Origin of the sequence: Anaerococcus nagyae (assembly GCF_017874535.1) — a bacterium.
Lineage (GTDB): Bacteria > Bacillota > Clostridia > Tissierellales > Peptoniphilaceae > Anaerococcus > Anaerococcus nagyae.
This window is the reverse complement of record NZ_JAGGLS010000002.1, coordinates 115,343-199,518: the sequence shown is the minus strand read 5'-3', so window position 1 is coordinate 199,518 and position 84,176 is coordinate 115,343. Positions and strand designations below refer to the sequence as shown.

Here is an 84,176-nt window from a genome sequence, read left to right as displayed (position 1 = left end):
GACCATTCGCCTTCTCCACCTTCTTGTAGGGATTTTAATGCACTTCCTACTACTACTGGGGCTTCGTCTCCGTCATAGTCGTATTCGCTTAGTAGGTCTCTTACTTCCATTTCTACTAATTCGATTAGTTCTGGATCGTCTACTTGGTCTTCTTTGTTTAGGAATACTGCTATTTTTGGTACTCCTACTTGACGTGCTAATAGGATGTGTTCTCTTGTTTGTGGCATTGGACCATCTGCTGCACTTACTACTATGATTGCTCCGTCCATTTGGGCTGCTCCTGTAATCATGTTTTTAACGTAGTCAGCGTGGCCTGGAGCGTCGATGTGTGCATAGTGTCTGTTTGCTGTTTCGTATTCTACTACTGATGTATTGATTGTGATTCCACGTTCTCTTTCTTCTGGGGCTTTATCAATGTGTTCGTAATCTACGAATTCGCCTGTACCGTATTTTTTGTTTAATGCTTGTGTGATTGCTGCTGTTGTTGTTGTTTTACCATGGTCTACGTGGCCTATGGTTCCTATGTTTAAGTGTGGTTTTGTTCTTTCAAATTGTTGTTTACTCATTATATCCTCCAAATGTTATCATATACCACTATTCTACCATAATAGTTTTAAAATTACTATAAAAACTTTATTTGCTAAAAACATCTTAATAGTGTATAATACTTGAGTAATGCCACTTTAGCTCAGTAGGTAGAGCGCATCCATGGTAAGGATGAGGTCCTCGGTTCGATCCCGGGAAGTGGCTCCATTTTTTTGCCTAAATTGCTATATTTCAATATCTTTCTATAATAGTATTATATGATTTTTCACGGTTTTTCAAGCCTATTGGTCACCACACATTGGTAACGCATTACAGATCTATTGGTAACACACTGGTAACAGGTTGGTAATGCAAATTATAAGTACAATAAACATACTGGGCTGTTGCAGAATGAATAAATCATCAGCCCATTTGATATCATAGATACCAATTGAATTTTCTTTATAATAGATATTCATTAGTTTATCTATACCATATCTAGTAGCATATTGTCTAATAAACTCATACTTTTAAGTGTATAAATATCTTTTTTTGTCATATCTTCTTCTATTACACATAACTATTGAAATCACAACAATCATTCATATTTCGAGTTATAAGCAATTTAATATATAAATCCATATTTAGGGGCCTAATATCTATATAAAAATGCAAAAAATAGCCAACCTATAAAAGCATGCTCCAATCCTTGCCATAGCATATAGATCTGTCGATCCCTACTTGTGGAAAGACTTTTCCACTTCCCAACTAGCCATATCACTAAAATTTAAATACATGGGAAAATTAGTTTGGCGTACCCCCATATATAAATTCATTACTAACAACATAGTAAAGCGATCTATTTTTACTTATATTTAAATACCCTAGTTTTACTAATTTATTTAAAGATGATTTAATATGTGTTACAGGGTATCTTTAAAATACTTGATGCTCAAAAAAACAATTATAATAGAAATTATTCTTCAAGAATACAATTTCACCCTTTTACTTATTTTTATTATGTAAAAAAAGGTTTTGGCAAACTTTCTGTTAAAAATGAAACAATTAATGTACATCAAAATGACATTATTGTAATAAATTCAAATATTGGACATACTATATATGTTGATGGATCTTGCGGTGTATGTGAAATAATTGGTTTTGTTGTGGAATCTTTATCTATTTCAAAGATTAATAAAAAAAGTGGAAAGATTGATACAATTAATTTTTTTAATGCAAATGTAGAGGAAGACGATATAGACGCTCATTATTTTGATGAAATTTATGATGAATTTAATAGCGATGAAATTTTCTCAAAAGCAATGGCTAATTCAAAGGCTGCAATATTTATAGTAGAATTTTTAAGAAAATTTAAGAGTTCCATTACTGTAAAACACGATAGAAAAGTTAATAGACAAATAGACTATATAAAAAATTATATTGATAGCAATTATGCAGAAGATATCAAATTAGAGCAATTATCAGCAATGGCATATATGAATAAGTTTCATTTAATTTCTGAATTTAAGCAATCATATAGAGTTACCCCTATTGAATATCTAATTTTAAAAAGAATAGAGATTTCTAAAAATTTGCTTATTTCTACTAACCATTCTATGGAGGAGATTTCTTCAATAGTAGGTTTTAATTCTCAATCATATTTTAATCAAGTTTTTAAAAAGAAAGTTGGACAAACTCCTTCTCAATTTAGGAAAAAACATAGATTATAATTTAATTTTAAAAAATCGTGTCATATTAAATGAGTATATTATTTAATGACACGATTTTTAATTTAACTATAATTTATTCCATTTTTTAAGATAACTTTTGTAAAAATCCATATTCTGAACAGTTTCTAAGATCCCTTTGTAATTGCCATTCTTATCCCAAACACCATAGTAAGTTACAGTATAATCACTGCCACCTATATCTCTAATCACTACAACTTTATCTCTAGTGCCCGATTTTAAATCAGAAATAATTTTTCTCACCTTACGTTCAGCTTGAGGTGGATGACAAGAATATACATCTCTACCTAAAGACGACTTAGGTCTTTTAAAAACTTTATCTCCATTATGATTATTATAATAAGAGTTTATATCTTCTTCATCTACAAAAGTTATTTCAATGTTCATGGTATCGAGCAATGCTTCAAGTTGATCTACTCTTAATCTACCTTTTGAAAAATATATATACCCCTCTGTATTCTCGTCTTTTTGTTTTGATGCTTTATTATAAGTTTTAATCTGATTATTATTTATATCATGATCATATTCACTTAAATCGTTATATATATTTGAATAATCTTCATCAGATAGATTTTCCTCTAATAATGGGAACAATATATTTTCTTCTTTATAGGTCATTTCCTCTGCCCTAGCAAGAGTATTTTCTAATAAATCTAAATCTTTATTTTTTATAGCTTTGCTAAAACTTTTTAAGATTTCATAATCCACACCCCACATTACTTCTGAAGGGCCTGGCTTATTGTATTTTGATTTAAGTAGAGGATAAATTAAATCACCTTTTTTTCTATAGTGACTATTTAATAATTTTTTTAATATTTTACTTCCTGCAAATTTTTCTTCCACAGGTAATGCATTATATGTTTCCAAAGCTTTATTTATATTATTATTTTCGTTGCTAAAATATTTTAAAACATCATTTTCATAAGTTTTTTTGATATTTTCATTTTTAGTCATTCCGTGAAAAAGTGATGAGTGAACATCACAAAGTTTTCTTACTTCATCTTTATCCATACCTTCACTTAATAGAGCTTGCTCAGCATCCATAATCTCAGATGATGATACCCCATCGAAATTTTCTTTAAAATCTTTTCTTACATTTTCTATGTTTTCACCATCCGATAACCTTCTTATATAAGATTTAATTAACTTTTGTCTTTCAATTACATCATTATCCAAGGATGAATCAATAACTTCATATCCAAGACTCTCAAGTTTTGATTCTATTTCTGAAATTCCTAGTAGCTTAGCCCCACGCTTTATTGACATCTTACTTGCCATATTTTCTATCATCAACGGATTATCTAAACCGATAAATCCAATACTTATTAAATCATTTTTTAACGTTTCATTAGAATGTATTAATTTTGCAATATTTTCATTTATATCAATTTTCATAGCTTATCCTCCATCATTAGTTTAACATATAAAGAATATCATTATCAGTAACATTTGTTACAAAATATTCAAAAAAATAAAACTGTAGTAAATTTTTTACTACAGTTCATATTAATAATCTACTCCTGTGGAGTACTCACTATTTGCATTCCATATTAAATATTCATTTTGTCCTTGATCGTAGATAGCGTCTATTTGAGCTTGAACTGCATCGGCATCATATTCCATCCAGTTTCCTTCACCAATCCATGATGCAGTAAAGTCCTGAATCCATGGTCGAGATAGCGGAGGATGATCTAATGCTCCTAATACTTCTTGTTCTTCATCTAAATATCTTTTTACAAGTTCGTAAGGCTGTAAATCTGGTTTGTCAAGATCAAATGAACCGCTCTCCCAGTGGGATGGATAGATCATGGCTGATATTACATCTGTTTGATTAGCCATTTTATCAAAATCTTGCCCTATACCTTCTGCATGTCTAACTTGTAATGCGTAACCAAATACATCTATTGATATTGGTACATCGTATTTTTGTAGTTCTTCACGAGCTCTTTGCACAAAACCTGTAATAGCTGCTACTCTTTTTTCTCCCTCATCCATTTCTGTATTATTTTCAAATTCACCTTTAGAATAATCTAAAGTATCGCCAAAAGTTTCAAAGCCTTCTGCAAATCTAACATAGTCAAATTGAATCTCATCAAAACCAGCTTGAGCTGCAAGTTTTGCTATTTTTAAATCGTAATCTTGAACTTCTTTTAAAAATGGATTCATAAAAGCTTCATCCTGAGCATTTTTCCACAAACTTCCATCATCCAATGAAAATCTTCTATCATAGCTTCTGGGTCAACTATATCTATCCATACAATTTGTGCATAAAATCCATATAAAATATAAGAAAAGAGCCAACTACACTGATCAGCACTAAGAAGTTATCTTTACTATAGATTAAACCATATTTAATTTTGTAAGCTTCTTTTAATAAAAGTGATGTGAGATACCTAGCTAATTAATATAATTTTCTATAATTAAGGTTTTTTACGCTCTTATCGCTAAATTTCTTAACATAATCCGTCAAATCTAAGAAAACATAGTTCTTAAAACTATCTTCATATGATATATACTCTTTATCATCTTCATCTAATTTTATTTCAATTTCATCTAAACTAGATGCTTTAGGCATTAGATAAGCTTTAGTATAATATTCAAATAAATAAGTTCCTAACGCATCCTGCGCCATTTTTAAAGATTCATTTAAATTATCCCCATAAGAAATGCATCCCTTTAGATCTGGGAAGAGCACTGTATAAGAATCACTATCTTTTTCTTTTAAAAATACAGCTGGATAATTAACAAACATATCTGACTCCTAAAATTTATTTTAGTAAGGAGTGGCTATTTTAACCTCTCCGTGTTTCAAGATCATATGTTCAGTCCTCTTTGATAAATCTTTACCAGTCTGAAAATTCTCTAACTTCTTTTTAGAATTATCCCCCTGATTATGCATAATAAATATTTGCGCTATAATTAAATTATTCCTCAAATAATTGGAGTTATACCCATGAGATAGAGCTTGTTGGCAATAATATAATCACCAATCATAACTTTACTTGTTACCATTATTTATAATTTATGGAAAGAAAAGCATATGATAAAAAGCAGGACTGAACCATATGCTTTTATATACCCATGAAAGAAATATTGTTTACACTAATATCATAAAGCTAATGAGTCTTGTAGCTTTTTTATGGAATAAAAACTCGCTTATTGGAAAAATTACATCATAATTGTAAAAATTATCATTTCGTATTACTGTTTAGATCTTATATAATCATATAGTAAATATTTTGTTAGATTGACTTATACAATATTATACCTAAATTTATAAGATATTATTAATATATTAGCTTTTGGGTAAACATTAATTTAGTAAATGCTTTATGGAGGAGTTTATGAAATGGGAAAATAGAAGAAGAAGTAGCAATGTAAGAAGAGGATCTAGCTACAACAAAGGAACAAATTACGGATCTAGAGGTGGAATTCCAATAAGAGTTGGAGGTGGACTAGGCAGCATAATTCTTATAATCATCTTATTATTTTTTGGTAGATTATTAGGAGGAATATCTGGTGAAGACTCAAGTTATGAAGATAATAATCCTAATCAATATAATAATCAAGAATATACTCAATCCACTAATGAAAGCCCAGATAGAGAAAGGTTAGAAGATTTTCTATCAGTAATATTAGCTGATACAGAGGATGTCTGGCATGAAAAATTTAAGGAAATAGGATCAGAATATGAAGAACCTGTCATGGTACCTTTCTCAGGGAATACTAGATCAGCATGTGGTGTAGCAAGTAAAGATATGGGGCCTTTTTATTGTCCACTAGATGAAAGTATTTATATTGATGTAGATTTTTATAATCAACTACAGAACCAATTTGGAGCAAGCGGTGATTTTGCTTTCGCTTATGTTCTAGCTCATGAAGTAGGACATCACGTCCAAAATCAATTAGGAATATTAGATCAAACTAACAAATTAAGAAAAACTTTGCCAAGCAAAGAATACAACAAGTACTCAGTAGCTCAAGAACTTCAAGCTGATTATTTCGGAGGATTATTTGCATATTATGTTGAAGAAAAAGGTTATTTAGATCCAGGTGATATTAAAGAAGCAATGGATGCTGCTGCAGCTATCGGTGATGATAGGATTCAAGAAATGTCTGGTAGAGAAGTCAATGCAGATACATTTACCCACGGATCATCTGCTCAAAGAAAAGAAGCCTTTGACTTAGGATATAAATATCACGATATTGATCATTCAATGGTATTCTTTGATAAAATTAAGTAATTTTATGAAAAAGACCTCGCTATTTATGTGAACTCGTAAACACGAAATAAGTTAATAAACTTTAAGCGGAATATAATCTGCATCTTACAAGTAATATTCCGTTTAACTTTACTTTAACCTTATCTTTGTTATATTTGGCATGAAAAACCTCCATCCGTATTCTGAATTTTTAGGATTCATATATTTTAAGAAGTCTTTTTTTTACAATTATGGCATATACCCCTATATACTATTTCAACTGTATGTATGTCGTAATCTTTCAATTCCTCTGGTATATCTTGTTCTTTCACATTAAAATCAATAATGGATTCACACTCTTCACAAATAAAATGACCATGGCTTTGTTTACTAAATTCATATCTTTTACTTACCATATTAAAATCTAATTCTCTAATTATTCTTTTATCAGTCAAAAGATTTAATGTATTATAAACGGTTGCCTGTGATATAACAGGATCTACCTTTTTTAAATCGGTATAAATTTTTTCTGCTGAAGGATGATTATGGTTAAGAACTAAATAGTCTAATATCAATAATCTCTGGTGTGATAACCTAATATTATTATCTTCTAATATCTTTTTTAATTCTTTTGTTCTATTTTCATTATCAAGATGATTTATTTCTTTAATTTTATTTTCCATAGCACCCCTCTTTTTATTAAATATACATCTAAAAATATTTTTATCAATAGTAAAAATAAACATAAAAAAAGCTCATGTAAACATGAGCTTTTAGAATATATTTAACTATGCAAGTTCTACTTCTGCACCAGCTTCTTCTAATTTAGCCTTTAAATCTTCAGCTTCTTCTTTTGATACACCTTCAGCAACATTTGCTGGAGCTCCGTCAACTAAAGCTTTAGCTTCTTTAAGTCCTAGACCAGCTGCATCTTTAACAACTTTGATTACATTGATTTTAGCTTGTCCAGCTGATTTAAGAACTACATCAAATTCAGATTTTTCAGCTTCTCCTGCTTCTCCACCAGCTGCTGCTGCTCCTGGAGCTGCTGCTACAACTGCAGCTTGAGCTGTTACGTCAAATTCTTCTTCTATTGCATGTACTAAGTCAGATAATTCTAATACTGTAAGACCTTTAATATCTTCTAATAATTGTGTTACTTTTTCGCTTGCCATTTTAATTCTCCTTAAAATTTTATTTTATAATTTTACTAATAAACTAGTTTCGTTTTATCTTATTACAATTCTAATTATTCTGCAACTGGTGTTTCTTCTGCTACTTCACCATTTTCTTCTCTTTTAGCACGTACTGCATCAAGAGCAAGAGCAATCTTAGCAACTGTATTATTAAGATCACCAGCAAGTGATTGGATTGGTGATTGTAATACATTTGCAAGCATTGAGTAAAGAGTTTCTTTGTTTGGTAATGATGCTATTGCCACCATTTGATCACCAGATTGAACCATACCTTCTACAAGACCAGCTTTGATTAAAAGTTTCTCTTTTTCTTCATCGCCTTCTTTTGTATAGTCTACTGCTACTTTTGGTCCTGTAACTGAGTCTTCGTTAGAAAAGATTAAAGCATTTGAACCTTTAAGTTCATCTATTAAATCACTATAACCTAATTCTTCAAAAGCAAATCTCATCATTGTATTTTTATAAACTTTATATTCTGAGTTACCTTCTCTAAATTTTGTACGTAATTCTGTGATTTCTTGCACATCCATTCTATCAAAACCAACAAGAGTTACAGATTTTGAATTTTCAATTTTTTCTTTAATTTCGTCAACAACTACTTGTTTAGCTGCTATAGCTTTTTCGCTCACTTTTTCACCTCCTAAAGGCTTAATGGTAGGTATAAAAAATCCCCACAAGTGTGTAAGCATAATTAATTATGCTTACATCGGTGGGGATGTAAGTTTGGTTATCCCACCTATACGCAATTATTAAACATTACTGTCTGCGTAGTCTTTGGTAGCCTGTTTATTTGACTATGATATTATATCACAAAAATTAATTTTTGCAAATTATTTTTCAACTAAATCCATTGCTCTTTGTGGAGATAGTTTTACACCAGGACCCATTGTTGATGAAATTGTAACAGATCTAAGATATCTACCTTTTGCTGCTGCTGGTTTTGCTTTAACAATAGCTGTAAGAAGAGCACGAATATTTTCTGCAAGTTTTTCTTCACCAAATGAAATTTTTCCTGTTGGAACTTGGATAAGATTTTCTTTATTTGTTCTATACTCTACTTTACCAGCTTTGATTTCTTTAATAGCTTGTGTTACATCCATTGTAACTGTACCAGTTTTTGGATTTGGCATTAATCCTTGAGGTCCAAGTATTCTAGCTACTCTACCTACTGTTGCCATCATATCAGGTGTTGCAATAACAACATCGAAGTCTAACCAATTTTCCTTTTGGATCTTTTCTGCTAGCTCTTGTCCACCTGCGTAATCTGCTCCTGCAGATATAGCCTCATCAATTCTATCTTCTTTTACGAAAGCAAGAATTTTTTGTGTTTTACCTGTTCCATGTGGAAGAATGATTGTTCCTCTTACTTGTTGATCAGCATGACGGCTATCAACACCAAGCTTTAAGCTAAGTTCAACAGTTTCATCAAAATTAGCCTTTGCTGATTTTTCTACAATTTCTAATGCTTCTTCTAGTGCGTATTCTTTAGTAGAATCATAAGCTTTCTTTGATTCTAAATATTTTTTTCCTCTTTTTGCCATTTAATTCCTCCTTGTGGTTAAACGAGTCTCCTCTCCCACTAATCTTCTACAGTAACTCCCATGCTTCTACATGTTCCAGCTATCATACTTACAGCTGCATCTAGGCTTGCTGCATTAAGATCTTGCATTTTTGTTTTTGCAATTTCTTCAAGTTGGCTTCTTTTAATAGTTCCAACTTTATTCTTATTTGGTTCTCCTGAACCCTTATTAAGTTTGATAGCTTTTTTGATTAATACTGGTGCTGGTGGTGTTTTAGTAATAAATGTAAAGCTTCTATCCGTAAATACTGTAAGCTCTACCGGTATAATCATTCCAGCTTGGTCTGCTGTTTGTGAATTAAATGCTTGTACAAAGTCCATAATATTAATTCCGTGTGGACCTAATGCTGTACCTACTGGTGGTGCTGGAGATGCTGCTCCTGCTGGTACTTGTAATTTAACTACTGCTTGTACTTCTTTATCTGCCATAATTTACCTCCTTGTGGTCATATCGGGGGATTACCCTCCCACTTTTTCTAGCAGTTTAAAAACTAAATTGTCTCTATATCTGTAAATTCAAGGTCTATAGAAGTATCTCTACCAAAAATATCTACAAATGCTTTGATGCTTTGTTTTTCTTTGTCTACTTCTGTAACCTTTCCCACAAAATCCTTGAAAGGACCTGCAATAATATTTACGTCATCTCCTACAGCTACATCTATATCAAGAATTGGCTTCTTTTCCTTAACACCAAATTTTCTAACTTCATCTGGTGTAAGTGGAACAGGTTTTCTATCTGGTCCTACAAATCCTGTAACTCCTTGGGTATTTCTAATAATGTACCAAGATTTGTTTGTAACATTCATCTTGACCATTACATAGCCTGGGAATAACTTTCTAGTTTTTACTTTTTTCTGATCATTTTTAACTTCTACATATTCTTCTGTTGGTACTGTAACATCTATGATATCAGGGTTTTGCTCATTATCGATCATTGATCTGATTTTATCGCATACTCTGTTTTCATAACCTGTGTAGGTATGTACCACATACCATTTTACTTTATCACTAGAATCTGTAGTTTCTTCTAGAGTGTCTTCTACAACATCTGCTTTTTCTTCTAAAGGTTCGTTTTTATCAAAAGAATCTGTCATTTGACACCTACAATTTTATTAAGAAATTTACTAGGTTTGCAAATATAAATCTATCCAATATCCAGATTAAAACTGCAGTTATAGCACTTATTACTATTACTAATAATGCATATTCTAAAGTAGTACTTTTATCTGGCCATTGAATTTTTTTACGCTCCTTTTTGACAGAAGTGATAAATCCTTCTTCTTTTTTAGCCATTATTTGCTCCTATTTTGTTTCTCTATGAACTGTATGTTTTTTACAGAATGGACAATACTTTTTTAGCTCAATTCTTTCTTGATGAGTTCTTTTATTTTTTGTAGTATCATAGTTTCTGTTTTTGCATTCAGTACATTCTAATTTTACTTTATCTGCCATTAAAACACCTCCTATTAATATACGGATAATTCCTACAAGTGATAATAATACCACCTTAAAAGTCACTTGTCAACTTATTTTCCCTCTAATTTTTTATAAAATAATATACGTTTTTTTACAAGAAATTCTCTTATATCATCTAAGTCATGGTTAGAAAAACATTGATCTTGATAGTTTAGCAAGATATCTTCAATGTCAGGTAAAATATATACACCTTCATCAAACATCTTACCAAGATAAATATCCTCCCTATCATAATAAACTTCTGGAGGATAATCATCAAGTTTACTAGTATCAAAAACTATAAAGCTATCATTAGAATATACCTTATCATTAACTACGAGTACTCTTTCTTTCGGATTGATTTCTCTTCCAGTTTTATAATCTCTCATTTAAGACAAAGACCTTCTTCATCTATAGAAGCTACTATTTGCTCACAAGATGCTTTTGCAATATCATCTGTCTTAGCTTCAACCATTACTCTTATAAGTGGTTCTGTTCCACTTGCTCTTACCAAAACTCTACCAGAATCTCCTAATTGATTTTCTATATCTTTGATAGTAGCATTTACCTTTTCATTACTTAATGTAAGTTCCTTATCTTTAACTTTAACATTTATTAATTCTTGTGGATAGATTATTAGATCACGAGATAAAGATTTTAGATCTGTTTTTTGGTCTATCATGGCTTCCATAATTCTTAAAGATGTAAGAATACCATCTCCTGTATTTGCATATTTTCCAAATATAATATGCCCAGATTGTTCACCACCTAATTCATAACCATTCTCATCCATTGATTGATGAACATATTTATCTCCCACTGCAGTTTTAACATAAGCAATATTTAGATTATCTAAAGCTTTATACAAACCTATATTACTCATAACCGTTGTTACAACAGTATTAGATGGGAACTTATTCTCGTCTTTCATATGTTTTGCACAAATATAAAGTATAGCATCACCATCTATGATATTTCCATCAGAATCAACAGCTATACATCTATCAGCATCCCCATCAAAAGCAAAACCTACATCAAGACCATTTTCTACTACAAATTTTTGTAATACCTCTATATGTGTTGAGCCTGCCTCAACATTTATATTGTAACCATCTGGTCTATCATTAATAACATAAGTATCTGCCCCTAAGGCATCATAAACTGGTTTTGCAATTGTAAAGCTTGCTCCATTTGCGCAATCAAGTCCTACTTTGATTCCTTCAAATGATTTATCTACTGTTTGAATTAAAAAAGCTATATATCTATTACGTCCTCCTATAAAGTCGACAGTCCTACCTATCTTATCCCCTACAGCAAGATCTATATCATTAATATCACTATCAATATATGATTCAAGTTTTTCCAAGAAGTCATCTTCCATTTTTTCACCTTCAGAGTTGATAATTTTAATTCCATTATCATAGTATGGATTATGACTTGCTGTTATCATAACACCACAATCAAAATCTTCGCTTCTAGTAATATATGATACAGATGGAGTTGTTGTAACATGAAGTAAGTGAGCATTAGATCCAGATGATGTGATGCCAGCTGCTAGAGCATCTTCAAACATATATGATGATCTTCTAGTATCCTTACCAATAACAATTTTTCCATTATAACCATTATCTTTTGAAAAGTAATTACCTAAAAATCTTCCGATTTTAAGAGCATGATATACATTAAGTCCCTTATTTGCTTCTCCCCTAAAACCGTCAGTTCCAAAATATTTCATATTACCTCCTAATATTTTAAATATGTATGACTAATTTGACTTATGGTAATATTATACACTTATAAATCTTTACAAAAAATGTAGTTATTTAAAAAACCTTATTCGGGTAAAAAATAAAATAGAGGTGATATTATGAATTTAAATGAACTAAAAAGTGATAAGTTTTATATAAACGGTAAATACATTAATAGCGATAGTGGTGAATATATAGATGTAGAAAATCCTGCTACAGAAGAAGTGATAGGTAAGATTCCTAGTGCTAATGAAGAAGATATTAATAAAGCTATAGACGCAGCTTATGATGCATTCCCTGCTTGGTCAAATACAAATCTTGATGAAAGAATAGAATATGTAAAAAAATTAAACGAATGGATAAAAGAACATTCTGATGATTTTGATGAAGTAATATTAGAAGAGCTTGGTATACCTAGTCATATAGGCCATGGCTCCCAAGTTGGTAGTCAAATAAATAGAATAGACACCTATATTGAACAAGTTAAAAATATAGACCTAGAAATTCCTATGGAAGGTGGATTCGTACTAAGAGAACCTCTTGGAGTTGTAGCTTCTATTACTCCGTGGAACTATCCATTAGGACAAATCGTTCAAAAAGTTATACCTGCCCTACTATCTGGATGCACAGTTGTCCAAAAACCAGCAACTATTACCCCACTTACAGCTTACCTATTTACCAAGGCTATAGATGAAGCTGGATTTCCAAAAGGAGTATTTAATATAATAACAGGTAAGGGATCAGATGTTGGAGATATACTAAATAGACATCCAAAGGTGGCTATGGTTTCCTACACTGGATCTCTAACAGGTGGAGCCCAAGCTGGCGCTGCCGCAATGGAAACTGCAAAAAGTGTAGTATTAGAATTAGGCGGTAAATCCCCTGCTATATTTATGAAGGGCGCTAATATAGAGACCGGTGTAAAACAAGTATTAGATACAGTTTATAGAAATGTTGGACAAACTTGTTCATGTTTATCCAGAGCTATAGTAACTGAAGATATTTACGATGAAGTTGTTGAAGAGTTTATAGAACAATATAAAAATTATCCAGTGGGTGATCCAAAAGATGAGTCAACTGTAGTAGGACCTCTTTCAAGTAAAAAACAATTTGAAAAAGTATGCTCATATATTAAAAAAGGTATTGATGAAGGAGCAAAGCTAATTTGTGGTGAAGTTCCTAAAAAAGAAAAGAAGGGTTATTATGTAAAACCTGTGATTTTTACAAATGTTAAAGCTGGTATGACTATACACGATGAAGAGATATTTGGACCAGTTCTATCAATTATAAAAGTAAAAGATAAATCAGAAGCTATAAATGTAGCAAATGCAGTAGATTATGGTCTATCATCAGCAGTATTTGGTGAAGAAAAAGAGGCTTTAGAAATTGCAAAGGAAATAGATGCTGGTGAATGCTATGTAAACACTAGTGGTCATGGCTCTAATTTACCATTTGGTGGTTATAAACAATCCGGACTAGGACGTGAAGGCGGTATATTTGGTTTGCTAGAATATTACCAAACAAAAGCTATATATAAAGATTAATTCAAATAAGAATGGCTCCCAATTGGGAGCCATTTTTTTATACTAACCTAGCATTATTTTTTCAAGTTCAAGTGGTTCAATGTATTGATCACCTTTGTATGCTCTCATATTTCCACCTGAAATTTCATCTATTAGAGCTACCTTGCCATCTGCTAATCTACCAAATTCAAATTTGATATCGTATAAGTCAAGATCTTTTTTAGCTAACTCTTCTCTAACTATTTCTCCAATATTTAATGCTAAATCTTTTAGTTCTTCATATTCTTCTTCTGTCATAATATTTAGAAGAACTAGGGCATCTTTAGTTATAAGTGGATCTTCTCTATCATCATCTTTTAATGTAATTTCTACATATGGATCAATTTTTGTACCATTTTCTATATACTTTCCATATCTTCTAATAAAAGATCCTACTGCATAGTATCTAACTATAACTTCTACGCCTTCGCCGAATACTTCTGCTTTTTTTACAACTGCTTCGTTTTTATCTAAATCAGCTGATACAAAGTGAGTTGTAAGTCCCTTATCATTTAGCTTTTCATAAAAGAATTTAGTCATAGCTACTGCTTGATGGCCAGCCCCTTCCATAGTAAGGCCAACACTATTTGCGCCTGGATCAAATACACCATCATTTCCAGTTACATCATCTTTAAACTTCAATAAATATTCTTCATCATTTAATTTATAAACGTCTTTAGTTTTTCCTGTATATACTTTTTCCATTATTATCTCCTTAATATTTAATGCTAATTTCCTTGTTACCTTTAATAACTTTTCCTATCGTTTTTGCTTCTTTTCCTAAGACTTCTAAAACTTCTTTTTCATCTGTAGGATCTACAAACACTACCATACCTATTCCCATGTTAAAAGTATGATACATTTCATCAATATCTATATTTCCCCATTGTTGAATTTTAGTAAATATCGGATCAATTTTAAAATTACTTAGGTCAAATTCTACTGACAAATCATCTTTTAAAACTCTAGGCACATTTTCATAAAGTCCACCGCCTGTTATATTGGCAATAGCTTTTATATCAAATTTTTCTGTAAGATTCTTAATTTCTTTGGCATATATTTTTGTAGGTGTTAATAGCTTTTCTCCTATAGTTTTTTTATCATCAAAACTATCACTTAATGATATATTAGCTTGATCTATACTAGCTCTTACTAAAGAAAAACCATTACTATGGAGACCAGAAGAATATAAACCAATTGCTATATCACCTTCTTTCAATTTTTCTCCTGTAATTATTTTATCTTTATCAGCTAAACCTACCGCAAATCCTGCAAGATCATAGTCATCTTCACTATATATACCAGGCATTTCAGCAGTCTCTCCACCTATTAAGGCAGCCTCTGATTGTAAACAACCTTCAGAAACGCCCCTAACTAAATCTGCCATTTTTTCCGGATTAAGTTTACCTGTTGCTATATAGTCTAAGAAAAATAAAGGTCTTGCACCTTGGCAAATAATATCATTTACACACATAGCAACACAATCTATTCCTACTGTATCGTGCTTATTCATTTGCATAGCAAGTTTTATTTTTGTGCCAACCCCATCAGTACCACTAATTAATACTGGCTTTTCTATCCCAGATAAATCTGGTGCAAAAGCACCTGCAAATCCACCTATATTTGCAAGCACTTCTTTACCATGTGTTTTTTTCACTATTTGCTTTATAAGCTCTACTTCCTTGTATCCCTTATCTTTATCTACGCCAGCATCCTTATATGTGAGTTTTGCCATTATATTTCCTCAAGATTTTTATCATCTTCAATAACTTTATCTAACATTTCTTTTTTGTAATCATTTAATTTTTGTGATAAGTTTTCATCTGATAAAGCTAAAATTTGAATTGCTAATAAAGCAGCATTGTCGCCACCATTTAAAGCAACAGTCGCTACTGGTACACCCTTTGGCATTTGAACCATTGATAACAAAGCATCTAGACCTGATGTATTACTTCCACCAACTGGTAAACCTATAACAGGTTTTATTGTCATACCTGCCATAACTCCAGCTAAGTGAGCTGCCATACCTGCTATTCCTATATAAACTTTTGTATCATCTTTTCCCATTGTCTCTTCCAAAACATTTAAGGCACGGTGGGCAGATATTACTGACACCTCATAGTCAATATCAAATTTTTTTAATATTTTAGTAACTTTCTTTGCAACTTCTATATCTGAAGCTGAACCCATTATAACTCTAACATCTGTCATTTTATCCTCCTATCTTTTTGTGTAGTTTGGTGATTCTCTAGTAATTGTAATATCATGTGGGTGATTTTCTATTAATGAAGCTGGTGAGATTCTAATAAATTTAGCTTTTTCATAAAGTTCATTTAAATCTTTACTTCCTACATAACCCATACCAGATTTTAGTCCACCAAGTAGTTGGTAAACTACTTCTCCAACTGGCCCTTTGTAATCTACTCTGCCTTCTACACCTTCTGGGACATATTTTTTAGTATTTGTTTGGAAATATCTATCTCCTGATCCATCTTTCATTGCAGATAGTGAACCCATTCCACGATATTCCTTATATTGTCTACCTTCAAATAGAATTGTTTCTCCAGGAGATTCTTCAGTCCCAGCAAATAAAGATCCAGCCATTATAACAGATGCCCCACAAGCGAGAGCTTTTGTAATATCTCCAGAATACTTAATACCACCATCAGCTATTACAGGTATATCATATTTTCTAGCTTCATTGACACAATCTATTATAGCTGTTATTTGTGGTACTCCTATACCAGTTACTACACGAGTTGTACAAATTGAACCTGGACCTATACCAACTTTTACTGCATCAGCTCCAGCTTTTATTAAATCTCTTGTTGCTTCGGCTGTAGCAATATTTCCAGCTATAACTTGTAAATCAGGATATTTTTCTTTAATTTCTTTAATAGATTTTAATACATTTTTAGAATGACCATGAGCAGTGTCTACAGTGATTACATCTACATTAGCTTTTACTAAAGCATCTACTCTTTCAAACATATCATTAGTAATACCTACGGCTGCTCCAACTAAAAGTCTATTATTTTCATCTCTAGCTGAATTTGGATATTGCTTGGACTTCTCTATATCTTTTATTGTTATAAGTCCTTTTAATTTATAGTCATCATCTACTATAGGAAGCTTTTCTATTTTAGCAGATTCCATAAGTTTTATAGCTTCATCCATCTTGATTCCTTCATAACCTACTACAAGATTTTCACTGGTCATGATACCATCAATTTCAACATTTAGATCGTCTTGGAATCTTACATCTCTATTAGTTAGAATACCTTTTAGATACATATCCTTATCGACTATAGGCACACCAGATATTCTATAGTTTTTCATTATATCTAGAGCATCTTGCAATAGATTATCTGGATGAAGATAAAAAGGATCTGTAATAACTCCATGTTCAGATCTTTTAACTACATCAACTTGTCTAGCTTGCTCTTCTATAGACATATTTTTATGGATAATACCTATACCACCTTGTCTCGCCATGGCTATAGCCATTTGTGATTCTGTAACTGTATCCATACCTGCTGACATCATTGGTATATTTAATTTAATTTTTTTTGTTAAGTAGGTTGTTGTTTCTACTTCATTTGGTAATACTTCAGATGGTCCTGGTACTAGTAAAACATCATCAAATGTTAATCCTTCTCCTAAAAATTTCATATATTTTCCTTTCTAAAATAATTAACTGCGTTTTCAAATATATTTTCTCTTTTTACATCATAAACATTTTTAAATAAGTCATCATCTATTCTTTCAGCATGTCCCATTCTTCCTAAAATTTTGCCATCTTTTGAAAGAATACCTTCTATATTATAGTTTGATCCATTTGGTGATGACTCATATACTGAAAATACTTGGTCATTTTCTAAAAGTTCTTTTAATTTTTCTTCACTAACAATAAATCTTCCTTCACCATGAGAAATAGGTATTCTATAAGTTTGATCTAAGTCAACTCCAAGAGTCCAAGGACTATTATTTGTTAAAGTTTTTGTATTTACAAAAGTAGCTATATGACGTGAGCTAGTATTGTTCGTAAGTGTAGGATCTTCATCTTCTGGTATAAGAACTTTCCCATATGGTAATAGTCCTGTTTTTACTAGAGCTTGGAATCCATTACATATACCTAATATTAATCCGTCATTTTCATCTAATAAATAATCAATTGCTTTAGAAATTTTCTCATTACGAAGGATATTTGCTAAGAATTTAGCTGATCCATCTGGTTCATCTCCTAAAGAAAATCCTCCAGGTATAACAAATATTTGAGATTTTCTAAGTTCGTCTTCTAAAAGATCTATAGACTCATTAATATCTTCTTCATTTTGATTTTTAAATACCAATATATTTGTTTCAGCTCCAGCTTTTTTAAAAGCTTCTTGAGTGTCCCATTCACAATTAGTTCCAGGTGCTGCTAATATTAATGCTCTTGGTTTATCTACTATTTTCTTTGATTTCAATTTTCTAGTAACTTTATTGTTTTTTAATTCTTGATATTTAATTTCTTCATATCCTGGGAAAATTTCATCTAAGCTATGGATATATGACTCATATAGTCTATCTTCTTCTAATTTTTCCCCATTAACTATAATGTCTTCGCTAAAATTACCTATACTTTCAATGTAATCACGATCATTTTTATATTCAACGACAAATGAACCATACATCGGATTATATAAGTTATCATATTCTAAAGTAAATCCAGTATTTCCAATAGCTTGTTCGTATATATTTGCTAATAGTCCTTTTCTATCAAGAGCAATAGCTGAAATTATATTACCTTCTCTAATATCTCCTATAAGATTTTTATAATTTTCTTCTAACTTATCTAGATCTATAGTTCCATCTTTCTTATAATCAGCTTTTATAATACCAAGCTTACCTTCACCTTTTAAGTCATTAGTAATTATGTTTTCAACATCTTCAGTAGTTACTGCAAAAGATATTAATGTAGGTGGAACTTTAATATCTTCAAAAGTACCGCTCATACTATCCTTACCGCCTATAGGTGGCATACTAAAATGATTTGTCACTTCAAAGGCTCCTATTAAAGATTTTAATGGCTTTGACCAAGCTTTACTATTATCCATCTTTTCATAGAATTCTTGGAAAGATAATCTTATTTGATCTAAGTCTGAACCTATAGCAACTAGTTTAGATATAGATTCTATTACTGCGTAATATCCACCTAAGTATTGACTGCCACTAGATAAAGTTGGATCAAAACCATAGCTCATTAGTGAAGCTGTTTTTGAAACCCCTTCTTCTACTGGTATTCTTGCTGACATTACTTGTGCTGGGTTTAGTAGTTTATGCCCTCCTAATGGATTTAAAACAGTATTTCTACCAACAGATGAATCAAACATTTCTATTAGATTTCTTTTTGATGCTATATCAAGGCTAGATACTTTTTCATAGAATTTATTTGGATCATCATCTTTTACTGTAAGAAGTTCTGGCACAGTTTCACTTACCACATCCACGTCTTCATATCTACCTGCACCATTAGTATTTATAAAGTCATAGGAAAGCTTAGCAATGACTTCATTCTCATAGTACATGCTCATTGTATTGTCACTAGTTACCTCAGCCACTTCTGTAGCTTCTAAGTTTTCTTCTTTGGCATACTTCATAAATAAATCTTTATCATCTTTATCTATTACAACTGCCATTCTTTCTTGAGACTCTGAAATTGCAATTTCAAATGGTTTAAGCCCTTGATATTTTAATGGGACTTTATCTAAATGAATATCAATACCATCAGCAAGCTCTCCTATTGCAACTGCAACTCCTCCAGCACCGAAGTCGTTACATTTTTTTATAAGCTTAGCAGCTTCTGGATTTCTAAATAATCTTTGGATCTTACGTTCTTCTGGTGCATTACCTTTTTGAACTTGAGCTGATTCTGTTTGTATAGAAGTTACTTTGTGGGATTTTGATGATCCTGTTGCTCCTCCTATACCATCTCTACCCGTCTTTCCTCCAAGAAGTATTACGATATCACCTTCTTTAGGATCGAGTCTTTTTACATTTTCTGCAGGTGCAGCAGCTATAACCGCTCCACACTCCATTCTCTTAGCCTTATATCCTTCATGATAAAACTCATCTATAAGACCTGTAGCAAGCCCTATTTGATTACCATAAGAAGAATATCCATGAGCAGCCTCATTGGTAATTTTGGATTGAGCAAGTTTTCCTTTTAAAGTATCTTTATAATCTTCTTTTATATTAGCTGCCCCTGATAATCTCATAGCTTGATATACATAGGCTCTTCCAGAAAGTGGATCTCTGATTGCTCCACCTAAACAAGTTGATGCACCTCCGAAAGGTTCTATTTCTGTAGGGTGATTATGAGTTTCATTTTTAAACATAAGTAAATAGTCTTCTAGAGATTCTTTTCCATCTTTAAGAACCCTAACTTTTGTATAAATGGAGCAGGCATTAATCTCACTAGATACTTCCAGATCATCAAAGTTATCATTTTTTCTCATATACTTAGAAAGAATTGTACCAAAACTCATCAAATTTATTGGCTTTTTAATATCTAAAACTCTTCTCATCTGTAAGTATTTTTCAAATGAATCCCTTATAGCCTCATCTAAAAGAGTTGCTGTATCAAATTCTATATCTAAGAATGTATTAAATGTTGTATGTCTACAGTGGTCTGACCAATAAGTATCCAAAATTTTTATCTCAGTTTCATCAGGATCACGATTTTCTTTCTTGAAGTAATCCCTTACCAATTTGATATCATCTAGGCTCATTGCCATAGAATTTTCTTCTAAAAATTCTCTTAATTGTTCATCTTTATATTCTCTAAAGTTATAAAAAGTAATATTTTCTAAATTTTTATTATTTTTGACTTTTAAGGTAGTCGGAATTCCTATAAGGCTAACTTGTTGGGAATCTACTGGATTTATTAAAAAATCTTCTATCTTTTCTATATCACAATCTTTAACACCCGATAATTCATAAACGGTAGAGGCTTTAACCGCTAATTCATTATCTTCTATTATTAGAAGAGATGTATCAATAACTCCTTTTTCTCTAGGATTAAATTGCCCTGGCAAGTATTGACTTACAATAGTTTTCTTAAAAGATTCTTGTAAATTAATAGCATCATCAAAAGCATATACTTCATCTACTGGAGCTTCTGATAAAACTGTATATAAAATCTTTTTAAGATTATCATCACTAGTTTCAATATCATATCTGTTATATATTTTGATATCTTCTATGTCTATATCTAATGTATTTTTTATCTTAGTTTTAAGATTATGTGACGCAAAATCAAATTGATCTTTGCGTTTTACATAAACCCTTTTTACTGATGGACCTATATCCGTTCTATAGTATTTATTATCAAAATTTATTCTATCAACATCTTGATAAACTTGGCTAATAGCTTCATCAAAATTATAAGACGTAGAAACTATATTTAACACTCTACCGGCAGAAGTTAATAATTTTCCATTCTCTTCTTTAGTACCTGCATGATAAATAATTGAATTAATCCCACTATCAATGCTTATTTCTTTATTAGTTTCATAACTTTTTGGATATCCCTCAGATGCTAATACCAAGCAAACTGCCTTTTTATCGTTTATTTTAAGATCAATATCTTTAAGATTTTTTTCTGAAGTTGACATTAATAATTCTAATAGGTCATTGTCTATAAGTTCTAAAACAACTTGTGTCTCTGGGTCTCCAAATCTTACATTAAATTCTAAAACATAGATACCTGTTTCATTTATCATAAATCCTATAAACAAAACACCTCTATAATCTATATTTTCTTGGTTAAATCCTTTTAGTATTTTTGGCAATATATCTTCACTAATTTTTTCTTTATAGGCTTCCGCTTCTATATTTGGAGCATAGGTTCCCATACCCCCTGTGTTTGGACCTAACTCTTTATCATATATTTTTTTATGGTCTTTACTAGTTGGTAGTGGAATTATAGTTTTTGAGTCTGTTAGACAAAGAAGGCTCATTTCAAAGCCGTCAATATATTCTTCTATAACTATATCTTTATCTTTGGCAAAAATATCATCTATAAATTTAACAAGTTCCTCATTATTTTCAATAATATATACGCCCTTACCTGCTGCTAGACCATCCCTTTTTAAAACAACTTTATTATTTTTTTCTAAAAGATCTTTTGCAAAATTAATTGCCTCACTTTTATCATCTGTCTTTAGATAAGAAGCTGTATTTATATCATATTTATTTAAAAATTCTTTTGTGAAACCCTTACTTGATTCAAATCTTGATGCGCTTTTATTTACACCAAATATCTTAAGATTATTTTTTTCAAATTCATCTACTATGCCTTCACACAAAGGCAACTCTGGTCCTACTATTGTAAAGTCTATACTATTATTTTTTGCAAAATCTACTAATTCTTCTATTTCATCTACTTGAATATCAACATTTTCCCCTGTTGAAGAAGTACCTCCATTTCCTGGAGCAAAATAAATTTTTCTATTTTTACTTGCAATTTTCTTACCCAGAGCGTGCTCACGACCTCCTGAACCAATAATTAATATATTCACTAATACTCTCCTTAATGTTTAAAATGACGAGACTTGCTAAATACCATGCTCATATTATATTCATTACATTTATCAATAGAATCTTTATCCCTTATAGATCCGCCTGGCTCTATTATTGAACTTATTCCCATCTCATGAGCAAGTTCTACAGTATCTGAAAATGGGAAAAAGGCATCTGATCCTAATACAGCTCCAGTAAAATCTCTATCCTTAAAGTGGTCTCTTATAGACTCAAGCGCCCATACTCTTGATTGTTGTCCTGCACCACACCCTAGTGTTTTCATATCTTTTGCAACTACAATAGCATTGGATTTTACATATTTTACAACTTTCTGAGCAAATAATAAGTCTTTAATTTCTGCCTCATTTGGCTTTTTATTTGTTACAATTTCAACTTCATCTTTACCAAAATCTTTACCTTGGATTAGCACTTTCCCATTTAGGTATCTAATTTCTTCTTTAACTGTCTCATTGTCAAAGTTAACTCTTACGAGTCTTACATTTTTCTTTTGTGTTAATATCTCTAAAGCTTCATCAGTAAAGTCACTAGCCGCAATTATCTCTAAGAAAATTTCATGCATTTTGCTAGCTGTTTTTCCATCAACAATACCGTTTACTGCAACAATACCACCAAATATTGATTGGCTATCACATTCAAAAGCCTTAGTGTATGAATCGTATATATCAGATCCAACAGCTACACCACATGGAGATTGGTGTTTTAGAGCTACAACTGCTTTTTCTCCTAATTCTTGAGCTAATTCTAAAGCTGGATTTAGATCGTTATAGTTGTTATAACTCATTTCCTTACCATGGATTACTTCTATATTTTCCATAAGGCCTTTTACAAATGGATCATTGTAAAGTGCTGCTTCTTGTCCTGGATTTTCTCCGTATCTTAAATCACTTTCTTTTTCAAAACCATAAGTTTTATACTTGCCCTCTTCGCCTATTAATTTTGAAAAATATCTAGCGATAATAGAATCATAAAAAGCTGTAAGATTATAAGCTTTCATAGCTAATTTTTGTCTATATAAAAGATCTATTTCATCATTTTTAAGTCTTTCCAAAAGCTCATCATAATCAGCTGGATCTGTTACTATTAGGACATCTTTATGATTCTTAGCTGCAGATCTTACCATAGAAGGACCGCCAATATCTATATTTTCTATAATATTATCTGGATTACCTTTTTCTAAAGCTTTTTGGAATTCATAAAGATTTACAACGACTATATCAATTGGTTTTATATTATGTTCTTTTACTGTATTTACATGATTTTCATCATCTCTCTTATAAAGAATACCACCGTGAACGTATGGAGAAAGTGTCTTTACTCTACCTTCTAAAATTTCAGGAAAATTTGTTATTTGATCTATTTCAATAGCTTCTATTCCTGCGTCATTAATCTTTTTATATGTACCACCAGTAGATACAATTTCTACTCCTAAATCTTTAAGTCCTTTAGCTAATTCCTCTATACCTGTCTTATCTGTAACTGATATTAATGCGCGCACTCTTCTTCCTCCAACTTTCTTATTACTTCCCTTAGCGTTTTATGTTCTGCTTTTAAAACTTCTTTACTGATTTCTTCAGCACTCGTGCATTTACTTATATCTACTTTTTTTTGTAGTATTATATCTCCATCATCGAGATTTTCATTTACATAATGAACTGTGACTCCACTTATCTTTTCCTTATTATCAAATACTGCATTATGAACATTCATCCCATAAAATCCCTTGCCTCCATATTTAGGCAATAGTGACGGATGGATATTTATAACTGTAAATTCATCTAATATCTTTTTACTAACTTTTACTAAATATCCTGCAAGCACTATTAGATCAATATCATATTTTTTTAATGTATCAATTATTTCATCATCATCTTTACTTATCAGACACCTTATATTATTAGATCTTGCGTATTCTAATCCTTTAGCATTTTTATTTGATACGACTATATTAATTTGACTTGTAAAATATTTAGTATTTTGAGCATCTATTAGAGCTTTTAGATTGGTTCCTGTGCCAGATATAAATACCGCTAAATTCATAAATCTTCCTCATCTATAGGATAATTACCAGTAAAACAAGCTTGACAATAACTACTTGGCTTATCAACTAATTGCATCATATTTTTAAGACTGATAAATTCTAAGCTATCTGCTCCAATTTGCTTTCTTATTTCTTCTATACTTAATTTTGAAGCTATAAGCTTATCTTTATCTGGTGTATCTATACCATAATGACAAGGATACTTGAAAGCAGGTGAGCTAACTCTAAAATGTACTTCCTTGGCTCCAGCCTTTCTCATTCTTTTAATTAGCTTAGCACTAGTAGTACCTCTAACTATTGAATCATCTACTAAAACTATCCTCTTGCCATCTATAACGGATTTTTGTGGATTTAATTTTAGCTTTACAGCTAGATCTCTTTCTTTTTGACTAGGCTTTATAAAAGTTCGACCCATATATCTATTTTTAACTAAACCTGCTGCAAAAGGTATACCAGCTTCTTGTGCAAAACCTATAGCAGAAGGTGTACCCGAATCAGGGACAGGGCAAATTAGATCTGCATCTATAGGTGATTGCCTATATAAAACTTCACCACAAGCTCTTCTAAACATATAAGAATTGACATTTCCTATGTTAGCATCTGGTCTAGCAGTATAAATTGATTCAAATATACAATGTTTTTGTTCTATATTCTTTTTTGATGGATAAGACTTAATACCATTATTATCTATAACTACTATTTCTCCTGCTTCGATATCCCTATAATTATCAATATCTAATATCTCTATAGCAGGATTTTCGCTAGCCACAATTGCAGTATCGTCATTGCTTCCTATCATTAAAGGCCTAAAACCATAATAATCTCTAAAGGCAACTATCTTATCTGGCATACAAAGAATGCAGGAATATGCTCCTTTTATAATATCCATAGTTTTTCTAATAGCACTAACTATATCATTCTCATAATATCTAGTTATCAAAAGTAAAATCAATTCGCTATCTGTATGAGTATGAAAAGCAACTCCTTTTCTCTCATTCTTGTCTTTTAAAAGATTATAATTAACCAAATTACCGTCATGTGCTATAGAAAACTCATTATTTTTTGAGAAGCTAACTAATGGTTCTATATTATAATCCATGTTACATCCTTCACTAGAAGATCTAACATGTCCTATCCCGATTTTGGAATTATTATCCACAGTTTGATAATCACTCAATACATCATTTACTAATCCCATTCCCTTTATTCTATTTAAGCTATTCCCGTCTGAAAAAATTACTCCAGCGGAATCTTGACCCCTATGCTGGATAGTACTTAAAGAATAATAGAGTTTTTGTGAGACATCTTCATCAGATTTAATACCTACAACTCCGCTCATAACTTTTATTACCCCTCCTTGCTTTATCAAATTAAACTAGTGACACTAAAAAAAGAGAACCCTAGACAGGGCTCTCTTTTATGTCATGGCAAACGTATTTATTTGGAAATTTTAATTTTTTGATAAAGGCAAGGATTGCGTGTAATGGACAGATGAATACATCTTTAATATTAAAAATAAGTTCCATATTACCCCTCCTTCAATCCCTAAAAATAATTTATAATATATTATTATAAAGATTTTTATAAATATTTCAAGCCTATGTTATAATATTTTTATGGATAAGTTAGATTACATACCAAAAACAAATATAAAAATGATACATAAAAATAAATCTTATAGCTTTGGCATAGACTCAATTCTTCTACTAGATTTTGCCAAAATGAAAAGAGATAAAAAGCTAGTAGATATTGGGAGTGGATCAGGTATTTTAAGCCTTGGAGCTAGTGCCTACTACAATCCTCAAAAAATATATGCCATAGAGATTCAAAAAGAGAAAGCAGATTTACTAATTAAAAATTTAGATTTAAATAAGATTAAAAATATAGAAGTAATAAACGAGGACCTAAATACAGTAAACTTAGGGGTTAATAATATAGATTACATCATAACTAATCCTCCATATTATAAAATAAATGATAATATAGGAAACAAAAGTGAAGAATTTTTAATATCCAGGCAAGAAAAATATTTAACATTAGAAAATATTTTTAATTTTGCAAATAAAACTTTAAAAGACAAAGGAAAATTATTTATGATTCATAAGCCTGAAAGAATGATAGATATTCTTTCTAAATCAAATAATTTAAAACCTAAGAGAATAAGATTTGCCTCATCTACATTTGATAAAAAACCTCAATTTATTCTTATAGAATTTGTTAAAAATGCTAAAGATGGTTTAAAAATAGAAGATCCTCTTATAATTTATGAAAATGGCTCCTATAGCCATGAAGTTAAAAAAATAAATGGGATAATTAATTAGAGGAGTTATGATGGATTATTCAATTTATTTTATACCAACACCAATTGGAAACCTTGAAGATATAACAATTCGTGCCATAAATATCTTAAAAAAAGTAGATATTATAGCCTGTGAAGATACTAGAGAAAGTAAAAAATTACTAGATTATTACGATATAGATAAGCCTCTTACTAGCTATCACAAATTTAATGAAATGTCCAAGGGAAAAGATATTATAGAAAATGTCAAGACTGGAAAAACTTATGGAATTATAACAGATCAAGGTATGCCAGGCATTTCCGATCCAGGTCACATATTAATAAAAAAATGTATAGAAGAGGAAATATCTTATACAATTTTGCCAGGGGCAAGCTCACTTATTACTGCCCTTGTAGGTTCAGGTCTTGATAATAATAAATTTTCTTATTATGGTTTTATACCTAAAAAAAATTCTGATAAAAAAGATCTTTATAATAAGCTAGAAATAGAAGAAAATACATCTATAATTTTTGACACACCCCATAATTTAGAAAATACTATAAGCGATTTTAAAGAAATTTTCCCTGAAAGAAAGCTATGTATAGCAAGAGAACTCACTAAAAAATTTGAAGAATATCTGCTATATGATATTAATAAAATAAATATTGCTGATATCACTCTTAAAGGTGAATTTGTATTGATACTTTCAGGTAAGGTTATTACAAATAATGAATCCTTAGAGGATTATAAAGATGAAATAAAATTGTTGTTAGAAGAAGGCAAAAAAACCAAAGATATTAGTAAGATTATCAAAGATAAAAGTAGTTTTTCAAAAAATGAAATTTATAATTATATTATAAGCTTACAAAAAAATTAGGAAATAGAATATAAATATCTATCTCCTAATTTTTATTTATTCTATTCTTACTATCTCCAGTTTCTAAGACTTCTTTTACAGAATCTAAAGATAAATAAACTTGATTTTTTATAGCAGTTTTTGTAAAAAATGCTATATGATTAGTAATAATTATATTCGGATTTGATAATAATCTATCAAAAATATCATCATCATATGATGGATTTTTATGAGTAAATATACCTGTTTCATTTTCATAAACATCCAGAGCTACTGACTTTATCTTCCTACTATCAACTGCGTCTAATAAATCTTTAGTATTTACTAGACCGCCTCTAGCAATATTTACTAAATAAGATCCATTTTTCATTTTTGAAAATGCTTTCTTATCAAATTGATGATAATTTTCGTCTACTAGAGCAGAATGGATAGTGATAATATCTGATTTTCCTAAAAATGCATTAAAATCATCTACAAATTCCACTGTATTTCTTGCATATCCTTTAGGATGTGGAGTATATGATATTACCTTAGCTCCCATAGCTTTTAAACTTTGAGCAACCAAAAATCCAATAGTACCTAAGCCATAAATACCTACAGTCTTATCTCTTATACTTTCTCCTAAAATTTCATCTGTAAATCTAAAATTTTTATTTTCTATATTTCTACTAATTTTATTATCATTTTTTAATAGTTTTAATATAGACATTATAGTGAATTCTGCTATAGATTCTGGAGAATAATCTGGAGTATTAGTAATTACAAGACCCGATTCATTTGCTTTATCTAAATTAATTTTATCAAATCCAACAGATGTTAAAGCAATTTGCTTTATATCTTGATCAGCTATCTTCTGATACATATCTTCTTCTAACTCTTTTATAGTAGTAAGAACTAAGCCATCATAAGCTGATAATTTTTCAATTTCTTTATAGTCAAACTTATTACTAGATACTTCTACTTCTATATTATTATCTTTCTCCCATTCTTTAATATATTCAATGGCTTGAGGAAAGGGTTTATAATAAATAAATTTCATGTAAACCTCCTTATTATAATAATATAGTTACCCCTTTTAACAAAATAAAAAAGAACCCTAAGGTTCTTTAAACATAAATTATTTGTTTTTTCTGTTTTTTCTTTTAGCAGCGTCATTTTTCTTTTTTCTTACAACGCTTGGTTTTTCGTAGTGTTCTCTTTTTCTGTATTCAGAAAGTACACCGGATCTTGCGCATTGTCTTTTAAATCTTTTAATTGCACTATCGATTGATTCATTTTCTCCAACTCTGATTTCTGTCATCTCTATCCCCCCTCTCGTATAACACAAAATTTTTTCAGATTCTAGTAAGCAAATCAGCCTGGTGGCCAGTTAAATGATCTGCCGCCTAATACATGAAAATGCAAGTGAGGAACACTTTGTCCCCCGTCTTCGCCGATATTAGTAACAACTCTGTAAGATTCTAGTCCTTTTTCTTCTGCAAGTCTTTTTATAGACTTCATAATATGAGCTATAAGAGCACTGTCACTATCTTCGAGCGTAGCTAAACTTGTTATGTGCTTTTTTGGTATAACAAGAAAATGGATAGGTGCTTGTGGATCTAAATCTTTGAATGCAATTATTTGATCATCTTCGTAAATTGTGTCAGATGGTATATCTCCATCTACAATCTTACAAAATACACAATCCATACTTCACCCCCATTGCTATATATAATACCACATAAAAAAAACTCAGTCAATAAAAATATTGAGAAATGAACGTTTTTTAATAAACTTTTTTATAATTGGTAAGCATATAAGATAAGAAAAAAGAAAGGATCATGAAATTTTTATTATTAGGAGCAAATAGTGGCGTAGCTAGTAAAATTACTAAGATACTTGATAAAAAATAAGGCAGACTTTACAGCAAGCGTAATAGATGAAAAAAAACTAAGCAACCTTAAAGATAGTAATATAGATGCTAAGCCGATAGATGTTGCTAATGACTCTACAGATGATACGGCTAAAGACTATAAGGACTATGATAAAGTCTTATTTTCAATAGGAACAGCTGGAAAATATTATTCTGAAACTACAATAATGTAGATCTAAACGGAGCTATTAAATCTATGATTGCTGCTAAAAAGATAGGAGTTAAACATTACTATATGGTACTACTTGGAATTATTCAAAAGTAGCAGTAGATAATCCAGATTATTCTATTAAAACCTACACTATCGCTAAGAACTATGCAAATTTATACCTAAAAAATAAATCTGGATTGACCTATACAATCATCCACAAATCTACATTAAACTATAAACCAGGCCAAGAATCTATTGAAGTTTAGATTCATATTCAAATTCGTTCTTTTGAGTTAATATAAAAAATACTATATTTCTCTTACGACTATACTAAGCCTCCCTACACAAGGTAATTACTAGCTTAACTAAAATATCATATTAAATATAATTTAATTATATATTTTTATTATATTCCCAACTAATTCTTCATCCAAAGTACCAGTAACTTTTATATCTACTATAGTATTAGCTGGAATATTCTCTTTAACATTTACCTTTAAATAATTAGTAGAATATCCTCCACTATATCCTTTAAAATCAGATTTTGATTCTATAAGTACTGATAGAATTTGATCTAGTTGCTTTTCTAAAAACTCTATTCTATTTTTCTCTTCTACCTTTTCTAAATCGTGTAGTCTTTCTCTTTTGATATTACCATTTATTTGATCACCCATCTTAGCAGCCCTAGTACCTTCACGAGGTGAGAATTTAAATAAATGTGTTTTAGAAAATTTGATTTCTTCGACAAAAGACATAGTTTGCTTATGATTTTCTTCTGTTTCGCCAGGAAAACCTACTATGATATCAGTTGTAATACCAGCATTTGGGAAAACTTCTCTTATCAAATTTACTTTTTGTTTAAAGATAACTGTATCATACTTTCTATTCATAGCCTTAAGTATATCATCTGATCCTGATTGTAATGATAAATGGAAGTGGTCGCAAGCCTTACCTGTAGCTTTCATTCTTTCTAAGAAATTGCGGCTAATATGACGAGGCTCCATAGATGATAGCCTTATTCTTTCTATGCCATCAACTTTTGCAACTGCTTCAATAGCATCTATTAAGCTTATATCTTCATCAAAATCTTTTCCAAAGCTTGATACATGTATGCCAGTAAGTACTATCTCCTTAAATCCATTTGCTGCTAGTCTTTTAGTTTCCTCTACTATATCTCCAATACCACGACTTACTATGTTGCCCCTAGCATAGGGAATAAGGCAGTATGAGCAATACATATTACAACCATCTTGAATTTTAAGGTACGCCCTTGTCATTTCTGTTTGATTTGAAATCTGTAACTCTTCAAAGCTTTTTGTCTCACTTGGAGCTATGATCTTATCTCTTACATTTTTGTTTTGTAAAATATCCTCACAAAGCTCCACTACACTTTCCTTATTTCTAGATCCAAGTACTATATCAACACCATTAATTTCAGCCACTTCTTCTGGTTTCACTTGAGAATAGCAACCCATAACAGCAATCACTGCATCTGGGTTGTCACGACGAGCTCTGGATATCATTTGCCTACTTTTTCTATCACTCATATTTGTAACAGTACATGTGTTTATAACATAAATATCAGCATTTCTTGCCTGTCTTTGATATCCCTTTTCTAAAAATAGCTCTTCAACTGCTTCTGATTCATACTGATTTACTTTACATCCTAGAGTTATTATATTAAACGTACTAGCCATTATTCAAAGAAGTCCTTGAGTTTAGATAAGAACCCTTTTTGATGATTAGAAACTTCTTCCCCTAGAGTATTTGCATAAGTTTCTAAAGCATCCTTTTGTTCTTTATTTAATTTAGTAGGAGTTACAACTTTTACATAGAAATAAAGATCACCTGTTCTTTTTGTTCTTCCGTCAGTAATTCCTTCTTTTTTTAGTTTAAACTTAGTACCTGTTTGAGTTCCTTCTGGTATATCAAATTTTCTGGTTTCCTTTAAAGTTGGAATTTCTATTTCTCCTCCAAGAGCAGCAGTTGTAAATGATATAGGCATATCATAATAAATATCTAATCCATTACGTCTAAATATTTCATGATCTTCAACTTCCATTATTACATAAAGGTCACCATTTGGACCTCCATTTTCACCTACATTACCCTTATTTGAAATCCTAATTACATTATTAGATTCTACACCTGAAGGAATATCAATTTTAATACGCTCGGACTTATATATAGTTCCCTCACCATGGCAAACTTTACATGGATCATCTATAATCTCACCGCTACCATTACATTCTCTACAGGTAACAGTCCTACTAATTCTTCCTAAAGGTGTTTGGCTTACTTCATTAACAACACCTCTTCCTCCACAAGTTTCACATGTATGGATAGAACTTTTATCTTTTGCACCTGTTCCACTACAAGTTTCACATTCTACTTCTCTTCTTACTTGTATCTCTTTACTTACACCAAAAGCAGCTTCTGCAAAACTAAGTTTAATAACTTGCTGAATATCACTTCCTTTTCTGGGACGATTAGACTGACTAGCTCCACCGCTAAATAAGTCAGAGAATATATCTCCAAATATATCTCCAAATCCGCTAGAAAAATCACTATAGCCTGCTCCACCGTTTTCAAAAGCAGCCTCGCCATATCTATCATATTGAGCTCTTTTTTCTTTATCCGATAAAATTTCATAACTTAAAGTAGCTTCTTTAAATTTTTGCTCTGCTTCTTGATCACCTGGATTTAGGTCAGGATGATATTTTTTAGCAAGTTTTCTATACTCTCTTTTAATTTCTGCATCTGTGGCGTCTTTAGATACGCCTAGTACTTCATATGGATCTTGCATTTTTCCTCCATTTACACTTAAAAAAAGCTATTTCACATTGAAATAGCTTTTTAATTTTATTTAATTTATTATACTCCGATTAAATTTCTTTGCTATTATAAATCAAATATTATTCTTCATCGTCATCTATAACTTCATAGTCTGCATCAACTACATCATCCTCTGAGCCTTCTGCTTGACTACCTTCGGCACCTGCACTAGCTTGATACATCTTTTCACTCATTGAGTAAATTTTCTCTTGTAGCGCCTCTGTTTGGGATTTGATTTGTTCTGCATCATTTGTTGCAATTGCATCTTCTAGTTTTTTAATTTCTGCTTCGATTTCATCTCTTTCAGCACCCTCTATATTTGCTTCATCAAGAGTTTTGCGAGCTTGATATACTAGACTTTCTGCATTATTTTTTGCATCAATATCTTCTTTTTTCTTTTTATCTTCTTCAGCAAATTGTTCTGCTTCTTTTACTTTCTTATTAATTTCATCTTCGCTTAGATTGGATGATGAAGTTATTGTGATTTTTTGTTCTTTTCCAGAGCCTTGATCTTTTGCTGTTACATTTACAATACCATTGGCATCTATATCAAATGTAACTTCAATTTGTGGAACTCCACGTCTTGCTGCTGGGATTCCTGTAAGTTGGAAACGTCCAAGTGTTGTATTATCTGCGGCCATTTCACGTTCACCTTGTACAACATGGATATCTACTTCTGTTTGTCCATCTGCTGCAGTTGTAAATACTTGTGATTTCTTTGTTGGAATTGTAGTATTTCTTTCTATAAGTTTTGTTGCAACTCCACCTAGTGTTTCGATACCTAATGATAAAGGTGTAACATCTAGAAGTAATAGGTCTTTTACTTCACCTGTTAGTACACCGCCTTGAATTGCTGCACCTAGCGCTACTGATTCATCAGGGTTTATATCTCTTTGTGGTTCTTTACCTATTAAGTTTTTAACTAAGTCTTGAACTGCAGGAATTCTTGTAGATCCACCTACTAATAATACTTTATCAATATCACTTGCAGAAAGACCTGCATCTGATAATGCATCTTGTACTGGTTTTTTAGTTTCATCTACTAAATCTTTTGTCAATTCATCAAATTTAGCTTTTGAGACTGTTATATCTAAGTGAACTGGTTGACCGTCTACAGCTGTAATAAATGGTAAGTTTACATTACTTGTAGTAGTTGATGATAGTTCTTTTTTAGCTTTTTCAGCAGCATCCTTTAATCTTTGCATAGCTGTTAAATCTTTTGTAAGATCTACACCGTTTTCTTTTTTAAATTCATTTGCTAAATAATCTACAAGTTTATTATCAAAGTCATCCCCACCAAGTCTATTGTTACCACGTGTTGAAAGTACTTCAAATACTCCATCACCAACTTCTAGGATGGAAACATCAAATGTACCTCCACCAAGGTCATAAACCATAATCTTAGATTGGTCACTTTCTTTATCTAGCCCATAAGCAAGTGAAGCTGCTGTTGGCTCGTTGATAATTCTATCTACATTAAGTCCTGCAATCTTTCCAGCATCTTTTGTAGCTTGTCTTTGAGCATCTGTAAAGTAAGCTGGTACTGTAATTACTGCGTTTGTTACTGTATCGTTAAGATATTTTTCAGCATCTGATTTTAGTTTTTGTAAAATCATTGCAGAAATTTCTTCTGGAGAATATTTTTTACCATCAATTTCTGCTGTTTTATAATCAGAACCCATTTCTCTTTTAATAGAAGAAATTGTTCTATCTGGATTTGTAATTGCTTGTCTTTTTGCAGTTTCACCTACAAGTCTTTCCCCATCTTTAGAAAATGCCACAACTGATGGTGTAGTTCTATTACCTTCGCTGTTTGGAATTATAACTGGACTTCCACCTTCCATAACAGCTACTGCTGAGTTTGTTGTACCTAAGTCAATTCCTATAATTTTTGCCATACTAATAAGCCTCCTATTTTGCCACTTTAACCATAGCTGGTCTTATAACTTTATTGTTTAATTTATATCCTTTTTGGAATGTTTCAATAATATGATCACTTTCAACCTTATCAGAATCTTCTGCTAAAACAGCTTGATGAATATTTGGATCAAATAAACATCCATCAGATTCAATAAGCTCAAGTCCTTCTTTTTCTAAAACTCTTATCATCTCATCACGAGTCATTACTATTCCCTTAACAAGTCCATCTTCAGGATCTTGATCTTTTAGTGCTCTATCAAAGTTATCTAAAACTGGTAAGAGTTTTTCAACTAGATTACCTACAGCATACTTTTTGAAATCAGCCTTTGAAGCCTCTTCCCTTTGTTTATAATTAGTAAAATCTGCTAGTAGTCTTTGATATTTATCTTTAAATTCATTGAAATCTTCTTCAATAACATCATCATTTAGATCAGAAGAATCATAGCTTTCATCAATAATTTGATCTTCATCATCAACAATTTCACCATCAATAAATTCTTCATCATCTTCTAAATTCTCATCTATAATGTCTTCATCATCAATCAGGTTTTCATCATTTTTATTTTCTTTATCCACGATTGCGCCCTCTCTTATTTATTTAATAATCCTGATATCATCATAATATCTGATATGACATCTATATAATTAATACGTGTAAGTCCTACTATACCAATTTGGCCTACAACCTCCTCATTTATTTTAAAATATGAGGTTATAACTGTACTTTCTTTAAGTTCATCTAGCTTGTTTTCATATCCTATACTAATATCAAGGTTATTATCTAAATTATTTTTTAAAAAGCTATCGACTTTTTCTTTACTGTCAAACATTTTTATAAAATCACGAGCTTTGGCTAAATCATCATACTCTTTAAAATTAAAAATATTACCTAAGCCCTCAATTTGTAATTCTCTACTTAACTTTCCAAAAGATTGACCCTTAAGCCTCGTCTTAATGATATCTAGTAAAAAACTATATTCACTTAGCAAGTCCTTTTTAAGTAATATCAGCTTATCATAAACCTCGTTGATATCAGTTCCTACCATAGTTTCTTTAAGAACGTTATTTATAAACAAAAGCTCCTCGGGGCTTATACTATAATCTAAATAAATACTTTCATTTACTATAAGCCCATTATCAAAGACTGCCAAAAGTAAAATTTGACTATCAGATAATCTTATAAGCTCCATATTTACTATCGTTTTAATTTCGTTTTTTAAAGTTAGGGATACTGCTGTTAGATTAGTCATGTCAGCAAGTACCTTAGTTGCAGTCTCGACAATATCTGTTGCATTGTGATATCTTTTATCAAGTAAGTTTACAAAAGCATTATTTTGCTTTACATTTTTTATATCTTCAAGTTCATTTTCTAAGATATAATCAACAAACATTCTATAACCCTTATCAGAAGGAAGTCTACCACTTGACGAATGAGCTTTTTCTATAAGACCCATTTTTTCAAGTGCACTCATCTCATTTCTAATAGTAGCTGGAGAAATGTTTAAATTGTATTCATCAGCAAGGCTTTTAGAACCTATTGGCTCGCCATCTATAATGTAAGAGTTTATGATAGAGAATAATATTTTAAGTTTTCTATCATTCAAAGTTTTCTCCTTTAGCACTCTTTAGTATCGACTGCTAATAATAATATACTAGCTAATATATGCCTGTCAAGAAGAAAAATTTAAATGATAAGAGATAAAAATTGGTTAGATAAATCCATTCCTTTTTTACTAAATCTAAAGTTATCATCTATTATGAAATAATCTAAATCTATGAATTGATTAATCTCGTCTTCATACTTATCTATAAAGTCTACTCCAAACTTATCTTTAAATGCCTTAAGATTAATACCCGAAATCTCTCTTAATTTAAAAATTATATATTCTATTTCTTTTTCTTGGCTTTCAATTATTTCAATATTCTCTATAGGAAGTTTATTTTTATTAATCATATTATTATAATGAATAAAATTTTTGGTGTTATTGTATCTATAATTTCCAAGATATCCTGCAGCACTCATACCAAAGGCAATATATCCATTACCTTCCCAATATTTTTTGTTGTGGTAAGATTCAAATCCTTTTTTGGCAAAATTTGATATCTCATAACGCTTAAGGCCAATTTGATCAAGATTTTCTATAAGCTCATCAAAAATATCAACTTCTATATCATCATCCATTAAATTCAATTTACCTTTTTTATTTAAGGTATAAAATCTAGAACCTTCTTCTACAATTAGAGAATACCAAGATATATGTTCCGGACTAATACTTTTTACTATATTCAAATCATTCTTAATTGATTTATAATCTTGATTTGGTAAGTTTAGCATTAAGTCAAAACTTAAATTATCAAAACCTGTATTTCTAATAAGTTCTATATCAGATATGGCAATTTCTGAACTATGATCTCTACCTATAGATCTTAAAACTTCATCGTCAAAAGATTGGACTCCTAGAGATATTCTATTTATACCTAAATCCTTATATAACAATAGCTTATCCTTATTAATAGAATTTGGATTACATTCTATAGTAAACTCTTTTAGATTATCTAAATTAAAATTATGTAAAGTCTTTACAATACTCTCTATGTATTTACTATCTATGTAAGAAGGAGTACCACCTCCTAGATAAATAGAATCTATGTCTACACATAATTTATCTTGATATAGCTCTATTTCTCTTGTCAAATTATTAATGTAATTATCTATCCTATTTTCCACATTCATGTATGCACAAAAATCACAGTAATAACATTTTTTGTGACAAAAAGGAATGTGAATATAGCATCCTACTTTTTCCATATCTCTACCTTCTCTTATTATTCTAAAATTATAAGAATAAAAATAAACTCTTCCTTAAATAAATTCTTAAGCTAAGGAAGAGTTTATATTTTAAGTATATTAAGCAATAAACTTATAATTTTCTAATGTAGTAAATACAATACCTCGTTTTTCTTCATTTTTATCAATTATAATACTATCATCTTTAATTCCAGATTCTCTTAATGTGTATAGACTATCAAGTACAAAATTTTCACTACCCACTACATAAAAATATGACTTTTCTTTTGTACTTGCTAATTCTTTTATCTTTGCTAAATATTCATTCCTTGTTTCTAGCCAATATTTTACAAATAATGAACCATCTACATCTTTAAAATCACTTTCGTATAAATGTGTATCCTTATTATTTACATTTACACATATAAGCTCGGGAATACCATCACTATCTTTTTCAAATTTTTTAATTAAAGGTCTAATAGTAGACATAGCTATGCCCTGAGATAGTAAAACAATTGGCCTATCTTCTCGTTTAAGTCCCATATGAGATCTTATTTTATAAATAGTCACGCTATCTCCAACCTTTAATTTAGATAAAGTCTTTTTAAAAAGTGATTTTCTTATAGGAATTTTCGTAGTAAACCTAATATTATCTTCATCATCTAAAGTATTAATGCTTAAATGATGAACCAATTTTTTATTAATTTCCTTATCTTTATCATAGCCAGGTAAAGCTAGATGAAAGCTGCTACCTTCCTCCCAATTTAATGCATCTGGTTTTTCTAAAGTATAAGTAAAAACATTTTTATATTCTTCTTTTATATCTAAAATCTTAACTTGATATTTGTCCATTCCATCTCCTTATTGATAATAATTATCATCACTTTTATTATACTACTAATTTATTTATCTTCAGCAGTATTATTTTCTCTCTTGTTAATATTCAAAGTTTTATGGATATAATTAAAAAATAATTTATAGTCATAAAGCCAATTATCTAGAATTCCAGATCTATAAATTCCCACTATAAATATTACTAAAATAGGAGCAAGGATAGCCCCCTTTACTCCAAATAGCTTAAGACCTGCATAAAGAGATATTACTGATAAGATAGGATGAATATCCGCATAATCTCCAATTACCTTTGGAGTGATTACTTGCCTGAAGCTAGTCCAAAATATCAACAATATAAATAAGCCAATACCTTTTTGCATATTATTAAATATAAAAAGTTCTACTGCTGTCCACGGCAGCATAATAATGATAGGTCCTATCATAGGTAAAAGATCTACAAATCCTAATAAGATAGCAATAGGTATATAGTATTGCTGTCCTAAAAGTTTTAATACTATGGCCATTAGTATAAAACACCATAAAGCCAACTTTAATTGAGACTTTATATAATTCCATGTAGAGTTTTTAAAAACTGTTCTAATTAGACTGATATTTGCTTTTGAATATTCTGGAATAGCAGAATTATACTTATTTGAGGCCTCTTGCATATCTCCTAATATTATGTAAAAAGCGACTATAAAAGTAATTATAAAGAATATTAAATCATTAGATGTATTTATAAAAGCTGTTGTAAAACCTAGTGTAATATTGACTGCATTTTTTTGTAAACTCGCCAAAGAACTATAGGCAGAGTCAAGTCCTGATTGAATAGCCTTAGATACAAAAGGTGGTAAAACTTTAATCTTTGAATTTACCGAATCCACCCAAGAATCTACAGATTTTACAATTAAGGGCCAATTTTTTATAATATTGCCCACAAGACCAACTAATTGAGATATTATAATTTGAAAGAACCATATCAATAAAAGCAATATTAAAATTAGTAATATAGTCCCAACGATATATGATATTATACTATTTTTAATAGGAATAATTTCGCCAATTTTTCTTATAAAAGGGTTTAATAAGGCAACTAAAACTAGAGCCAAAATAATAGGTAATAAGCCACTTACAATTTTGGGAGCTAAATATATAACAAGTAAAACGCTAATTAATATTATTAAGCTTCTTAAAATAATTCTTTCGTATAATTTTTTTTCATCCATAATCTTTCCTTAAATTTTTTATTTAAAAATATTATATCATGCTAGCATTGTTAATAAAATATATAAATAAAATTTTTATAAGAATAAAGAATTAATAAGATAAGATATAGATTTAGAAAAAAACTCGTACCTAATGATGCTGTAAGTTTTGGAAAAGTATAAATAATAAAAAGAAATCTTAATAATTTTCGCTTAGCTTTTAAAATAGATAACGGAAAAGTCATTAGCATTTTTATAAAAAACTCTTAAATTATAAACTCTCGATACCGACATACCAATTATACTTAAAAATATATTCCTAATTACTATGATTTTTCCCATAATTTTGATGAAAATAATATAGAGGTCGTTATTACCAATAATAATATTAAAAAATAGCTTTCCAATTTCTGGAAAGCTATTCTATTGACTAATTATACTTATAGAATCCTTCTCCACTTTCTACACCCTTAAGTCCTTTATCAGCTCTTTCTTTTAGTTTTTCTACTGCTTTAGCCAATGCTGAGTTTGGATCTTTAGATTCTGGATTAGCACTTGTAATATTAATTACTGTTGTAATTCCAACTATATCTATTATTTCAAAAGGTCCACGAGGTGATCCTGTTCCAAGTTTCCAGTCCATGTCTATATCATGTGGACTGGCTATATCATCACCATATAACCTTAAACCAGCATCTATAAATGGAACTAAAATAGAATTTAATATATATCCAGGCTGTTCTTTTTTTATTATAGCTGGATACATTCCTATAGATTTTGCAAATTCTACCACTATATCAAAAACTTCTTCACTAGTTTTATCATGACCCATTACTTCAGCTAAGTTTTGTCTCCAAATTGAATTTGCAAAGTGCAAGCTTAAAAATCTCTCTTGTCTACCTGTATAATCTCTAAATGTAGAAGGTAAAAGTGTTGATGAATTTGTAACCAAAATCGCATCATCTTTTAAATATGGTGTAATTTTTTGATAAAAAGCTTTTTTCTCATCTACTACTTCTGCTATAGCTTCTATTACTAAATCTGCATTTGCAAAAGCTTCATCTAAATCAGTAGTGTAATTCATACCATTATAAGTATCTTGGTTAATCTCTTTAAGTTCAGTAATTCTTTTCTCAGTTATCTCTGATTTATCATTAAAAAATGATCTAGGATAATCTGGATTTTTAGCTCCAATATATGAAGGAGCTATTTCTAATTCTTTGCTAAAAATCTCATGCAATTTATCTATACGAGGTCTAACTCTTTCAATAGATCCTTCACTTCTTCCCCAAATAGTGACATTGTATCCATGAAAAGCAGTTATATAAGCTATCTGAGCACCAAGCACTCCTCCACCTGCTATTGTTACATTTTTAATTTTCATAAGTTTCTCCTTTATATTCCTATCTAAAAGATACCCAGAGCTAAGAAAATAACGCAATTATTTTATGAAATATATTAAATAGTGTAATATTTTACTAAGTAAATTGTTATATAAGTAAGGAGGGCAAAATGGATATAGAAAAGATTTATCATATATATTTTGATGACATATATAAATTCATGCTTTCCTTTACAAAAAATAAGGAGATTTCCCAAGATATAACCAGTGAAACTTTTTTAAAAGTTATTAATAACTCAGGTAAGTTTGAAAATATTTCAAATCTTAAATCATATCTTTTTACTATTGCTAAAAATACTTATATAAACTATTACAAACGAAATAAAATTTATATTTCAACTGCTGATATTGAAGATTTTGATAAAGGTATCGAATCATTTGAAAACGAATTGTTAGCTAATGAAGAAAAGCAGAATCTAAAAACTTCAATTGAAAAATTAAATGAACCATATAAGGAAATTACTAAGCTTAGGCTAGCTGGCTTAAGTTTTAAAGAAATAGCAATAATATACAACAAATCTCCTAATCGGGCATGCGTAAACTTTTATAGGGCAAAAGAAAAACTTAAAATTATTATGGAGGAAGATTATGGAATGTAAGGTAATACGCGATTTAATCCCATTATATAAGGAAAACATGTTAAGTGACGAAACAAAGAAACTTGTAAAAGAACATTTAAAAACTTGCAGTTCTTGTAGAAATTATTATAACTTGTTAGCTAATGATACTGATATGGAAATAAAAAATGAAAATGAATCTTTATCTTTTTTAAATAATACAATAAAAAAAGATAAGAAAAATCTAGTCATTATGATCATATCCTTGTTAGTGAGTATTTTTTTAATAATAATATCATATGTCAGCAAGCCAATACCGATTGATTATAAGGATAATTTGATAAATATAAAATCAGATGATAAAAATGTAAATATAGAATTTAGTGATGAAGTCACTCGTATAGATACTGATATTACTACATATGATGGATATAATATCTATTATGTAGATGGCTACACCACAAAAACGGACAAAAAATCAAACAATAGATATGTTGGACTAAAAATACCTAAAGATGATGTTGATATTATCGCTTATACAAATAATGGAAAAAATACTAATAAAATCTTATATGATCCAAGTAGAGTTTTTGAAAATGGTGGTACAGTAGCTCTTCCTAGATTAATACTAGGGATATATGTTAGGTTAGCTTTAATAATTCTAGGAATTTCTATTATACTTATATTAACATTCTTTAAAAAATTAAGTGTATATAATAAAATTAGAATAATTTCTATTCCTTTTTCATACCTAGCTTCTACATTTTTTGTAAAGGGCAAAAATTTATCTAGTAACTATCCTGTTAGAGATTTCATATTTATTATATTAACTGCACTTGCTATATACCTATTTATATATTCAATAACTCTATATCTTAAACAAAAATCAAGTCATAAGTTAGAAATATAAAAGCGGCTTTTAGCCGCTTTAGTCGTTTATTTATCATTATTCTCATCATCATATTTTAATACAGCAAGGAAAGCATCTTGTGGTACCTCTACGCTTCCTAACTGACGCATACGTTTTTTACCTTCTTTTTGTTTTTCAAGAAGTTTTTTCTTTCTTGAAATATCCCCGCCATAACACTTAGCAATCACATCTTTTCTAAGTGCTTTTACAGTTTCTCTTGCAATTACCTTACCACCAATTGCTGCTTGTATAGGTATTGCAAATTGTTGACGTGGTATTTCATCTTTTAATTTTTCTACTATTCCTCGTCCTCTGGCATAGGCACTATCTCTATGAACTATTATTGAAAGAGCATCTACTACTTCATCATTTATTAGAATTTCAAGTTTGACAAGATCTGAAGCTTTATAACCTATTACTTCATAATCTAGTGAAGCATATCCACGCGTCCTTGATTTTAGGCTATCAAAAAAGTTATATATAACTTCATTAAGTGGGAGCTTATATTTAATAGAAACTCTTTTTTCATCAATATAGTTCATATCAATCATCTCTCCACGACGATTTTGAGAAAGATTCATTACTTGTCCTATATAATCTGATGGTGTTATTATCTCAGCTCTGGTAATAGGTTCTTCAATATATTCTATAGTAGTTGGATCTGGAAAATCATTAGGATTTTGAATTTCTTTTTCTTCCTCATTACCTTTTAACTTTAACTTATAAATAACTGATGGAGCTGTAGCTATAATATTTAGGTCATACTCACGTTCTAATCTTTGAGTAATTATATCCATATGCAGTAGTCCTAAAAATCCTGAACGAAGTCCAACTCCTAGGGCTTGTGAATTTTCTTGTTCGAATACTAGTGCTGCATCATTTACTTGGAGTTTTTCTAAAGCATCGCGGAGCTTATCAAAGCTTTCCCCTTCTGCTGGATATATACCTGAATATACCATAGGTAATACTTCTTTGTAACCAGAAAGTGGATTATCAGTAGGATTATTTGCAGATGTTATAGTATCACCTACTCTAGCATCCTTAACTTCCTTGATACTTGCTTCAATAAATCCAACATCTCCAGATCTTAATTCTTTTGTTTCAATACGAGATTTCATGGTATAGCCTATAGTATTTACCTCATAGGTTTTACCAGTATTCATCATCTTTATAGTGTCACCTGGCTTTACAAGGCCCTCAAAAATTCTGACATAGCATATAACTCCCCTGTAGGAATCATAATATGAATCAAATATTAAAGCCTTAAGAGGCTTATCATCATGATCTTCTGGAGCAGGTACATTATTTACTATATCTTCTAGAACATCTTCAATATTTAAACCTGTTTTAGCAGAAACTAATGGTATTCCTTCAGTATCAAGGCCTATTTGACTTTCAATTTCTGCTTTTACTTCATCAATTCTAGATGAAGGTAAGTCTATTTTATTTAATACTGGTAGTATTTCTAAATCTTGCTCTAAAGCTAAGTATGTATTAGCTAAAGTTTGTGCCTCTACTCCTTGACTGGAGTCCACAACTAATATCGCACCTTCGCAAGCTTTAAGAGATCTAGATACTTCATAGTTAAAGTCAACGTGACCAGGAGTATCTATTAAGTTTAAATCATATATATCTCCGTCTTTTGCTTTGTAATGAATTTTTATAGATTTAAGTTTAATAGTTATCCCACGTTCACGCTCAAGTTCCATATCATCAAGCATTTGATTGGTCATTTCTCTTTCAGATAAATGTTCTGATTTTTCTATAAGCCTATCTGCTAAAGTAGACTTACCATGATCAATATGGGCTATTATAGAGAAATTTCTTATATTATCTTTTCTTTTTGTCATTTATTACTCATTTCCGTATGGATTATTATCTATTTTTCCTATATCACTAAATGGATAAATTCTAACAAAGGCATGACCTACTATTTCACTTTTATTAATAGGCCCAAAATTTCTTGAATCGTTACTTGCCCCTTCTAGTCTATTATCACCCATAACAAAATATTGATTATCTAAAAGTTTCCATTCATAATCTTCACTTGTTTGTAGGGTATAGTCTACTGAAGTATAAGATTCATTTAATTGTTCACCATTTACATAAACTTTTTCGTCTTTAAGAGTTATGGTATCACCTGGCTGTCCTATAACTCTTTTTACATATAGTCTATTTGGATAATCAGGTGCTTTTAAAATTACTATCTGTCCTCTATGGTAATCAGTAAAGTTCTTTGAGATTTTATTTACTAAAAGCATATCCCCATCATGAAGAGTATTTAGCATAGAATTACCAGATATATTAGTTGCATCCATTATAAAAGCTTTTATAAATATAGCTATAGCTAAGGCTATAAGAATAGATTTAAGCAATTCTAAAGGGCCATCTTTTTCTTCATCTTTCTTATTCTTTTTTTTAACTTTTTCTTTCGCTACTGAATCTGATTTTATAACAACTTTTTCATTTTCTTTATTATTAGACATACATATTTCCTTTCATTTCATTATTATATTATAAACTAAAATAGTAAAACTACAAAAAAATATATTATTATCATAGACAAGACTTGTAAGTATTTCTAGTTTATGGTAAGATATATCAGTCAAGCAAAAGAGATATAAAAGAAAGAGGGTGAAATAATGGCAAATATTAAATCAGCTCAAAAAAGAATCGAAACTACAAAAAGAGATACTTTAAGAAATAAATCTAAAAAATCTGAAATTAAAACTTACATCAAAAAATTTGATGAAGCTATAGAAGCTGGGAATGTTGACGAAGCTCGTGAAATTTTTAGACATGTTGATAAAAAAATGAAACAAGCAGAAGCTAAAAATATAATTCACAAAAATAAAGTAGCTAGAACAACTTCTAGATTACAAAGAGCAATCAATAACGCACAAAATGCATAATAAAATGAGCAATAATCAGTATTGGATCCTCACATATGACTACTGATTATCGCTCATTATTTTTTTAAATATTATTAGTAATTATGTTAATCAATAATAATATTTCCATTCTCATATTAAAATCAACCGACTTTTGTCTATATTCCATATCAAATAATCTTGAATGAATATCAAATAGCTCATTTAAAGAAAAATTTCTAGAGAAATTCTTAAGCTTTTTGAGTTCAAAACTTCCTATTCCTATGTTCTTCATTATAAAACTATCATTAAAACCATTTAAATATAAGCTCTTTACACCAATAAGATTTCTAATTTGTCTTATAATCATATGATAAATCATAAAAAGATCTTCGTTAGATCTAACCATTTGTAAGTAAACTTTACTAGCCTCTCTACTATTTTTTGAACTTATAGCATCGGTAAGATTAAAAATATTTAAATTTAAAATTTCATCTAATTGATTTAAAACATCTTCTCTTTTAACTATTTCTTCACTTGAATTAGATATGATTTTATCAACTGTATTAACTACTTCATAAAGATCTAACTCACTTTGTTTATTAATATAAGAAAATCTTTCTACTATTTCTGTCACTAAAGATCTTTGAATTTTTTTACCACTTCTTACAAATCTCTTACCAATAAAAGATTCAAGCTCTCTTTGATTTAGCCTATCAATTCTTACAATTGTTCCATTCTTATCAATAGATTTATAAAATTTACCTTTGAAAGGTGAGTTATCGGAAAATATTAGTAAAGTTGCATAAGGTGGAAAGTCTTTTACATCTTTGATAAGTCCATCAAGAATACCATCGTACTCTTTAATAGAATTTTTAGATAAGTCTATATTTCTCCAGATTATATATTTCTTATCCTCCATTACTGGATAAGTTTCATAAGAATTTTTTATAGTTTCAATATCTTTGCTTCCTTTTATTTCAATCAAGTTAAAATCTATTATAGAAATTTTAGATCTTACTTCTTCAATTATAGTATCATTTAAAAACTCTTCTTTAGAATCGAATAAATAAACTCCTGATACATTATCATTTATTAAATTGGTCATAAATTCTTTATAATTCATTTAAAGTATCCGCCTTTTAAGTAACTTTCTATCTTTGTACTATTGCCAAAAACTATTTTAACCATACCACTTTCTTGACTATTATAAATTTTAACACCTTCAAGATTATCTAATACTTCCTTAGTAGGATGTCCATATCTATTGTTGCGGCCAGCTGAAATTAAGGCAACCTTTGGATTAACTTTTTCTACGAAACTTTTAGAAGTTGAAGTTTTTGAACCATGGTGAGAAATCTTTAATACATCTGCTTTTATATCAAGAGTGTCCTCATATTCCTTAGGCAAATCTCCCATACTAAGAATTTTCACACCTTTAATATTTACTAAAAGACCTAAAGATTCAGCATTCTCTTCTCCCATGCTACCCTCAAAAATACATTCTATATAACCATTTTTTAGTTTCATTCTATTATTTTTATGCATAGCTATAGGATGGTATTCTCTTAATCCATCAGTATTATATGGACCAGTGATAAGATTATTAATTTTAAAATTATTATATAAAATTGGCAAGTTCCCACAGTGATCATTGTCTTCATGACTTATGAAAACAGCATTAATCTCTTTTATGCCTAATGACTTCAAATAAGGCACTAATATCTTTTCACCAGAATCATAAGAATCATATTTAGGTCCCCCAACATCAATTAAATAATAATCTCCACCATCATTTATTAAAAATGCATCTCCTTGGCCTATATCAATCATAGAATAACTTATTTCATTATTAACACTTTCATATAATAAACTTATTATAACCACGAAAATATTAACTATATAAAAATGCTTTAGTAGGATTTTATTAGATTTTTTCATATAAAGCATTACTACTATTAGCACATACAAATACAAAGAAACCAATATATTTGGATGAGCAAATTCAAACGCAAAAATAGAAATACTGTTTAAAATACTCGTTAAATTTAATATAGATGCTAATAAATAATCTATTAGCTTAAATACAGGTAAAAGTACTATTTTTAATAGTGGATAACTTATAATTGCTATAAATATTGCATACATGCTAATAGTAAATAAAGGAAGGATTAAAAAGTTTGCTATAACAGCAAGTAAATTAACTTTTCCATAATAATATATAATAAATGGCAACACTGCAAGCTGAATACTAGTTGTAAATCCTAATCTATTTAAAAGCATATTATCTTTTAAATAAATCTTTAGCTTAGGATATACCAAATAAACTGCACTAGTCGCTATAAATGATAAAACATATCCTGCATTCAAAAAAGCAAACGGATTGATTAACAATATTAAATTTGCAGCAATCAATAAAGACTTTAACTTATCTTCAGGCATTTGAAACAAAAAGGATAAAAAGCCTATTAGATTTATTATTAAAACTCTTATTACAGAAAAAGGAAAAGATATTAAATATCCATACACTAAACATATTAACAAAGCAAATCCATAACCATACTTATAATTTATATTAAACTTATTGACTATGAATAATATAAAAGCAACTAACATATCTATATGTAAACCTGAAACTGCGAGTATATGTGCTAAACCTAAGTCTTTTATATCCTCATTTTGAATCAAATTTTCACCTAAAATTACAGAAAATGCAAAATTTGCAGAATTCTTACTTAAGTTATGATCAAAAAGATTATGTGCATAATTGTAAAACTTATTTCTAAGTTTAAGCCCTAATGACGAACTTTTAGATCTTGCATATACTTTATCAATCTCTAAGCTACTTGCTATATTCTTAGATATCAAATAATTTCTATAATTAAAAAGATTAGGATTAGTATTTCTATTAGGGATTTTATGAGTAATCTTAACTAATAAAATATCTCCTATATCAAAATCATCATCAGCAAATAGAACTGATTTCTCTTTACTATCAACTGTTCTAACATCTACAAAGTATCTAAACCCTTCTTTACTACTTCGTTTTTCTAAAATAGTAATCTCTGCTTTTTGTGGATTCTTATCTTTCAAACTATATTTATTAAATTTAAATAAAGCTAGATTAAATCCTAATAGTAAAGCTAATGGAACTATTATTAGATTTTTATTTATTAAAAATAAAATCATAGTAAAAGTTAATGAACCAAATAGAATATAGAGTGGATTGAGGCTTTCAAAATTTATAAATAAACCTATCCCTATTAATAAACCTAATAAAAGTAAAAAATATTTCTTTCTCATAGCCTAACCTCGGGTATATTATATCATATGTATTTAAATGATTAGAGGTGAAAATGAGGTAGCTTATGCAAAAACTATACTTAGAATATCCAGAAATAGAAGAAATTAAGGCAAATATAATATCAAGACGTATTCAAGACAATAATACACAAATTATATTAGATAGGACTATCTTTATGCCTAAAAATTCTTATCTTTTGGAAGATAAGGGAAGTATCCTAGATTTAGAAATACTTTCAATAGATGAAAAGAGAGACAATATAATACATCTAGTAAAAGGTAAACCAAACAAATCTGAAGTTATACTTAAACTAAATATGAAAAATAGAATGAAAAATTTATCCTATAATACTGCTTACATAATTTTTAAAATAGTTATGGGGGTTTTCTATAATTTCAAAGATATAAAATTACAGCTAAGCGAAGAAAGAGCAGTACTTAAGATTAGTGAATTTTATGATAAACTTGATATATCATTAATCGAAGATCAAGTAAATTTTATTATAGCTAAGGCACTTCCTATATATAACAAGCAAGGGATAACATCTATTGCTCCATTGGGTGAAGTAATTAATAACAATCTATGCTTTGATAATACTAGTAAAGTCAGGGCTTTTAAGATTATACATAGCGAAACTTTTGGTACCGATATCGAAATTGAATTTATAGCTGGTAATGATATTTTATATTAACCTGTATTTTTAGATGGCAATTAAGCCATCTTTTTTTATATAAATTTTTCTACAACTTTTTTACATATTTACAAATAAATTTTATCATGCTATAATCTTATCAAATATATAAGAAGGAGGATAAAAATGAATATTAATTTAAATCAAAGAATAGTAAAGGTAAATATCCAATAGTCAAAGTAAGTACATATACTCCTTGCTTTGACTATAAATAAAAGACAAGGAGGTCGTAGGAATATTCCTACACTTATGAAAGAACTAAAATTTATTTTAAATCAAATGTGGTCCAAAGACCCTTTTATGTATGTAATAGTAATCCTTAATTCCATAATCAATGGTGTTTTGCCATTCATATGGATATTTGCTCCTGCCTATGTTATAGATAATAAGGACAAAGGATTAGAATTTTTTATTCCATTTTTTATAGGATTATTTATCCTAACATCTTTAATGAAATTCTTAAACTCGTTCTTAACTGGCAATTACAGGATGAGAATGAATAATCTACGCTATGGGCTAAATACAAACATTATAAATTATAGCCTTAGTTTGTCATACTCAAAACAACAAGATAAGAAATATAAAGAGATCATTACTGACGCTATAAGATCAATACAATATCCCTTTGATGGTTTTGGAGGAATAATTCTTCATATGCCTTTAATTTTTGGTTTAATCATATCTTTAATTGGTTATCTTTGGATATTTACAGCTCTAGAATGGTGGCTAATAATTTATATGATAGTATTAACGTTTTTCTCTTGTAAATTCATATATAAAACGACATTTATATATGATGCTTTTTGGAATGACATTGATTATACATGGGAACAATTACAACAATTAAACTATGAACTTCAAAGTCCAATTAGCAAGCTTGATATACTTATGTATGATTATAATACGTTGTTTAAAAAGTATTATTCCAGTATTACAAAACACTGGGATAATGAATTTGTGAAATCAAACAGTAAAGTTTTTACACTCAATTTAAAGGCTAAGGCCATATCTTTAATCCGTGATGTACCTGTTTTCTATTGGCTAATATCCAATCTTCAAAATGGAAACATAAGACTATCAAAATTTTATATTTTGTTTACTAGCTTATTTTCTTTTGTAATTATCGTTGACAATCTAGCTGATCAGTCTGCTTATTTAGTTAGAGATTTAAACCTATTCAAATACTATTTTAAAACTCTAGATAAACCTGTCAATAATTATAAAAAGGTTAATTTTTCTAAAATAGATATAGAATTTAAAAATGTTTACTTTAAATACCCTAAATCTAACACGTATACTTTGAAAAATATAAACTTAAAGCTTAATAACAATGAAAGCATCGCTATTGTAGGAGAAAATGGAGCTGGAAAAAGTACTCTAGCTCTGATATTGGCAGGACTTTATGAGCCTACTAGTGGAAAAATTTTACTAAATGGAGAGGATATAAATTCTTATAATATCGACAGGAAAGACTTAGTTTCTGCAGTATTTCAAGATACTTTAGTAATGCCTTATAGCATTAGGGAAAATGTAGCTATGAATACCGATAAAAAAGACTTATCAAAAATTTATAAAAAAACTGGTTTAGATTTCTTAGTTGATAAATATGATAATGAGGATGAGCAAATACTTCTAAGAACTCTTGATGATAATGGCATAGACTTATCTGGTGGCCAAAAACAAAGATTGTTTTTGGCTCGTGCTATAAATAAATCTTCTTATCATATTTTAATATTAGATGAACCAACTGCTCAATTAGATGCTATTGCTGAAAAGGAATTATATGAGCTTTATAATTCAATAACTGAAGATAAATCTAGTATATTCATTTCTCATAGACTAGCTTCCACTAAATTTTGTGATAAAGTTATATATTTAAAAAATGGTGAGATCACTGAAGAAGGAACTCATGACGAGTTAATGTCAAAAAATGGCGAATATAAAGAACTATTTGATATTCAAGCCAAAAATTATAAGGAGGAAGCTAATGCGTAATTTTATAAGACTTTTTAAACTTATAGATAAAAATCACAAAGGTTTTATTAAGAAAACCATAATACTTTCTTTGCTTACTGGTTTACTACCCATATTCAATGTAATTGCTCCAAAATTAATAATAGATGAATATCAAAACTTAAGACGCTTAAATATTATGTTTATGATCGCATTAATTGCTTTAGTATTAGCTTTTCTAAATAAAATTATAAATCTATACTCAAATAATTATTATGAAAGAACTATGCAAGTATTTAATGATGAACTATCTTATAAAGTAAATGAGAAAGTTTTAAGTCTGCCTATCGAAATGACAGATTCTAAGTCTATCCAAGATAAGACTCAACAAGCCTTGTATGCAGTAGGAAGTACCTATTCCCTACTAGAATTTATGTCCTTCGCTTCAGGAGCAGTTATAACTGGTATTTTTTCTATAGTTATATTAATTAAACTAAATTTTATAATACCACTTATTTTAATTATCTTAGTAATATTAAATAAACCCTTATCTAAAATAATTAAAGATAATGAGAAAGACTATCAAAAAAGATCTGCTGGAGATATAAGAGTTTATAATTACTATTTTAAATTTGCAAAAGATTATAAATACTCTAAAGATATTAAAATTTTTAATGCAGAGAAGATGATTCTTGAAAAAGCTGCATATCATATGAATGAAATGTTTAAAGCTAACCATAAGTATTTTACAAAAAATGGAGCTATGCTTGGTCTAATAAATATAATAAATAATATGGGCATAGTAGGATCATTCATATATATTACTTATAGACTTATTCAAAATACAATAACAATATCAAATTTCACTTTGTATTTTAATTGCTTAAATAAGCTCATTGAGGCCTTACAATCTTTTCAGCAATATTATGCCGACTTAGCTGGATTAAATGTATCATTAAATACATTATATGAATTTTTAGATATTGAGGATTCCCACGAAGAAGGAGATATAAATGATATAGATCTATCAACAGTAAGATTAGAATTTAAGGATGTATCATTTAAGTACCCATCAAGTAATGATTATATACTTAAAAATTGTTCATTTATAATTAACCCCGGTGAAACTGTAGCTCTCGTTGGGCGAAATGGTGCTGGTAAATCTACTATAGTAAAGCTTTTATGTAAATTTTATGAACCTAGCAGTGGTGAAATTTTACTAAACGGCACCAATATAAAAGATATAGATACAAAATATTATTATAAAATCCTATCCCCTACCTTTCAGGACTTTAGATTATTTCCATTTAGAATCGATGAGAATGTTGCTACAAACATAAAAGATGATATTAATAAATGTGATTATGAACAAATGGATGCTTCATTTAAACTGCTTAATATCAAAAAATGGGTTGACAATCTACCAAATGGAAAAGAGAATTATTTAACGACTGTCTTTGACAATAACGGAGTATCTCCATCAGGTGGTTTAGGTCAAAAATTAGCCTTAGCACGTTCCATGCAACACAAAGGTAAATTTATAATTATGGATGAACCAACAAGTGCTCTTGACCCTCGTAGCGAACAAGAAATATTCGAAAATATGCTAAAAATTACAGAAGATCAAACATCACTCTTCATATCCCATAGATTGTCTTCTACTAAATATGCTGATAGAATTATTGTTTGTAATGATGGTCACATTGAAGAAAATGGAAGTCACACTGAACTTCTAAAAGCCAATAAGCTATACGCAGAAATGTTTAACACACAAAAGGAACTATATACATAAAATAAGGAGTACTTACAAGATAATGGATTATCATTATTTTGTAAGTACTCCTTTTTAAATTATATTTTATTAACTATCCACTCTAATCCCATTGCCCATCCCATTGAATATAAGAATATTGAAGGGGGCTTACATAAAAGAATTATAGTTGAAAATTTTTTAAAACTCATATCAGATAAGCCAGTTAAGTAGCATAGAAAATCATCTGGAGCTACAGGTAATAAAATAGCCCAAGCAAAAAACTTCTCATAAGTCTTATCTCTTATCTTATGCTTATATTTATCAAAAGTATCTTCACCAAATAAATTTAGTACAATTGATTTTCCAAATGTTCTGGATATAAAAAACACCAACATAGATCCAAAACAAATGGATATATAATTGTAAATAAATCCCCATAGTGGTCCAAAGATAACAACTCCAAAAATAGTAGTTAATCCACCTGGTATTATAGGAACAACTATTTGGGTTACTTGCACAATCATAAAAATAATATTTGCCCAAGCACCATAAGATAATATAAAATCTCTAAAAGTGTCAATAGAATTAAATAATCCATGTTTGTAACCCATGTACCCAAGTACAGTTAGTATTAAAAGAACTATTATTGCTATAATATTGCATATATTTTTTTTAAGAAATTTTATCATATAACCTTCTAATCCTGTATTATTATTATAATACAATAATACATCCTTTCATATACCTTGTCAACATCAAATTTTCTTTATTATTCTTTAATAAAGTAAATTATATAATATTTAACTAAATTTATTCATAAACCAATCAAATCCAAAGTACCACGCCATTGAGTATAAAAATATTGATGGTGGTTTACAAAAGAAAATTATTAGTGCAAACTTCTTAAAGCTCATATTACTAAGTCCTGACAAATAACACAAAAAATCGTCCGGAGCAGCTGGCAATAGAATTGCTAAAGCAAAAAACTTTTCATAAGTTTCATCTTTTATTTTATCTTTATATTTATTAAAAGTATTTTCTCCAAAAATTTTTAATACCAAACTTTGTCCAAAAGTCCTAGATATTGTAAAGTTAATTAGACATCCTATGCAGATTGATAAATAATTATATATAAAACCTTTAAGTGCACCAAAGGTAATAACACCAAAGGCAAGTATAATACCACCAGGTACCCCAGGAACTACTACCTGCATAATATTTGCTATAAAAAAAACTAAAAATGCCCAAGGTCCAAAGGATAATACATAGTTTCTAAAACTTTCTATAGAATCAAACAGCCCCTTCTTATATCCTAAATAACCTAGTAAGCAAAAACCTATAAATATTAAAAGTGAGATTATATTGTAAATGTTATTTTTTAAAAAATTCCTCATATTACCTTCTCATATATAAACTATTATCTGACTATATATTAATGATTTATTTAAGATACTAAATAAATAAGGTGTATCATGTATAATGATACACCATTAGCGAATTTAAAACAAGTTTATTGCTTATTTTTTTCTTTGGATTCTAGTTCTATTATTCCTTTCTTATAAAAGATATAGGCTAATAGCACTGATAACAACATTACCCCAACCATTGCATATCCTTGTTTTCTATCTAGATTTACTATAAATATGTTTATTATAAATACTATAGCTAAATCTATGACTCCAATTAATGGTTTTTTCTCAGCCTTATAGCTACCAGCTGTTTTATTCATTAAGGTCCCAACCAACATTGATCCAAACAGTGCTGGCATAATATAATTAGTTGCTGTTTTAACAGTAGGACTAGTTAGTATAGGACTAAGTGGAACTAAAAGTATTACACCAAGAAATATTATAACCATAGTGGTCATACCAGATATGCATACTGCAATCATTCCTATAACATCTGCCTCTTCTGTACCAGGATCTTGATCAACAGAAGATAAAGCTGATAAATATGCTGGAAATTTAATATTGGTTACATTTCCCATAATGGAATTTAAATAAGCTGAATTCCCTGTAAGTGGTATCATTGATAGTTGTTCAGCTAAAGCAGTAGGTAAAAATATTGCAAGAAGTGGTCCTGCTGCACCCATAACAGAATCAAATGATGGCCAAATACTATAAACCGTACATATTACTGATGGTATAACAAACATTATTGCAATACAAATAATTGTAGCTATTCTTCCAAGTCTGTAGGTATTATCCATATAAGATTTATTATTAGCCATTATAGTACCCCCTCAAAAAACACTCCTGCTGCCATCCCAATTATTAGAGCAAAACTCATTATGAAATCAGATAACCAAGAAATATTATATTTTTTTGATACTTTTCCAAGTATTATTGTTACTAAAATAGAAGTTATTGCTACTGCAGCATGAGTTTTTGATTTTAAAAATTCTATAGGAAAAAATACTGTAACCATTCCAAAAGTTAATACAGAAAGTGCTAACTCTCTAAATGGAGATGGTTTGGTACCTACACCCGAAACTTTTTTGTGATATTTTTCTAGAAAAAATATATTAAATAGCATTCCTCCTAAAATTGAGATGGACATGGTAAACATTATTGTACCTATAGCACTTATATCAGTTGATCCTTGATATGAAGCGAGATCAGGATAACCAAGTCCCTTTACAGCAAGCTCCGCTGCTGTAAGTTCATAAGGTAATGATCCCACAACTGATAACCTAAACCAAGGCCATGGTATACCTAAAAGCGGTGTAAGGGTTATAAGTCCAATTATAACCGCAATAGATGGTACTATAGAAAATACCAAAGAACTTTTTATTGTAGCTTTTACTTTCTCATCTGGTATATCTAATTCCTTTGCACGTTTTTTTGCACGAACAAAGAACAAAATACATATTAAAAAGATGACTAAAAGCCCAATAGCTACTAATACGTAAAGTAATTTACTATTTAAGATATCAAAAATATTCATATACCCTCCTTAATATAAATTATATATTATATATTAAATATACCCAAAATAAAAATACCTGTATAATTTATATAGGTATATAAAAAATAAAACCTGGATTAGTAATCCAGGCTAAGTATTTACTAATTATTTATATACTTTCCAGCTATTTCTAAAAGTCTTTGTGTTTGATGTTCAATTGCTTCTTTAACATCATTTTTTATTTCATCATCTTCATCAGCTTGAGTTGCCGATACTCCATATGGATTTCCACCTTGAGCATATATTGATTGATCAGTGTATCCTGTTGGAACTATTATTGAACCCCAATGCATAGCTGACGTATATATAGATCTTATAGTTTGTTCTTGTCCTCCGTTTAGATTTTTGGAAGAAGAAAAAGCTGTAACAAATTTATTTACTAATTTACCCTCAGCCCAAACACCACCTAATGAATCTATAAAATCTTTCATTTGACTTGAAATATTACCAAATCTAGTAGGACTAGAAATAATTATAGCGTCTGCCCAAACTAAGTCCTCAGGACTTGCTATTTTAATGCCTTCTGTTGCTTTAATTGTTTTATCCCAGGCAGATCCTTTTATAACATTACTTGTATCTCTTAATTCACTAACTTTTAAAAGCTTAACTTCTGCTCCATTTTTTTCTGCTTCTTTTTTTGCATATGAAGCCATTTTATAATTAACTCCTGTTTGAGAATAAAAAACTATTGATAATCTTACTTTTCTCATAACTAACTCCTTTAATTGTTTATCTATATAAAATATATACCCATCTTTTTATTTATAAAAAAAGCAGGACAAAACGTCCTACTTTTTTATCCTACTACTATATTTAGAATTTTACCTGGAACATAGATTATTTTTCTTATCTCTTTATTCTCTATATGACTTGCTATATTATTATCAGATTTTGCAGCTTCTATAGCATCATCTTTACTCGCATCCATTGACATCATTACCTTACCACGCATTTTTCCATTTACTTGTACTGGCATTTCAAATTCATCTAAACTTAGTTTTGAATCATCATACTTTGGCCAAGCTGCTTCATTTAGCATTCCCTCAAATCCTGCCATTTTCCAAAGTTCTTCTGTCATATGTGGAGCAACGGGATTTAGAAGAATTATATAAGTTTTAAAGTCATCTTTTGTAATACTAGCTTGACTTCTCATTTCATTTGACAGAGTCATAAGTGATGCAATGGCTGTATTAAATTTAAGATTTTCAAAATCTTCACTAACTTTTTTTATAGTTTGGTGTATTGTAACTTCAAGGTTTTTAGAGTATCCTTCTCCTTGGCCTATAAGATCTATCATATTATAAACACGTTCTAAATACTTACGGCAACCGCGAACTCCTTCATCAGACCAAATAGCTGTTGAAGTGAAATCTCCTATGAACATCTCATAACATCTTAAAGTATCTGCACCATAATCTCTTATTATATCATCAGGATTTACAACATTTCCTCGAGATTTACTCATCTTTTGATGATCTTCTCCTAAAATCATACCATGGCTTGTCCTCTTCTTATATGGTTCTTTAGTAGGAACAATTCCTAAGTCATATAAAAATTTATGCCAAAATCTAGAATATAATAAGTGAAGTGTTGTATGCTCCATTCCACCATTATACCAATCTACTGGACTGTAATAATTTAAAGCTTCTTTACTAGCTATAGCTTTACTATTATGTGGGTCCATGTATCTTAGATAGTACCAAGAGCTTCCTGCCCATTGTGGCATAGTATCTGTTTCTCTTTTAGCAGGCTTACCACAGATTGGGCAAATAGTATTTACAAATTCATCTATTTCTGAAAGCGGAGATTCTCCTGTTGCAGTGGGTTCATAAGTTTCTACTTCTGGAAGCATTATTGGCAGTTCACTTTCATCTACTGGTACCCAACCATGTTCCTCGCAGTAAACCATAGGAATTGGTTCACCCCAATATCTTTGACGTGAAAACACCCAATCACGGAGCTTAAAGTTTGTTGTAGCCTCCCCTAGTTTCTTTTCTTCTATATATTCTATAGCTTTTTGCTTAGCCTCAGTTGCAGATAAACCATTTAAAAATTCAGAATTTATAGATTTTCCCTTATTTATATCTGTAAGTGGAAGTTCTTCACTATCTTCTGTTTCATAAACTTGAACTATAGGCATATCAAACTCTTTGGCAAATTCATAGTCACGAGTATCATGGGCTGGAACTGCCATTATAGCTCCTGTACCATAAGACATAAGTACATAATCAGAAACCCAAATAGGAATTTCCTCACCACTTAATGGATTAATTGCACTTAAGCCATCAAGCCTTACACCTGTTTTATCTTTATTTAGTTCAGCTCTTTCAAAATCAGATTTTTTACGAGCCTCTTCTTGATAAGCTGTTACTTCATTATAGTTAGAGATTTTTTTCTTATAAACCTCTAGAATTGGATGTTCTGGAGAAATTACCATATAAGATACTCCAAATATAGTATCTGGACGAGTTGTATATACTGTAAGTTTATCCTCTGTATCTTTAATATTAAAGTTTACATTAGCTCCTTTTGATCTACCGATCCAATTTATTTGTTGAGCTTTTATTCTATCTTCATAATCAACTTCATCCAAATCGTCTATAAGTCTATCAGCATATTCTGTAATCTTAAGCATCCATTGATTTTTCATTTTATGAACGACTTCTGTACCACATCTTTCACATTTGCCATCTACAACTTCTTCATTTGCAAGACCAACTTGACAAGATGGACACCAATTTACGCTCATTTCATTCTTGTAAGCTAAACCATGTTTGTATAATTGGATAAAAATCCATTGAGTCCATTTATAATATTCTGGATCTGTAGTATTAACTTCTCTATCCCAATCAAAAGAAAATCCTATGGATTTTAATTGTTCTTTAAAATTTTTAATATTTTCTTCTGTAACTTTTGCTGGATGTATTTTATTTTTAATAGCATAGTTTTCTGTAGGTAGACCAAAAGCATCAAAACCCATTGGATACATTACACTGTATCCTTCTAATCTACGTTTGCGGGCAACTATATCTAGAGCTGTATATGGTCGTGGATGTCCAACATGTAGACCTTGTCCTGATGGATAAGGAAATTCCACAAGTGGATAGTACTTTTTCTTTGTTTTATCTACTTCACTATGAAAGGTTTTATTATCATCCCAAACTTTTTGCCATTTTTTTTCAATAGCATTTGGGTTATATTCTGGATATTTGGAATTATATTCACTCATTTTAACTCCTAATTTTTTTGTGAGAATGCATTTACATATCTTGGGTAAGGTATTACATCACGAATATTTTTCATTCCTGTAACATACATAACAGCTCTTTCAAAACCTAGACCAAATCCAGAGTGAACAACTGTTCCAAATCTTCTTAAATCAAGATAATTTTGATAGTCTTCTTCTGCTAATCCATTTTCCTCAAATGATTTTAAAAGTTCATCAAGTCTTTCTTCCCTTTGAGAGCCACCAATTAATTCTCCAACTCCTGGTACAAGCATATCAAATGCAGCTACTGTCTTACCATCATCATTACGTTTCATATAGAAAGCTTTGATATCTTTTGGATAGTCGGTAACAAATACTGGCCCATTTACTATAGTTTCTGAAAGATATCTTTCATGTTCTGTTTGTAAATCCATACCCCATTCGACTGGAAACTCAAATTTTTCTCCGCTAGCTTGTAGTCTTTCTATAGCCTCTGTATAAGTTATTCTTGCAAATTCTTTATTTCTTACTTGGTTAAGTCTGTCAAATAAGCCTTCATCTATAAATCTATTGAAAAATTTCATTTCATCAGCATTATTTTCTAATAAGTAGTCAATAACATACTTAATCATATCTTCAGCTACATCCATAGCTACATTGTAATCAGCAAAAGCTATTTCAGGTTCTAACATCCAAAATTCTGCAGCATGGCGAGGAGTGTTTGATTCTTCTGCTCTAAATGTTGGGCCAAAAGTATATACATCTCCAAAAGCTAAAGCATAGTCCTCCGCTTCAAGTTGACCTGATACAGTTAAATATGACTTTTTGCCAAAGAAATCTTTGCTATAATCAACTTTACCTTCTTCATTCATAGGCAGTTCATCTGGATTCATTGTTGTAATATTAAACATCTCCCCAGCTCCTTCAGCATCTGATCCTGTTACTATAGGAGGATTAACATATAAAAATCCTCTTTCCTGGAAGAACTTATGAAGTGCATAAGCTAGTGAACTTCTAACCTTAAAAACAGCTCTATAAGTATTGGTACGAGGACGAAGATGAGGAATAGTCCTCATAAACTCAAGAGTTTGCCTCTGTTTTTGGATAGGAAACTTATCAGAAGATTCTCCCAAAACTTTTATATCAGACGCTTGGATTTCATATGGAGTTTTATTATTACCAGTAGCCACTAACTTTCCAATAACTTTTAAACTTGTTGATAAAAATTGATGAGAAAGTTCATCATAGTTAAGAGCATCAGTGCTTACTACTATTTGTAGATTTTTAAAAGTGCTACCATCATTTAGCTCAATAAATCCTACATTTTTACCAAATCTAGAATTTCTAATCCAACCTTCTACCTTAACTTCAGTATCCAAGTACTGATCAATATCTTCTAATATTTCTCTAATCTTCATTATTTCCTTCCTTTCTCTTTTCCATCTTTTCTATCATTTCTTTTTCATAGGCAATATTTTTAGCTTTATAAAACTTTTCATTTTTATAAGCTTCTGGTAAATAATCTTGCTTTACATATCCACCAAATGAATGTGGGTATAGGTACTTTTCATGAATTAAATTTTTACTACCACTATAGTGTGAGTCTTTTAGATTATTGGGAACCTCTTTATCTGCATTTGATTTTACAAAGTCAAGCGCCCTGTCAATAGCTAAATAAGTAGAATTACTTTTTGGAGCAGCAGCTAAATAAGTAACTGTTTGAGCAAGTATTATTCTTGCTTCAGGCATACCTACAGTATTTACTGCATTAAAAGTACTATTTGCAAGTATCAGTGCATTTGGATCTGCATTTGATATATCTTCTGATGCAAATATTATCATTCGCCTTGCTATAAACTTAATATCCTCTCCAGAATCAAGCATTTTTGCTAAATAATAAAGGGCAGCATCAATATCAGACCCTCTCATTGATTTTATAAAAGCAGATGTAGTATCGTAATGCCTATCACCTGATCTATCATAAATAGCAATTTTTTTCTGAATAGAGTTTTCAATAGTTTCTTTGCCTATAGATATTTTACCATCTTTCTCATCTTCTGAAAATATAGCTATTTCAAGTGCGTTAAGTAAAGCTCTACTATCTCCATTTGAATATTTTATTAATGTTTTACTAGCATCCTTCTTTAAATCAATATTCTTACTTGATAAAATATCATCTTTGCTTAAAGCTTGTTCTATAAGATTTGATAAGTCATCCTCATTTAATGACTCTAACTCAAAAACATACATCCTAGAAATAAGTGCCTTATTGATTTCAAAATAAGGATTCTCAGTTGTAGCCCCAATTAGAATAATAGTAGAGTCTTCCACAAAAGGTAAAAGATAATCTTGCTGAGATTTGTTAAATCTATGAATTTCATCAATAAAAAGTATTGTTTTCTTATTTTCGTATTTTAGATTATCTTTAGCTATTTCAATTTGTTTTTTCAAATCACTTATTCCACTAGTCACTGCTGATAATTCTATAAAAGCCATATGGGTTGTTTCTGAAATTATCTTAGCTAAAGTAGTTTTACCTACTCCAGGTGGTCCATAAAAAATCATAGAATATATTCTATCAGCCTTAATCATTCGATTAATAATCTTACCTTCTCCTACCAGATGATCTTGACCTATATAATCTTTTAGATTTTTAGGACGTAACCTATCTGCTAGAGGCGCAGATTTTTCTAATTCTCTTTGCCTATTTAATTCAAATAAATCCATAACTTCTCCAAAGCTAATAAAAAAAGATGCTTAAATAGCATCACACTAATTATCAGCATCTTCCTTATCTTTTAAGTTTAATATTTCTTCATAAAATGAATCTACATCCTTAAATTCTCTATATACTGATGCAAATCTAACATATGCCACAGGGTCGAGATCTTTAAGTTCATCCATAACTAGCTGGCCAATAAAATTTGTAGTAACTTCTTTCTTACCAGTATGGTTAATCTTTATCTCAATATCTTTAGCCACTTTCTCTATCTGATCCATGGACACGGGTCTTTTTTGACAGCTTTTTACAATGCCATTTATAATTTTTGATGGATCATAGGCTTCCCTGGTGTCATCTTTTTTTACAACCATCAGGGTAATATTCTCATATCTTTCGTATGTTGAGAATCTCTTCCCACAATCTTCACATAACCTCCTGCGTCTTATCGCAGTATCATCTTCAGTTGTTCTAGAATCTAATACTTTAGTATTATGTGAATGACAATAAGGGCATTTCATATTATTTTAAGAAATCTGGCAAATCTATATCATCAAATGGATTTTTATTTGTTCTTTTATCTTCGGATTGACGAGAGTTTCTATTATTAGATTCAAACTCTTGCCTATTAGTTCTAGTTGGAGCATTCATCTCACCTGCTGTTGCTCTTGAAGAAGATGGTCTGCCTTGATTATCAAATCCTGTTGCAATAACAGTAATTTTGATTTCTTCACCCAATGATTCATCAGAGCCAACACCAAAGATGATATTAGCATCAGAATCAATATTATCACGTATGAGTTCAGCAGCTTCATTAGCTTCCATAAGACCTACTTCTGCAGCTGTTACATTTAGAAGAACAGCCTTAGCTCCTTCAATTGAAGTTTCAAGAAGTGGTGAATTAATAGCAGCTTTAGCAGCATCAACAGCTCTATTTTCACCAGCAGCACGTCCAATACCCATGTGAGCTATACCTTGATCACTCATAATTGATTCAACGTCCGCAAAGTCTAAGTTGATTACATTTGGAATAGCTATAAGCTCAGAAATGCCACTTACAGCATCCATTAGCACTTGGTCAGCTAGTTTAAATGCATCTACCATTGAAGTTCTTTTTTCAACTATTTGTAAAAGTCTATCATTTGGTATTGTAATAAGTGTATCAACATTTTCTTTAAGTTTTTCGATTCCACCTTCAGCTTGTGATTGTCTTTTTCTACCTTCAAAGGTAAATGGCTTTGTTACAACACCAACTGTTAAAATATCCATTTCTTTGGCAACACTTGCAACTACTGGAGCAGCTCCTGTACCAGTACCGCCACCCATACCAGCAGTAATGAATACCATGTCAGATCCTTTTAGCGCTTCAGTTATATCATTTTTTGATTCTTCTGCAGCTTTTTCTCCAACTGACGGATTAGCACCTGCTCCGAGACCACGTGTTAATTTTTCACCAATTTGTAGTCTTATATCTGCATTTGATTCTTGTAAAGTTTGCAAGTCCGTATTTACTGCTACAAACTCAACTCCTGATAGTCCATTATCTCTCATTCGGCTGATAGCATTATTACCACCACCACCAACTCCTATAACTTTTATTTTAGCTAAAGAGTTGTTATCATTTTCCATGTTTATATTCGCCATACTTTCCCCCGTGTTCTGTTTTATTTTAATAATTTAGATTTTCACTAAATGATTCAGGATTTACTTTTACTACTGGGTCATTTCCATTATTTAAGTCAATTTCTGTAATATCTAATGACTTACTATTTACATCATTTAGAATTTTATCAAGTAATTTTAACTTATAATCAATGTTATTTAAATCACCAAATTTCACATCTATATCATTTATCATTATACCAATTTGAGCTTTATTTTCCAAATTTAATTGATTTAACTCGTTAAAATATGAATAAGATTGAATAGCTCTTAAAAACTTAAGACTAGCCTCTGATCCAGTAAAATTTCCACCAATATTTTCTCTAAGATTAGCGCCTTTAATTTCTTTCAAAGGCAACTGTTTATATTCGTCAATATCTTCACCGAGTAAGGTAGCCTTATTTGAAATATAAACCCTGTGTTCCCCATTATCTTGAAAAAACAAAGGATAAGTTTCATCTACATTCACATTTAATAAATCAGGAAAAACTTTTTTTATTTTTACATTTTCAATTCCTCTAAGTTTATTTATATTGTCTTCATAATCACTAGGATTATAGAATAAAATATTTTTTCCTATTGGGTTTCCTAATTCACTTATTATATCTGTATCATTTGTCATCTCATTGCCAGTTATATATATCTGAGATATCTTCATATAGGAATGAATGTATATGCTATAAAATATACTTAATAAGGCAAGTAAAATTAATAAAAGAACATAAGCTTTAGTAAATAATTTTTTATTTTTACTATACTTACTACGTCTTTTAGCTACATAGGTCTTGCTTACAGTTCTACCATCTCTTTTTAAGTATCTATCATCATTAGTATTAGTCATATTATCTAGCTGTTAAATCTACTATCAATTCAAAAATAGTATCACTTGCACCATCATTTGAAAGTTTGGAACTAGCTTCCCCCATTTCAGTTAATTTGTCATTATTTGTTATTACACTTATTATATTATCATACAGAATTTTTCCATTAAGATCTTTTTCTAAAATCATCATAGCAGCTCCATTATCTACATAAGTTTGTGCATTATGTTGTTGATGATTTTCGGTAGTATAAGCTTTTGGAATAAGTATAGATGGTTTTTTCACACTTGAAATTTCAGCAAGACTCATAGCACCACTTGAAGCTATTACCAAGTCACTAACAGCGTAAAATAAATCAATATTATCTATATAAGGAAAAACCTTTAAATAAGAATTTTGATCTAAATTACTTATGAAATCATCATAATTTTTTTTACCAGTTTGATGCAATAAATAAAAATCTCCTTTTAAGCTATTAGCCATTTCTTTAACAGCCTTATTCATGGCATATGATCCGTTGGATCCACCAAAGGAAAAAACTACAGGTATGTCTTTTTTTATACCTAAACTTTCTAAATCTTCATTCGTATAATAACTAGAAAAATTAGTACGTACCGGATTGCCTGTTACTATTATATTCTCTTTATGCTTAAAGTATTTCTTTGCCTCTTTATATGATATACAAAGAGCATCTACCTTATTAGATAAAAACTTTGATGTAACACCTGGATATGAATTAGATTCATGAATCAATGTTGGCACCCCTGCTTTTGCAGCCTGAAAAATTATAGGACCACATACATATCCACCAGTACCAATAGCTATGTCTGGCTTAAAATCTTTTACAATTTTTCTAGCTGCTTTAAATCCTTTCATATTTCTTGATAAGGATTTGAAAAATTTCTTATTTATTTTACGAGGCATACCCATACCATCTATAGGCCTAAATTCATATCCATATTTTTCAGCTATAGATTCCTCTGGTCCCCCTTTTATTCCTACATATAATACTTTAGTATTGCTAATATTTTCTTCTATTTTTTGAGCTATGGCTATAGCTGGGTATATATGTCCTCCAGTACCGCCACCTGAAATTATTACTCTCACTCAATATTCCCTTTATATTTTTTTATTTTTTCTTTAAAATCCTTGCCACGTATTTCATAAGAATCATACATATCCCAGCTGGCACTTGCAGGTGATAATAAAATAATATCTCCTTGATTAGCTAAATTCACAGATTTTTTTACTGCATCTTCCATATCTTCTGCTAATTGGTATTCAACATTGTAATCTTCACACAAACCTTTTAGCTGATCTTTAGTTTGACCCATAATTACCATTACTTTTCCATTTTTTTTAAAGGCTTTTACATAGTCACTATAATCTATTTTCTTATCATATCCACCAGCTATAACTATAAGAGGATTATCAAAACTTTCTATAGCTTTTACAGAACTATCGACATTTGTGCCCTTGGAGTCATTATAAATTTTAACATTGTTTACTTCATCTACAAACTCTAATCTATGTTCTATAGATACAAAGCTTTTAGAAGCATTTGCTATATCATTAAAATCTAAACCAAATAAATAACATTCTAAGATTGCTGCCATTAAATTTTCATAATTATGATTACCAATTATTTTAAGTTCTTTAACATCTAAAATATCTCTAGTTTCCTCACCATTTGTAAATTTAATAATCGTGTTATCTAAATATAAGCCTTTGTCAACTATAGACTTAGTAGAAAATTCATAAATATTTGCCTTGATTTGATCTTTCTTTTCTTGTAAAATTCTATCATTTTTATTAATGATTAGGTAATCACTTTGATTTTGATTTTTTGTTATATTAAATTTTGAGTTAATATAGTCCTCATAATTCCCATGCCAATCTATATGATCTGGACTAATGTTTAGGATACTTGCTATATGTGGATGATACTTATTAGTGTCTTTGAGTTGAAATGATGATAATTCCTCCACAAAAATGGCATCCTCATTATGCATCTTCCACAAAATACCCTCACCAATATTACCTACAGATATAGCTTTTATTCCATTTTTATTTAGAATATGAGAAATCATAGAAGTTGTAGAAGTTTTTCCATTTGTTCCTGTAACAGATAAAAATTTCTTATCAGGAAATAGTCTATATGATAATTCTATATCGCTTATAACTTCATACTTACTAGAGAGTTTTTTAACTACATCATCACTTGGAGCTATACCAGGAGATTTTACAATATACTCAAAATTAAATTTTAACAAATCCGAATCAGAAATAGGGCTATAGTTATAGCCCTTCAATTCATCAACGTATACCTTATTTTTATCAAATGTATAAACTTCATATCCCATTTTGCTTAATGTTTTTACAGTGGATACTCCACTTACACCTAGTCCATATACTAAAATTTTTTTCATAAAATTGCCACCAATGTTATTAAACATAGTATTGTAGAAACAATACTAAAAGCCGCTACTATTTGAGGTTCCTTATATCCCTTTAACTCAAAATGATGATGAATTGGAGTCATTAAGAAAACTCTTTTCTTGTTACGTGTTTTATAAGAAATCACTTGAATAATTACAGATAGAGTTTCCATTACATATACCCCACCAAAAATTATTAAGTATATTGGTAATTTTTCTATAATAGCAATAGCTACTACTGCTCCTCCAATTGCCATGGAACCAGTATCTCCCATAAAAACCGAAGCTGGATTAGAGTTAAAATACAGAAATCCTAACAAAGCTGCAAACATTATAATTGAGAATAATCTTGTTGTTTCTGTTGTTGCTAATAGAAACAAGCATATAAATACAGGTAAAGAAACACTTGTCGCAAGTCCATCAAGACCATCCGTAAGATTTACAGCATTTGTAGTACCAATTATAATAAATATCAAAATTACAAATCCAAAAAAACTAATATCTACAATATGATTTGTAAATAATAACTGTAAAGTAGTCACACTTTCTTTATCATTTATGTAAGCCATAATTGTTACTAATATTGCTAAGACAAATTGTAATATCATTTTTTCTTTAGGAGTAAGACCTTCAGATTGTTTTAAAACTAATTTTCTAAAGTCATCGATAAAACCAATTGCTCCGAAACCAAGAGTACATATTAATAATATAGCTGTATTCATGTTAAAAGGAACAAATATCAAGGTCATCAATAAAGCTGAGATCAAAAATATAATCCCTCCCATTGTTGGAGTACCTGCTTTTTGATAATGACTTTTTGGACCCTCTTTTCTAATATTTTGCCCTATCTTCATATTTTTTAATATAGGTAATACAGCATATCCTAATACCACAGTTGCTATTATTGTAATAATTGATATTTTACCTATAAGGTTCATATTAATTTCCATCGAACTCTATTCTCTCTTCCTTAGCTTTATCGTAAACCATACCTAATTCTTCAATAGCATACCTTTGTATTCTGTTTATATCTACAGCATTTTCTAATTTAGCTTTAAGTCTATCTCTTTTTAACTCGGTTGATATACTTTCAGTAACAAGTTCATTATACTCATTTCTTTTTGTCATCAACTCATTTCTCTTGTTAAAAGTAAATATTCCTAAAGTTACTATTATTGCAAGAGCAAAAAATGATAAAATTATTCTCATTTTCCTATCTCTTTTTTCCTGCATCTTTATAGCATATTTTCTACTATATTTAGGATTTTCTCTGACCTTTAACTTTCTTCTATTTTTATTATTATTTTTTGATACTTGTTTTTTTGGTATTCTTTCAGCCATATTAAATCCTTTGACATACCCTAAGCTTAGCACTCTTAGATCTAGAATTTTCTTCTAGCTCTTTTTTTGATGCTGTAATAGGTTTTTTATTTACTATTTTTATTTTTGCTTTGTGATTACATACGCAAACAGGTAAAGACGGTGGACATATACAATCTTTTTCTAAATCTTTAAATTTATTTTTTACTATTCTATCTTCCAAGGAATGGAAACTAATTACGCACAGTCTAGCATCGATATTAAGAGAATCAACAACTTTTTCCAAAGTATTTTCTAATACTTCTAGCTCTCTATTAACCTCTATTCTTAAAGCTTGAAAGACTCTTTTTTCAGGGTGAGCTTCTTTAGATCTTACTGATCCTTGTATTAATTCTCTTAACTTAAAAGTTGTATCTATATGATATAGATCTCTAGTTTCGATAATTTTTCTAGCTATTGTTTTAGAGAATCTTTCTTCACCAAAATCTGAAAAAATTCTTACTAGTTCTTCTTTTGGATATTCATTTATAATTTTTTCTGCTGTTAACTCATTTGCAGTATCCATTCTCATATCTAGTGGACCATCGTTCATATAAGAAAATCCACGATCTCCATTGTCAATTTGATATGAGCTGACACCTATATCCATCAAAGCACCATCAATTTTGTCTACACCTAAATCTTTTAATACTTGATCAATATTTTCAAAGTTACTTTTTATAAAAGTAGCATTTGTGAAATCTTTCAAGTTTTCTTTTGCTGCATTTAAAGCATCTTGATCTTGATCTAAACCAATTAGCCTACCCTTTTCAGATAGCTTTTCTAAAATTCTTTTGCTATGACCACCCTTACCTAAGGTTAAATCTACATAAATACCGTCAGACTTTATATTTAAATTTTCTATTACTTCATCAGCTAAAACTGATACATGCTTAAATTCCATATTATTCATCCATTATATCGGATAAATTCACCTCAACTTCATTTATGTATTTTTGCCATTGTTTAACATCCCATATTTCTATAGTTAAATTATTTCCAATTATCATAGCCTCATCTTCGATATGTGCATAATCTCTTAAGTTCTTATTTAACAAAATTCTACCTTGTTTATCTAAGCTTGTTTTTATAGTGGATGAAAAAAACAATCTTTTTATAGCTCTATTTTTTTTATTTTCGTTACTAAGATCGTTAAGCCTTGCACTTTGTTTTTCAAATTCTTCTTTAATATAAATTATTAATGAAGACTCTGGTCCCTTGGTTATGAATATTTCATCAATAAGGTTTTCTCTAAACTCACTTGGCATCATTATTCTATTTTTAGAATCTAATTTATGTGTGAATTCACCTAAGAACACTTATTACCACCTTAAACCACTTTAATCCACTTTATAATCATTTTATACCATAGAGGATAAAAAATCAAACAAAAAAAATCGGCTTAAAGAGCCGATTAAATTTATTAACTTATTTGATTTCACTTAAATCTAACTATATTTTGTTTTTTTTCTTCCTTAGCTCTTTTGGGACTAAAATATGGTGGGACATGTTTTTTATTTGCTATAACATATATTATTAGACCAAGAACTATAAACAATAGAGACATTAGCTGAGCTATTCTTATAGGTCCTAAATATAAGGAATCCGTCCTTAGTCCTTCCACAAAAAATCTAATTAATCCATACCCCATTAAATACACCGCACTCTGTTTGCCTTTATCAGGATTTCTCTTTCTCCAATTTATTAAAATCAAAAAGATAATAATATCTCCAATTGATTCATATAAAAAAGTAGGATGAACCTTAACTCCATCAATTACGATTCCCCAAGGAAGATCTGTTGGACCACCATGAGCTTCTTGATTCATAAAGTTTCCCCATCTTCCAATACCTTGCCCCAAAGCAAGCGATGGTACTAAAACATCTGTTAAATCTAAAAATGGTAAATGTTTCTTTTTTGCAAAAAAATAAGTTGCAAGTGTTCCAAAAACTATACCTCCATGGATAGCAAGACCTCCACCTCTTATGTTTAATATTTGACCTGGATTTTGAGAATAATAATCCCACTCAAAAAGTACATACCAAAATCTAGCTCCAAGTATACCTATAGGTATTGCTACAAATAAAATATCATATATAAAGTCTTCGTCAAAGTCGCGTCTAACAAGCTCTTTTTTTGCAAAATAAGTACCTAACAGCATCCCTGCTATAATAAGTAAGGCATACCAATATACATCAATACCAAAAAGCGAAAAGGCGACTCGATTAAAGTCAAAAGTCATCATTCTTCCTCACTAGGTTCGTCCCAATTAGTATAAACTTCTTGAACATCATCATTATCCTCAAGTGTATCTATTAATTTTGTAAGACTAGGATGATGTTCACTAGATACTTCTACTTCGTTTTGTGGGATATAAGAAATTTCTGATCTTTCAATTTTATATCCAGATTCTTCAAGCTTAGCTACTGCTTCATTGAATGCTTCTACACTTGTTATAGCTTCAAAAAATTCGTCTTCTTCAATTACATCATCTGCTCCGGCTTCTAAAGCGTCCATCATAAATTCATCAAAATCTTTATCTTTATTATTTACTAAAATTTCACCTTTATGATCAAACATGAACATAACTGATCCATCAGTACCTAGATTTCCACCATTTTTATCAAAAGCATGGCGAACATCTGGTGCTGTTCTTTGAACATTATCTGTTAGACAATCTACTATTACTGCTACTCCAGCTGGACCATAACCTTCATATATTACTCTTTGAAAATTATCTCCTGCACCTTCTCCTGTTGCCTTTTTTATAGCTCTATCAATATTATCATTCGGCATATTATCAGCTTTTGCCTTGTCAATAGCTTGTTTTAAAGCTGGGTTATAATCTGGATTGTCCCCACCTTGTCTAGCTGCTACAGTTATATTTCTAGCGTGTTTAGTAAAGATTTTTCCTCTTCTTGCATCTTCATTTCCCTTTTTATTTTTAATTTTGCTCCATTTATTATGTCCTGACATAAATCCTCCTATAATTTAGTAAAAAGCATTTCTGCCTTTTTATTTTCTATTTTAATATTATCACTTGTCAAGTTTATTAAGTTTTTACAAACTTTTTCATATTCTTCTTCTTTTATATATAAAGAAATTTTAACTTGATCAGTAAATTCCTTATCTATTATAGCAAAATCATTTTCATTTAAATAATTTTCAATCTGCCCTAATAGTGAATAAGAATGAATTAATTCTACTACATAAAATGGTCTTTTGTAAACAATATTATTTATGAGTGCGTCACTTACTCCCCTACTATAGGCACGAATAAGACCACCTTTACCTAATAACTTTCCTCCAAAATACCTAGTAACAACAACTGCTATATTACTTACTCCTTCTTTCTCCAAAACTGATAACATAGGTAATCCAGCAGACCCCTGTGGTTCACCATTATCGCTATATCTTTTTATTTCTGGAATTTTATTTATAATATAAGCACTACAATTATGAGTAGCATCTTTATATCTTTCTGATATTTCATCTATAAATTCTATTGCTTCTTCTTCACTTTCAACATGTAAAATTGTTGTTATAAATCTAGATTTTTCTTCTTCAAATTCACTTATATGACTGCCTTCAACAGTCTTATAAGCTTGTGATAAATCGTCCATACTTATCCCTATCTTCTTTAGATATCTCAAATTTTATATTTGTTCCATCTTCATCATATTTAGTATTTAATATGTCATAATTAGTCATCATATGATCTAAGATATCACCATCAGCAAAAGGTATGTGCATATTTACAAGTTCGTATTCACTCTTTATCAATGAAACTATCTTATCTTTAAGCCTTACTAAATCATCATCATCTTGTGCAGAAATATATATTCTTTCACTCTCTCTTTTAAAGAGCTTTACAGCAAGTTCATCTTTCACTTTATCCATCTTATTAAAAACATATAAAATCTCTTTATCACCAATGTCTATATCTTCAATAGCTGTTTCTATAGCATGTAATTGATGTTCAATGTTATGGCTTGCATCTATTACTATTAAAAGCATATCTGCAAATCTAATTTCATCTAAAGTAGTTAAAAAAGAATCATTTAATTCAGCTGATAAGTTATCAATAAAACCTACAGTATCTGTTAATGTAACTTTGGTATTTGAAAAGTCTAATCTTCTAGTAGATGTATCAAGAGTCGCAAAAAGTAAATCATCTGAGTATACAAATTTTTCCGCACCAAAAATTTTCATCATGCCATTTAAAATAGTTGACTTGCCCGCATTAGTATAGCCTAATAGTGAAATATTATGGATATTTCTTCTTGACTGCCTATTTACTCTTTTAGTCTTTTCTACATCTTTTAATTGTTTTTCTAAAGATTTAATGTCACGAACTACTGCACGTCTATCAGTTTCAAGCATTGTTTCTCCAGGTCCTCTTGTACCTATACCACCTGCTTGCCTTGATAAATATGAAAACCACTTATTAAGTCTAGGTAACTGATATTTAAGCTGTGCAAGTTTAATTTTTAGTCTAGATTCTTTAGTATTTGCTCTTAGAGCAAATATGTCTAATATCAGAGTTGTCCAATCTACAACGTGTAGCTTTAGTTCTTCTTCAAGATTATAAAGTTGACTAGCTGATAGTTCAACGTCAAAAATAACCGTATCTACCTCTAATTTTTTTGCCAAGTCTTTTATCTCACTAACCTTACCCTTACCTATGTAAAATCTTGGATTAACTTTATCCACTACTTGGCTAACGTATGCTAGAGACTTGCCCCCAGCTGTATTGATTAAAGATTCTAGTTCATAAATTTTATTATCTTCATCGTCATCTCTATTTAAAACATTTACTTGTATAACTTCTTGCATAAACTCCCTTTCTAAATAGATTATACGATTAGCCAATAATTAATAAAGATAGTATATATGGAATAAATAATAAAAAAATGATAAAATGGTAATAAATTATACAAAAAATAGACTAAGATATTTAGGAGGCATAATGACAAAAAAAATTACCTCTATAGTACTAAAGCTTATATTAATAGTATTTTTAATCTTACTATCAGCAGTGACCATATTTGCAGGTCTTACTGGAGGAGCAATACTTGAAGTTATGAAAACTGCTCCAAAAATAGATTCAGATATTATTAAATATGAAATGAGCCAAAATTCCACTATAGTTGATGAAGATGGAAATGAACTAGATTCAATAGCTACAAATGAATATAGGGAAATTGTAGACTACAACGATATTCCAGATGATCTCAAACACGCCTTTGTAGCAGTTGAAGATGAAAGATTCTATAAACACCCAGGTGTAGATCCCCAATCTATACTAGGATCAGCTGTTGAGAATTTTAGAGCTGGTGGAATTGTACGTGGTGGATCTACAATTACTCAGCAGCTTGCTCGTAATACTTACCTTACAAATGATCAAACCTATCAAAGAAAGATTAGAGAAATTTATCTAGCCTTAGAAATAGAAAAGAATTTAAACAAAGATGAAATTCTAGGTGCCTATTTAAATCGTGTATTTATGGGTCAAAATTCTTATGGTGTCGAAGCCGCCGCAAAAACTTACTTTAATAAAGACGTTTCAGAGCTAAATTTAGCTCAGTGTGCGGCTCTTGCTGGTATTGTACAATCTCCTTCAGATAACTCTCTTTATAAAGCAATTAAAGTAGGAGAAGTTACTGATCAAAAAATTCTTGGAGAATTCAATATTGAAGGAGAAAAATATGCTGCAATTTATAATCCTGCGCCACTTAAAAGAGAAGTTTATGTTCTTGATAAGATGCTCGAGCACGGTTATATAAGCAAAAAAGAATATGACGATGCAAGGTCATTTGATGTTGCAGAATCAATAAAACCTGCTATAAGAACTAATACAGAAATTGCAAGCTATTTTAACTCACTTTTGGAAAAACAAGTTGTTAAAAAACTGATGGAAACTTACAACATGAGTGAAAATCAAGCTTGGGATAGACTTAACTATGGTGGATTACGCATTACAACAACAATTGATGAAGATATGCAAAAACAACTTGAATCAATTTATAATGATTTTTCATCATATTTAGTTGGAGATACTTCCACTTGGCAGCAAGCCCCTCTATTAGATTTAAAATATGATCAATATGGAAATATCATAAATGATAATGGAAATCTCTTGTACTATTCAAAAGCAAATTTATTAAATGAAAATAACGATATTAGATTAAGAGCTGATGAAGCTTGGTACGATAAAGATAATAATATCGTTATGAAAACAAATAAGGCTTATTTAGATCAAACAAAACTAATGTTTAGAAACTACTATTCATTAGATGAAAATAATAAAAATTTAAGAACTCATAAGTCAGGATATGTCGACTTTAATACCAATGAAAATATTAAGTTAGATGATAACCAAAATATTGTAATAAGTAATAAATATTTAGAAAAAAATCCAAGACTATTTTCTTATTATGATGATGGTACATTCTCAATAAATAAAGACTTTTACGACATAGATCTTGATGGTATAATTCAGCCTCAATCTTCTACTGTAGTCATAGACCACAGCAATGGACATATAAAAGCTATAATGGGTGGACGTGACCAACAAGGTATGAGAGTTTTAGATAGAGCTTCCTCTATACCAAGACAACCTGGATCTTCAATCAAACCTATTGCCACCTATACAGCTGCTTTAGATAATGGCTTTAATCTTGCAACTGGTGTGGATGATGTTCCTTTACTGATGAATGATAATAATCAACCTTGGCCCAAAAATGTTTATGATTATTACATGGGTGTAGTACCAATTAGAAAAGCTATAGAATTATCAATAAATACTATAGCTGTAAGAACCTTAGATGAAATCGGTATAGACACCAGTATGGATTACTTAAAAAGATTTGGAATTATAAAAGAAAATGGAAGTGATGATAACTTTATAACAAAAGATGAAAATAGTGTTACTAATGATGAAAATCTTGCTGCTTTAGGTCTAGGAGCAATGACACATGGCCTTACAAACTTAGATATGACAGCAGCCTATGCAGCACTTGCTAATAAAGGTACCTACAATGAACCCCTTACATTCTCTAAAATTGAGGATTCTCAGGGTAAAGTATTGTTTGATAGCGATAATGTAATTACTCATAATGTAACAAGTGAACAAACAGCATACCAAATAACCTCTGCTTTACAAAGTGCAGGTGCTTATTATAACAACATAAATCTAAATGGTATAGACTATGCTGTAAAAACTGGAACAACTGACGATTATGTTGACTTTTGGTGTATGGGATACACTCCGTATTATACAGTAGGTATTTGGATGGGTTCAGATGATCAATCAATAAGAATGAATGGTACTTCTATTAAAAGAGCTGCCAAAATGTGGAATACTGTAAATAATAGTATTCTAGAAGATTATGATTCTAGTTCATTTGAAAGACCTGATTCAATTGTAGAAATGTTAGTAGATACTATGAGTGGTAAAATACCAACAGATTTATCTAGAGCTGATCCTCGTGGTACAGTTATAACAGAAATCTTTGGTCCAGATAATAAGCCTACAAAAGAAGATGATGCACACGTATTGCTAACAGTTGATAGTAGAAATAATTTGCTAGCTTCAGACGTAACTCCTAGCTGGGCAAGAGTTCAAAGATCATTTATAAGACCAAAAAGTAATTACAATCCAAAAGACTTTGGGGATATTTACCCAAGAGATTGGGATTATAGAGCTCCTACAGAATATTCTGATTTGATATATGTTGCTCCAAAACCTAGATATCATAAATCATATGATGAATCTAGCGAAGATGAAGATAAAAGCAATGAAGAAAACAAAGATGAAACAGAAGAAAATGGAGATAACAAAAATTCGAATGAGGATAATAAAAATCCATCTTCTGTAGATGGAAATCAAAATCCTTCTCATAATAATACCGAGAATCAAAATAAAGATCAAAAAGACATAAGAAGATAGAAATGAGCTGTTGCAGAATGAATAAATCGTCCCAAAATAATTAGAAGAACCTCTGCGGAAATTTTGCCTTCACGAGTTAGGCAGACTATGTAAAAATTTTCCTAAGAGAACCTTCTAATGAAGGTACGATAATTATTCATAGTTTTGCAATGGCTCTTTTAAGTTTATTTTTTTCAAGCATCAACTTTTCAAATCTTTCTATTATAGTAATTACTTCAATTAGATTTAAAAATACACAAAAAAAACAGAGCCTAGGCTCTGTTACAAAAATAATTAGAATCTATTATTTTTTCTATTAGTTGTAGTAGTGTTCTTATTGCTTTTGTTTTTAATTAATCCTATAATCCAAAGTAATAAAGCAGCACCAATTACAGCCCATAATATTTCTACAAATGTATTTGGAGTAGTACCTGGTTTTAAGAAAGCTGCATTATATATCCAGCCACCTATTACAGAACCTAGTATACCAACAATAATGTTAGCAACTCCGCCCATTTCCGCATCTTTTCCCATAATCATACTAGCAATCCATCCTGCTAGTGCTCCTAAAATTAATGTCATGATAAATGACTTTCCGTCAAACATAATTTCTCCTTTCAAGAATAAAAAATTTCGTAATAAGAAAATTAAAATTATTACATTATATATATAGCCAAGTTTAAAATTTTTAAACAAAAAACGCACCTTGAAGGTGCGCCTGATAAGATAAATTAAACTTGTGCTCTTGTATTGTTCTTATTATTTACTGCGCGAACAATAAAGTAGCATACTAGTGAACCTATTATAGACCATAGAACAACCATTCCATTTGTAGGAGCGTCATTTGCAAGTCCATAAATTACAGCACCAATTAATGCACCAACAATTCCCCAAGTGATTGCTTTACCATATGGCATTATAGTTTTCTCGCTCATAGCTGCTGGTAAAACCCATCCTATAATTAAGCCTATAAGAATTGCATATAACCATTGCATACCTGCTAAATTCATACATTTCCCCTTTCTTAATTTCTTAAAAATATCAAATAACAACATAACTATCTTATCATTAATACTTATACCCATTGTATAAAAAATATACTTTTTTTGATTAATTCATATAAAATTCTCAAACTTTGCTTATACTCTTTAAAATCAGATTGATGAAATCTAGAAAAAAAAAGATATAGCTTATGGTATAATATCAATGAGGTGAAAGTCGTGAATGATATTACAATTTTAATTATAGAAGATGAACAAAAAATATCAACTATCATGAAATCCTACTTTGAAAAAGAAGGATACAATGTACTTCAAGCTTTTGACGGCAAAGAAGGTTTAAAAATCTTTAATGAAAATGAAATAGATCTGATTATACTAGATCTAATGCTCCCCTTAATACCAGGTGAGGAAGTTATAAAAGAAATAAGAAACAAATCAGAAGTTCCAGTGATAATGGTTTCTGCTAAGGTTGAAGAAAATAACAGAGTTGATGGTCTTAGACTTGGTGCAGATGATTATGTGACAAAACCATTTTCTCCAAAAGAACTAGTGGAAAGAGTAAAGGCAATATTACGTCGTATTGAAAAATACAACATTCCAAGAGCTGATATAATTAAAACTAGCGACGGCAGATTAGAAATGGATTTAGAATATAATAGGATTTTTAAAGATAGCAAAGAAATATTGCTTACAAGAAATGAATTCCAAATTTTAAAGACCCTATTTTCAAATCCTAATAAAATTTATTCTAGAGATGAAATTATAGAGCAGACTTTTGGTTTTGATTATGACGCTTATGACAGGGCTATTGATACTCATATAAAAAATATTAGATCAAAGATTGAAGATAACCCTAAAAAACCTATATATATAAAAACTATATATGGTATGGGTTACAAATCAGGCGGAGTAGATGATCACATTAAAGAGTAAGATAATAAGAAACTTTACTGCGGGCATCTTAGCCTGCATTTTAGTTTTTTCAATACTTGTAACTTTGTTTGTAAACTTTAACTACAAAGAATTACTTCTAGATATGAAAGATGAAAGATCTATAGAAGTAAGTTATTGGTTTAGAGTATATAATAATGATAATAATATAAGCAAAAAAGAAATGTGGGAAGGTATTGACAGCTTAGCACAAGATTTAAAAGTAAAAATCGTATTTGAAGAGCCAGACGGTAGTATATCCTATTCTTTTGATGGACGCGAAAAACATAATCCATATCCACCAAAAGAAGATGTTTTTTCTTTTTTCAACGTCGATAAAACACGTCGTTCTGGAAAACTTCACGTCATTTACTATACAAATCCCGAACCTATTCAGCAGCTTCAAAAGAATTTTTCGACAGCGCTTGTTTATTCTATAGGTATCTCCTTACTAATTGGTATTATAATAAGCTTAATACTTTCAGATAACATTTCTGAACCAATTATGACTATGAGTGATGCCACTATAAAAATCAAAGATGGACAATATGATATAGGCGATCAGTATACAGATATAAAAGAACTAGAGACTCTTCAAAATAATATAAATTATTTATCAAATAACTTAAAGTATCAAGAAGAAATTAGAAAGCAATACGCTCAAGATATATCACATGACTTACGTACTCCTATTACTAATCTACAGCTTTATATAGAAGCTATCAAAGATGGAGTGATCGAAGCTGATAAAGATACTATGGATATACTTCTAACAGATGTAAAAAGATTAGAAGGCTTAGTAGAAGGTCTAAAGAAAACTTTTGATGATAATGTGGAATATTTTGCATTAAATAAAGAAACCTTCAACTTATCCGATGAAGTAAAAAATGTAGTAAATAGCTTTTTAATAAATGTTGAAAATAATAATATAACATTAAATTCATATATAGATGAAAACATTATTGTAAACTCAGACAAAGATAAATTTAACCAAATACTTCAAAATCTAATATCTAACGCAATTAAAGCAATAGGTAAAAATGGAAATATTGATGTTTATTTAAAAAATAATAATAAAGAAATAACTTTAAGAGTCATAGATGATGGAATTGGTATAGAAGAAGAGAATATTCCTAGAATATTTGAAAGGTTTTATAGAATAGAAGATTCAAGAAATACCGAAGATAATGGACATGGTTTAGGATTATCTATTACAAAAAACTTTACAGATGCCCTCGGTGGTACGATAAATGTAGATTCAAAATTAAATGAAGGTACTGACTTTACTCTTACATTTATGAAATAAGGAAAATTATGACAAAGAAAAATAATAATAAATCTAAAAGCAATAATAGATCTCATAAAAAAAAAGTTAATGCTAAAAATAGATCTAATATTAATTCTTCTTCAGTAAGTGAGAGAGCAAAGAGAAAAAGAGCTCAAAAAAAGAAAAAGTATAGAAGAAGAAGAATTTTAGTTGGTATAATAGCTATAGCTATTTTACTACTAATTATTAGTTTAATCTCAAATGCTATAAATGCTTATAAGATAATGGGTTATCCAAAATTTAGAGATGAAGTTTTAAATAAAATGTCAAATGAAGTATTCGTCTCTTCATCCGATGGCAGATCATTAAGCTCAGCAGAAAAAGTTACTGACTTTGATGACTTATATAAAACCATTGAGAGAAATTATGCTGTAGATAATGAAAATAAAGAAAATTTCCAAAAATTTATAAAAGATTACAATTCATATCGCAAAAAAGTTTATAGCTCAAAAACAGATCAAGAATACTTTAAAATCTTAGACCAATATATATCTATACTAGATGATAGTAGAACCTTTATTTTAGATAAAGAAACATATGATCACCTATTTAATTACTATAGAAAAGACTCCAAATCTTACAGAAATAAGATACTAGGCAATCCACAAGCTGTAGATAGGTATAAAAGACTAATTGCAGATCCTAAAAAAATAAAGCCATCTATGAGTGTATCAATTGAAAAAGAAAAAATCTTAAGGATTGCATTACCCGATTTTAAAGCAGATGAATTTGATAAGGACTTGAAAACAATCGTAGATTTACTATTAGACAATCCACCTATAGACACAGTTTTATTGGACTTGTCTAATAATAACTCAATAGATAATATATATCCAAGCAAACTAGCCCAAATGCTTATTCATCAAGATTATGAAGAATCTAATTTAATATTTTATAGAGGAAAATTAATGAAAAGTAGTTTAGAGTCAATAAAATCAAATCAAAGCACTAGCTACTCTACCCCATTTGTAAAAAATGATGTAAGCAAATATCCTAATGAAATTGAAAATATAAATTTAGATGATTATCTGTACTATGATGAAGTAAGTCATAAGATAGAAAAAAATAATGATTTTTCTGATAGAAAAATCTATGTATTGACAAATGAATATACATCTAACGAAGCTATAAAATTAGCAGATATTCTTAAAGATAGCGATGCATATGTAGTTAAAAATGGATTAGAAGCAAATAATACTTATAAAGATGTAATTTATAACATGAGAAGCGATTTATACGTACTAGAGCATTCTGGACTCATTTTATCTTTAAATAGTGCCTATAGCAAAAATGAATCAGAAGAAAATAAATATTTAAAATATGACCAGAAAATAAACTCAAAAGATCCAATTGAATCTATGTATGATATTATAAATTAATAAATTAAAAAAGGCTGTTGCAAAATAGATAAATCGTTCCAAAATCATTCGACCACTTTCCTAAAATTGTCTCCGTCAGTCGACGGATCATATCTAAAACTTTTAGCAGTGTGTTTAATGAGTGAACGATATATCTATTAATTTGCAACAGTAGTTTTCTTTCACTCATATTCGTTCGCTCAACTCACTTAAGTGAATAAAAAATACCAGAGATTTTAAATTCTCTGGTATAATTTTTATTACATCTATTATCTAATTGTTTCTTTTTTTACCATTTCTAAAGCTTTTTCTTCACCAAGTTTACCACCCCATGCTGATAATGCTAGAGCTACAATTAAACCTAGGAATGTTATAATAGAACCAGCTGAAAGTTTATTGGAAGTATCTTCTGCTCCTGTTTTTACACTATCAACTGTATCATCAATAGTATCTTGCGCTTGGTCAGAAAGTTCTTTAACTTTTACTGATGCATCATCAAGTGTTTCTTGAGCTTGTTTGTTAGCATCTACTAAACCATCGTAGATATTATCTGTAACTTGTTCAGCTTCTTCTTGTGTAAGATCAGAATTATTAGCTACTGCATTTGCTATTGCATCTCTATCTGCTGAATCTGCGATAGTTTGAGCTCTGTTAGATAAATCTTTAGATACTCTATCAATTTCAGAATCTGCTGAATCTGGATCAAGAGCTATATTTTTAGCTGCTTCTTTAATAAGATCTTTAGATTCTTCTAATTGATTATTTAGATAATCAGGTTGTAATTCTGGTATATCAGTATCTGAAAGATACTTGTCAACATTTTCTTGAAGTTCAGTAGTATCAATATCAGTATTACTAATAGCTTCTCCTGCTTTATCAAATCCTTTACCTATATTATTGTTTGTTGATGATATAGCAGATCCAGCTACATTACCTACACCACTTGCAACATCTCCAGCAACATTTGCTGCTGTTCCTAAAACTTGAGTAATAGCATTTAATACAAGTGTTATTAAAAGTAAAAGTGTAACAGCCCATGTGATAGCTCCGTGAAGTTTACCAGATTTTCTAGCTGCATAACCTGCAATATATCCCCCTGCTAAGAATGAAAGTATTAAGGTAATCGCAGTCCATATTCCTGTTCCTACACCTACTCCATCTAGTGGATGAGCATTAGTTGGTGAGAATAAACCAAATCCTAAAGCTGCTGTTATCAAACTTAATGTTGCAAAACAAGCTGCTGCTGTAATTGCACCTGCAAGAATTGATCCCCAAGAAAGGTTTGTACCTGCTGGTAATGCAGTAGTTGCTCTTTCATAAACAGGAACGCCTTCATGAGCTCTTTCGCTTCTACGAGGATTTTTTCCTGTTTGACGATTATTTGATCTGTCAGAAGATCTTTCAACAGTTGTCTTCTCTGTTTCGAAAGTCTCTACTTTACGATCATTATTTTTTCTATCTGTCATATTTTCCTCCTTAAAAATAATAATAACAAATAAAACATATCTTGTTACTGATATTATAATACCCTAACTAAAGTATTTGAAACTATTTACTTTATATTACTTATAATTATAATATTGAAAGGCGTGCATTATTGATTTAATAGCCAAAAATAAAAAGTAAAAACCAACTAGAGTCACTATAGTAAGTGAAGCACTCATTGGATTTTTTATCATCATAAACCCTATGATTACGCCTAAAATATTTAAAATTAATAAGCTGGTCCAAATTCCATAAGCAAAGATTTTTAGTGGGCTTATTATAATTATGCCCATTATTGATGTAAATATGAACCAAATTGCAAACATATATGGTAAAGCCACAAATGTTGTCTGAATATCAACTAGTATAATGATACCTAATATTATTTGAACAATTCCAGATATGAGACTTAAATTCGTAGTATCTTTTTCATAATGCCTACTAAGCTTATTCCTTAAGTATATATCACCAATTCCTGAAAGTATTACAAATATGCCTAACAAAACCGCCATACTCATTAAACTTGCAGTCGGATCTTTAAAGGCAATGATTGCAACTATAAGGTACAAAACACCCAATATAAGGCTTTCCCAATTTATGCTACTATTTTTATGTTCTGCCATAATACTACTCCTTATCGACCTTTTAAGCTATTTTTTACTTGTCTAGCCCTTTCAATTTCACTAACCATATCTCGTCCCCCCATCATTTTCTTTATATTTTTTACATCTAAAATAATAACTTCATGGTTTAATAATTCTTCTTTACTATCTTCATCTAAATAAGAAGTATTAATTATTAATAATGGAGTTACTCCATCCATTAAATTTTCATACTGAACTAGTAATTTATTAATAAAATTCTTATCTACCACCTCTTTATAATCATAATTTTTGATATCAATAGCATATTTTTTATCACCTTTTTTAGCAAAAAGCTCAAAATCGTGGCTTCTTTGATACTTTTCTTGATAAGCTTCTATAAAATATCCGTTCTTATGAAAGGCTTTACTAATTAATTGTTGAGAATTATAGTCAAATTGAATTTTTCTAAGAGCATCTAAAAGATTATTAGGATTAAGTTTGAAAAACCCCCTATATTCAGTAATCTGTTCATTTTTTTGCAAATCAAATCCAACAACTATATTATCTATGACATTGAAATTCCCATGAGCAATAGCATTTCTTATATGTCTTAAAAGTGACATAGTTTTAGTTTCACCATTTGATATAGCCATTATTATCTTAGGGCATTTTGTACAAATTTCTTTTAGAAATGGCTTAATTACATCATATGAAATTTTTTCTGTAAAAAGTACATCTTCGTCTTTAAGATCCATAGCTTTCATAATTTCAATAAAAATAAAATCATCATATCTTGGATTAAGTAACAATTCATTCTGCTTAGATTGCTCAGACTTTATATTAGGTACATACCATAAAAGATAATATATAGCCTCTCTAAGCTCATCACTTAACTTAATAGGTACTTTTTTATGCTCAATCGAATATTCAACCTTATTTTTACATGAATCAAATTCAAATTTATCTGTAAGTTCCATAAAAAATCTTTTAATTATTAACTACTAAATCGAACATTTCTTCATCTATAATTGTTAAATAGATATCTATATCATTAGTAGCTAAAAATTCATTAATACACTCCTTTGAAATTCTTATAGCCTCTTTATATGGATACCCATATATACCTGCTGATATCAAGGGAAATGCTATAGATTTTAAATTGTATTCTTTAGCTAAATTTAATGAATTTATATATGAATTTCTCAGTAATTTCTCTGATTGCTTAGGTTTAGATGGATCATATATAGGACCTGCTGTATGAATTATATACTTTGCTTTTAAATTATAAGATTTTGTTATGACAGCTTGGCTAGTTTTTATTGGAGCTAATTTATTACATTCTTCTTGTAGGCTATTGGCACCAGCTTTACGAAAAATCGCACCACAGACTCCTCCACCCATTTGAAGAGTTGTATTAGCTGCATTTACGATAGCATCTACAGATAAATCAGTAATATCTTTGTTTATAATATCAAAACCCATTTATACCTCCAGTTAAATTTTATAATATTTGATAAAAAGATAAAGG

At 29.8% G+C, this 84,176-nt stretch carries 81 protein-coding genes, 1 tRNA gene and 1 pseudogene; 17 read left to right on the top strand and 66 right to left on the bottom strand.

Translation table 11 applies throughout. The features are described from left to right. Positions 1–566, bottom strand: a 566-nt coding sequence (locus J2Z39_RS03085) for a GTP-binding protein (protein WP_209813738.1), incomplete at its 3' end; no start/stop codon positions are given. 111 nt (positions 567–677) lie between these two features. Here J2Z39_RS03085 and J2Z39_RS03080 point away from each other — a divergent pair. Further along, positions 678–753: transfer RNA gene (locus J2Z39_RS03080), tRNA-Thr, on the top strand. Between the two features lie 692 nt (positions 754–1,445). Continuing rightward, positions 1,446–2,255 (top strand): AraC family transcriptional regulator, encoded by an 810-nt coding sequence (locus J2Z39_RS03075; RefSeq protein WP_209813737.1) that lies wholly within the window; start codon positions 1,446–1,448, stop codon positions 2,253–2,255. A 66-nt stretch (positions 2,256–2,321) separates the two neighbouring features. On the opposite strand, the gene J2Z39_RS03070 is transcribed toward J2Z39_RS03075, so the two are convergent. The 3 genes and pseudogenes from J2Z39_RS03070 to J2Z39_RS03060 all read right to left on the bottom strand — a co-directional run bounded on the left by J2Z39_RS03070 (position 2,322) and on the right by J2Z39_RS03060 (position 5,025). Further along, on the bottom strand, positions 2,322–3,668 hold the full coding sequence (locus J2Z39_RS03070) for a DUF438 domain-containing protein (RefSeq protein ID WP_209813735.1): 1,347 nt from the start codon (positions 3,666–3,668) through the stop codon (positions 2,322–2,324). A gap of 111 nt (positions 3,669–3,779) precedes the next feature. After that, positions 3,780–4,499 (bottom strand): annotated as a pseudogene (locus tag J2Z39_RS03065) (putative glycoside hydrolase); the annotation flags it as partial. A gap of 175 nt (positions 4,500–4,674) precedes the next feature. Next, positions 4,675–5,025, bottom strand: a complete 351-nt coding sequence (locus J2Z39_RS03060) for a type II toxin-antitoxin system HicB family antitoxin (protein WP_117521132.1) — start codon at positions 5,023–5,025, stop codon at positions 4,675–4,677. A gap of 592 nt (positions 5,026–5,617) precedes the next feature. Between J2Z39_RS03060 and ypfJ the strand changes: the two genes are divergently transcribed. Next, entirely contained in the window at positions 5,618–6,517 is a 900-nt protein-coding gene (gene ypfJ, locus J2Z39_RS03055) for a KPN_02809 family neutral zinc metallopeptidase (protein WP_209813733.1), read from the top strand. Between the two features lie 185 nt (positions 6,518–6,702). Here the strand turns inward: ypfJ and J2Z39_RS03050 are convergent, their stop codons facing one another. The 10 genes from J2Z39_RS03050 to glmM all read right to left on the bottom strand — a co-directional run bounded on the left by J2Z39_RS03050 (position 6,703) and on the right by glmM (position 12,440). Further along, positions 6,703–7,158 carry a Fur family transcriptional regulator gene (locus J2Z39_RS03050; RefSeq protein WP_117521162.1) on the bottom strand — a complete coding sequence of 152 codons (456 nt, stop codon included), beginning with the start codon at positions 7,156–7,158 and terminating at the stop codon, positions 6,703–6,705. 105 nt (positions 7,159–7,263) lie between these two features. Then, entirely contained in the window at positions 7,264–7,650 is a 387-nt protein-coding gene (gene rplL / locus J2Z39_RS03045) for a 50S ribosomal protein L7/L12 (RefSeq protein ID WP_117521128.1), read from the bottom strand. A gap of 74 nt (positions 7,651–7,724) precedes the next feature. After that, positions 7,725–8,300, bottom strand: coding sequence for a 50S ribosomal protein L10 (rplJ, locus tag J2Z39_RS03040; protein ID WP_117521126.1), 576 nt, complete (start codon positions 8,298–8,300; stop codon positions 7,725–7,727). 201 nt (positions 8,301–8,501) lie between these two features. Beyond that, positions 8,502–9,212, bottom strand: a complete 711-nt coding sequence (gene rplA / locus J2Z39_RS03035; protein WP_117521124.1) for a 50S ribosomal protein L1 — start codon at positions 9,210–9,212, stop codon at positions 8,502–8,504. 38 nt (positions 9,213–9,250) lie between these two features. Then, positions 9,251–9,679, bottom strand: coding sequence for a 50S ribosomal protein L11 (rplK, locus tag J2Z39_RS03030; protein WP_117521122.1), 429 nt, complete (start codon positions 9,677–9,679; stop codon positions 9,251–9,253). 62 nt (positions 9,680–9,741) lie between these two features. Continuing rightward, positions 9,742–10,344: a transcription termination/antitermination protein NusG gene (nusG, locus tag J2Z39_RS03025; protein ID WP_117521120.1), complete on the bottom strand. Its 603-nt coding sequence runs from the start codon at positions 10,342–10,344 to the stop codon at positions 9,742–9,744. 7 nt (positions 10,345–10,351) lie between these two features. Further along, positions 10,352–10,543 carry a preprotein translocase subunit SecE gene (secE, locus tag J2Z39_RS03020; RefSeq protein WP_117521118.1) on the bottom strand — a complete coding sequence of 64 codons (192 nt, stop codon included), beginning with the start codon at positions 10,541–10,543 and terminating at the stop codon, positions 10,352–10,354. 9 nt (positions 10,544–10,552) lie between these two features. Beyond that, on the bottom strand, positions 10,553–10,702 hold the full coding sequence (gene rpmG, locus J2Z39_RS03015) for a 50S ribosomal protein L33 (protein WP_117521116.1): 150 nt from the start codon (positions 10,700–10,702) through the stop codon (positions 10,553–10,555). A gap of 74 nt (positions 10,703–10,776) precedes the next feature. Continuing rightward, on the bottom strand, positions 10,777–11,094 hold the full coding sequence (locus tag J2Z39_RS03010; protein ID WP_209813731.1) for an aspartate 1-decarboxylase (aspartate alpha-decarboxylase): 318 nt from the start codon (positions 11,092–11,094) through the stop codon (positions 10,777–10,779). Next, positions 11,091–12,440 carry a phosphoglucosamine mutase gene (glmM, locus tag J2Z39_RS03005; RefSeq protein ID WP_209813729.1) on the bottom strand — a complete coding sequence of 450 codons (1,350 nt, stop codon included), beginning with the start codon at positions 12,438–12,440 and terminating at the stop codon, positions 11,091–11,093. Before glmM ends, J2Z39_RS03010 begins: the two co-directional genes overlap by 4 nt. Positions 12,441–12,572: 132 nt before the next feature. On the opposite strand from glmM, the gene J2Z39_RS03000 reads away from it, so the two are divergent. Then, a complete protein-coding gene (locus tag J2Z39_RS03000) occupies positions 12,573–13,997 on the top strand; it encodes an aldehyde dehydrogenase family protein (RefSeq protein WP_209813727.1) in 1,425 nt (474 codons plus the stop codon). 42 nt (positions 13,998–14,039) lie between these two features. Here the strand turns inward: J2Z39_RS03000 and J2Z39_RS02995 are convergent, their stop codons facing one another. From J2Z39_RS02995 to J2Z39_RS08590, 9 genes are all read right to left on the bottom strand, one after another. Then, entirely contained in the window at positions 14,040–14,720 is a 681-nt protein-coding gene (locus J2Z39_RS02995) for a phosphoribosylaminoimidazolesuccinocarboxamide synthase (protein WP_117521109.1), read from the bottom strand. A gap of 10 nt (positions 14,721–14,730) precedes the next feature. After that, a complete protein-coding gene (gene purM / locus J2Z39_RS02990; protein WP_117521107.1) occupies positions 14,731–15,750 on the bottom strand; it encodes a phosphoribosylformylglycinamidine cyclo-ligase in 1,020 nt (339 codons plus the stop codon). Further along, positions 15,750–16,226: a 5-(carboxyamino)imidazole ribonucleotide mutase gene (gene purE, locus J2Z39_RS02985; RefSeq protein WP_209813725.1), complete on the bottom strand. Its 477-nt coding sequence runs from the start codon at positions 16,224–16,226 to the stop codon at positions 15,750–15,752. The genes purM and purE overlap by 1 nt, the downstream gene beginning before the upstream one ends. A 9-nt stretch (positions 16,227–16,235) precedes the next feature. Continuing rightward, positions 16,236–17,687, bottom strand: coding sequence for an IMP dehydrogenase (gene guaB / locus J2Z39_RS02980; RefSeq protein ID WP_117521103.1), 1,452 nt, complete (start codon positions 17,685–17,687; stop codon positions 16,236–16,238). Further along, positions 17,684–22,579: a phosphoribosylformylglycinamidine synthase gene (locus J2Z39_RS02975; protein WP_209813723.1), complete on the bottom strand. Its 4,896-nt coding sequence runs from the start codon at positions 22,577–22,579 to the stop codon at positions 17,684–17,686. Before J2Z39_RS02975 ends, guaB begins: the two co-directional genes overlap by 4 nt. Positions 22,580–22,590: 11 nt before the next feature. Then, positions 22,591–24,096 carry a bifunctional phosphoribosylaminoimidazolecarboxamide formyltransferase/IMP cyclohydrolase gene (gene purH, locus J2Z39_RS02970; RefSeq protein WP_117521099.1) on the bottom strand — a complete coding sequence of 502 codons (1,506 nt, stop codon included), beginning with the start codon at positions 24,094–24,096 and terminating at the stop codon, positions 22,591–22,593. Next, a complete protein-coding gene (gene purN, locus J2Z39_RS02965) occupies positions 24,084–24,638 on the bottom strand; it encodes a phosphoribosylglycinamide formyltransferase (protein ID WP_209813721.1) in 555 nt (184 codons plus the stop codon). Before purN ends, purH begins: the two co-directional genes overlap by 13 nt. Continuing rightward, the gene (gene purF, locus J2Z39_RS02960) at positions 24,635–25,978 is read right to left on the bottom strand and encodes an amidophosphoribosyltransferase (protein WP_117521095.1); all 1,344 of its coding nucleotides are present in this window, start codon (positions 25,976–25,978) and stop codon (positions 24,635–24,637) included. The genes purN and purF overlap by 4 nt, the downstream gene beginning before the upstream one ends. A gap of 61 nt (positions 25,979–26,039) precedes the next feature. After that, positions 26,040–26,165 (bottom strand): hypothetical protein, encoded by a 126-nt coding sequence (locus tag J2Z39_RS08590; protein ID WP_281063085.1) that lies wholly within the window; start codon positions 26,163–26,165, stop codon positions 26,040–26,042. 90 nt (positions 26,166–26,255) lie between these two features. On the opposite strand from J2Z39_RS08590, the gene J2Z39_RS02955 reads away from it, so the two are divergent. Further along, positions 26,256–26,960 (top strand): tRNA1(Val) (adenine(37)-N6)-methyltransferase, encoded by a 705-nt coding sequence (locus J2Z39_RS02955; protein WP_117521093.1) that lies wholly within the window; start codon positions 26,256–26,258, stop codon positions 26,958–26,960. A gap of 10 nt (positions 26,961–26,970) precedes the next feature. After that, positions 26,971–27,795: a 16S rRNA (cytidine(1402)-2'-O)-methyltransferase gene (gene rsmI, locus J2Z39_RS02950; protein ID WP_117521091.1), complete on the top strand. Its 825-nt coding sequence runs from the start codon at positions 26,971–26,973 to the stop codon at positions 27,793–27,795. 25 nt (positions 27,796–27,820) lie between these two features. On the opposite strand, the gene J2Z39_RS02945 is transcribed toward rsmI, so the two are convergent. The 3 genes from J2Z39_RS02945 to J2Z39_RS02935 form a co-directional block, all read right to left on the bottom strand. Then, complete coding sequence (locus J2Z39_RS02945) at positions 27,821–28,813, bottom strand: NAD(P)-dependent oxidoreductase (RefSeq protein WP_209813719.1); 993 nt, start codon at positions 28,811–28,813, stop codon at positions 27,821–27,823. A gap of 78 nt (positions 28,814–28,891) precedes the next feature. Then, positions 28,892–29,074: a 30S ribosomal protein S21 gene (gene rpsU, locus J2Z39_RS02940; RefSeq protein ID WP_117521087.1), complete on the bottom strand. Its 183-nt coding sequence runs from the start codon at positions 29,072–29,074 to the stop codon at positions 28,892–28,894. Positions 29,075–29,127: 53 nt separating this feature from the next. Further along, the gene (locus tag J2Z39_RS02935) at positions 29,128–29,463 is read right to left on the bottom strand and encodes a histidine triad nucleotide-binding protein (protein WP_117521085.1); all 336 of its coding nucleotides are present in this window, start codon (positions 29,461–29,463) and stop codon (positions 29,128–29,130) included. A gap of 189 nt (positions 29,464–29,652) precedes the next feature. Between J2Z39_RS02935 and J2Z39_RS02930 the strand changes: the two genes are divergently transcribed. Then, positions 29,653–29,859: a hypothetical protein gene (locus J2Z39_RS02930; RefSeq protein WP_209813718.1), complete on the top strand. Its 207-nt coding sequence runs from the start codon at positions 29,653–29,655 to the stop codon at positions 29,857–29,859. A gap of 367 nt (positions 29,860–30,226) precedes the next feature. Here the strand turns inward: J2Z39_RS02930 and mtaB are convergent, their stop codons facing one another. The 9 genes from mtaB to J2Z39_RS02885 form a co-directional block, all read right to left on the bottom strand. Further along, positions 30,227–31,534 carry a tRNA (N(6)-L-threonylcarbamoyladenosine(37)-C(2))-methylthiotransferase MtaB gene (mtaB, locus tag J2Z39_RS02925; RefSeq protein ID WP_209813715.1) on the bottom strand — a complete coding sequence of 436 codons (1,308 nt, stop codon included), beginning with the start codon at positions 31,532–31,534 and terminating at the stop codon, positions 30,227–30,229. After that, positions 31,534–32,643 carry a molecular chaperone DnaJ gene (gene dnaJ / locus J2Z39_RS02920; protein WP_117521079.1) on the bottom strand — a complete coding sequence of 370 codons (1,110 nt, stop codon included), beginning with the start codon at positions 32,641–32,643 and terminating at the stop codon, positions 31,534–31,536. The genes mtaB and dnaJ overlap by 1 nt, the downstream gene beginning before the upstream one ends. A 109-nt stretch (positions 32,644–32,752) precedes the next feature. Beyond that, positions 32,753–34,570 (bottom strand): molecular chaperone DnaK, encoded by a 1,818-nt coding sequence (dnaK, locus tag J2Z39_RS02915; RefSeq protein WP_117521078.1) that lies wholly within the window; start codon positions 34,568–34,570, stop codon positions 32,753–32,755. Positions 34,571–34,583: 13 nt separating this feature from the next. Then, positions 34,584–35,168: a nucleotide exchange factor GrpE gene (gene grpE / locus J2Z39_RS02910; RefSeq protein ID WP_209813713.1), complete on the bottom strand. Its 585-nt coding sequence runs from the start codon at positions 35,166–35,168 to the stop codon at positions 34,584–34,586. A gap of 14 nt (positions 35,169–35,182) precedes the next feature. Then, positions 35,183–36,196 carry a heat-inducible transcriptional repressor HrcA gene (gene hrcA / locus J2Z39_RS02905; RefSeq protein WP_117521074.1) on the bottom strand — a complete coding sequence of 338 codons (1,014 nt, stop codon included), beginning with the start codon at positions 36,194–36,196 and terminating at the stop codon, positions 35,183–35,185. An 80-nt stretch (positions 36,197–36,276) separates the two neighbouring features. After that, positions 36,277–37,401, bottom strand: coding sequence for a radical SAM family heme chaperone HemW (gene hemW, locus J2Z39_RS02900; RefSeq protein WP_209813711.1), 1,125 nt, complete (start codon positions 37,399–37,401; stop codon positions 36,277–36,279). A gap of 99 nt (positions 37,402–37,500) precedes the next feature. Next, complete coding sequence (locus tag J2Z39_RS02895) at positions 37,501–38,232, bottom strand: hypothetical protein (RefSeq protein WP_209813709.1); 732 nt, start codon at positions 38,230–38,232, stop codon at positions 37,501–37,503. A gap of 50 nt (positions 38,233–38,282) precedes the next feature. Then, positions 38,283–39,440: an AI-2E family transporter gene (locus tag J2Z39_RS02890; protein WP_117521068.1), complete on the bottom strand. Its 1,158-nt coding sequence runs from the start codon at positions 39,438–39,440 to the stop codon at positions 38,283–38,285. Between the two features lie 409 nt (positions 39,441–39,849). Then, a complete protein-coding gene (locus J2Z39_RS02885; RefSeq protein ID WP_209813706.1) occupies positions 39,850–40,803 on the bottom strand; it encodes a 3-hydroxyacyl-CoA dehydrogenase in 954 nt (317 codons plus the stop codon). 128 nt (positions 40,804–40,931) lie between these two features. Here J2Z39_RS02885 and J2Z39_RS02880 point away from each other — a divergent pair, with 128 nt between their 5' ends. Together J2Z39_RS02880 and J2Z39_RS02875 are read left to right on the top strand one after the other, a co-directional pair. Continuing rightward, on the top strand, positions 40,932–41,420 hold the full coding sequence (locus tag J2Z39_RS02880) for an RNA polymerase sigma factor (protein WP_209813704.1): 489 nt from the start codon (positions 40,932–40,934) through the stop codon (positions 41,418–41,420). After that, a complete protein-coding gene (locus J2Z39_RS02875) occupies positions 41,410–42,288 on the top strand; it encodes a zf-HC2 domain-containing protein (RefSeq protein ID WP_209813702.1) in 879 nt (292 codons plus the stop codon). Before J2Z39_RS02880 ends, J2Z39_RS02875 begins: the two co-directional genes overlap by 11 nt. Before the next feature lie 26 nt (positions 42,289–42,314). On the opposite strand, the gene lepA is transcribed toward J2Z39_RS02875, so the two are convergent. Beyond that, positions 42,315–44,138: a translation elongation factor 4 gene (gene lepA, locus J2Z39_RS02870; protein WP_209813700.1), complete on the bottom strand. Its 1,824-nt coding sequence runs from the start codon at positions 44,136–44,138 to the stop codon at positions 42,315–42,317. A gap of 3 nt (positions 44,139–44,141) precedes the next feature. Further along, positions 44,142–44,774, bottom strand: a complete 633-nt coding sequence (lepB, locus tag J2Z39_RS02865) for a signal peptidase I (protein WP_117521058.1) — start codon at positions 44,772–44,774, stop codon at positions 44,142–44,144. Positions 44,775–44,930: 156 nt separating this feature from the next. Between lepB and rpsT the strand changes: the two genes are divergently transcribed. Next, positions 44,931–45,200 (top strand): 30S ribosomal protein S20, encoded by a 270-nt coding sequence (rpsT, locus tag J2Z39_RS02860; protein WP_117521056.1) that lies wholly within the window; start codon positions 44,931–44,933, stop codon positions 45,198–45,200. Between the two features lie 64 nt (positions 45,201–45,264). On the opposite strand, the gene holA is transcribed toward rpsT, so the two are convergent. Both holA and J2Z39_RS02850 read right to left on the bottom strand, forming a co-directional pair. Then, positions 45,265–46,284 carry a DNA polymerase III subunit delta gene (gene holA, locus J2Z39_RS02855; RefSeq protein ID WP_117521054.1) on the bottom strand — a complete coding sequence of 340 codons (1,020 nt, stop codon included), beginning with the start codon at positions 46,282–46,284 and terminating at the stop codon, positions 45,265–45,267. Then, positions 46,281–48,461, bottom strand: coding sequence for a DNA internalization-related competence protein ComEC/Rec2 (locus J2Z39_RS02850; protein ID WP_209813698.1), 2,181 nt, complete (start codon positions 48,459–48,461; stop codon positions 46,281–46,283). The genes holA and J2Z39_RS02850 overlap by 4 nt, the downstream gene beginning before the upstream one ends. Positions 48,462–48,526: 65 nt before the next feature. Between J2Z39_RS02850 and J2Z39_RS02845 the strand changes: the two genes are divergently transcribed. From J2Z39_RS02845 to J2Z39_RS02835, 3 genes are all read left to right on the top strand, one after another. Then, a complete protein-coding gene (locus tag J2Z39_RS02845) occupies positions 48,527–49,153 on the top strand; it encodes an alanyl-tRNA editing protein (protein WP_209813696.1) in 627 nt (208 codons plus the stop codon). A gap of 249 nt (positions 49,154–49,402) precedes the next feature. Next, on the top strand, positions 49,403–51,148 hold the full coding sequence (locus J2Z39_RS02840; RefSeq protein ID WP_209813694.1) for an ATP-binding cassette domain-containing protein: 1,746 nt from the start codon (positions 49,403–49,405) through the stop codon (positions 51,146–51,148). Further along, positions 51,141–52,898, top strand: coding sequence for an ABC transporter ATP-binding protein (locus tag J2Z39_RS02835; RefSeq protein WP_209813692.1), 1,758 nt, complete (start codon positions 51,141–51,143; stop codon positions 52,896–52,898). Before J2Z39_RS02840 ends, J2Z39_RS02835 begins: the two co-directional genes overlap by 8 nt. Before the next feature lie 59 nt (positions 52,899–52,957). On the opposite strand, the gene J2Z39_RS02830 is transcribed toward J2Z39_RS02835, so the two are convergent. The 21 genes from J2Z39_RS02830 to hflX form a co-directional block, all read right to left on the bottom strand. Then, complete coding sequence (locus J2Z39_RS02830; RefSeq protein WP_181965114.1) at positions 52,958–53,548, bottom strand: TVP38/TMEM64 family protein; 591 nt, start codon at positions 53,546–53,548, stop codon at positions 52,958–52,960. Between the two features lie 111 nt (positions 53,549–53,659). After that, entirely contained in the window at positions 53,660–54,253 is a 594-nt protein-coding gene (locus J2Z39_RS02825; protein WP_209813690.1) for a TVP38/TMEM64 family protein, read from the bottom strand. Between the two features lie 116 nt (positions 54,254–54,369). Continuing rightward, positions 54,370–55,089: a hypothetical protein gene (locus J2Z39_RS02820; RefSeq protein WP_117521042.1), complete on the bottom strand. Its 720-nt coding sequence runs from the start codon at positions 55,087–55,089 to the stop codon at positions 54,370–54,372. After that, positions 55,089–55,805 (bottom strand): DUF5058 family protein, encoded by a 717-nt coding sequence (locus J2Z39_RS02815; RefSeq protein WP_209813688.1) that lies wholly within the window; start codon positions 55,803–55,805, stop codon positions 55,089–55,091. Before J2Z39_RS02815 ends, J2Z39_RS02820 begins: the two co-directional genes overlap by 1 nt. A gap of 122 nt (positions 55,806–55,927) precedes the next feature. Then, positions 55,928–56,536: an NAD(P)H:quinone oxidoreductase gene (gene wrbA, locus J2Z39_RS02810; protein WP_117521038.1), complete on the bottom strand. Its 609-nt coding sequence runs from the start codon at positions 56,534–56,536 to the stop codon at positions 55,928–55,930. Between the two features lie 86 nt (positions 56,537–56,622). Further along, positions 56,623–59,055 (bottom strand): leucine--tRNA ligase, encoded by a 2,433-nt coding sequence (gene leuS, locus J2Z39_RS02805; RefSeq protein WP_117521036.1) that lies wholly within the window; start codon positions 59,053–59,055, stop codon positions 56,623–56,625. Between the two features lie 8 nt (positions 59,056–59,063). Continuing rightward, the gene (asnS, locus tag J2Z39_RS02800) at positions 59,064–60,452 is read right to left on the bottom strand and encodes an asparagine--tRNA ligase (RefSeq protein WP_209813686.1); all 1,389 of its coding nucleotides are present in this window, start codon (positions 60,450–60,452) and stop codon (positions 59,064–59,066) included. Next, positions 60,442–61,761 (bottom strand): replication-associated recombination protein A, encoded by a 1,320-nt coding sequence (locus J2Z39_RS02795; protein WP_209813684.1) that lies wholly within the window; start codon positions 61,759–61,761, stop codon positions 60,442–60,444. The genes asnS and J2Z39_RS02795 overlap by 11 nt, the downstream gene beginning before the upstream one ends. Before the next feature lie 45 nt (positions 61,762–61,806). Continuing rightward, on the bottom strand, positions 61,807–62,274 hold the full coding sequence (nrdR, locus tag J2Z39_RS02790; RefSeq protein WP_209813683.1) for a transcriptional regulator NrdR: 468 nt from the start codon (positions 62,272–62,274) through the stop codon (positions 61,807–61,809). Between the two features lies 1 nt (position 62,275). Next, positions 62,276–63,397 (bottom strand): cell division protein FtsZ, encoded by a 1,122-nt coding sequence (ftsZ, locus tag J2Z39_RS02785; RefSeq protein ID WP_209813681.1) that lies wholly within the window; start codon positions 63,395–63,397, stop codon positions 62,276–62,278. 25 nt (positions 63,398–63,422) lie between these two features. Further along, positions 63,423–64,256 carry a cell division protein FtsQ/DivIB gene (locus J2Z39_RS02780; RefSeq protein WP_117521026.1) on the bottom strand — a complete coding sequence of 278 codons (834 nt, stop codon included), beginning with the start codon at positions 64,254–64,256 and terminating at the stop codon, positions 63,423–63,425. A gap of 1 nt (position 64,257) precedes the next feature. After that, positions 64,258–65,343 (bottom strand): undecaprenyldiphospho-muramoylpentapeptide beta-N-acetylglucosaminyltransferase, encoded by a 1,086-nt coding sequence (murG, locus tag J2Z39_RS02775; RefSeq protein WP_117521024.1) that lies wholly within the window; start codon positions 65,341–65,343, stop codon positions 64,258–64,260. Further along, positions 65,340–66,665: a UDP-N-acetylmuramoyl-L-alanine--D-glutamate ligase gene (gene murD, locus J2Z39_RS02770; protein ID WP_209813679.1), complete on the bottom strand. Its 1,326-nt coding sequence runs from the start codon at positions 66,663–66,665 to the stop codon at positions 65,340–65,342. The genes murG and murD overlap by 4 nt, the downstream gene beginning before the upstream one ends. Beyond that, positions 66,662–67,624 (bottom strand): phospho-N-acetylmuramoyl-pentapeptide-transferase, encoded by a 963-nt coding sequence (gene mraY / locus J2Z39_RS02765; protein WP_245325673.1) that lies wholly within the window; start codon positions 67,622–67,624, stop codon positions 66,662–66,664. The genes murD and mraY overlap by 4 nt, the downstream gene beginning before the upstream one ends. After that, positions 67,614–68,015 (bottom strand): hypothetical protein, encoded by a 402-nt coding sequence (locus J2Z39_RS02760; protein WP_117521020.1) that lies wholly within the window; start codon positions 68,013–68,015, stop codon positions 67,614–67,616. The genes mraY and J2Z39_RS02760 overlap by 11 nt, the downstream gene beginning before the upstream one ends. Before the next feature lies 1 nt (position 68,016). Next, the gene (gene rsmH, locus J2Z39_RS02755) at positions 68,017–68,937 is read right to left on the bottom strand and encodes a 16S rRNA (cytosine(1402)-N(4))-methyltransferase RsmH (RefSeq protein WP_209813677.1); all 921 of its coding nucleotides are present in this window, start codon (positions 68,935–68,937) and stop codon (positions 68,017–68,019) included. Position 68,938: 1 nt separating this feature from the next. Beyond that, complete coding sequence (mraZ, locus tag J2Z39_RS02750; protein ID WP_117521015.1) at positions 68,939–69,352, bottom strand: division/cell wall cluster transcriptional repressor MraZ; 414 nt, start codon at positions 69,350–69,352, stop codon at positions 68,939–68,941. Positions 69,353–69,471: 119 nt separating this feature from the next. Continuing rightward, complete coding sequence (gene lgt / locus J2Z39_RS02745; protein ID WP_425353063.1) at positions 69,472–70,275, bottom strand: prolipoprotein diacylglyceryl transferase; 804 nt, start codon at positions 70,273–70,275, stop codon at positions 69,472–69,474. Continuing rightward, positions 70,275–71,009 (bottom strand): YebC/PmpR family DNA-binding transcriptional regulator, encoded by a 735-nt coding sequence (locus J2Z39_RS02740; protein WP_117521011.1) that lies wholly within the window; start codon positions 71,007–71,009, stop codon positions 70,275–70,277. Before J2Z39_RS02740 ends, lgt begins: the two co-directional genes overlap by 1 nt. 8 nt (positions 71,010–71,017) lie before the next feature. Beyond that, entirely contained in the window at positions 71,018–71,656 is a 639-nt protein-coding gene (locus J2Z39_RS02735) for a YigZ family protein (protein WP_209813673.1), read from the bottom strand. Then, positions 71,631–72,869, bottom strand: a complete 1,239-nt coding sequence (hflX, locus tag J2Z39_RS02730) for a GTPase HflX (protein ID WP_117521007.1) — start codon at positions 72,867–72,869, stop codon at positions 71,631–71,633. The genes J2Z39_RS02735 and hflX overlap by 26 nt, the downstream gene beginning before the upstream one ends. 133 nt (positions 72,870–73,002) lie before the next feature. Here hflX and J2Z39_RS02725 point away from each other — a divergent pair, with 133 nt between their 5' ends. Continuing rightward, positions 73,003–75,984 (top strand): transglycosylase domain-containing protein, encoded by a 2,982-nt coding sequence (locus tag J2Z39_RS02725; RefSeq protein WP_117521005.1) that lies wholly within the window; start codon positions 73,003–73,005, stop codon positions 75,982–75,984. A 273-nt stretch (positions 75,985–76,257) separates the two neighbouring features. On the opposite strand, the gene J2Z39_RS02720 is transcribed toward J2Z39_RS02725, so the two are convergent. Together J2Z39_RS02720 and J2Z39_RS02715 are read right to left on the bottom strand one after the other, a co-directional pair. Continuing rightward, complete coding sequence (locus J2Z39_RS02720) at positions 76,258–76,569, bottom strand: GlsB/YeaQ/YmgE family stress response membrane protein (RefSeq protein WP_117521003.1); 312 nt, start codon at positions 76,567–76,569, stop codon at positions 76,258–76,260. 125 nt (positions 76,570–76,694) lie between these two features. Further along, positions 76,695–76,973, bottom strand: a complete 279-nt coding sequence (locus tag J2Z39_RS02715) for a GlsB/YeaQ/YmgE family stress response membrane protein (protein ID WP_209813671.1) — start codon at positions 76,971–76,973, stop codon at positions 76,695–76,697. A gap of 210 nt (positions 76,974–77,183) precedes the next feature. On the opposite strand from J2Z39_RS02715, the gene J2Z39_RS02710 reads away from it, so the two are divergent. From J2Z39_RS02710 to J2Z39_RS02700, 3 genes are read left to right on the top strand one after another with little or no spacing between them, the layout of a single operon-like run. Then, the gene (locus J2Z39_RS02710) at positions 77,184–77,897 is read left to right on the top strand and encodes a response regulator transcription factor (protein WP_209813670.1); all 714 of its coding nucleotides are present in this window, start codon (positions 77,184–77,186) and stop codon (positions 77,895–77,897) included. Then, positions 77,878–79,200, top strand: a complete 1,323-nt coding sequence (locus J2Z39_RS02705; protein WP_209813668.1) for a sensor histidine kinase — start codon at positions 77,878–77,880, stop codon at positions 79,198–79,200. The genes J2Z39_RS02710 and J2Z39_RS02705 overlap by 20 nt, the downstream gene beginning before the upstream one ends. An 8-nt stretch (positions 79,201–79,208) precedes the next feature. Further along, positions 79,209–80,600: a peptidase S41 gene (locus J2Z39_RS02700; RefSeq protein WP_209813666.1), complete on the top strand. Its 1,392-nt coding sequence runs from the start codon at positions 79,209–79,211 to the stop codon at positions 80,598–80,600. Positions 80,601–80,848: 248 nt separating this feature from the next. Here J2Z39_RS02700 and J2Z39_RS02695 read toward each other — a convergent pair whose 3' ends face one another. The 4 genes from J2Z39_RS02695 to J2Z39_RS02680 form a co-directional block, all read right to left on the bottom strand. Next, complete coding sequence (locus J2Z39_RS02695; RefSeq protein WP_209813664.1) at positions 80,849–82,045, bottom strand: YrzE family protein; 1,197 nt, start codon at positions 82,043–82,045, stop codon at positions 80,849–80,851. A 96-nt stretch (positions 82,046–82,141) separates the two neighbouring features. Then, a complete protein-coding gene (locus tag J2Z39_RS02690; RefSeq protein ID WP_117520993.1) occupies positions 82,142–82,687 on the bottom strand; it encodes an HdeD family acid-resistance protein in 546 nt (181 codons plus the stop codon). 11 nt (positions 82,688–82,698) lie between these two features. After that, the gene (locus J2Z39_RS02685; protein ID WP_209813662.1) at positions 82,699–83,625 is read right to left on the bottom strand and encodes a hypothetical protein; all 927 of its coding nucleotides are present in this window, start codon (positions 83,623–83,625) and stop codon (positions 82,699–82,701) included. Between the two features lie 10 nt (positions 83,626–83,635). Beyond that, positions 83,636–84,130 (bottom strand): macro domain-containing protein, encoded by a 495-nt coding sequence (locus J2Z39_RS02680; RefSeq protein ID WP_209813660.1) that lies wholly within the window; start codon positions 84,128–84,130, stop codon positions 83,636–83,638. Positions 84,131–84,176 lie beyond the last annotated feature (46 nt).

Excerpts from the sequence above, each read along its gene's own strand:
- hflX (WP_117521007.1), bottom strand. The coding sequence starts at position 72,869 with ATGCAAGAAGTTATACAAGTAAATGTTTTAAATAGAGATGACGATGAA.
- J2Z39_RS02945 (WP_209813719.1), bottom strand. The coding sequence starts at position 28,813 with ATGAAATTTATTTATTATAAACCCTTTCCTCAAGCCATTGAATATATT.
- J2Z39_RS02740 (WP_117521011.1), bottom strand. The coding sequence starts at position 71,009 with ATGTCAGGACATAATAAATGGAGCAAAATTAAAAATAAAAAGGGAAAT.
- purN (WP_209813721.1), bottom strand. The coding sequence starts at position 24,638 with ATGAATTTAGCGGTATTTATATCTGGCACAGGAACCAATCTAAAAGCT.
- J2Z39_RS02835 (WP_209813692.1), top strand. The coding sequence starts at position 51,141 with ATGCGTAATTTTATAAGACTTTTTAAACTTATAGATAAAAATCACAAA.
- dnaJ (WP_117521079.1), bottom strand. The coding sequence starts at position 32,643 with ATGCAAGATCCATATGAAGTACTAGGCGTATCTAAAGACGCCACAGAT.
- J2Z39_RS02895 (WP_209813709.1), bottom strand. The coding sequence starts at position 38,232 with ATGGACAAATATCAAGTTAAGATTTTAGATATAAAAGAAGAATATAAA.
- purE (WP_209813725.1), bottom strand. The coding sequence starts at position 16,226 with ATGACAGATGTTAGAGTTATAATGGGTTCAGCTTCAGATATAGAAGTT.
- J2Z39_RS03060 (WP_117521132.1), bottom strand. The coding sequence starts at position 5,025 with ATGTTTGTTAATTATCCAGCTGTATTTTTAAAAGAAAAAGATAGTGAT.
- secE (WP_117521118.1), bottom strand. The coding sequence starts at position 10,543 with ATGGCTAAAAAAGAAGAAGGATTTATCACTTCTGTCAAAAAGGAGCGT.
- J2Z39_RS02760 (WP_117521020.1), bottom strand. The coding sequence starts at position 68,015 with ATGGCTGAAAGAATACCAAAAAAACAAGTATCAAAAAATAATAATAAA.
- glmM (WP_209813729.1), bottom strand. The coding sequence starts at position 12,440 with ATGAAATATTTTGGAACTGACGGTTTTAGGGGAGAAGCAAATAAGGGA.
- J2Z39_RS02680 (WP_209813660.1), bottom strand. The coding sequence starts at position 84,130 with ATGGGTTTTGATATTATAAACAAAGATATTACTGATTTATCTGTAGAT.
- J2Z39_RS02695 (WP_209813664.1), bottom strand. The coding sequence starts at position 82,045 with ATGACAGATAGAAAAAATAATGATCGTAAAGTAGAGACTTTCGAAACA.
- J2Z39_RS02995 (WP_117521109.1), bottom strand. The coding sequence starts at position 14,720 with ATGGAAAAAGTATATACAGGAAAAACTAAAGACGTTTATAAATTAAAT.
- lgt (WP_425353063.1), bottom strand. The coding sequence starts at position 70,275 with ATGACTTTTGACTTTAATCGAGTCGCCTTTTCGCTTTTTGGTATTGAT.
- rsmI (WP_117521091.1), top strand. The coding sequence starts at position 26,971 with ATGGATTATTCAATTTATTTTATACCAACACCAATTGGAAACCTTGAA.
- J2Z39_RS08590 (WP_281063085.1), bottom strand. The coding sequence starts at position 26,165 with ATGGAACTTATTTTTAATATTAAAGATGTATTCATCTGTCCATTACAC.
- J2Z39_RS02885 (WP_209813706.1), bottom strand. The coding sequence starts at position 40,803 with ATGAAAATTAAAAATGTAACAATAGCAGGTGGAGGAGTGCTTGGTGCT.
- hemW (WP_209813711.1), bottom strand. The coding sequence starts at position 37,401 with ATGGAAAAAGTAGGATGCTATATTCACATTCCTTTTTGTCACAAAAAA.
- holA (WP_117521054.1), bottom strand. The coding sequence starts at position 46,284 with ATGAATTATAAAGAATTTATGACCAATTTAATAAATGATAATGTATCA.
- J2Z39_RS02690 (WP_117520993.1), bottom strand. The coding sequence starts at position 82,687 with ATGGCAGAACATAAAAATAGTAGCATAAATTGGGAAAGCCTTATATTG.
- mraY (WP_245325673.1), bottom strand. The coding sequence starts at position 67,624 with ATGGAAATTAATATGAACCTTATAGGTAAAATATCAATTATTACAATA.
- J2Z39_RS03070 (WP_209813735.1), bottom strand. The coding sequence starts at position 3,668 with ATGAAAATTGATATAAATGAAAATATTGCAAAATTAATACATTCTAAT.
- asnS (WP_209813686.1), bottom strand. The coding sequence starts at position 60,452 with ATGAAGATTAGAGAAATATTAGAAGATATTGATCAGTACTTGGATACT.
- nusG (WP_117521120.1), bottom strand. The coding sequence starts at position 10,344 with ATGACAGATTCTTTTGATAAAAACGAACCTTTAGAAGAAAAAGCAGAT.
- J2Z39_RS02840 (WP_209813694.1), top strand. The coding sequence starts at position 49,403 with ATGAAAGAACTAAAATTTATTTTAAATCAAATGTGGTCCAAAGACCCT.
- rplK (WP_117521122.1), bottom strand. The coding sequence starts at position 9,679 with ATGGCAGATAAAGAAGTACAAGCAGTAGTTAAATTACAAGTACCAGCA.
- leuS (WP_117521036.1), bottom strand. The coding sequence starts at position 59,055 with ATGAGTGAATATAATTCCAAATATCCAGAATATAACCCAAATGCTATT.
- dnaK (WP_117521078.1), bottom strand. The coding sequence starts at position 34,570 with ATGGCAAAAATTATAGGAATTGACTTAGGTACAACAAACTCAGCAGTA.
- J2Z39_RS02880 (WP_209813704.1), top strand. The coding sequence starts at position 40,932 with ATGGATATAGAAAAGATTTATCATATATATTTTGATGACATATATAAA.
- mtaB (WP_209813715.1), bottom strand. The coding sequence starts at position 31,534 with ATGGCTAGTACGTTTAATATAATAACTCTAGGATGTAAAGTAAATCAG.
- rplL (WP_117521128.1), bottom strand. The coding sequence starts at position 7,650 with ATGGCAAGCGAAAAAGTAACACAATTATTAGAAGATATTAAAGGTCTT.
- J2Z39_RS02795 (WP_209813684.1), bottom strand. The coding sequence starts at position 61,761 with ATGGATTTATTTGAATTAAATAGGCAAAGAGAATTAGAAAAATCTGCG.
- J2Z39_RS02890 (WP_117521068.1), bottom strand. The coding sequence starts at position 39,440 with ATGGATGAAAAAAAATTATACGAAAGAATTATTTTAAGAAGCTTAATA.
- murD (WP_209813679.1), bottom strand. The coding sequence starts at position 66,665 with ATGAAAAAAATTTTAGTATATGGACTAGGTGTAAGTGGAGTATCCACT.
- J2Z39_RS02830 (WP_181965114.1), bottom strand. The coding sequence starts at position 53,548 with ATGATAAAATTTCTTAAAAAAAATATATGCAATATTATAGCAATAATA.
- J2Z39_RS02780 (WP_117521026.1), bottom strand. The coding sequence starts at position 64,256 with ATGACTAATACTAATGATGATAGATACTTAAAAAGAGATGGTAGAACT.
- J2Z39_RS02845 (WP_209813696.1), top strand. The coding sequence starts at position 48,527 with ATGCAAAAACTATACTTAGAATATCCAGAAATAGAAGAAATTAAGGCA.
- purF (WP_117521095.1), bottom strand. The coding sequence starts at position 25,978 with ATGAGCGGAGTTGTAGGTATTAAATCTGATGAAGATGTCTCACAAAAA.
- ypfJ (WP_209813733.1), top strand. The coding sequence starts at position 5,618 with ATGAAATGGGAAAATAGAAGAAGAAGTAGCAATGTAAGAAGAGGATCT.
- J2Z39_RS03010 (WP_209813731.1), bottom strand. The coding sequence starts at position 11,094 with ATGAGAGATTATAAAACTGGAAGAGAAATCAATCCGAAAGAAAGAGTA.
- guaB (WP_117521103.1), bottom strand. The coding sequence starts at position 17,687 with ATGAAATTTTTAGGAGAAGGATTAACATTTGATGATGTTTTACTAGTA.
- lepA (WP_209813700.1), bottom strand. The coding sequence starts at position 44,138 with ATGACAAAAAGAAAAGATAATATAAGAAATTTCTCTATAATAGCCCAT.
- lepB (WP_117521058.1), bottom strand. The coding sequence starts at position 44,774 with ATGTCTAATAATAAAGAAAATGAAAAAGTTGTTATAAAATCAGATTCA.
- rpmG (WP_117521116.1), bottom strand. The coding sequence starts at position 10,702 with ATGGCAGATAAAGTAAAATTAGAATGTACTGAATGCAAAAACAGAAAC.
- rsmH (WP_209813677.1), bottom strand. The coding sequence starts at position 68,937 with ATGGAATTTAAGCATGTATCAGTTTTAGCTGATGAAGTAATAGAAAAT.
- J2Z39_RS03000 (WP_209813727.1), top strand. The coding sequence starts at position 12,573 with ATGAATTTAAATGAACTAAAAAGTGATAAGTTTTATATAAACGGTAAA.
- J2Z39_RS02725 (WP_117521005.1), top strand. The coding sequence starts at position 73,003 with ATGACAAAAAAAATTACCTCTATAGTACTAAAGCTTATATTAATAGTA.
- rpsU (WP_117521087.1), bottom strand. The coding sequence starts at position 29,074 with ATGACAGAAATCAGAGTTGGAGAAAATGAATCAATCGATAGTGCAATT.
- wrbA (WP_117521038.1), bottom strand. The coding sequence starts at position 56,536 with ATGAGAAAAGTAAGATTATCAATAGTTTTTTATTCTCAAACAGGAGTT.
- J2Z39_RS02715 (WP_209813671.1), bottom strand. The coding sequence starts at position 76,973 with ATGAATTTAGCAGGTATGCAATGGTTATATGCAATTCTTATAGGCTTA.
- J2Z39_RS02850 (WP_209813698.1), bottom strand. The coding sequence starts at position 48,461 with ATGAGAAAGAAATATTTTTTACTTTTATTAGGTTTATTAATAGGGATA.
- ftsZ (WP_209813681.1), bottom strand. The coding sequence starts at position 63,397 with ATGGCGAATATAAACATGGAAAATGATAACAACTCTTTAGCTAAAATA.
- J2Z39_RS03050 (WP_117521162.1), bottom strand. The coding sequence starts at position 7,158 with ATGGAAAATAAAATTAAAGAAATAAATCATCTTGATAATGAAAATAGA.
- J2Z39_RS02700 (WP_209813666.1), top strand. The coding sequence starts at position 79,209 with ATGACAAAGAAAAATAATAATAAATCTAAAAGCAATAATAGATCTCAT.
- J2Z39_RS02735 (WP_209813673.1), bottom strand. The coding sequence starts at position 71,656 with ATGGACGATTTATCACAAGCTTATAAGACTGTTGAAGGCAGTCATATA.
- J2Z39_RS02825 (WP_209813690.1), bottom strand. The coding sequence starts at position 54,253 with ATGAGGAATTTTTTAAAAAATAACATTTACAATATAATCTCACTTTTA.
- nrdR (WP_209813683.1), bottom strand. The coding sequence starts at position 62,274 with ATGAAATGCCCTTATTGTCATTCACATAATACTAAAGTATTAGATTCT.
- J2Z39_RS02820 (WP_117521042.1), bottom strand. The coding sequence starts at position 55,089 with ATGGCTAATAATAAATCTTATATGGATAATACCTACAGACTTGGAAGA.
- J2Z39_RS02685 (WP_209813662.1), bottom strand. The coding sequence starts at position 83,625 with ATGGAACTTACAGATAAATTTGAATTTGATTCATGTAAAAATAAGGTT.
- J2Z39_RS02720 (WP_117521003.1), bottom strand. The coding sequence starts at position 76,569 with ATGTTTGACGGAAAGTCATTTATCATGACATTAATTTTAGGAGCACTA.
- rpsT (WP_117521056.1), top strand. The coding sequence starts at position 44,931 with ATGGCAAATATTAAATCAGCTCAAAAAAGAATCGAAACTACAAAAAGA.
- rplA (WP_117521124.1), bottom strand. The coding sequence starts at position 9,212 with ATGGCAAAAAGAGGAAAAAAATATTTAGAATCAAAGAAAGCTTATGAT.
- J2Z39_RS02955 (WP_117521093.1), top strand. The coding sequence starts at position 26,256 with ATGGATAAGTTAGATTACATACCAAAAACAAATATAAAAATGATACAT.
- purM (WP_117521107.1), bottom strand. The coding sequence starts at position 15,750 with ATGGCAAAACTCACATATAAGGATGCTGGCGTAGATAAAGATAAGGGA.
- J2Z39_RS02815 (WP_209813688.1), bottom strand. The coding sequence starts at position 55,805 with ATGAATATTTTTGATATCTTAAATAGTAAATTACTTTACGTATTAGTA.
- J2Z39_RS02875 (WP_209813702.1), top strand. The coding sequence starts at position 41,410 with ATGGAATGTAAGGTAATACGCGATTTAATCCCATTATATAAGGAAAAC.
- J2Z39_RS02935 (WP_117521085.1), bottom strand. The coding sequence starts at position 29,463 with ATGGATTGTGTATTTTGTAAGATTGTAGATGGAGATATACCATCTGAC.
- J2Z39_RS02705 (WP_209813668.1), top strand. The coding sequence starts at position 77,878 with ATGATCACATTAAAGAGTAAGATAATAAGAAACTTTACTGCGGGCATC.